The 113,903-nt window shown below is 62.9% G+C and carries 102 protein-coding genes, 2 pseudogenes and 2 riboswitches (1 of these 106 running past the window's edge); of the genes and pseudogenes, 65 read left to right on the forward strand and 39 right to left on the reverse strand.

The annotated features are described in order from the left end of the window. The first annotated feature begins 403 nt into the window (after positions 1-403). The gene (locus HNQ95_RS18280) at positions 404-1,729 is read left to right on the forward strand and encodes an APC family permease (protein ID WP_312874164.1); all 1,326 of its coding nucleotides are present in this window, start codon (positions 404-406) and stop codon (positions 1,727-1,729) included. Positions 1,730-1,747: 18 nt separating this feature from the next. Here HNQ95_RS18280 and HNQ95_RS33720 read toward each other — a convergent pair. Then, a pseudogene (locus HNQ95_RS33720) lies at positions 1,748-2,521 on the reverse strand (class II glutamine amidotransferase). Between the two features lie 3 nt (positions 2,522-2,524). Further along, a complete protein-coding gene (locus tag HNQ95_RS18295; protein ID WP_182575006.1) occupies positions 2,525-4,120 on the reverse strand; it encodes an MBL fold metallo-hydrolase in 1,596 nt (531 codons plus the stop codon). A gap of 164 nt (positions 4,121-4,284) precedes the next feature. On the opposite strand from HNQ95_RS18295, the gene HNQ95_RS18300 reads away from it, so the two are divergent. Beyond that, complete coding sequence (locus tag HNQ95_RS18300) at positions 4,285-5,787, forward strand: thymidine phosphorylase family protein (protein ID WP_182575007.1); 1,503 nt, start codon at positions 4,285-4,287, stop codon at positions 5,785-5,787. Beyond that, positions 5,787-6,680, forward strand: coding sequence for a ribose-phosphate diphosphokinase (locus HNQ95_RS18305; protein ID WP_182575008.1), 894 nt, complete (start codon positions 5,787-5,789; stop codon positions 6,678-6,680). The genes HNQ95_RS18300 and HNQ95_RS18305 overlap by 1 nt, the downstream gene beginning before the upstream one ends. 176 nt (positions 6,681-6,856) lie before the next feature. On the opposite strand, the gene HNQ95_RS18310 is transcribed toward HNQ95_RS18305, so the two are convergent. Further along, entirely contained in the window at positions 6,857-8,194 is a 1,338-nt protein-coding gene (locus HNQ95_RS18310) for an ATP-binding protein (protein WP_182575009.1), read from the reverse strand. After that, the gene (locus HNQ95_RS18315) at positions 8,191-8,850 is read right to left on the reverse strand and encodes a response regulator transcription factor (protein WP_182575010.1); all 660 of its coding nucleotides are present in this window, start codon (positions 8,848-8,850) and stop codon (positions 8,191-8,193) included. The genes HNQ95_RS18310 and HNQ95_RS18315 overlap by 4 nt, the downstream gene beginning before the upstream one ends. Before the next feature lie 141 nt (positions 8,851-8,991). On the opposite strand from HNQ95_RS18315, the gene HNQ95_RS18320 reads away from it, so the two are divergent. The 13 genes from HNQ95_RS18320 to HNQ95_RS18380 all read left to right on the forward strand — a co-directional run bounded on the left by HNQ95_RS18320 (position 8,992) and on the right by HNQ95_RS18380 (position 25,815). Next, positions 8,992-9,309, forward strand: a complete 318-nt coding sequence (locus tag HNQ95_RS18320) for a PepSY domain-containing protein (protein ID WP_182575011.1) — start codon at positions 8,992-8,994, stop codon at positions 9,307-9,309. Positions 9,310-9,475: 166 nt separating this feature from the next. After that, entirely contained in the window at positions 9,476-9,850 is a 375-nt protein-coding gene (locus tag HNQ95_RS18325; protein ID WP_182575012.1) for a hypothetical protein, read from the forward strand. A gap of 33 nt (positions 9,851-9,883) precedes the next feature. Further along, positions 9,884-10,354 (forward strand): DUF2271 domain-containing protein, encoded by a 471-nt coding sequence (locus tag HNQ95_RS18330; protein ID WP_182575013.1) that lies wholly within the window; start codon positions 9,884-9,886, stop codon positions 10,352-10,354. Between the two features lie 7 nt (positions 10,355-10,361). Further along, positions 10,362-12,566 (forward strand): PepSY domain-containing protein, encoded by a 2,205-nt coding sequence (locus HNQ95_RS18335; protein ID WP_182575014.1) that lies wholly within the window; start codon positions 10,362-10,364, stop codon positions 12,564-12,566. Continuing rightward, a complete protein-coding gene (locus tag HNQ95_RS18340; protein WP_182575015.1) occupies positions 12,547-13,500 on the forward strand; it encodes an FAD:protein FMN transferase in 954 nt (317 codons plus the stop codon). Before HNQ95_RS18335 ends, HNQ95_RS18340 begins: the two co-directional genes overlap by 20 nt. A gap of 13 nt (positions 13,501-13,513) precedes the next feature. After that, a complete protein-coding gene (locus HNQ95_RS18345; RefSeq protein WP_182575035.1) occupies positions 13,514-15,415 on the forward strand; it encodes a heavy metal translocating P-type ATPase in 1,902 nt (633 codons plus the stop codon). After that, positions 15,412-16,113, forward strand: coding sequence for a VIT1/CCC1 transporter family protein (locus HNQ95_RS18350; protein ID WP_182575016.1), 702 nt, complete (start codon positions 15,412-15,414; stop codon positions 16,111-16,113). Before HNQ95_RS18345 ends, HNQ95_RS18350 begins: the two co-directional genes overlap by 4 nt. Positions 16,114-16,311: 198 nt before the next feature. After that, complete coding sequence (locus tag HNQ95_RS18355) at positions 16,312-17,565, forward strand: MgtC/SapB family protein (protein WP_182575017.1); 1,254 nt, start codon at positions 16,312-16,314, stop codon at positions 17,563-17,565. A 546-nt stretch (positions 17,566-18,111) separates the two neighbouring features. After that, the gene (locus HNQ95_RS18360; protein ID WP_182575018.1) at positions 18,112-18,294 is read left to right on the forward strand and encodes a hypothetical protein; all 183 of its coding nucleotides are present in this window, start codon (positions 18,112-18,114) and stop codon (positions 18,292-18,294) included. 167 nt (positions 18,295-18,461) lie between these two features. Next, complete coding sequence (locus HNQ95_RS18365) at positions 18,462-19,484, forward strand: DUF3991 and toprim domain-containing protein (protein WP_312870946.1); 1,023 nt, start codon at positions 18,462-18,464, stop codon at positions 19,482-19,484. Positions 19,485-19,623: 139 nt separating this feature from the next. Further along, the gene (locus tag HNQ95_RS18370) at positions 19,624-20,226 is read left to right on the forward strand and encodes a DUF1419 domain-containing protein (protein WP_182574849.1); all 603 of its coding nucleotides are present in this window, start codon (positions 19,624-19,626) and stop codon (positions 20,224-20,226) included. Between the two features lie 11 nt (positions 20,227-20,237). After that, positions 20,238-20,636, forward strand: coding sequence for a DUF3085 domain-containing protein (locus HNQ95_RS18375; RefSeq protein ID WP_182574851.1), 399 nt, complete (start codon positions 20,238-20,240; stop codon positions 20,634-20,636). Positions 20,637-20,718: 82 nt separating this feature from the next. After that, a complete protein-coding gene (locus HNQ95_RS18380) occupies positions 20,719-25,815 on the forward strand; it encodes a helicase-like domain-containing protein (protein WP_182574853.1) in 5,097 nt (1,698 codons plus the stop codon). Positions 25,816-25,906: 91 nt separating this feature from the next. Here HNQ95_RS18380 and HNQ95_RS18385 read toward each other — a convergent pair whose 3' ends face one another. Further along, complete coding sequence (locus tag HNQ95_RS18385) at positions 25,907-26,926, reverse strand: hypothetical protein (protein WP_182574854.1); 1,020 nt, start codon at positions 26,924-26,926, stop codon at positions 25,907-25,909. A gap of 323 nt (positions 26,927-27,249) precedes the next feature. Here HNQ95_RS18385 and HNQ95_RS18390 point away from each other — a divergent pair, with 323 nt between their 5' ends. The 9 genes and pseudogenes from HNQ95_RS18390 to HNQ95_RS18430 all read left to right on the forward strand — a co-directional run bounded on the left by HNQ95_RS18390 (position 27,250) and on the right by HNQ95_RS18430 (position 35,034). Further along, complete coding sequence (locus HNQ95_RS18390) at positions 27,250-28,920, forward strand: ParB N-terminal domain-containing protein (protein WP_182574856.1); 1,671 nt, start codon at positions 27,250-27,252, stop codon at positions 28,918-28,920. Between the two features lie 89 nt (positions 28,921-29,009). After that, positions 29,010-29,480 carry a UCP036055 family protein gene (locus tag HNQ95_RS18395; RefSeq protein ID WP_182574858.1) on the forward strand — a complete coding sequence of 157 codons (471 nt, stop codon included), beginning with the start codon at positions 29,010-29,012 and terminating at the stop codon, positions 29,478-29,480. Next, positions 29,477-30,364: a DUF7007 domain-containing protein gene (locus HNQ95_RS18400; RefSeq protein ID WP_182574860.1), complete on the forward strand. Its 888-nt coding sequence runs from the start codon at positions 29,477-29,479 to the stop codon at positions 30,362-30,364. Before HNQ95_RS18395 ends, HNQ95_RS18400 begins: the two co-directional genes overlap by 4 nt. Next, positions 30,361-30,696 (forward strand): hypothetical protein, encoded by a 336-nt coding sequence (locus HNQ95_RS18405; protein ID WP_182574862.1) that lies wholly within the window; start codon positions 30,361-30,363, stop codon positions 30,694-30,696. The genes HNQ95_RS18400 and HNQ95_RS18405 overlap by 4 nt, the downstream gene beginning before the upstream one ends. Further along, the gene (locus tag HNQ95_RS18410; RefSeq protein ID WP_182574863.1) at positions 30,693-30,992 is read left to right on the forward strand and encodes a hypothetical protein; all 300 of its coding nucleotides are present in this window, start codon (positions 30,693-30,695) and stop codon (positions 30,990-30,992) included. Before HNQ95_RS18405 ends, HNQ95_RS18410 begins: the two co-directional genes overlap by 4 nt. 2 nt (positions 30,993-30,994) lie before the next feature. Beyond that, complete coding sequence (locus tag HNQ95_RS18415) at positions 30,995-31,393, forward strand: hypothetical protein (RefSeq protein ID WP_182574865.1); 399 nt, start codon at positions 30,995-30,997, stop codon at positions 31,391-31,393. A gap of 431 nt (positions 31,394-31,824) precedes the next feature. After that, complete coding sequence (locus tag HNQ95_RS18420) at positions 31,825-32,412, forward strand: hypothetical protein (protein ID WP_182574866.1); 588 nt, start codon at positions 31,825-31,827, stop codon at positions 32,410-32,412. A gap of 340 nt (positions 32,413-32,752) precedes the next feature. After that, positions 32,753-33,424: pseudogene (locus tag HNQ95_RS18425) on the forward strand (ArdC family protein); the annotation flags it as partial. 179 nt (positions 33,425-33,603) lie between these two features. Beyond that, on the forward strand, positions 33,604-35,034 hold the full coding sequence (locus HNQ95_RS18430) for an amidase (RefSeq protein WP_182574870.1): 1,431 nt from the start codon (positions 33,604-33,606) through the stop codon (positions 35,032-35,034). Positions 35,035-35,404: 370 nt separating this feature from the next. Here the strand turns inward: HNQ95_RS18430 and HNQ95_RS18435 are convergent, their stop codons facing one another. After that, positions 35,405-35,794: a MerR family transcriptional regulator gene (locus HNQ95_RS18435; protein WP_146291690.1), complete on the reverse strand. Its 390-nt coding sequence runs from the start codon at positions 35,792-35,794 to the stop codon at positions 35,405-35,407. Positions 35,795-35,862: 68 nt separating this feature from the next. On the opposite strand from HNQ95_RS18435, the gene HNQ95_RS18440 reads away from it, so the two are divergent. Then, on the forward strand, positions 35,863-36,732 hold the full coding sequence (locus HNQ95_RS18440) for a cation efflux transmembrane domain-containing protein (RefSeq protein WP_246132708.1): 870 nt from the start codon (positions 35,863-35,865) through the stop codon (positions 36,730-36,732). A 776-nt stretch (positions 36,733-37,508) separates the two neighbouring features. On the opposite strand, the gene HNQ95_RS18445 is transcribed toward HNQ95_RS18440, so the two are convergent. Beyond that, on the reverse strand, positions 37,509-38,153 hold the full coding sequence (locus HNQ95_RS18445) for an NIPSNAP family protein (protein WP_182574872.1): 645 nt from the start codon (positions 38,151-38,153) through the stop codon (positions 37,509-37,511). A 125-nt stretch (positions 38,154-38,278) separates the two neighbouring features. Between HNQ95_RS18445 and HNQ95_RS18450 the strand changes: the two genes are divergently transcribed. The 3 genes from HNQ95_RS18450 (at position 38,279) to HNQ95_RS18460 (ending at position 40,887) form a co-directional block, all read left to right on the forward strand. Continuing rightward, positions 38,279-39,423, forward strand: a protein-coding gene (locus HNQ95_RS18450) for an IS3 family transposase (RefSeq protein WP_182574873.1) whose coding sequence is annotated in 2 segments (ribosomal slippage) — positions 38,279-38,543 and positions 38,543-39,423 — 1,146 coding nt in all. Because the reading frame shifts where the segments join, the coding sequence is not laid out codon by codon here. 660 nt (positions 39,424-40,083) lie between these two features. Then, entirely contained in the window at positions 40,084-40,398 is a 315-nt protein-coding gene (locus HNQ95_RS18455; RefSeq protein ID WP_182574875.1) for a DUF736 domain-containing protein, read from the forward strand. 324 nt (positions 40,399-40,722) lie between these two features. Then, a complete protein-coding gene (locus HNQ95_RS18460) occupies positions 40,723-40,887 on the forward strand; it encodes a hypothetical protein (protein WP_182574877.1) in 165 nt (54 codons plus the stop codon). A gap of 33 nt (positions 40,888-40,920) precedes the next feature. Here HNQ95_RS18460 and HNQ95_RS18465 read toward each other — a convergent pair whose 3' ends face one another. Next, the gene (locus HNQ95_RS18465) at positions 40,921-41,199 is read right to left on the reverse strand and encodes an HU family DNA-binding protein (protein WP_182574879.1); all 279 of its coding nucleotides are present in this window, start codon (positions 41,197-41,199) and stop codon (positions 40,921-40,923) included. 139 nt (positions 41,200-41,338) lie between these two features. Beyond that, a complete protein-coding gene (locus HNQ95_RS18470) occupies positions 41,339-41,593 on the reverse strand; it encodes a WGR domain-containing protein (RefSeq protein WP_182575020.1) in 255 nt (84 codons plus the stop codon). A 524-nt stretch (positions 41,594-42,117) separates the two neighbouring features. Between HNQ95_RS18470 and HNQ95_RS18475 the strand changes: the two genes are divergently transcribed. The 3 genes from HNQ95_RS18475 (at position 42,118) to HNQ95_RS18485 (ending at position 43,756) form a co-directional block, all read left to right on the forward strand. Then, on the forward strand, positions 42,118-42,378 hold the full coding sequence (locus tag HNQ95_RS18475; protein WP_182574881.1) for a hypothetical protein: 261 nt from the start codon (positions 42,118-42,120) through the stop codon (positions 42,376-42,378). Between the two features lie 393 nt (positions 42,379-42,771). Continuing rightward, on the forward strand, positions 42,772-42,990 hold the full coding sequence (locus HNQ95_RS18480; protein ID WP_210283811.1) for a hypothetical protein: 219 nt from the start codon (positions 42,772-42,774) through the stop codon (positions 42,988-42,990). Positions 42,991-43,369: 379 nt separating this feature from the next. After that, complete coding sequence (locus HNQ95_RS18485; protein ID WP_210283812.1) at positions 43,370-43,756, forward strand: hypothetical protein; 387 nt, start codon at positions 43,370-43,372, stop codon at positions 43,754-43,756. A gap of 246 nt (positions 43,757-44,002) precedes the next feature. Here the strand turns inward: HNQ95_RS18485 and HNQ95_RS18490 are convergent, their stop codons facing one another. From HNQ95_RS18490 to traC, 4 genes are read right to left on the reverse strand one after another with little or no spacing between them, the layout of a single operon-like run. Then, on the reverse strand, positions 44,003-45,202 hold the full coding sequence (locus HNQ95_RS18490; RefSeq protein ID WP_182574882.1) for a DUF1173 domain-containing protein: 1,200 nt from the start codon (positions 45,200-45,202) through the stop codon (positions 44,003-44,005). Next, on the reverse strand, positions 45,199-47,121 hold the full coding sequence (gene traG / locus HNQ95_RS18495; protein ID WP_182574884.1) for a Ti-type conjugative transfer system protein TraG: 1,923 nt from the start codon (positions 47,119-47,121) through the stop codon (positions 45,199-45,201). The genes HNQ95_RS18490 and traG overlap by 4 nt, the downstream gene beginning before the upstream one ends. Further along, positions 47,108-47,323: a conjugal transfer protein TraD gene (gene traD / locus HNQ95_RS18500; RefSeq protein WP_182574886.1), complete on the reverse strand. Its 216-nt coding sequence runs from the start codon at positions 47,321-47,323 to the stop codon at positions 47,108-47,110. Before traD ends, traG begins: the two co-directional genes overlap by 14 nt. 4 nt (positions 47,324-47,327) lie before the next feature. Then, positions 47,328-47,615 carry a conjugal transfer protein TraC gene (traC, locus tag HNQ95_RS18505; RefSeq protein WP_182574888.1) on the reverse strand — a complete coding sequence of 96 codons (288 nt, stop codon included), beginning with the start codon at positions 47,613-47,615 and terminating at the stop codon, positions 47,328-47,330. A 251-nt stretch (positions 47,616-47,866) separates the two neighbouring features. Between traC and traA the strand changes: the two genes are divergently transcribed. The 5 genes from traA (at position 47,867) to HNQ95_RS18530 (ending at position 54,262) form a co-directional block, all read left to right on the forward strand. Continuing rightward, positions 47,867-51,169: a Ti-type conjugative transfer relaxase TraA gene (gene traA, locus HNQ95_RS18510; protein WP_182574890.1), complete on the forward strand. Its 3,303-nt coding sequence runs from the start codon at positions 47,867-47,869 to the stop codon at positions 51,167-51,169. Next, positions 51,166-51,696: a conjugative transfer signal peptidase TraF gene (traF, locus tag HNQ95_RS18515; RefSeq protein ID WP_182574892.1), complete on the forward strand. Its 531-nt coding sequence runs from the start codon at positions 51,166-51,168 to the stop codon at positions 51,694-51,696. The genes traA and traF overlap by 4 nt, the downstream gene beginning before the upstream one ends. Beyond that, positions 51,617-52,852 (forward strand): conjugal transfer protein TraB, encoded by a 1,236-nt coding sequence (locus tag HNQ95_RS18520; RefSeq protein WP_182574894.1) that lies wholly within the window; start codon positions 51,617-51,619, stop codon positions 52,850-52,852. The genes traF and HNQ95_RS18520 overlap by 80 nt, the downstream gene beginning before the upstream one ends. A 14-nt stretch (positions 52,853-52,866) precedes the next feature. Beyond that, positions 52,867-53,478, forward strand: a complete 612-nt coding sequence (locus HNQ95_RS18525) for a TraH family protein (RefSeq protein ID WP_182574896.1) — start codon at positions 52,867-52,869, stop codon at positions 53,476-53,478. Positions 53,479-53,920: 442 nt separating this feature from the next. Beyond that, a complete protein-coding gene (locus HNQ95_RS18530; RefSeq protein ID WP_182574898.1) occupies positions 53,921-54,262 on the forward strand; it encodes a transcriptional repressor TraM in 342 nt (113 codons plus the stop codon). Here the strand turns inward: HNQ95_RS18530 and HNQ95_RS18535 are convergent. Beyond that, complete coding sequence (locus HNQ95_RS18535; RefSeq protein ID WP_246340859.1) at positions 54,249-55,016, reverse strand: autoinducer binding domain-containing protein; 768 nt, start codon at positions 55,014-55,016, stop codon at positions 54,249-54,251. The genes HNQ95_RS18530 and HNQ95_RS18535 overlap by 14 nt on opposite strands. A gap of 408 nt (positions 55,017-55,424) precedes the next feature. Beyond that, positions 55,425-56,501 carry a substrate-binding domain-containing protein gene (locus HNQ95_RS18540; protein WP_182574899.1) on the reverse strand — a complete coding sequence of 359 codons (1,077 nt, stop codon included), beginning with the start codon at positions 56,499-56,501 and terminating at the stop codon, positions 55,425-55,427. 190 nt (positions 56,502-56,691) lie between these two features. Between HNQ95_RS18540 and HNQ95_RS18545 the strand changes: the two genes are divergently transcribed. Then, on the forward strand, positions 56,692-58,176 hold the full coding sequence (locus tag HNQ95_RS18545; RefSeq protein ID WP_182574901.1) for an aldehyde dehydrogenase family protein: 1,485 nt from the start codon (positions 56,692-56,694) through the stop codon (positions 58,174-58,176). Positions 58,177-58,290: 114 nt separating this feature from the next. Further along, entirely contained in the window at positions 58,291-59,256 is a 966-nt protein-coding gene (locus tag HNQ95_RS18550) for a methionyl-tRNA formyltransferase (RefSeq protein WP_182574903.1), read from the forward strand. A gap of 17 nt (positions 59,257-59,273) precedes the next feature. Here HNQ95_RS18550 and HNQ95_RS18555 read toward each other — a convergent pair whose 3' ends face one another. Next, positions 59,274-59,471: a hypothetical protein gene (locus HNQ95_RS18555; RefSeq protein ID WP_182574905.1), complete on the reverse strand. Its 198-nt coding sequence runs from the start codon at positions 59,469-59,471 to the stop codon at positions 59,274-59,276. Between the two features lie 285 nt (positions 59,472-59,756). On the opposite strand from HNQ95_RS18555, the gene HNQ95_RS18560 reads away from it, so the two are divergent. Then, on the forward strand, positions 59,757-62,510 hold the full coding sequence (locus tag HNQ95_RS18560; RefSeq protein WP_182574907.1) for a phosphoenolpyruvate carboxylase: 2,754 nt from the start codon (positions 59,757-59,759) through the stop codon (positions 62,508-62,510). Positions 62,511-62,534: 24 nt separating this feature from the next. Then, a complete protein-coding gene (gene glyA / locus HNQ95_RS18565; RefSeq protein ID WP_182575023.1) occupies positions 62,535-63,836 on the forward strand; it encodes a serine hydroxymethyltransferase in 1,302 nt (433 codons plus the stop codon). Between the two features lie 125 nt (positions 63,837-63,961). Here glyA and HNQ95_RS18570 read toward each other — a convergent pair whose 3' ends face one another. Then, a complete protein-coding gene (locus tag HNQ95_RS18570; RefSeq protein ID WP_182574909.1) occupies positions 63,962-65,641 on the reverse strand; it encodes a formate--tetrahydrofolate ligase in 1,680 nt (559 codons plus the stop codon). Between the two features lie 309 nt (positions 65,642-65,950). On the opposite strand from HNQ95_RS18570, the gene HNQ95_RS18575 reads away from it, so the two are divergent. The 8 genes from HNQ95_RS18575 to HNQ95_RS18610 all read left to right on the forward strand — a co-directional run bounded on the left by HNQ95_RS18575 (position 65,951) and on the right by HNQ95_RS18610 (position 74,392). Next, positions 65,951-66,583 (forward strand): LuxR C-terminal-related transcriptional regulator, encoded by a 633-nt coding sequence (locus HNQ95_RS18575; RefSeq protein WP_182574911.1) that lies wholly within the window; start codon positions 65,951-65,953, stop codon positions 66,581-66,583. A 126-nt stretch (positions 66,584-66,709) separates the two neighbouring features. Next, positions 66,710-67,900: an aminotransferase class V-fold PLP-dependent enzyme gene (locus HNQ95_RS18580; RefSeq protein ID WP_182574913.1), complete on the forward strand. Its 1,191-nt coding sequence runs from the start codon at positions 66,710-66,712 to the stop codon at positions 67,898-67,900. A gap of 15 nt (positions 67,901-67,915) precedes the next feature. Then, on the forward strand, positions 67,916-68,869 hold the full coding sequence (locus HNQ95_RS18585; RefSeq protein WP_182574915.1) for an HpcH/HpaI aldolase/citrate lyase family protein: 954 nt from the start codon (positions 67,916-67,918) through the stop codon (positions 68,867-68,869). Between the two features lie 9 nt (positions 68,870-68,878). Continuing rightward, entirely contained in the window at positions 68,879-70,060 is a 1,182-nt protein-coding gene (locus HNQ95_RS18590) for a malate--CoA ligase subunit beta (RefSeq protein ID WP_182574917.1), read from the forward strand. Positions 70,061-70,076: 16 nt separating this feature from the next. Then, entirely contained in the window at positions 70,077-70,976 is a 900-nt protein-coding gene (gene sucD / locus HNQ95_RS18595) for a succinate--CoA ligase subunit alpha (RefSeq protein WP_182574919.1), read from the forward strand. Beyond that, positions 70,973-71,941, forward strand: coding sequence for a 2-hydroxyacid dehydrogenase (locus tag HNQ95_RS18600; protein ID WP_182575024.1), 969 nt, complete (start codon positions 70,973-70,975; stop codon positions 71,939-71,941). The genes sucD and HNQ95_RS18600 overlap by 4 nt, the downstream gene beginning before the upstream one ends. Next, a complete protein-coding gene (locus HNQ95_RS18605) occupies positions 71,883-73,241 on the forward strand; it encodes a glycerate kinase type-2 family protein (protein ID WP_210283813.1) in 1,359 nt (452 codons plus the stop codon). Before HNQ95_RS18600 ends, HNQ95_RS18605 begins: the two co-directional genes overlap by 59 nt. After that, positions 73,238-74,392 (forward strand): HPP family protein, encoded by a 1,155-nt coding sequence (locus tag HNQ95_RS18610; protein WP_182574921.1) that lies wholly within the window; start codon positions 73,238-73,240, stop codon positions 74,390-74,392. Before HNQ95_RS18605 ends, HNQ95_RS18610 begins: the two co-directional genes overlap by 4 nt. Here the strand turns inward: HNQ95_RS18610 and tolA are convergent. The 6 genes from tolA to HNQ95_RS18640 all read right to left on the reverse strand — a co-directional run bounded on the left by tolA (position 74,382) and on the right by HNQ95_RS18640 (position 81,581). Continuing rightward, positions 74,382-76,028 (reverse strand): energy transducer TonB, encoded by a 1,647-nt coding sequence (gene tolA / locus HNQ95_RS18615; protein ID WP_182574923.1) that lies wholly within the window; start codon positions 76,026-76,028, stop codon positions 74,382-74,384. The two genes, HNQ95_RS18610 and tolA, sit on opposite strands and share 11 nt — an antisense overlap. Then, a complete protein-coding gene (locus HNQ95_RS18620; protein WP_182574925.1) occupies positions 76,025-76,807 on the reverse strand; it encodes an ABC transporter ATP-binding protein in 783 nt (260 codons plus the stop codon). Before HNQ95_RS18620 ends, tolA begins: the two co-directional genes overlap by 4 nt. Then, positions 76,807-77,793: a FecCD family ABC transporter permease gene (locus HNQ95_RS18625; RefSeq protein WP_182574928.1), complete on the reverse strand. Its 987-nt coding sequence runs from the start codon at positions 77,791-77,793 to the stop codon at positions 76,807-76,809. The genes HNQ95_RS18620 and HNQ95_RS18625 overlap by 1 nt, the downstream gene beginning before the upstream one ends. Next, positions 77,790-78,563 carry an ABC transporter substrate-binding protein gene (locus tag HNQ95_RS18630; protein WP_246340864.1) on the reverse strand — a complete coding sequence of 258 codons (774 nt, stop codon included), beginning with the start codon at positions 78,561-78,563 and terminating at the stop codon, positions 77,790-77,792. Before HNQ95_RS18630 ends, HNQ95_RS18625 begins: the two co-directional genes overlap by 4 nt. A gap of 120 nt (positions 78,564-78,683) precedes the next feature. Next, positions 78,684-80,600, reverse strand: coding sequence for a TonB-dependent receptor plug domain-containing protein (locus HNQ95_RS18635; RefSeq protein ID WP_182574932.1), 1,917 nt, complete (start codon positions 80,598-80,600; stop codon positions 78,684-78,686). 111 nt (positions 80,601-80,711) lie between these two features. Beyond that, positions 80,712-80,913: riboswitch (cobalamin riboswitch) on the reverse strand. Positions 80,914-80,966: 53 nt separating this feature from the next. Further along, entirely contained in the window at positions 80,967-81,581 is a 615-nt protein-coding gene (locus tag HNQ95_RS18640) for a TetR/AcrR family transcriptional regulator (protein ID WP_246340865.1), read from the reverse strand. Between the two features lie 132 nt (positions 81,582-81,713). Further along, positions 81,714-81,917: riboswitch (cobalamin riboswitch) on the reverse strand. A 52-nt stretch (positions 81,918-81,969) separates the two neighbouring features. On the opposite strand from HNQ95_RS18640, the gene HNQ95_RS18645 reads away from it, so the two are divergent. Then, positions 81,970-82,656: a ferric reductase-like transmembrane domain-containing protein gene (locus tag HNQ95_RS18645; protein ID WP_182574934.1), complete on the forward strand. Its 687-nt coding sequence runs from the start codon at positions 81,970-81,972 to the stop codon at positions 82,654-82,656. 102 nt (positions 82,657-82,758) lie between these two features. After that, positions 82,759-83,799 carry a threonine-phosphate decarboxylase CobD gene (cobD, locus tag HNQ95_RS18650; RefSeq protein ID WP_312870948.1) on the forward strand — a complete coding sequence of 347 codons (1,041 nt, stop codon included), beginning with the start codon at positions 82,759-82,761 and terminating at the stop codon, positions 83,797-83,799. Between the two features lie 129 nt (positions 83,800-83,928). Here the strand turns inward: cobD and HNQ95_RS18655 are convergent, their stop codons facing one another. Both HNQ95_RS18655 and HNQ95_RS18660 read right to left on the reverse strand, forming a co-directional pair. Next, positions 83,929-84,207: a hypothetical protein gene (locus tag HNQ95_RS18655; protein ID WP_182585817.1), complete on the reverse strand. Its 279-nt coding sequence runs from the start codon at positions 84,205-84,207 to the stop codon at positions 83,929-83,931. A gap of 33 nt (positions 84,208-84,240) precedes the next feature. Beyond that, positions 84,241-84,843 carry a TetR/AcrR family transcriptional regulator gene (locus HNQ95_RS18660; protein WP_312870951.1) on the reverse strand — a complete coding sequence of 201 codons (603 nt, stop codon included), beginning with the start codon at positions 84,841-84,843 and terminating at the stop codon, positions 84,241-84,243. 252 nt (positions 84,844-85,095) lie between these two features. On the opposite strand from HNQ95_RS18660, the gene HNQ95_RS18665 reads away from it, so the two are divergent. The 9 genes from HNQ95_RS18665 to HNQ95_RS18705 all read left to right on the forward strand — a co-directional run bounded on the left by HNQ95_RS18665 (position 85,096) and on the right by HNQ95_RS18705 (position 94,271). Further along, complete coding sequence (locus HNQ95_RS18665) at positions 85,096-86,004, forward strand: tetrahydromethanopterin S-methyltransferase subunit H family protein (protein WP_182574938.1); 909 nt, start codon at positions 85,096-85,098, stop codon at positions 86,002-86,004. Positions 86,005-86,048: 44 nt separating this feature from the next. Then, the gene (locus HNQ95_RS18670) at positions 86,049-87,242 is read left to right on the forward strand and encodes a uroporphyrinogen decarboxylase family protein (RefSeq protein ID WP_210283814.1); all 1,194 of its coding nucleotides are present in this window, start codon (positions 86,049-86,051) and stop codon (positions 87,240-87,242) included. 26 nt (positions 87,243-87,268) lie between these two features. After that, on the forward strand, positions 87,269-89,119 hold the full coding sequence (locus HNQ95_RS18675; protein ID WP_182574941.1) for an MtaA/CmuA family methyltransferase: 1,851 nt from the start codon (positions 87,269-87,271) through the stop codon (positions 89,117-89,119). Positions 89,120-89,303: 184 nt separating this feature from the next. After that, positions 89,304-89,504, forward strand: coding sequence for a hypothetical protein (locus HNQ95_RS18680; protein WP_182585818.1), 201 nt, complete (start codon positions 89,304-89,306; stop codon positions 89,502-89,504). 13 nt (positions 89,505-89,517) lie between these two features. Then, a complete protein-coding gene (locus HNQ95_RS18685; RefSeq protein WP_182574945.1) occupies positions 89,518-90,612 on the forward strand; it encodes a ferredoxin--NADP reductase in 1,095 nt (364 codons plus the stop codon). A gap of 2 nt (positions 90,613-90,614) precedes the next feature. Next, positions 90,615-91,808, forward strand: coding sequence for an amidohydrolase family protein (locus HNQ95_RS18690; RefSeq protein WP_182574947.1), 1,194 nt, complete (start codon positions 90,615-90,617; stop codon positions 91,806-91,808). A 24-nt stretch (positions 91,809-91,832) separates the two neighbouring features. After that, positions 91,833-92,702: a methylenetetrahydrofolate reductase gene (locus HNQ95_RS18695; RefSeq protein WP_182574949.1), complete on the forward strand. Its 870-nt coding sequence runs from the start codon at positions 91,833-91,835 to the stop codon at positions 92,700-92,702. 2 nt (positions 92,703-92,704) lie between these two features. Then, entirely contained in the window at positions 92,705-93,601 is an 897-nt protein-coding gene (locus HNQ95_RS18700) for a bifunctional 5,10-methylenetetrahydrofolate dehydrogenase/5,10-methenyltetrahydrofolate cyclohydrolase (RefSeq protein WP_182575028.1), read from the forward strand. Between the two features lie 55 nt (positions 93,602-93,656). Next, positions 93,657-94,271 carry a superoxide dismutase gene (locus HNQ95_RS18705; RefSeq protein ID WP_182574951.1) on the forward strand — a complete coding sequence of 205 codons (615 nt, stop codon included), beginning with the start codon at positions 93,657-93,659 and terminating at the stop codon, positions 94,269-94,271. Here HNQ95_RS18705 and trbI read toward each other — a convergent pair. From trbI to traI, 12 genes are all read right to left on the reverse strand, one after another. Next, a complete protein-coding gene (gene trbI / locus HNQ95_RS18710; protein ID WP_182574952.1) occupies positions 94,268-95,575 on the reverse strand; it encodes an IncP-type conjugal transfer protein TrbI in 1,308 nt (435 codons plus the stop codon). The two genes, HNQ95_RS18705 and trbI, sit on opposite strands and share 4 nt — an antisense overlap. An 11-nt stretch (positions 95,576-95,586) precedes the next feature. Further along, positions 95,587-96,036, reverse strand: coding sequence for a conjugal transfer protein TrbH (gene trbH / locus HNQ95_RS18715; protein WP_182574954.1), 450 nt, complete (start codon positions 96,034-96,036; stop codon positions 95,587-95,589). A gap of 3 nt (positions 96,037-96,039) precedes the next feature. Continuing rightward, entirely contained in the window at positions 96,040-96,780 is a 741-nt protein-coding gene (gene trbG, locus HNQ95_RS18720) for a P-type conjugative transfer protein TrbG (RefSeq protein ID WP_246340885.1), read from the reverse strand. Between the two features lie 115 nt (positions 96,781-96,895). After that, positions 96,896-97,558 (reverse strand): conjugal transfer protein TrbF, encoded by a 663-nt coding sequence (locus HNQ95_RS18725; RefSeq protein WP_182574957.1) that lies wholly within the window; start codon positions 97,556-97,558, stop codon positions 96,896-96,898. Between the two features lie 18 nt (positions 97,559-97,576). Next, positions 97,577-98,764: a P-type conjugative transfer protein TrbL gene (gene trbL, locus HNQ95_RS18730; protein ID WP_182574958.1), complete on the reverse strand. Its 1,188-nt coding sequence runs from the start codon at positions 98,762-98,764 to the stop codon at positions 97,577-97,579. Further along, the gene (trbK, locus tag HNQ95_RS18735) at positions 98,758-98,973 is read right to left on the reverse strand and encodes an entry exclusion protein TrbK (RefSeq protein WP_312870949.1); all 216 of its coding nucleotides are present in this window, start codon (positions 98,971-98,973) and stop codon (positions 98,758-98,760) included. The genes trbL and trbK overlap by 7 nt, the downstream gene beginning before the upstream one ends. Beyond that, the gene (gene trbJ / locus HNQ95_RS18740) at positions 98,970-99,746 is read right to left on the reverse strand and encodes a P-type conjugative transfer protein TrbJ (RefSeq protein ID WP_246340869.1); all 777 of its coding nucleotides are present in this window, start codon (positions 99,744-99,746) and stop codon (positions 98,970-98,972) included. The genes trbK and trbJ overlap by 4 nt, the downstream gene beginning before the upstream one ends. Continuing rightward, on the reverse strand, positions 99,736-102,192 hold the full coding sequence (locus HNQ95_RS18745; RefSeq protein WP_182574960.1) for a conjugal transfer protein TrbE: 2,457 nt from the start codon (positions 102,190-102,192) through the stop codon (positions 99,736-99,738). Before HNQ95_RS18745 ends, trbJ begins: the two co-directional genes overlap by 11 nt. A gap of 10 nt (positions 102,193-102,202) precedes the next feature. Beyond that, a complete protein-coding gene (locus HNQ95_RS18750; RefSeq protein WP_182574961.1) occupies positions 102,203-102,502 on the reverse strand; it encodes a conjugal transfer protein TrbD in 300 nt (99 codons plus the stop codon). Further along, positions 102,495-102,872: a TrbC/VirB2 family protein gene (locus tag HNQ95_RS18755; RefSeq protein ID WP_182574962.1), complete on the reverse strand. Its 378-nt coding sequence runs from the start codon at positions 102,870-102,872 to the stop codon at positions 102,495-102,497. The genes HNQ95_RS18750 and HNQ95_RS18755 overlap by 8 nt, the downstream gene beginning before the upstream one ends. Then, positions 102,862-103,848, reverse strand: a complete 987-nt coding sequence (trbB, locus tag HNQ95_RS18760) for a P-type conjugative transfer ATPase TrbB (protein ID WP_182574963.1) — start codon at positions 103,846-103,848, stop codon at positions 102,862-102,864. Before trbB ends, HNQ95_RS18755 begins: the two co-directional genes overlap by 11 nt. A gap of 14 nt (positions 103,849-103,862) precedes the next feature. Then, positions 103,863-104,483 carry an acyl-homoserine-lactone synthase gene (gene traI / locus HNQ95_RS18765; RefSeq protein ID WP_182574964.1) on the reverse strand — a complete coding sequence of 207 codons (621 nt, stop codon included), beginning with the start codon at positions 104,481-104,483 and terminating at the stop codon, positions 103,863-103,865. 385 nt (positions 104,484-104,868) lie between these two features. Here traI and repA point away from each other — a divergent pair, with 385 nt between their 5' ends. The 3 genes from repA to repC all read left to right on the forward strand — a co-directional run bounded on the left by repA (position 104,869) and on the right by repC (position 108,786). Next, positions 104,869-106,089 carry a plasmid partitioning protein RepA gene (repA, locus tag HNQ95_RS18770; RefSeq protein WP_182574965.1) on the forward strand — a complete coding sequence of 407 codons (1,221 nt, stop codon included), beginning with the start codon at positions 104,869-104,871 and terminating at the stop codon, positions 106,087-106,089. 166 nt (positions 106,090-106,255) lie between these two features. Further along, on the forward strand, positions 106,256-107,260 hold the full coding sequence (gene repB, locus HNQ95_RS18775; protein WP_182574966.1) for a plasmid partitioning protein RepB: 1,005 nt from the start codon (positions 106,256-106,258) through the stop codon (positions 107,258-107,260). 197 nt (positions 107,261-107,457) lie between these two features. Beyond that, complete coding sequence (gene repC / locus HNQ95_RS18780; RefSeq protein WP_182574967.1) at positions 107,458-108,786, forward strand: plasmid replication protein RepC; 1,329 nt, start codon at positions 107,458-107,460, stop codon at positions 108,784-108,786. 11 nt (positions 108,787-108,797) lie between these two features. Here the strand turns inward: repC and HNQ95_RS18785 are convergent, their stop codons facing one another. Beyond that, positions 108,798-109,730: a recombinase family protein gene (locus HNQ95_RS18785; protein ID WP_182574968.1), complete on the reverse strand. Its 933-nt coding sequence runs from the start codon at positions 109,728-109,730 to the stop codon at positions 108,798-108,800. A gap of 282 nt (positions 109,731-110,012) precedes the next feature. Here HNQ95_RS18785 and HNQ95_RS18790 point away from each other — a divergent pair, with 282 nt between their 5' ends. Then, entirely contained in the window at positions 110,013-111,125 is a 1,113-nt protein-coding gene (locus HNQ95_RS18790; protein WP_182574969.1) for an RHE_PE00001 family protein, read from the forward strand. A 28-nt stretch (positions 111,126-111,153) separates the two neighbouring features. Here the strand turns inward: HNQ95_RS18790 and HNQ95_RS18795 are convergent, their stop codons facing one another. Continuing rightward, a complete protein-coding gene (locus tag HNQ95_RS18795) occupies positions 111,154-113,319 on the reverse strand; it encodes a metallophosphoesterase (protein ID WP_182574970.1) in 2,166 nt (721 codons plus the stop codon). A 130-nt stretch (positions 113,320-113,449) separates the two neighbouring features. On the opposite strand from HNQ95_RS18795, the gene HNQ95_RS18800 reads away from it, so the two are divergent. Further along, positions 113,450-113,903, forward strand: partial view of a nucleoside triphosphate pyrophosphohydrolase family protein gene (locus HNQ95_RS18800; protein ID WP_182574971.1) — the 5' end (the start) only. 773 nt of this gene lie beyond the right edge of the window; 454 of the gene's 1,227 nt are visible here — the first part of the coding sequence; the start codon lies at positions 113,450-113,452; its stop codon lies beyond the right edge, outside the window.

The following is a 113,903-nucleotide window of genomic DNA, read 5'->3' on the forward strand; positions in this document are numbered from 1 at the left end:
GGGGCTTCAGCCCCGCCCTTCTCTCCGAATTCCGACATGACCGAAATGGGGTGGATTCCTGCCCGTCCGGTTCTGAGCGGTGGAGTCGGAAAAGCGGCCATTCAGGTGGCCGCCCCACTTCGACCGCAACGCGCCCCAACGCCGGTCGTCCACACCGTTCGCCTTCAAACCTAATAGCAGTCAGACTTCTTCTTGACCCGGCACGTCCAGAACGCCCTTTGGCCCTCGTCGGGAATTACAGGCTGAAAACTGAATGGGCAGTATCACTCGCCGCCGCTCGCGTCACGCGAACACAAAGCTCGGCGCGTTCGTGGTTCAGACCCAAGACTTCCGCAGTTGATACGGATAAACATAGGGTTCGCCGACGATCAGCAGACGGATTGGCTCAACAGCCAACACACAGGTGAAAACTTTGGAGCTCCCCGAGACGAAGCTGCGACGGTCGATAGGGCCGTTTCAGCTCACGCTCTACGGCCTCGGTAGCATGCTCGGCTCCGGCATCTATGGCCTGATCGGACAGGCCGCCGGGCTGGCAGGCAATACAGTCTGGCTGGCCTTCCTGGTGGCCATGGTTGCGGCGTTGCTGACGGCGCTGTCCTATGCGTCGCTTGGGTCGCGCTATCCGCGAGCGGGTGGTGCCGCCTTCGTCACCGAGCGTGCCTTCGGCATGCCGCTCCTGAGCTTCGTCGTCGGCCTCTCTGTCGTCGCCTCCGGGCTGACGTCCATCGCGACCCAATCGCAGGTCTTTGCCGTCAATCTCGCCTCGGTCACCGGAATGGCGATGCTGCCGATCTGGGCGATCGCAATCGGATTCCTGCTCGTCCTGACCGGGCTGGTGCTGCGAGGCATTCGTGAGGCGATGTGGGTGAACGTCACCTGCACGCTGATCGAGGCGGCGGGGCTTCTCTTGGTGATCGCGGTCGGCATTCCTTACTGGGGCTCGGTCGATCTGCTGGAGACCCCGGGGCTGCCCGGCAACGACGTCCTGATCGTGCTGGTCTTCCAGGGCGCGGTGCTGACCTTCTTCGCCTTTATCGGGTTCGAGGACATCCTCAACGTCGCCGAGGAATGCCGCGATCCGCAGCGCACGATTCCCGTGGCGCTGGTAAGCGCGATGGTCGTGGGCGCCTCGATCTATGTGGCTGTCGCCATCTCGGCCATCTCGGTCGTGCCGTGGCAGGAACTCGCGGAAGCTCCGGGCCCTCTGACCGAAGTCATGCGCAGGGCCGCACCCGCCATCCCGGTTGCTGTGTTCGCTGGCATCACCCTTTTCGCCGTCGCGAACACGGCGCTCGTCAATTACGTCACCAGTTCGCGCATGATCTATGGCATGGCGCGGCAGGGCCTTCTTCCCGCCGCCCTGGGCAAGGTTCAGTCCCGGACACAGACACCCTATCTGGCAACGCTCGCTCTCCTTGTGCTGCTTCTCCCCCTGGCGTTCTTCGGCAGCATCGCCCAGCTCGCGTCGGCTTCGGTGCTGATGCTGCTTGTGGTGTTCGCGATCGTCAACGGCGCGCTCGTGGTCCTACAGGGCCGGGTCAGCGAGGCGAAGGGTAAGTTCGAGGTGCCGCGTTGGGTGCCTGCGCTGGGAACGATCATCTGTCTCGTCCTGATTTCGGTCAGGCTGACCAGCAGCGACTGGCAGGCGCCCGCGCTCGCCGGAACGATGCTGGTGGGCATGCTTGCACTCTATGCCGCCCAGACAGGTCTGGCGGCGCGCCGGACATGAGTGTCCATCTTCTGCGCTTCAAGCGTAGTGACTGCCGAGAGGAAACCGGACGGCTTCTCCATCCTTCAGGGCCACGATCTCTCCCTCGCCGAGCGGCTCCCAGATGTCATCGCTCAGCGGCACGCTGGCGACGAGGGTGACGAAATGATCCTGGCCCTCGATCGATATGCCGGGTGCCATGCCGTCACGGGAATCCCGCGAGCAGTATCGGCGCAGCAATACCAGTCCTGGAGGCCCGACTTTTCGGGTGCTTCCGTTCTTGCGGCGGTCGCCTTGAGTGAAAAGGGTGTCGCCGTCCGAGTAGAGAAAGTTCGCGGGACCCATCACCCTCAGTTCCGCCGCGCACGAAGCGAGCACCGCCATGCGTAACTCCAGTGAGGGAACTTCCCCAGGCACGGTCCAGACGGAACGCATTCGATCAAGCAGGCCGCAAAAGGCCAGTTCCGCATCCGTTTCTCCGACGGGGCAAAAGGACTTCGACTGGAAATCCTAGTCGGCGAGAATCCCCTGCAGCCAGCCGTTGTGCGCGAACAGGTGGTCCGAACCCGACAGCTCCCGGATGAAGGGCTGGGTAATCCGATAGGCACCGTCGCCCATCGTCGCCTTGCGGATGTGGGAAACGACGATCCGACTGCTCAGATCGTGATCCGCGACGATCCGGACCCAGTCGCTGAGGAAGCGCCAGAACAATGCGGCAGAGGCGGCAAATTCCGCCAGGTCATCAGGGCAATCCAGGCTCCGCACTTTGTAGCTGTAGACTATGCGGCTCTCCCGATCGGTCGGCGGCTGCATCAGCTATTCGGATTTGTCTTCCAGCCCACGCCGCAAGCGCCTGATGATTGTCGAACGAGATCGTTCGTCGGCGGCGGCGTTGACCTCCTGAGTGATATCGATGAGGAGCTTGGAGAGGTCGTTGTGCCAGTCGAGTCGCGCAACTTTGTCGGGTTTAAGCCGACGAGGCTTGTTGACGTCGATCTGCTGGGCCGCCTCGGGGCCAAGCTCATAGGCATCGTCGATGAGCGGCAGGATGAGCCGGTTGTACCCCAGAGAGGATGAAAGCCGGTCGCGCAACCCATCGAGCCCGGCTTCTTCGCCGTGGGTGAGGAACATCGATCGGCGCACCGGGAAGCGCTTCTTCACCCAGGACACGAGTTCTGGCGCGTCAGCATGGCCGGAATAGAAGTCGAACTGTTCAATGCGCGCCTTGACGTCGACCTCTTCACCCTGGATGCGGACCCGCGAGGCGCCGTCGAGCAGAATGCGCCCGAGTGAGCCTTGCGCCTGAAAGCCCGCCATCATGATCGTAGCGTTGTGTCGCCAGAGGTTCGCCTTGAGATGATGGCGGATACGGCCAGCATCGCACATGCCGCTGGCAGCGATCACGATGAAGAAGCCGGAGAGCCGATTGATGGCCTTGCTTTGCTCAACGGTCTCAGTGAAGCGAATGGAGTCGGACCGCAGCGCGGCAAGCAATTCGTGTCCACCATCTATCTCGGCAGCATGACGCTCGAAGACAGCGCTGGCTCGGGTTGCCAAGGGCGAGTCGACGAAGATTGGTCCGGACGGTGTCGAGCCATCACGTGCAAGCAGGAAAAGGTCCACAAGCAGTTCCTGGGTGCGCTCCACCGCGAAGGAGGGGATGACGAGCGGACCTCTCTGCTCGGCCGCGCGCCTGACTTCCTCGCCCAACTTCGCTCGGCGGCCTTCGCGGGAAACCTCTGACCGGTCACGATCGCCATATGTGGCCTCACAGATGAGGTAGTCCACGCCGATCGGCCCATCCGGCTCGGCCTGCAGCAACTTCTGACCGGGCCCGATGTCGCCGGAGAAAAGCAACCGCAGCTGCCCTTCCTGTGTGCCGGTATCGATCTCGATCTCAACCGAGGCCGACCCGAGCAGATGTCCGGCATTCCAGTAGCGTGCGCGCATTCCGGTCGCGACAGTTGTCCATTCGCCATATTGCACCGGCCGGAATTGGCGCATGCACGCGGTAACGTCCGACATCGTATAGATCGGCGTAATCTGTGGGCGGCCCCGCTGCGCGTTGCGGCGGTTGAGGTGCTCGACTTCCATCTCCTGGATGTGCGCTGAATCCGGCAGCATGACGGAGCAAAGATCGACTGTCGGCAACGTCGCGTAGATCGGCCCCGCGAATCCGTGCTTGATCAGCTTCGGAAGGAGACCGCTGTGGTCGATGTGTGCGTGGGTGAGGAGGACGGCATCGATCGCGTCTGGTCTGAATGGAAAATCGCCGTAGTTCAGCTCCTTCTCGGATTTTGAACCCTGGAACATGCCGCAGTCGACGAGAACGCGACACTGTCCGGTTTCGATCTCGTAACACGAGCCGGTAACGCCGTGGGCGGCACCGTGAAAACGTAGAACCGGGCGCATGAACCCTTCCCAATGTCTGAAGCCGAGAGGGCCTGTCGCCATCCCTCGAAAGGCTTTCGCATGAGCCGCGTCTCGGTCAGCTCGAAGCCCACTGAACTCCATGCTAGCCTAGCACGAAAGAGTTGCCCGGCAATCACGGGCTTGGCCCAAGGGATCTGTCCGCAGTGTTGAAGCTGAAGCGCATCGGGATCGACACGCAAAACGAGAGCATCGCTTATGTCGACAGGCACTGCCAGCTGTTCAGACCCGACCAGCACCGAGCTCTGAAAAAGGTCAGCATCACCGGGGAAGGAGGACGCGAAGTTCTCGCATCGCTCGCCATTGCCGACGACGAAGGTATCGTTGCTGATGACGAACTCGGGCTCTCGGAGCAGGGTTTCTCAAGCCTCGGCCTTCCGGAAGGTTCTCCCGTCACGATCGCACCCGCAGTGCCTCCCCGCAGCCTCGAAAGCGTTCGCTCGAAGATCAGGGGCGCCACGCTTTCCTCGGACGACATCCGCAACATCGTCGTCGATATAGCCCATCACAGATACAGCGAAATGGATCTCGCAGCCTTTCTGATCGGATCGGCGAGTTTCATGACCACAGACGAGCTATTGGCACTCACAGAAGCGATGATCGCGGTCGGCAGGAAGCTGGAATGGCGTCAGCCGATGGTCGTCGACAAGCACTGCATCGGTGGGATTCCTGGCAATCGTACCTCAATGATCATCGTCCCGATCGTGTCGGCCTACGGCCTCACGATCCCCAAGACATCATCGCGGTCCATCACATCTCCGGCGGGCACAGCCGATACGATGGAGGTGCTTGCGCGCGTCAACCTGTCGGTAGATGAAATGCGCCATGTCGTGAACGAGTGTGGTGGCTGCATCGTCTGGGGTGGCAACGTGAACCTCTCGCCAGCCGATGACATCATGATCTCGGTGCAGCGCCCGCTGGGGATCGACACGCGTGAGCAGATGGTGGCTTCCATCCTGTCAAAGAAGGTGGCGGCAGGATCTACGCATCTTGTGGTGGATATTCCTGTTGGACAGTCCGCAAAGGTCCGCGGGATGGAAGATGCGGTGCGCCTGAGAAAACTGTTCGAATTTGTCGGTGACCGGCTCGGACTGCACATCGATGTCGCCGTCACTCCGGCCGCCGAACCAATCGGGCGGGGCATCGGGCCTGTGCTGGAAGCGCGTGACGTCATGGCCGTGTTGCGGTGTGAGGCGGACGCGCCTTCGGACCTTCGCGAAAAGTCCCTGCAGCTGTCCGCGCGCATCATCGAACTGGATCCGGCGTGCCGCGGCGGAACCGGTTATGCACGTGCCAGGGAATTGCTGGACTCAGGCTCCGCCTTGCGTTCGATGGAAAGAATAATGAGGTTGCAGGGCCCCCCGTCCATGACCTTCAATCTCGGCGAGCTGACCCATGAGGTGAATGCGAAAGTCAGCGGGAAGGTCCGAGACATGGATTGCTACCGATTGGCACGGATCGCCCGGTTGGCGGGCGCTCCACTCGATCGCGGCGCCGGCATCGATCTTCTTAGGAAGACAGGCGAAGTCGTAGAGGCAGGCGAAGTCGTCTATCGGATTCATGCGGCCCACGCAGGAGACCTGGCGTTGGCAACCGAAGCTGCCGAACGCAATGTCGGCTTTGCGGTGGCACCCGCCAGTTTGCCCTGATGCCCGTCTGGTCCACCGTCCACGCCTTCGGCGATCATGAAGAACCTGCGCGGCGGCTCGCGGAAGCACTCGGCTCGGATTTCAGGAGGATTGAACTGCGGCGGTTTCCGGACGGCGAAAGCCTGGTACGGATAGCGCCGGAGACGGGAGCAGCGGTCATCTATTGCAGTCTCGATCATCCGAATGATCGGCTGGTTGACCTTCTGCTCGCATCGTCCGCCTTACGGGACTCGGGCGTCCGGTCCATCGTGCTCGTAGCACCGTATCTCTGCTACATGCGCCAGGACGTGGCCTTCCAACTGGGCGAGGCAGTCAGCCAGAGGGTTGTTGCCGGACTTCTGTCAGATGCATTCGAAGGGCTGGTCACCGTCGACCCGCATCTGCATCGGACGCACGACCTGAACAGTGTCTTCAGCATACCTGTTACGCAGTTGAGCGCCGCGCTCCTTCTGGGTCGCGCGATCACCGCCAACAATGCCGGGAAGGACGCTGTCCTCGTCGGGCCTGACTGGGAATCCCGACAATGGGTCGAGACTGCCGCGAAAGCATCGGCACTTGATGTTCTCGTCGGCAGGAAGGTGCGCCGCGGCGATCGCGATGTCGCCATCGAGATTGCCGGGTTGGATCGCGTCAAGGGACGGACGGCAGTCATCGTCGATGACGTTGTATCGTCGGGGTCGACCGTCTGCGCCGCCACCCGTCATCTTCTGGATGCGGGAGCAGATCGCGTTGAACTGTTCGCAACGCACATGCTGAGCTCCGGAACAGACACTGCAGCGCTACATACTGCTGGGGTCTCCCGAATCGTCTCGACCGACAGCGTGCGCCACGCCACGAACAAGATCCACCTCGCACCCCTCCTAGCTGAGGCGCTGCGTATGGGAATCGAATGACCCATAACCCTTCGGGCTTTGCGCCATGGGCTTCGCAAGCGTCGAGCTGGAGGATGCCGCTGCTGACCCGAGTGAGACGATCTCTGGAGAGCGTGGCACGTAGATCAAGCCCAACCCGTTGCGGCCCTACCTGCAACGAAATTCGCCGCCTTGCTAAGCCTCGGACGGAACAGCGGTCAACGATGGGACCCACTCAGTTTGATACGCGCCTCAAAGCCATCGATATGGCCGGGGCGCGGTGAAGAGAGGTCGAGCCTGGTACCAATCCGCTCGGCGATTGTCGCCACTATCGATAGTCCGATCCCGCTTCCCCGGCCGATACTGCCGTTTCGCTCGAAACGCCTGGTGAGCAATTCCAGTCTTTCCGGAGATACGAGCGGCCCCCCGTTCGCGACCGAGAGTTCTCCACTCGCTGACAGCGAAACCTCGACCGCAGAATTCTTGCCGCCATGCTGAAGCGCGTTGTCGATGAGGTTGCGGCAAAGGATTCCGACCGTATCGGGGTCAATCGGCGACAGGACCGACGTGTCAGGAAGTGCCAGAACGATGCGTTCCTGCTGTCCGCTACGGTTCATGTCGTGCACGACCACGGACACCGCATCGCGCAGGTCACTGTCGGCGTCCAGCGTCAGCCGCCCACCTTCCGCCCGGGCCAGCTGCATCAGCCGTTCGGATCGCGCGGTGAGGCGCTTCAGCGCGGCCTCGATGTCGGAGGCGCGCTGCGCTGTTTGGGGTTCCGCGGTCTCCTTGCGGATGCGCTGCGCCTGGGCGATGGCTCCGGCAAGCGGGGTGCGCAGTTCGTGGGCGGTATTTGCCGCGAGGCTCCTCTCGGCGTCGAAGGCCGACCGTAGCCGTGCGAGCAAAGCATTCATGGTCTCGGCCAGTGGCGCGACTTCGCTCGGCAGGTCTTCGGCGGAGACAGCGGCGAGGTCCTTCTCGCTGCGGGTCTCCAGCTGTTCGCGAAACCTGCGCAGGGGCCGCGTGCCCTGTCGTACCGCGAGGATGATCGCGCCGAAGGCCGCTGGTATGACGAGGAGCACCGGGAGCCCCAGCACCATCTGCATCTCGCGAATGACAGAAGTTTGGTTGGACACCGGCTGCGCGACGGTGATGACGACGGTGCCCTGCAAAGCCTCTTCGCTGTAGAGGCGATGCCGCGCGGTGCGCCGGAAACCCGGACCGTCATAGGGCGGGAAGGCGGAAAGATCTGCCGCGTGGGATTGCAGCAGAACCGCGCCGCTTTCGTTCCGCACCACATAGGTGAACAGCTCCTCGTGGCTGCGGATTGCCGCCAGCCGCTGGCTGGCCGCGTCGCCGTCCTCGCGACTGACGATGTCGAGCACCGCCAGCGGCAGCAGGCGTTGCGCCGTCTCCTGAAGCGACGAATCGAAGACCTCCTCGATCTCGTGCCGAAGTAGTACAGCGGTCGCCCATGCGGCGCCGACCCATATCGCAAGCATGACGGCGCCTAGCGTCAGCAGGAGCCTTCCCTGCAAGCTGCGCGGCAGCCTCATGCCCTTGCCAGCCGATAGCCGAGGCCGCGCTCGGTCTGGATGAGATCCGGTCCAAGCTTTTTGCGCAGGCGACTCACATGAACCTCGATCGTGTTGCTCTCGATCTCGGAATCAAAATCGTAAAGCTTCTCCTCCAGCTGGGATTTCGACAGCAACTGACCGGGGCGGGTAAGGAATGCGTCCAGCAAGGCCCATTCGCGTGCCGTCAGCTGAACTGCCTTTCCTTCGCGCCGGACGCTTCGGCGGGCGATGTCGATTTCCAGCGGACCGATGCGGATGATCGGGTTGGGATTGCCGGAATACCGTCGTGCGACCGAACCGATCCGCGCGGAAAGCTCGTCCAGATCGAATGGCTTGACGAGGTAGTCGTCGGCTCCGGCCTTCAGCCCTTCGATCCGATCGGAGACTTGGTCAAGGGCCGTCAGGATGATGACCGGGGTAACGTTGCCTGCGCCGCGCAACCCCTTCAGGAAGACGATGCCACGACCGTCCGGCAGCATGAGGTCGAGAAGGACCAGATCGTGCGCCGCGCCGGCCATCGCGTCGCGAGCCGCGTCAAGGCGCGTCACCCAGTCGACCGAATGCCCGTCACCGGCGAGTTGGTCACGCACCGCCGCACCCAGCACAGAATCGTCCTCGACCAGCAGCGTACGCATCTCATGCCTTCATTCGAAATCGAACTGTATCATCATCGCTGATCCTGACGACTTGCTGAAGCAGCATGCGGCCGCGCTTCAGGAAAGCGTCAGCTTGATCTTCCAATATGAGGAAAGTCACCCCGGCTGGAGTCATGTGCCATGCGCCTCGCCCTGACAATTCTCGCGTCGCTCGTCGCCCTGCCGATTGGCAGCGCGCGGGCCGATGACGACTGCTTCATTCCGATGGCCGACTGGATGCCGCGTGAGGCGGTGGCCGCGATGGCGGCTGAGCTTGGCTGGACCGTGCGCCGGATCAAGATCGACGACGGCTGCTACGAAATCATCGGAACCGACGCCGAGGGCCGGCAGATGGAAGCGACGGTCAATCCCGCGACCCTCGAGGTGATGAAGATCGAAGCGGACGATGACGACCGTGACAACGGAGCCCACCACAAAGGGCGACGAGAAGACAGGTAGCGCGGCTTCATCAAGCCGTAACCGGATTGACCAGGCCCCGCCACCCCGGCGGGGCCTTCTGCTTTCTGGCCGCATGCTGACGGGAAGCTGAAGCAGAAAGTCCGGACGCGTCAGCGAGCGATCAGATGGAGGCTCCACAAGAGGCCAGCAGAAAAGGAGACCTGCCATGAAGAAGACCTTTGCAATCCTCGTCGCCTCGACCGCTCTGGCCATCGGCGCCGGCATTCCAGCCTGGAGCGGCATGCACCGCGCCGCGCATGCGTCGGCGAGGACCGATGATGACGGCATTCTGAAGCTCGCCAGCGATGACCGCCTTGATCGGGATCACGTAAGAAGGGCGCGCAGCGACGACGATGACCACCGCTACGGGGACGATGGCCATGACGATGACGACGACGATGACGACGATGACGACGATGACGACGATGACGACGGATACGGCCGGAGGGCATCGACCAACCCCGCGCCGGCGGGAACCGTCGCACCTCCCGCCAATGGCCTGTTCGGCAGCGACGCGGCTCCCAAGGTCAAGCTGAACTGACGGACTGATCGTGAAGCACTTCGGAGAATCATCATGAAGAAGATCCTGGCCGCACTGGTCCTGACGACCGCGCTCACGCTTCCCGGCGTGGCGCTGGCTCGTCCCGTGACCCTGACGACGACGCTGAAGAGCTACGGCGGCGACGGCGCCTACCTCGCCATCTACGTCACCGACGCCAAGGGCGCCTATGCCGGCACCTTGTGGATGGCGGGCGGCAAGGCGAAGTATTACGAGCACCTGGCCGACTGGTACCGCGCCACGGGCGGCAATGCGGCGGAAATCAACGGAATCACTGGGGCCAGCGTCGGGGCCGGGCGCACCCTGGAGATCACGCTCGACCTCGCCGACGCGTTATTCGACGCAGGCTACACGCTGCATCTCGATGCTGCCGTGGAGGACATGCGCGACAGTCCCAACGACGTCTCGGTGCCGTTGACGTCGGCGAATGCCGGGCAGGCGGTCCAAGGCCGCCGTTACGTCGCCAGCCTCGCCTACGCGATGTGAGGCTGTCATGACTCGGCTGCTCCATCGCTGGCCCGGCCTCGTCGGCCTTGCGTTGCTGGCGCTGCTTGCGCTCAGCGGCGCGGCACTCTCAATCTTCCCTGCGGCGGAGATGATTTCTTCGCCGCAGGCCGATCCGGCTGCAAGCGTCGCGGAACTCGCAACAAGGATTCAATCGGCAATTCCAGGCGTCGAGCAGATCAGGCGTTCGCCGTCTGGCCGCATCACCGCCTTCTGGTTCGACAAGGGTACCCCGGGCTCGGCGGTGATTGACCCGGAGACCGGACAAGCGGTCGGGTCGGCCGATCCGAACCAGGTCGAACGCTGGCTGACGAACCTGCACCGCTCGCTCTTCCTGGACGACACGGGACGCCTCGTTTCGGCGGCGGGCGCTGCTTCCATGCTTCTGCTGTCCGTCTCGGGAATCCTGCTGGTGGCGCGGCGCACCGGTGGCTGGCGGCGCTGGTTCTCGCCGCTGCGCGGCCCGCTTGCCGGGCGCGTCCATGTCGAACTCGCGCGTGCCGCAGTTCTGGGCCTGCTTCTTTCTTCGGCAACCGCGCTCTGGATGACAGCCTCCACCTTCAGCCTTCTTCCTGACGGGCCAGCAGCGCTGGATCAGTCCGACGCGAGCGGCAAGAAGGGCGCCGCGCTCTCCGCAATGCCGCTGCTCGCGGCTACGCCGAGCGATGACCTGCGCGAGCTCACCTTCCCGTACCCTGACGATGCAACCGACGTCTTCACCCTGAAGACCGATAGCGGAACGGGTGCCATCGACCAGGGCACCGGGCAGACGCTCGGCTGGGTCGACCTGACCGCCTGGGAGCGCGCTACGGAAACCGTCTACATGCTCCACACGGGTCGCGGCGCGTCTCTGCTTGGGCTGCTTCTGGGCGTTATGGCGCTCGCGGTGCCTGTCATGGGCATCACCGGCCTTGCCGTCTGGGCCGCCGCGCGGGGCGGCCGACCGCCGATCAAGGGCAATGCCTCGCCTTCCGGCGCGGATCTCGTTGTGCTCGTCGGCAGCGAGGGTGGCAGCACCTGGGGCTTTGCCGCGACGCTCCACGCGGCGTTGACCAAGTCCGGCAAGCGAGTTCATGTCGCGCCGATGTCCGCCTTCGCGCCCGGCAGAACCCGGGCCGCGCAAAATTACATCATGCTCGCTGCCACTTATGGGGACGGTGACGCACCGGCTTGCGCCAAGGGCTTCCTCGACCGTCTGGCCGCACTTCGGGCGGCTCCCTCGGCACCGGTCGCGGTGCTCGGCTTCGGTGACCGGAACTTCCCGCGCTTCTGCGCCTATGCCGAGGCTGTCGGTGCCGCCGCACGCGTGAAGGGATGGGAGACCATTCTGCCCTTCGACACCATCGATCGCCAGTCGCCGCAGGAGTTCGCGCGGTGGGGCCGCGCACTGGGGCAGGCTCTCGGCATCCCGCTGGAACTGGACCACCAGCCGGTCGCGCCCCGGACGACCGGATTGACGCTGGTTTCTCGCCGCGACTACGGCCAGGACGTGCAGGCGCCGACCGCGATCCTGCGCTTCGCCCTGCCGCGCCTCGGATTTCTACAACGCCTATTGGGCCGCGGCTTCGCCCGTTTCGAGGCGGGGGATCTCATCGGGATTCTCCCGCAAGGCGCCACCGTGCCGCGGTTCTATTCTCTGGCATCCGGCAGCCGCGACGGGTTCCTCGAAATCGTGGTCCGCAAACATGCCGGCGGCGTTTGCTCCAGTATGCTGACCGGGCTTCAGCCGGGCCGGTCTGTCGAAGCCTTCCTGCGGCGCAATCCGACTTTCCATCCGCCCCGCGGTCGCAAGCCGCTGATCCTGATCGGAGCCGGCACCGGGATTGGACCGCTTGCGGGCTTCGTCCGCGCCAACGATAGCTTGCGGCCCATGCATCTGTTCTTCGGGATGCGGCATCGCGACAGCGACTTCCTCTACGGGGAAGAACTGGCGCACTGGTCTTCCGAAGGTCGACTGGCGAGCCTGGCAACCGCCTGCTCGCGAGGCTCGCATCCGCGCTACATCCAGCACGTCATTGCGCGGGAAAGCGCGGCCCTTGCGGCAGCAATCGGGGCCGGAGCGCACATCATGGTCTGCGGCGGGCGCGAGATGGCTTCCGGCGTTGCAGAAACTCTTGCCGCGATCCTGGAGCCCATGGGCCTATCGCCGGCGCGGCTCAAGGCGGAGGGACGCTATGTCGAAGATGTCTACTGATCCGGTTCGTCATGCGCTGAGCGGCCCGACCATGGGAACGCGCTGGTCGGCTCTGTTCTGGGCTGAGCCCGGATTCGATGTGGCCCGGATCCGCTCCGGCTTGCAGGCTGCCGTCGATGAAGTCGATGCGCAGATGTCGATCTGGAAGACCGACAGCGCTCTCATGCTGCTGAACCGAGCCCCGATCGGCGCGGCAGTGCCGATACCCGCGATGCTCGAACAGGTCCTGCAACTCGGCGTGGCCATCGGCAAGGCATCCGGCGGTGCATTCGACATGGGCGTGGGCGACGCCGTATCTGCCTGGGGGTTCGGGCCGGGTAGCGCCTCTCAAGATTCAATCCGCGCAGCGATGTCGGCGCGCCGCGTGTCGGCAGTCGAAGCCCTCGCGTTCGGCCAGGGAACCGTGACGAAGCGTACCGCGATCATGCTCGATCTCAATGGGATCGCGAAAGGGGTCGGAGTTGATCGCCTTGCCGAATCGCTGTCGGCTTTCGGCGTCCGCGACGCTCTGGTCGGGATCGACGGCGAGATGCGTGCCATGGGCCATCGACCGGACGCGCAGCCATGGACGGTCGCCGTGGAAAAGCCCGATCCGGATCGACGTGCGCCCCATTCGGTCCTTGCTTTGACCAACTGCGCGGTGGCGACCTCTGGCGATTATCGCCACTTTGTCACCGTAGACGGACGACGGCTGTCGCATACGATCGACCCGAAGCGCGGCGCGCCGCTGCTCCAACCGCCTGCCTCGGTGACGGTTATAGCCCCATCATGCGCCGTCGCCGACGCCTGGGCGACGGCGCTGATGGTCCTCGGGCCTGCCGAAGGGAGTGCGTTGGCGCGGAAGATCGGCCTCGAAGCATTGTTCCTGCTTTGCGACGAACGCGATACGGTTCGCGCACGGGGCGTGGGCAATTCATTCGTGCATGCCGCCTAGGAGCGACTTTGGTATGGAACTTTCAGTAGGCGACAGGGTGAAGACAGCGCTTCTGGCGGTGGCGGGGGCAGGCCTTCTGGGAGGTCTCGTCCTAGCCTACGTGATGGACCGACCGGATCTTGCTGCGACTACCTGGATGATCGGAGTCATCCCCATTCTGGCTGCACTGCTGGTCGAGATCCTGCGCAGCCTTGCGCGAGGCGAAGTCGGGCTGGACATTGTCGCGGCGCTGTCGATGACGGCGGCTCTTGTGTTCGGCGAGACGCTGGCCGCCGCGGTCGTTGCCGTCATGTACTCCGGCGGCACGTTTCTCGAAAGCTTTGCCGAGGGTCGCGCGCGGCGGGAGATGCGCGATCTTCTTTCGCGCGTCCCGCGCACGGCAACACGGCACCGCGACGGCCGCCTCGAGGACGTGCCGCTCGATGAGATCGCGCCCGGAGACCGGCTCCTGATCCGGCAGGGCGACATCGTTCCCGTCGATGGCACGGTCGAGTTTCTGTCGGCGTTCCTCGACACCTCCGCGTTGACGGGCGAATCCTTGCCGATCAAGCTCACCGCTGGCGCAGAGGCGATGAGCGGCTCGACCAATGCCGGCGATGCCTTCAATCTCGTTGCCACCAGGGAGGCGCACGACAGCACCTATGCAGGCATAGTGCGCCTGGTCGAACAGGCCCAGTCATCCAAGGCTCCCATGTCTCGGCTCGCCGATCGTTGGTCGCTTGGCTTCTTGCTCGTGACCGTGGGGATCGCCTTCGCCGCGTGGTGGTTCACCAACGACCCTATCCGGGCAGTTGCGGTGCTGGTAGTCGCGACGCCATGTCCGCTGATCCTGGCGGTGCCCGTGGCGCTGGTGGCGGGCCTCTCACGCGCCGCCCACTTCGGGGTGCTCATCAAAGGCGCCGGTCCGCTTGAGGCCATGGCGCGCGCGCGCACGCTCATTCTCGACAAGACCGGCACGCTGACCGACGGCCGACCGCAGATCGTTTCGATTGACACTCATGACGGTATCGAGACGGATGAACTGCTGCGGCTTGCGGCCGCTCTCGACCAGGCAACCAAACACCCTGTAGCCCAGGCGATTGTTGCCGGAGCGCAGGAACGCGGACTGACGCTGCCCGTCCCCCAAGAGGTCAGGGAGACGCCTGGCGAAGGGCTGACCGGCATCGTCGAGGGCCGACGAGTGATCGTGGGCGGACACGGCTTCGTGGTGGGACAAGTCGATGCCGCAGCCGTCGACCATCCGGCGCTGTCGGCGGGTTCGGTGCTGGTGGCGGTCGGGATCGACGGCAAGCTCGCAGGCCACATGGTCATGGCCGATCCATTGCGCGATGGCACACATGACATGCTGTCGGGACTGCGTCGACAGGGGGTTGATCGCATTCTTCTGGCTACCGGAGATCGCCATGAGGTTGCGGAACGCGTGACCGCCGGCCTGGGGCTTGACGGCATACGCGCCGGACTTACCCCGGATCAAAAGGTTCTTCTGGTCCTCTCGGAGCGCAAGCGCGGCCCGGTGATGATGGTCGGCGACGGGGTGAATGACGCTCCCGCCCTGGCCGCAGCCGACATCGGCGTGGCCATGGGGGCGCGAGGGGCAGCCGCCTCCGCGGAAGCCGCCGATGTCGTCTTGCTGGTTGATAGAGTGGACAGGCTCGGGCCGGGCGTCGAGATCGCTCGCGGAGCCCGGCGAATCGCTCTCGAAAGCGTTGTGGCGGGCATCGGACTTTCTGTCATGGGGATGATCGCGGCCGCTTTCGGTTATCTCACGCCTGTCCAGGGGGCACTGATCCAGGAAGCCATCGACATCGCCGTTATCCTCAACGCGCTGCGTGCACTTCGAATCCAACCAGCCGAAACCGGGCCGATGCATCTGACTGACGGCGCGCTTGTAACTAGGAAAGGTATAAAGACATGAGCCGCCTTTCGCATTCGGAAGTCCACATGGTCCATCGCATCGGATGGCTGCGCGCCGCGGTGCTTGGAGCCAATGACGGTCTGGTCTCAACGTCCAGCCTCGTCGTGGGCGTGGCGGCGGCGGGGTCTGGTTCCACGGAAATCCTGATCGCGGGCTTCGCCGGTCTCGTCGCCGGGGCCATGTCCATGGCTGCGGGTGAGTACGTGTCAGTGAGTTCGCAGACCGACGCTGAGAATGCGGACCTCGCTCGCGAACGGCGGGAACTGGCGGAGACGCCGGATGCCGAACTAGAAGAGCTGACCCAGATCTATATCAAGCGCGGCCTCGATCGCGACCTCGCGGGCCAGGTTGCCGCCCAGCTTACGGCAGGTGACGCGCTGGCCGCCCATGCCCGCGACGAACTTGGCATCTCCGAGACCTTGGCCGCGCGGCCGGTCCAGGCAGCTTTGGTTTCCGCATTGACCTTCGCGGCGGGTGCCATCGTTCCTGTGCTGGTGGCAATGGCTACGCCTGCCGACCAGACCAGCATTGTCGTCGGTGCATCGACCATCGTTGCCCTGGCGATCCTTGGCGGACTGGGAGCGAACGCAGGCGGAGCCGGCATACTGCGCGGCGCGCTTCGCGTCACTTTCTGGGGCGCGCTCGCCATGGGCGTCACCGCCGCCGTCGGTGCTCTGTTCGGTGTGAGCGCGGGATGAGGTCCAAGGCCCTCCCACTTTGTCCTGCGAGGGTTCCGGGAAGTCTGCGACCTTTGCGGCGCCGTCGTTTGCCTCGCCCAGACAAGGCAATGCATTGCAACGTCTTCACGGCTCAGATTCTGAAACCGACGCCCACCGCATCCGAATTCGCTATCGTGCGAATTGGGCAACAGGCTTTGATGGGTTTCGGCTGACCCGATGGACCACACTATTGCAAGACTGGGGCTGGCTCTGGCGATTGGCCTTCTCGTGGGTCTGGAGCGCGGATGGCGTGAGCGTGACGCTGCCGACAGGAGCCGTACGGCCGGCATTCGCACCTTCGGCCTGTCGGGGCTGCTGGGCGGCATCTTTGCCGCGCTCGCAGCCGCCTTGGACTCAAGCGCCATATTGATTGCCGGTTTCTTCGGCTTCGCGGCAATCTTCGCCTGGTTCTCCTCGCACGAAGCCGAGCATGACCAGAATTTCAGCGTGACGGGTGTCGTGGCAGCATTGAGCGTGTTCGCGCTCGGCGCACTGGCGGTTGTCGGCGATCAACTCGTCGCTGCTGCAGGCGGAGCCGCGCTCGCAGCTGTCCTGGCCAGCCGGGAGATGCTTCACGGTCTGCTGCGTCGCCTGACCTGGATCGAACTGCGCTCGGCCATCGTCCTTGCAGCGATGACCGCGATCGTCCTGCCCCTCCTTCCGGACAGAACCGTCGATCCCTGGGGAGGGCTCAACCCGTTCGAGATCTGGTTCTTCACCGTCATTGTCGCGGCGATATCCTTCGGTGGCTATGTCGCGGTGCGCTTGCTGGGCGAGACGCGCGGATTGCTCGTCGGATCGATCGCCGGCGCCGTTGTTTCGTCTACCGCGGTCACCGTCGCACTGGCACGTATGGCCAGAGCGGAAGCCAACGCGACGCCGCTGGTGGGCGGGGCAGCGCTTGCGGCGCTGGTATCCGTTCTGCGGGTCTGCGCCATCGTTGCGCTGCTCGCACCTCAGGTCATCGCGTACATGATCGCGCCCGCGATCGCCGGTGGATTCGTCCTTGCCGCGGCTGGCGTCCTGCTCCTGCGTCGAAGCGGCGCGCACGATGCCGGCGACCAGCCCGGGCGCAATCCGTTCGAATTTGGAGCCCTCCTGGTCTTTGCCGCTGCGTTCGCACTTGTTTCCACTGTCAGCGCGGCACTCTCGAGCCGGTTCGGTGAGAGCGGGCTTTTGGCCACGACTGCCGTTTCAGGCGCGTTTGATGTCGACGTGGCCGTTCTCAGTTCGCTTCGGCTTGCCGACGGGGGAACCGCCATCGCGCTCGTGGGTCAAGCCGTGCTTGTCGCGCTCGCCACAAATGCCGCAGGGCGTTTGGTCCTCGCAATTCTCGCCGGTCCCCCGCGTTTCTCGCTCCCGCTCGCTGCAATCACGGGATGCGCGGTCGTGGTGGCTGTCGCTGCCTTCGTGTGGTTCCCCTTCGCTTGAGATCAGCGGTCGGCCTGCCCGGCGCGCGAGGAATTTGCCGCTGTTTCCCAAGCAGAAATAACCACACGGCGACCGCCTCCGAACGACAATGTCCTTCTTATTCTCGCTTGAACCGGACCGTTAGTAGATGACACCGTTCAGGCCGAGTTTCAGAGGGGCCCCGAATGGCGGGTTTCGGGCCGCAGGCAAGCCAAGCGGAACGACCGAAATGGGGTCGGTAGCTGCCGGATCGGTTCGTATCTGACGCTGATGTGCTGCAATCCACGGTCGTTGACCATTGGACCAGCGTGGCGGCAGGGCACCTCCAGTCGGCACAGGGTTGACCAATGATATCGACGACAGTCACCGAGTCCTGGCGCGGTCCAATCCCGCTCTCTCGTGATGGCTTTTCCTGGTGCGAGGGCGGATCTTCCACGATCAACCCGCAAGGGGTCGGCTAGCAAGCTGCCGCCGCTCGGCTTCGCCTTCGCGGTGATCGCGACCGAGGCCGGACGCTGACGGAGCCATCGAGCGGGATTGGCCCGCTCCAATGATGGAGCCCCTCAGATGCCGAACGAACTTTCCCTCGCGCAGAACCACGCATACCAGCTCGCCCACACGCTCATGGCGCCCGTCACGCTGTTCCGAACGGACGCCGGGTTCGGCATCCAGCCGAGCGCGGAGCTCGAAGACGACGAAGTCGAGACCCTCGCGGAATACAATCCCTTCGACGGAGGGCCGGCTCTTTGAGCCGGCCCTCTTCCTTCCGGCGGTGCCGCTTGCGAGCTGCGGCGGCAAGGGAAGCTACGCCGCGGCTGGCACGCAGCGGCCGGCGCGCGCTCACAATTCCCTCAGCTTGTGCCAGCCGCGCCCTTGCCCCCTTTGCTCTTCGCGGCGTCCGGAAGGGGCTCCGCGAGGTGCGGGGAAAGGAAAACAAGGAAAGGCGGACGCAAGGGCGTGCCGACAAGGATATGGAAAAGAACGATCTTGAAGAGCTGCGTGACCGCGTGCCCTGCGCCGCCGTGCTGGAGACGGCAGGGTTCGCCATCGACGTCAAGGAGAGCACGCGCAAGGCGGTCAAATACCGACGCGGCGCCGAGATCGTTATCGTCATCCATGGCGGCAAGGGATGGTTCGCTCCCTTGTCCGACGCCAAGGGCGATGTCTTCAGCCTGGTCGAGCATCTGGACCGTGCGCCCTTCACAAAAGTCGTCGAGCGCGTTGCCTCGCTCGTGGGCTTCGTCCCGACCGTGCCGACCTGGTCACGACCGGCCGACGACAGAAGGCTCGCCAGCATTCCCACACGTTGGGCGAAGCGCCGCAAGCCTTGGCCGGGGTCGATGACCTGGCTCTATCTGCACGGCGAGCGATCCCTCCCCGATGCCGTCATCCGTGCCGCGATCCGCCACGACCTTCTGCGCGAAGGTCCCCGGGGCAGCATGTGGGCGGCGCATAGTGATGGTGACGGGCGCGTCACCGGTTGGGAGGAGCGTGGTCCCGATTGGCGAGGGTTCTCGACCGGAGGCGCCAAAGTCCTCTTCCGGTTCGGCCCGATCCACGCCTTGCGCCTTTGCGTCACCGAAGCGGCCATCGACGCCATGAGCCTCGCCGTGCTGGAGCGCGGGCGGACCGACAGCCTCTATCTCAGCACAGGCGGCGGCTGGTCGCCGGCGACCGACACGGCGATCCGCGCTCTCGCGGCGCGCCATGGCGCGGGGCTGGTGGCCGCGACCGACGACAACGGCCAGGGCGACAGATATGCCGATCGCCTGGAGAGCGCCGCTGCGGAGATCGGTTGCAGCTTTGCCCGTCTTCGACCGCCGGCCGTCGATTGGAACGCCGAGCTGGAGGCATGGGCGGCAAAGCAGGGGGAGGGTGATGGAGAGGAGGAAGGAAAGAAGACCCGGCTGCCGCATGCCCGCCGGCCGCGTCAAGGGTAAAGCTTCGCCCGGCTGCGCCGGCCCTTGACCCGGCCGGACGGAGAGGCGGCCGCGGGGAGGGGTCAGAAGGGCCGAAGAGGATGGACATCCACTGTGGATGAACCGCGCTCCGGCCCGACGAGGCCAAAGGAGCCCGCCCATGACCCTCTCTCCAATCCGCAAAGTCTATCAGGGCATCGCCGACCGCAGGCAGATGTTTCGAATGTTCGATCGGCACGCACAGCGTCCGAACCGTTTCGAGGACGATGCCGCCCCGCTCTACCGGGGCGAATGTTTCGAGATCTCGCAGACCGAGCACACCTATATGTTCGATGTCCTGCCGCCGCTGTTCATGCGGGGCGAGATGTTCGCGCTGCGTGAGTTCCTCACGGGCCAGATCACCAGTGTCTTCTACGAGCTGAACATCGACGGCGACGTGCGGTATTTCCATGCCTATTGCGATCTCGCAGAGACCGGGTCGCCCGATCGCATGCGCGACGCGATCGTCGAGCGCGAGTCGCGGCCGGTCCGCGCGATGTCGCGCGAGGAGCGCATCGAGCACATCTGGTCGAGCACCAACGACGAGTATCGCGGCTATGCGGACTGGCGTTTTCCCCGCGACCTGCGGGGCAAGCGCATCGTCATCGTCTACGGACCGGCCCGAAGCCATGACTTCAAGCTGCTCGACCATCTCACGGACGACGAGATCGCGGCCAAGCTGCCGGTGCATCTGCGCTACCTCCCCGAGCGACAAGCTGCGTGACGGAGGCAACGATGTTCACGTTCCCCATCCTTGCAGTTCGCAAGGTCATCGACCGCGGCATTGCCGATGCGAACGCCAATGGAGGCTTTCGCCTTCCGCACGGCGATTTCTCGCCGGTCGAGCAAGCCCGCCCCGGTCTGTGGCTGGTCGGAGATCAGGGCGTCTACATCATGGCCAACGGCAAGCTGCCCAAGGGCGCCAAACCGTTCGTCGTCTATTCTGAGCAATGTCATCCGAGAGGCGACATCGATTGGTGGCACTACAAGCGCCGCCATTTCGGCGGCGATGACGGCGTCGAGTTCATCGCAGCCGAGCAGTTGATCCCGCTCTTCGACCGCAACCTGCGGGCAACGCATATCAACCTCCAGCTCACCGAGACCGAAATCACGTTCTCGCTGACCGCCCGCTGACCCATCCGAAAATTGTCGCCGACGCCCTGGCCGGCATGCCTTGGCCGGGCTTTCGCGCGCCATCCTCCCAGGAGACATTCCAATGTCCAACGACGATCCCTTCACCATCGACCTCTTCGGCAACACCGCGCTTTCGTCCGGCCTCGGACTCGGCGTCACCGCCTTTGCGGGCGACTTCGATCCCGATGACGATCCCGATCCCGCGACGCCCGCCCCGGCCATGCCGGTCCCGAAAGCCGCGAAGCCGTCTGCTGCTGCTCCCCGGGCGCGTGGGACGAACTTTTATCTTGACGGCGACCGCGGCCTGGCGCGCGGCTGGAAGGAGCGGGCGCGCGACAATATCGCCGCCATCCGGCTCGCTGCCGAGATCGACGCGGCCGAGCGGCCGGCCACTTTCAAGGAGCAGGAAAAGCTGATCCGCTTCACCGGCTTCGGCGCGTCCGACCTTGCCAACGCCGTTTTCCGCCGGCCCGGCGAGATCGAGTTCCGCAAGGGCTGGGACGAGATCGGCTCGGCGCTTGAGGACGCGGTCGGCGAGATCGACTACGCTTCGCTCGCGCGCTGCACGCAATACGCCCACTTCACGCCGGAATTCATCGTGCGGGCGATCTGGTCTGGCCTGCAGAGGCTTGGATGGCGCGGCGGTAGGGTGCTGGAGCCGGGAGTCGGCACCGGCTTGTTCCCGGCGCTGATGCCCGAGGCCTTGCGGGACGTCACCCATGTCACCGGCATCGAGCTCGACCCCGTCACGGCGCGTATCGCCCGGCTGCTGCAGCCGCGCGTCAGTATTCTTATGGGCGATTTCGCCCGAACCGAGCTGCCGGCCAGCTTCGATCTCGCCATCGGCAACCCGCCATTCTCCGACCGCACCGTGCGGTCGGATCGGGCATACAGGTCGCTTGGACTTCGCCTGCACGACTATTTCATCGCGCGTGCGATCGACCTGTTGAAGCCGGGCGCCTTCGCCGCTTTCGTCACCAGTTCCGGCACTTTTGACAAGTCGGATTGTGCGGCGCGCGAGCACATCGCGAAATCGGCGGATCTGATCGCCGCCATCCGTCTTCCCGAAGGCAGTTTCCGTGCCGACGCCGGCACCGATGTCGTGGTGGACATCCTATTTTTCCGCAAGCGCAAGATCGGTGAGCCGGAAGGCGACCAGTCCTGGCTCGATACAGAGGAGGTGCGGCCGGCGACCGACGACGAGGGCGTGATCCGCATCAACCGATGGTTCGCCCGGCATCCGGATTTTGTGCTCGGCACGCATGCGCTGACCTCCGGCCCCTTCGGCGAGACTTACACATGCCTTCCGCGCAAGGGCGAGGACCTGCCCGGAGCACTCGCCGCCGCCATCTCCCTGCTGCCGGAAGACCGCTATGACGGTGAGCCTACCGAGATCGATTTCGATTGGGAGGATGCTGTCGACAAGGCTCCGGTCGATCTTCCCTCCGACCGCCACGTTCGCGAAGGCAGCTTCTTCGTCGACAATTCCAGTGGCCTGATGCAGGTCATCGACGGCGAACCCGTTACCGTGAAAGTTCGGAAAGGTCGGGACGCCGACGGCATGCCTGAGAGGCATGTCCGTATCGTCCAGAAGCTGATCCCGGTGCGCGACGCCGTGCGCGAGGTGCTGAAAGCGCAGGAGCTCGACCAGCCGTGGAAGGAGCTGCAGGTCAAGCTGCGCATCGCCTGGTCGAGTTTCGTGCGCGACTTCGGCCCGATCAATCACACCACCGTCTCGATCGCCGAAGACGAGGAGACCGGCGAGGTGCGTGAAACGCACCGCCGGCCCAACCTCGCGCCGTTCCTCGACGATCCCGATTGCTGGCTCGTGGCCTCCATCGAGGACTACGATCTGGAGAACGATACGGCGAGGCCCGGGCCGATTTTCTCAGAGCGTGTGATCTCGCCGCCGGCTCCGCCGGTTATCGCGAGCGCTGCGGATGCGCTCGCCGTCGTCCTGAACGAACGCGGCCGCGTCGATCTCGACCATATCGCCGAATTGCTGCATCGCGATCCGGACGATGTCGTCGCCGAGCTCGGCAGCGCCATCTTCCGCGACCCTGTCGATGGCTCATGGCAGATGGCCGACGCCTATCTGTCCGGACATGTCCGCGACAAGCTGACGGCGGCGGAAGCGGCCGCCGCGCTTGATCCCGCCTATGAGCGCAACGTCGCGGCCCTTCAGGCCGTGCAGCCGGCCGATCTAAGGCCCTCCGACATAACCGCGCGTCTCGGCGCGCCCTGGATTCCCGCCGCCGACGTGGTGGCCTTCGTCAGGGAGACCATAGGCGCCGACATCAAGATCCACCACATGCCGGAACTGGCGTCCTGGACGGTCCGGGCCGGCCAGTTGGCCTATCTCGCGGCCGGCACGTCCGAATGGGGCACGAGGCGGCGTCATGCCGGCGAGCTGCTCACCGACGCGCTCAACAGCCGGGTGCCGCAGATCTTCGATGCGGTCGAGGAAAACGGCAAGGAGCGCCGCGTCCTCAACGTGGTCGATACCGAAGCGGCCAAGGAGAAGCTCCAGAAGATCAAGGACGCCTTCCAGCGCTGGATCTGGTCCGATCCGGACCGGACCGACCGGCTGGCGCGCGTCTACAACGACAAATTCAACAATATCGCCCCGCGAGCCTTCGACGGGTCCCACCTACGCCTTCCGGGCGCCAGCGGAGCATTCACCCTCTATCCGCACCAGAAGCGCGGCATCTGGAGGATCATCGCGGCCGGCTCGACCTATCTTGCCCACGCCGTCGGCGCCGGCAAGACGATGACCATGGCGGCCTCGATCATGGAGCAACGGCGTCTGGGACTCATCAACAAGGCGATGCTGACCGTTCCCGGTCATTGTCTCGGACAGGTCGCGCGCGAGTTCCTGGCGCTGTATCCGAATGCCCGCATCCTTGTTGCCGACGAGACCAATTTCACCAAGGAGAAGCGTGCGCGTTTCCTGTCGCGGGCCGCGACGGCGAACTGGGACGCCATCATCATCACGCATTCCGCGTTCCGGTTCATCGGCGTGCCCGCCGTCTTCGAGCAGCAGATGATCCATGACGAGCTGGAGCTCTACGAAAAGCTTCTTCTCGACGTCGAGGACGAGGATCGGGTCTTGCGCAAGCGCCTGGAGCGGTTGAAGGAAGGCCTGCAGGAGCGTCTGGAGTCGCTTGCCACGCGCAAGGACGACCTCCTGACCATCGCCGAAATCGGCGTCGACCAGATCGTCGTCGACGAGGCGCAGGAGTTTCGGAAGCTCAGCTTCGCCACCAATATGTCGACGCTGAAAGGGGTCGATCCGAATGGCTCGCAGCGCGCCTGGGATCTCTACGTGAAGTCCCGCTTCATCGAGACGAAGAATCCCGGCCGGGCGCTCATCCTCGCCTCCGGCACGCCGATCACCAACACGCTCGGCGAGATGTTCACAGTGCAGCGGCTCATGGACATTGCCGCCCTGATGGAGCGCGGCCTGCACGAGTTCGACGCCTGGGCCTCGACCTTCGGCGACACGCTCACGGAGCTGGAACTGCAGCCGTCCGGCAAATACAAGCCGGTCTCGCGCTTCGCCAGCTTCGTCAACGTGCCCGAGCTGATCGCCATGTTCCGCTCCTTCGCCGACGTGGTGATGCCGGAGGATTTGCGCCAATACGTCAAGGTGCCGGCGATCTCGACCGGCAAGCGCAAGATCGTCACCTCGAAGCCTACCCAGGACTTCAAGAACTACCAGATGCTGCTGGCGGCGCGCATCAAGGCGATCGAGGAGCGCGACCGGCCGCCGGAGCCGGGCGACGACATCCTGCTTTCCGTCATCACCGACGGTCGGCATGCAGCGATCGATCTGCGCCTGGTCGATCCCGGCAACGACAACGAGCCGGACAACAAGCTCAACAGCATGATCGCAAACGCGTACCGCATCTGGAAGGAGACGGCGGAGATCACCTATGTCCGAGCCGATGGCAAGCCCTACGAGCTTCCAGGCGCCGCGCAGATGATCTTCTCCGACCTCGGCACCATCAGCGTGGAGAAAACGCGCGGATTTTCCGCCTATCGCTGGATTCGCGACGAACTGGTCCGGCTCGGTGTGCCGGCGTCGGAAGTCGCCTTCATGCAGGACTACAAGAAGTCGGAGGCGAAACAGCGGCTGTTCGGCGACACGCGCGCCGGCAAGATCCGGTTCCTTATAGGATCGTCGGAAACCATGGGGACCGGCGTCAATGCCCAGCTTCGCCTGAAAGCCCTCCATCATCTCGACGTGCCGTGGCTGCCGTCGCAGATCGAACAGCGTGAGGGCCGCATTGCCCGCCAGGGTAACCAGCACGATGAAATCGACATCTTCGCCTATGCCACCGAGGGCTCGCTCGATGCGGCCATGTGGCAGAACAACGAGCGCAAGGCCCGCTTCATCGCCGCAGCACTCTCGGGCGACACCTCGATCCGGCGGCTCGAAGATCTCGGAGAAGGGCAGGCGAACCAGTTCGCCATGGCCAAGGCGATCGCGTCTGGCGATCAGCGCCTAATGCAGAAGGCGGGGCTCGAGACGGATATCGCCCGCCTGGAGCGCCTGCGCGCCGCGCATATCGACGACCAGCACGCCGTTCGACGGCAGCTTCGCGACGCCGAGCGCGAAATCGAGCGCTGCACCCGCCGCACCGCTGAGATCGGGAAGGACATTGAGCGGCTGGTTAAGACCGCCGGAGACGCATTCGCCATGACCGTAGCGGGCAAGGCCTGCTCCGAGCGCAAGGAGGCCGGCCGGGCGCTTATGAAGGAAATCCTGACCCTGGTGCAGCGCCAGCAGGACGGTGCGAGCGTCATTGCCTCGATCGGCGGCTTCGATCTCGAATATGCCGGCGAGCGCGCCGGCCGGGACGGATATCGATATTCCACAATGCTGCTTCGCACCGAGGCGGCCGACGAGATCGAGCTGCCGATCACGGTGACTCCTCTCGGGGCGGTTTCGCGCCTCGAGCACGCCATCGACGGATTCGAGAGCGAGCGGGAGCGCTATCGCCAGCACCTGGCCGATGCGCAGCGCCGGCTCGCGTCCTACAAGGCTCATGGCGACGGCGGCGACTTCGCCTTTGCCTGCGAGCTGGCCGAAAAGCGCCGGCAGCTTGCAGCGGTGGAGGCAGCACTGGCGAAGGACATCGACGGCATTTATGAGCCGGCAGCAATTTCCGCATGATCCGTTTGCTGGCCGGTGCGCCTCATGGCGTTCCGGCCAGTTTCATGTCGCGCTTCGAGCGCCGCGGCGCCGATCGTTGTTTCTCCAGCGACTACGCGGCGGCGAGGTCGTCGATGATCTGCTGGATCGCGTCGCGGATCTGAGCCGTGGTCTGGCTGTCATGGATTCCGGAATAGGTGCTCGAGGAACCGTTCCAGATGCTTCCCTTTGTGACGAACATGATCTGACCGTTCAGCAGCCGCAAGACTGGCCGAGCATCGTCCGGCAGCTCGCGCTCGTTGCCGCGATCGTCGAGGAAGTAACCATCGTCATAAACGGAGCGCCCAGCATACTCTCCACGACCGACTTCGACCACTTCTTCCTGACGCCGCGCGGTGCTTCTTTCACAATCTTCGCGGGTCGTTCCGGAAGGCTCGAGATCGTCCAGTTCGAGCATGAGGAAGGATTCCGCGGGATCCGATGCAATGCGCTCTAGGACGAGCCTGCGCGGTTTGACCACGACAGTCGTGCCCGAAAAAATCCCGAACTCGATGCAACCTGGTTCCCTGCCTTTCGCAACCGAAAGGAAGTCGAAGCCGCCGCTGCGCGGCAGATGCGCGTGGTTCTTGTTCGATCCCATGAATGGCTGCAGCGTGGTCACGATGTCATCGACACGCTGCCATGACAGCGTCGCGTCGCCGTTGCTGGTGATGTGGTTGACCATGGAAGTCCACTCTGCGCGCGAGCGGATATGGAAATCAGATTGAGACATTGGTGATTGCGACCTCGTGGCGGAGGCATGCGAAATCGACCGCGGCGCTGTGCGTGGCGGTGAAAGTGCATGCTTTGCGTGGATGAAATTCTGGTAGCCGGCAAGGACTGCCGCCTCATTGAGCGCAGTTGTGTGCTTGACCGACTTCTCGGACGCAATCTTCTTGGCGAGGCGCTTGATGCCTTCGATTGACGAAGGCCGGGCCGACCGAGTCGACATGTCGATTCTCCGGCTCTTGCGAAGTGTCGCCCGATCCACTCCCGAGCCCGAACCAGACATGGACGGGTGGGCGATGATGAGCAGTGCCGCTTGCAGCTTTGCGATATCGGGCGTCAGGCTCCTGCCGAGAGCCAGCCCCAAGGTGGGCGCTCAGCCTTGCTTTGGCAAGAGGGCGTGAAGAATTTCGTGCCCCGGACGAGGATCAGCAGGAAAGGGAGGAAAAAGGGGAAGCAAAGCCGCTCGCAGATCGGGCGGGCCGCCGACGCTGGCGCTCAACCGCGCCGCTCGCGATCCCGGCCCGGCGTCCTGCGCAGGGCTGTAAGCCCCGCTTGGCCGGCCGGGCAGGGATGCTCGGCCGCAGTTGCACCGGCCCGTCCGCTCCGCGGGCCGGATGGGGTCTTCGGCAAGAAGACGGAGAAGGACCGGCAAGCCGCCGCGTCCACAACCCTGAAAAGGAGCATTCCATGTATCTCATGAAGATGGATCCGCGCGCACTGGTGGAGAACCCCAACCATTCGCGCCAGACCAAGCCGTCGCCGCAGGCCGACGCTCTTCTGCTGGCGTCGATCAAGGCGATCGGCATCGTGCATCCGCCCGTCGTCACGCCGCAGGGTGATGGCGGCAACGGCTTTGTCATTGAGGCAGGCCGTCGCCGTGTCAGGCTCGCGCTCAAGGCCGGCATCGAGGAGATCGACATCCTTGTCAACGATGCCGACAACGACAACGCCGGCGCCAACGGCGCGATGCGCTCCTTCGCGGAGAACATCGTCAGGGAGCCGCTCAACCCTGTCGACCAGTGGCGGGCGATCGAGCGCCTGGTCGCTCTCGGCTGGACCGAGGACGCAATCGCCGTCGCGCTGGCGCTGACGCCGCGGCGGATCAAGCAGCTCAGGCTCTTCGCCAATGTGCTGCCGGCGATGCTCGACCAGATGGCCAAGGGCGACATGCCGAACGAGCAGCAGTTGCGCACCATCGCGTCCGCTTCGCTCGACGAGCAGAAGGAAGTCTGGAAGGCGCACAAGCCGTCCAAGGCCGATCCGAGGGTCGGCTGGTGGAACGTGGCGAACGCGCTGGCGAAGACCCGCATGTACGCCAAGGACGCCAGCTTCGACGACGAACTGGCGCGCGCCTACGGCATCGAATGGGAGGAAGACCTGTTCGGGCCGGCCGACGAGGACGGCCGCTACACCACCAATGTCGAGGCGTTCCTCGGCGCGCAGCAGGAGTGGATGGCGAACCATCTGCCGAAGCGCGGCCTCATCACGGAGGCCAACAGCTGGGGTCAGCCGGTGCTGCCGCCGAAGGCCGAGCGTGTCCACGGCAAGGCGGCGAAGAGCGACTGCGTGGCCATGTATCTCGACCGCGACGGCAAGGTCCAGAGCGTGACCTATCGCATGCCGGAGGCGAAGAAGAAGGGCAAGGACGCCGACGATATCGGTGCCGTCGCGAAGCCCCGGCCGCCGGTCACCAACAAGGGCATGGACATGATCGGCGACTTCCGCACCGATGCGCTGCGCGAGGCGCTCGACCGGGCGCCGATCGAGGACGACACGCTGATGGCGCTGCTGATCCTCGCCCTTGCAGGACAGAACGTCTCGGTCAGGACCGACGGCGGCGAGTCGCTCTATGGCAGCAGTCGGCTGGCGAGGCGCGCGGCGAGCCTGTTCAACGCCGAGGGCCAGCTCCAGTGCAGCGAGGAGACGTTGCGCGTCGCCGCACGCCTCTCGCTGATGGAGGTTCTGTCGTGCCGGCGCAACGCGTCCAACAGCGGCATCGTCGCACGCGTGGCCGGCGATGCGATCGGCGCGAACATCTTCCTGCCCAACATGGGCACCGAGGATTTCCTGTCGTGCCTGTCGCGTCAGGCGCTCGAAGCGTCCTGCACCGACACGCCGGTGCTGCCGCGTGCGCGGGTGAAGGACACGCGCGCAGCTCTTGTCGAGCACTTCAAGGAGGACCGTTTCGTTCACGCGAGCGCGCTGTTCGCGCCGGACGAAAAGGAACTCGCGAATTGGCTCGCCACCAATGCGCCCGAGCCGGACGAGGACGAGGAGTCCGCCTCCGGCGACGACCTGACCGATGCCTCGGAAGAGCCCGACGAGGGTGAGGACGAGTTCCGCGAAGCGGCCGAATAACCGCTTCCTTTTCCAACTTCGAATGACGTTCCGCCGCCGGCCCATCCGGCGGCGGTTCTGTTTTCATCGTCCACAACAGGAGGACAAGAATGTCCGCTTCATTGATCTTCGACCTGGCGCCGCTCGGCGCAATCGTAAAATACTCCGACGGAACGCCGCGCCCGCCGGAGCACCATCGCAAGAAGCTCGCGGCCTGGAAAAACCGCAACAATGGCGGCCGACTGATCGCCAAGCGGCCACGGCACGTCGCCAGCAGCACGACGATCCTGGAGTCCTTCACGCTCCATGAGGGGGATTTCGACGCAGCTGGCCTCGTCGTGCTTCGCGTCCACCGCAGCTTCTCGATCGACAGCGACCTGAAGTTCACCGTCGTCGAGCGGCCCGCCATCGGCTCGGTCGTCGTTCTCGACCGGCCCGACGGCGAGCTGGTACATCTGGCCGAAAACCATGCCGCCGCCGAGACCTGGCTGAAGAGCCACGGCTATTCGCATGCGATCCTGCAGCCGGTCACCGCGAACCAGGTGGCAGCCGATGTCGTCGAGGGGAGGGCCGCGGCATGAGCGCGCTCGCTTCCCCGATCCCCAACGATGAAGCCCCCGGTTTTCCGGGGGTTTCGTTTGGTCTCAGCGCCGACGGCATGAACGTCGCGTTGGTCGGCGACCATGCCTACGCCATGGTCCCTGCCAGCGGCGGCAAGCACTATCTCGCCAGCGGCTGGCGGATTCGACGCCCCATGCCGGAATGGACGCGCAGCGATTTCTACAGCCACCACGGTGAGCTCGCCGACGCGGCCGCGTTCCGCGCCGCCGTGCTCGAACGAGCCGAGCACGCTCGAGAGCTGCGCGCGCTCGGCCGACGCGAGGCGCATTTCCCAGCCAGCACGCCCTGGGGACCGTCCCAGGGCGCGACCTTCTATGCCGAGGACGTCGTGTTCCACAGCACGGCCGGTCATGGCGGGTTTCATCTGTCGGGCGCTCGCAACGCAAGAGTCCATCCGACGCTGCGCCTCGCCGGCGGCTGGTACGAGGAAGACGCGGCGTGGGCCTTCGTCGCGATCTCGTTCCCGCATCTCTTCACCACCTTCGAGCGGCGCTGCGCGGAGCGCACCGTCAAGGACACCTGGCCGGACGCCTGGGAGGCAATCTTCGGCACTGTGCTCCAGCCGGGCGAATCCGAGACGAAGGACCGCCGCGCCTTCGAGCGGGAACATGCGAACGACTGGATCGTCGTCTCGGCGATCACGTCCGACCGCGAGAAGGGCTTCGTGGAAGTCGTCGCTACGCCCGGCGGCAGGCGCGGAGCGGGGACCGAGGAACGCCGCTTCCTCGTCCCCTCGCAGGAGTATGAGGTCGGCCGCTTCGGCTTCGTCATCGATGTGGACCGCCATCCTGTCTATTGCGGCCCTTCGAGCTTCGTCGGCTGGCAGCGGGGGAACGCGTCATGACCCGCGCCTGCGAACGCGAGGCGCAGCTCTCCCGCATGGAGGAAGCGCGTCGGCAGATACAGCGCCAGCTCGACATGATCGAGCGCCAGATCACGCGGCGCATGACGGCGCTGATCCCGCAATTGCAGCCGCGCCGCAGGGCTTACAGGCGCGGCAAGCCGCCCGATCCGAGCGCGTTCCTCGAGCGCTACCGCTCGAACTTGGCAGCGATTAGGGCGGAGCGACAGCCCGAGATCGACGCCTTGTCACGCAAGCTCGCCCGGCAGGATCGCGCGATCGCGGCCTTCCGAGCGCGCCACCCCATGCCCGACAGCCAGGAGGCCACATCATGATCGTCTACAACGTCAAGCGCCGGTGGTTTGCCATGAAGGGCGCCGCCGAGCAGTACCGCATCCGGGAGAAGCTGCCTCCGGACGCCACGATCAAGATCGGCATCGCGGACCGCACCCAACTCGCAGCACTTCTCGACGCGCTGTGCGAGCCGCCGGCCTCCCCCGCCGAAGGCGCCACGCAGCTCGCCGCCGTGCCGGAGCGGGTCATCGACGATGCCTTTGTCGATCCCGACCTCGACATTCCAAAATTCCTTCGCGAGAGCTGGGCGCGGCTCATGGCCGGGAAAGGAGACTAGCGATGGCTGCGCCCTGGTCCTTCATCGCGTCCTATATTGGAGCCGCGCTGTGGTCTTCCTGCGACGGTGACGGCGTTCCTCTCGACCGCCGCCATGACATCAGCGATCTCGCCGCCGGGACGCGCGAGCGGATGGAAGCGGATTGCCACGCCTTCTATGACGCGAACCACCGACTTGTCCATTGCCTCGACGCGCCGCTCACAGGGGATGTCGAGGGGCCGGCCAGCGACCGCGAGGCGGCGATGGCCGGCCATGATTTCTGGCTGACGCGCTGCGGCCACGGCGCGGGCTTCTGGGATGGCGACTGGCCCGAGCCTCATGCCGGCAGGCTGGACAGCGCGGCGCGCTCCTTCGGCAATGTCGACCTCTATGTCGGCGACGACGGCCTCATCCATCTTTGAAGGCCGGCCCGACGTTCGGGCGCGCGCATCGGCGACGGCTTGAGCCGTCCCGGATAGGCGCCGCACCTCGCGGCAGCGCCGCTGCCTGTTCGTCACAGGCCGCGAGACCGGCCCGATCACGGCGGTCCTTTTCCTGCCGGCCCTTGCCGGCCCTCCCTTCGGATCAGGGTGCGCTCGTAAACCGGCGGCCGCGCGCTTCAAGGCCGCTTCGCGCCGCCTTGCGGCCGGGCCGACCGATCTCGCCAAGGCAGGCCCGCGTGCTGCGCGGGGCTGATGAGCCCCGCTGGCCCGCAAGCCGGCCTCGCTCGATCCCGTCCGCCCCGGACCCTGAAGCGCCCGTCTTTCCGCCGGTTTGGTCCGAGCACGCCCGAAGGGAGGGCCGGCAAGGGCCGGCCCGAGCCTTCGGCCGAACCGAAGGAAAGGACATCCCCATGACGAAACCCGCTCGCACCCAGCACCCGACCGCCCGCGTCGTCCCGCTGCGTAAGGGCACGACTCTCGAAATGGTCCGTCTCGCCTGCCCGGACGCCGCGCAGGCCGCACTGATCGCCGAGAGCTTCGGATCTCCGGTGGTCGACAGCGACGGCATCCGCGAGCTTCACGAACGGATGATCGTCGAGACCGCCGAAGCGCTCGGCGAAGGGCTCGGCGAGCGCGCCATGCAGATCCATCTGCAACGCATCGTCGGTGCCTATGTTGGCTCCGCCCACGGCGCGGGCCAGTTCTACAGCCGGGCCGTCACGGAAGCGCGCGACCTTACCGCCAAGGCCGCCAACGACCTGCGCGACGAGGACATCGACGGTCCGGTCGGCTTCGAGAGCGCCGCGCAGCGCAAGCGCGAGTTCGCCGCCGACATGGGCATCCAGGCCCATGCGCTGCGCATGGCTGCCGAAGGCGCCGTTGCCGCCTACGATCACGTCGTCGGCGAACGCTGGAAGCCGTTCGAGCGAGCCGTCGAGAATCCCGGCCAGACGCTCGACCGCAAGGCTGCCGAGATGCAGATGGCGGCTCTCGGTTGAGGCGCCTGTCGGGCGGGGCTTCGGCCTCGCCCCTTTCTTCGAGCCGAAGAGGCCGGTCCCATGCGGGGCCGGCCTCTTCCCGTGTTGCAGCAACTCGCCGCGCAGCTGAGGGACGGAAGGAAAGGACGAGGAGGGCTGCGCCTGCGGCCCGTCCCGGACGGCGGTCCTGCCGGGGCCGGCGGTCCGCGCAACGGCTTCGCCGTCCTCCACTTTGTTCCGGCCCTTCCCGCCCGTCGCAATGCGACGGGCCTGGTCGGGTGCGCGATCCTCCTGATTGCCCCGGCAACGGACCTCCGCGACGGGCCGCGATGGACGCGGCCCCGAAACGGAGGACATGAAAATGACGACCAGGAAATCCGGCTCGCGCGCCGACGTCTACACGCGCATCGCCGAACGCATCGTCGCCGATCTCGAAAACGGCGTCCGGCCGTGGGTCCAGCCATGGGGCGCCCGCAACGCCAACGGCCGCGTGACGCGACCCCTGCGCCACAACGGCCAGCCCTATACCGGGATCAACGTGCTGCTTCTTTGGTCCGAGGCGATGGCGCGCGACTTCGCCTCGCCGATGTGGATGACCTTCAGGCAGGCGTCCGAGCTTGATGCGCATGTCCGAAAGGGGGAGAGCGGCACGACCGTCGTGTACGCCAGCCGGTTCACAAAGACCGAGGTCGACGCGCATGGCGGCGAGGTCGAGCGGGACATCCCTTTCCTCAAGGCCTACACGGTCTTCAACTGCGACCAGATCGACGGGCTTCCTGACCAGTATTACAACCGGCCCGAGCCGGTCATCGATCCGGTCGAGCGCATCGCCGAGGCGGACCGCTTCTTCGCCAACACCGGCGCGGTGATCCGGCACGGCGGCGGTAAGGCGTTCTTCTCGCCGTCCAGCGACCATGTGCAGATGCCGCCCTTCGAGACCTTCCGCGATGCGGCGAGCTACTACGCGGTGCTCGGCCACGAATGCGTCCATTATGCCGTAAGCTGGATTATGCCGCATGGCCGAGTTCGGCGGCTGCTGCGTCTGCTGTCGGCCATGCGGCAGTTCGGCATAATCAGAGCGCTTTGAAGAAGGCGAGTATGGGGTGGGAAGCGGTCAATCCGCTTTCAAGACGGATACTTCCTAAGCGGACGCGAGAATCTGGTATTTCAGCCTGACAGGTGAATCACTCGTTTTCTGGAATCGGATCGGACATGCCTAATAAGTCGCCGTTAGAGCTTGATTTAACACAGCTATCGAAAGCGCTCATCGAGCGACAGTGGACTGCGCGCGAGGTTGCCGAGGCATCTATATCCCGTATTGAAACGCTTGACCGCGATCTACATGCCTTCTGCACTTTGGATGAGACGGCAATGGCTCAGGCTGAGGACATCGATCGCCGCCTTTCTGCCGGATTGCCCGTGGGGCCGCTGGCAGGTGTTCCCGTCGCTGTGAAGGACCTGATTTGCACCCGAGGTTTGCGCACGACGTTTGGTTCGCGTCTGTATGACGATTTTGTTCCCGATCAGGATGATATCGTGGTCGAACGCCTCAAAGCGGCGGATGCGATCATTGTCGGCAAAACGAATGCGTCCGAATTTGGCTACGGCGCTGTCGGCCACAACCACCTTTTCCCTACGACACGGAATCCATGGAACACGGCTCTGACCCCGGGTGGTTCCAGTGCCGGCTCGGCCGCTGCTATCGCCGCTCGAATGGTTCCATTGGCCCTGGGAAGTGATGGCGGCGGCTCAATAAGAATCCCCGCGTCGCTATCCGGCGTCTTCGGCATGAAGCCCTCTTGGGGGCGTGTACCTCTTTACCCAGGGTGTCGCGACGAACGCTATCCTGGCCAGTCCAGTTGGGAGTCCCTGGAGCACATCGGCCCATTGTCCCGCAACGCGGCGGATGCCGCTCTTGCCCTATCCGTTATCAGCGGCCCCACCCCTTACGATAGGCACTCGATTCCATCGGAAGCCAGCGATTGGGCTTTGGATGGCATGGAGGCGATGAAAGATGTCCGCATCGCATATACGCATGATCTGGGCTTTGCGCCCGTCGATCCGGAAGTGAGCGCGGTCTTCGAAAATGCCGTCCGGCAGTTGGAAAGGATAATCGGCACCATCGACTGCGCTTATCCGGCCGTCGGCAACACGGAAGGCCTGCTCGACACCCTCGTTGCGCTTGAGACGGATCGCGCGGGACTCAAGGCCATGGCCGCCGAGCGCGGGATCGAATTGGACGGCTGGATAGGCAGCATCCTTGAGCGCACGTGGAGCACGGACCAGTTCACTGCCGCACTTTTGGAGCGGAAGCGGGTTGTCAATATTACCGCCAAGTTCATGGCCGACTTTGATTTCCTGCTAACGCCGGCAACCGCAACGGCGGCGTTTCCTGTCGATACAGACGGCCCGGCGGAAATAGCGGGGCATGCCCTTCCTCCGTCAGCGTGGGTTCCATTCTCTGCGCTCGCAAACTTTACGGGTCAACCTGCGGCCTCAGTTCCAATCGGTTTCACAAATGACGGTCGCCCGATTGGCTTGCAGATCATGGGCCGTCACCTGGACGACAGGGGAGTTCTTTCCTTGTCTGCGATAGTCGAAAAACTCTTTCCAAATAATCGTTGGCCAGGTCCGACGCTGTGACAATGGATGTGCGGTGTCGGTTGGCATCTCATTGAAGAGAAAACAATGACAACCACCGCAGCTCGTGATTTCTGGTTTCAGGAGTGATGATCGCCGACACTAACGACCGCAATGGCGTCGTCTGCTGCCACAGGTGGGCTGGAAAGTTTATTGAATAAACTTCTCCTCCGGCCGCGCCCGCTATGACCATAACCATTTGCTGCGGGCTGGCCCTGACATTAGCCATGTATGTAACATAACAGAAAGTCGGCTTTCGATAGTTTTGATGATGTATTCACCTAACTCGCTACCTTTCCAGCGTCCTGCACATCGCCCGGAATGGGGCGGAAAGGCGACGGCCCCGCTCATGGTCATAGTGAGATTATTCAGTTCAGCTTACTGAAAGCGCCTCAATCACGCGGCACTCCGAAACGCGCCCCTGATGACATTCACCTACCATGCGGGCCAACTCGTCGCGCAAAGAGAGCAAGCGGGCGATGCGTCTTTCGACTTCCTCAAGCTGTCCCTGTGCAATGCGGCTCGCGTCCTCGCACGATGCTTCGGGTTGCTCCTGCAAAGCCAGCAACACCCGAACACTTGGCAGATCGAAACCAAGATCGCGGGCATGGCGGATAAAGCCCAGCCGCTCTGCATCGACGGTGCTGTAAGTGCGCCGTCCGTTGGATTGGCGGGCAGGCTTGGGCAAAACCCCGATGCGCTCGTAATAGCGGATTGTTTCGATGTTCACGCCTGCCTGTCGGGATAAGTCGCCAATCTGCATCTTTTCGTCTTGCTCCTGTAGTGACTACAGGTTGTAGCATAACAAGGCTAGAATTTCGAGGATCGACCATGGCCGCCGCAACCGACACAGTCCGCTATCATGTAACCGGGATGGACTGCTCGTCCTGTGCCGCCAAGATCGAGGGCGCGACCCGCAAGGTCGATGGCGTCAATGATGTGAAGGTGTCGATTGCCTCCCAGATCATGACGCTAAAAGTCGATGACCCGGCGCGGCGTCTGCCAGTGGTGGAATCCGCCATAACCGACCTTGGCTATCAACTCGACCGCCTAGGCCAACACAAGGCCGAAGGCGCGGGCGATGATGATGACGACGACCAAATTCCCGACCTGTCGCACGTCACCCCGGCGTATAAACGGGCGCTCTGGATCGTCGTCCTGCTCAATGTCGGATATGGCATTATCGAGATTGGCGGCTCAATCCTGTCAGGATCACAAGCCCTTCAAGCCGACTCCCTCGACTTTATCGGGGATGGTCTGATTTCATTTCTCGGCCTGATCGCTGTCGGATGGGGTCTTGCTGCCCGCGCTAAAGCAGCCCTGCTGCAAGGCGTGTTTCTAGCCCTGCTCGGCTTCGGCGTGATCGGCTCGACCGCCTACCGGGTGTTTGTCGAGCATGAACCGCAAACCATGCTGATGGCGGGGTTTGCTTTCGTGGCTTTCATCGTCAACGTGCTGGCTGCCGTGGTGCTGATCCCGCACCGAAAAGGAGATGCCAATATGCGGGCCGTATGGCTGTTCTCGCGCAATGACGCAATTGGCAATCTGGCCGTTGTCGCTGCTGCTGCTCTCGTTTGGTGGCTCAATAATCCATGGCCGGATTTGCTGGTTGCCTTCGCCGTGGCGGGCCTGTTCCTGCAATCGGCATGGTCGATCATTAGAGACGCACGGCAAGACCTTTCACAAGCCCGCCGCGTTTAGTCTCATAGTCGATATTACCCGTTTCCGTGGCCTGCGGCTTCTTTCCAGAGATGGCATTGGTGCGCCGAAAGACAGGGGCAAATGCCGACCAGGGCAGCATCTACGGCTTAACGGCTAAGCCATTCAAATCATTGCGCCTGGCATGGGACACAACCATTGCAGGGGGTCGGCCCCAGCATGAGTCGTGCATGTAACGTTTGAATCCCCGGTTTTTGGGCACCTTCATGACGTTCCGCCTCCGGCAAACATGTTGTTCCTCTTCTTAGGAATGGCTTATTTGGGGTGGCAAGCTGCCGACCGCTTCTGGGGCCCAAGCCGGGAAAGCGGCCGTTCAGCAGGCTACTGTACTTCGACCACAATGCGCCTCCTATCCGGCCGTTCGACTGCCGCTTGCGGCGTCCCGAAAGCCGACATTGCTCACGGCCTAGCCAAGCGCAAGCCGATTACTCCGGCGTATATGTTCGAACCCCACCCGGTCCGCCACTTTGGTAAAAATCGGGAACGCCGATTCTCGCCGACTTCCCTCCTTTGGTGGCTACCGGCTTCCTCAACAGGGTATTTTTGCTGCCCTTGATGTAGATCGCGTCGTCCGCGATCTCGACGTGTTGGTCGAAGGCGCTGACATGTTCCCGCCGATAGCCGCCCTTTCAAAGCCGGAGGCGAGTGCGAGCTTCGCTTGCCAGCTCCGGCACGGCCGCTTTGGCGTGACTCTAAATTCAAACAGCAAAGCGCCCGATGGGTTGCACCGGGCACTTCTTTCTCAAGTCACCTCGAGATTACTTGGTAGCGAGGATTTCGAAATTGTGGGCGTTTGCCACCACACCGTCGTCCCATCCACCTGAGATCAATTCTGAAGCCTTTTCATTCAGGAGTCCGGCGACTTGTCCGGCAAAGTGCGCTTCGCGGCCAGAGTTGTCGGCAAAGATGTCGAAGATGGCGAAGTTGGTCTCGTCAATCTGCAGCGCCGCCCAGAACAATGTCTTGGGTTCAGTTTCTGCGACGATGGGGCCGGCGGCGGTCAGCAAGGCTGCCAATTCGGGGCCTTTACCTGGAGCAGCTTCGAGCTTGATGTAAGTTGCGGTTGTTGCCGTGGAGAGATCAACCGGCGCCTTGACCGACAGGACATCGGAGTTGTTGATATTCGCGACAACACCGTCGTCCCATCCGCCGTCGACCAGTGCGTCGGCGTTTTGGTTCAAAGCCGCAGCAACCGCTCCTGAGAAGTGAGCGTCGCGTGCTTCTTCGTCTGCGAAGATGTCAAAGATTGCGAGCGTGTCATCGGCTTGCAGAGCAAACCAAAGGACGGTGCCCGGCTCTGTGTCCCGCACGATCGCTGCGGCACCAGCCAGAAACTCCGCGAAAGCTCCGGTCTGGCCTTCGGCGGCCGGCATGGCGATGTAGCTGGCTGTATGATTTACCATTGGGTTGTCCTGTGCAGTTGCAGAAGTTGTGATCAGCGCCAGTGCGGCGACTGTTTGAAGTGGTCTGCCCCCTGAAAAGTGGTCCTCCCTGAAGTAGGCTATTGAGCCTTAGAGAGGACGTTGGAATGCCCCAGAGAAAGCACAAGCCTGAAGAGATCGTCGCGAAGCTGCGCCAGGTCGATGTTCTGTTGTCACAAGGCCGCTCGGTCGGCGAAGCGGTCCGATCGATCGGAGTGACACAGTTCACCTATTACCGCTGGCGCAAGGAGTTTGGTGGGCTGAAGGGCGACCAGGTTAAGCGCCTTAAGGAGCTCGAGAAAGAGAATGACCGGCTGCGCAAGGCGGTGTCGGACCTGACGCTCGAGAAATTGATCCTCAAAGAGGCCGCATCGGGAAACTTCTAAGCCCCGCCCGCCGTCGTCGCTGCGTCGACCATGTCATGGTGATGTTCTCTATCTCGGAGCGCTTTGCCTGCAAAGTCCTCGGCCAGCACCGTTCGACCCAGCGAAAGAAGCCCAGAGGCCGACCGGATGAAGAGGCGTTGACCGCCGATATCATTCGGCTCGCCTCACGCTACGGTCGCTACGGCTACCGCCGGATCACAGCGATGCTGCGGTCCGAGGGCTGGACGGTGAATGCCAAACGCGTCGAACGCATCTGGCGGCGGGAGGGGCTGAAGGTTCCCCAGAAACAACCGAAGAAAGGCAGGCTCTGGCTTCGGCCCGAGTACCCAAACCATGTCTGGTCCTATGACTTCGTAGAGGGCCGGACCCACAATGGCAGGAAGTTCCGCATGCTCAACATCATCGACGAGTTCACCCGGGAGTGTCTGGCGATCCGGATCGGTCGCAAGCTCAACTCAACCGACGTCATCGACGTCCTGTCCGATCTGTTCATAATGCGGGGTGTGCCGGGCCATGTTCGTTCTGACAACGGTCCGGAGTTCATTGCCAAGGCAGTGCGCGAATGGATCGTGGCCGTCGGCGCAAAGACTGCGTTCATCGAGCCAGGAAGCCCTTGGGAGAACGGCTATTGCGAGAGCTTCAACTCGAAGCTTCGCGATGAACTCCTCAACGGCGAAATTTTCTACAGCCTCGCTGAGGCAAAGGTCATCATCGAGGCATGGAGACGCTACTACAACACCGAACGGCCGCACTCATCGCTTGGATATAAACCGCCGGCACCGGAGGCTATTATCTGGCCTGCGCCGCCGCGCGGATCAGCTCCACCATCTGCCCAAGCAATAGCCGAAAAGCCCATCATGCACTAAGACTGAAATCGGATCACCCTATGGGGTCAGGCCAGAAAACCCGCCCCGGCGGCCGGGGCGCATGGCGGGGAGGACACCTCCCGACGCGGGCGGACACGAGGCGCGGAAGCCGTCGCACGCTAAGCCAGAGCGCCGGATGATGCGGCGCGGTGCCGGAATGCGCGGCATGGGCGGAGACTGGCCTCGCCGAGGCCGGAGATCGTCCGCAGGACGGCGGCCGCGACCGTGGCGGACCGGGGATGCGGTCGGAGCAGCCGGGTACAAGCGGCGGCCGTCGGTGCCGGCCGGGCAGGACAACGAGGGATGGCGGGGACATCGCTGCGGTCCGGTGGCCGTCGGCGTGTCCTCGAACTCCACCGATGAGCAAGGAGCCAGGGTCAGGCTCCTGTCCGCGTCTGGCTGCGGGGCGCCCACGCAGGCCCCGATGAGTCCGGTGTGACCGCAGGACGACTGCGTCTCGATCGCCTTCCCGCAACGACCGGCCCCAGCTATTTTCCGCCGGCGGCTGCGCCGCCTTTGCATCGCGAAGCAAAATAGCCGTTTCCGGCCGCCCTCCACTTCGTTCCGGCCCTGCGGGTGCGGGGTCGATCGCCTCCGGTCCTTTCACCGTCATCGAGGCCGCGATGGGCGCGGCCCGAGCAAACCGGAAAGGAACCTATCATGGCTGTCATCGGCAATTTCGCGACCAACGGCAATGGCATCGTCGGCAACGTCCGCACTCTCTCCGTCGGCTTCCGTGCCCGCCTCAACCCGATCGAGCGCGTCTCGCGCGACGCCCCCGACTTCCGCATCACCGCCGGCAACGGCGTCGAGGTCGGCGCAGGCTGGAAGGCGGTCTCCAACGACGGCGAGGAATACATCTCCGTCAAGCTGGACGATCCGAGCTTCGTCGCCCCGATCACGGCGGCGCTCTGGCCGAGCGAGACGGACGGCGAATACGCCCTCATCTGGAACCGCCCGAAGCGCGAGGTCTGATCCCCGCCACGCAGGAGCCCCGCCGCAAAGCGGGGCTTCTCGCCTGCGCATGATGAAGCCGCAACCGGGCATCGAGCCCGGTTGCGGCTTGCCGGGCGCTCAACCGGAGACGTGGGGTCTGCTCAGGTCGTCCCATTGTGCCGTGCCGGTCCGAAGGCCTCAAGGACGAGCGGTCCCCCCAATTTTCAGCCGCCGCCCGAAAAGGGCGTCGTCAGAAAATCGGCTCCCCCGCTCGCCGCCTCCGGCGGTCGCTTCGCGCTCCTTGACCCCTCCGGCCCGCCGCGGCCGCCGGCGTCGTCCTTCACAAACATCAAGGAGACGACGATGTCGATCGATCAACACATTGAAGAGCTTCGGGCCGAACTGCGGAACGCCGTCTATCCCGATGAGCGGCGCTGGATCGAGGAGGAGCTGGTGATGGCGCTGGCCGAGCGTGAGGCGATCTGGGCCGAGCATGAAGGCCTCGCCAGCAGCGAGCCGCCCTTCTAGGGCGGCGTCGCGCTTCGGACGCGCTCGGCGGCCTCAGCCGTTGAGCGCGTCCTTGACGGCTTTCGCCGGCGCGAAGGTCAGCTTCTTCGACGCCGGGATCTTGATCGTTCCCCCTGTAGCCGGATTGCGGCCGTCGCGCGCCGGCGACGCCTTCACCTTGAATTTTCCGAAACCGGCGATGTTCGTCTCGGCCCCGCTCGCCGCCGCGGACGCAATCTCCTTGAAGACGGTGTCGACAATGGCCTTGGCCTGCGCCTTGGTCAGGCTCTGCGTTGCGGCGATCTTGTCGGCAATCTCGGTTGCTGTCGTCATGTCGGTGGCTCTCCTCGCTGTTGGATCAATCCCTTTCCTATGCAACGAATGCGCAGCGAGGGTAGGGGCGGCGCTCGGGCAGGGGCGCGCATCCACTGAAAAGCGCTGGTTTGCGGGCATTTCGTCGCCTCGAGCGGGATCAGCCAAGTCGGCTGTCGCGATATCCCTTGCGCCGTTTGGTGCGTTCGAGCCGGCTGGAGGCGCTGGCGGCATCGGCGTCGCGGTCGAACGTCTCCATCATCGACCGGCCGCTGGTGCCGATCCTGCCCCAGTTTCGAATAACGGAGGCGCCGCCGAACAGGGTCGGCTGGATGGCGAGCGTATAGAAGCGCCGCATGTTCCGCGACGGGTCGATGCGTCGAAGATGAACCGGGCCTGTTTCCTCGTGATCCATGGCCGGAGTCTCGCTTCCTGCGGAAGCGGCGTCCAACGACATTGCTGAATCGATCCGGCACGACCGATTCATGGCGGTGATGGATCGGCATATTCGGCAAGGGCAGGGTTGGCCTTTCTTCCTGAAGGAAGGCTTGGGCGAGGTCCCTTCGGGACACGGCTCTACTCGCGCCCTGCGGGCGCTCACCGAACCCGCTGCGCGGTTTCGGCCCATCCGGGTGACGAACCTCTCGCGGCGCACGACCGTTTGGGAAAGATCGCCGACGTCTGGACGCAGGGCCGGCTGGCCGCCGGACGCGGACCGCGCCCTGTGGGCGCGGGGCTCTTCTTCTGACGTCCGATCATACGCCAGCCCATCGCGCCTCAAGGACGAGCGGTGCCCCCAATTTTCAGCCCCGGACCTTTCCGGTCCGGGTCAGAAAACCGGCTCCCCCACTCGCCGCATCGCGGCCGCTGCCGCGGTCCTTGACCCGCTCAAGGCAACAGCGCGGACCCCTTCCGTCAAAAGACGAAAGGAGACTTCCCATGAACACCTTCAACGCAATCGATCTCATCCCCGCCATCGCCGCCATCCGCGACGATGTTCTGGTCAGCCGCGTGTGGGTCGAGTGCGGGCCGATCTCGCTGCTGGATCGGATCTTCGAGGATGTCGTCTTCGAGGGAGAGACGTGCCGGGTCGGTCTCGAATACGCCATCGTCCCGGCTGCGGAACTGGAGGGTCTCGCGGACATCCTCGACACCATCCGGCGGCAGATGGGCATCGCGTTCATCGCTGCACGCGTCTGAACTCCCAGGGAGGCAGTGGGGGCCGTCTCCCTTTCTTTTCCTGCGATCCGCGCGACGTCGGCGACATGACCTCCGGGCGGTCGACCGGCCCGATGTCTTGTGAATGCCTCACGGAATCAGCCGCTTTCGCCGACACGGGCAACGGAGCGCCCACCGCGACCTCTCTGGATTGGTATGACCGGCGGACGACTGCGTCTCGATTGCCGTCACGCAACGGCGGGATCCGGGTTTTTTCCGCCGCCTACGGCTTTGCAGCGCGAAGCAAAAAGCCCGGACCCCGCCGCCCTCCACTCCGTTCCGGCCCTTCGGGTGCGCGCTCGATCGCCGCCGGTCCTTACACCACCATCGAGGCCGCGATGGGCGCGGCCCGACCGAGCGAAAGGACATTCCGATATGGCTTTCAATCGCAATTCCATCCCCGCAGGCGCCTCCCACAAAGCACCTCGTCGCCCCGATCCGGAGGACATTGCGCTCTGGCCAGATGGCAGTTGGGCTCACCTCGGCGACGTCTGGAACGGTGAGTTCGACTGGAAATCGGACGACTACGAGGTCATCGGTCACGACGACGAAGAGCGGTTGTCGAAGACCGGAATTCTCGATCAGCTCGAATGAGCACAGACTGCCGTCACACCTCCCTGTAGCCGCGCCTGTGCTTCGTGCGCGCAAGGCGCACGAGCGCGCCGTCCGTGTCGTCCTGATGATCGAAGAGCTTCATCTTCGACGGGGGTGCAGCAACCTCTCCAACCTCCTCGTTCCGATGCGGACGCGGCCCTGGTCGGGCCGCGGGCTCTTCTCTCTCTGACCGCCCATTGTCGCACCGCCTCCCCGGCGTCAAGGACATCGCGGTCCCCCCAATTTTGCCGCCGTCCGCCGGGGCGTCCGTCGACAAAATCGGCTCCCCCGCTCGCCGCCGCTGGCGGTCGCTTCGCGATCCTGGACCCCTCGACGCGCCGGTGCGGGCTCCTTCCGTCAGAGACGAAAGGAGACCTCCATGACACACCGCAACTTCATCAGCGTCGACGGCGGCAGCGCCGAATACTGGCGGCAGCGCAAGCAGGCTTTCCGGCTCATCCGCGAGGCGGAACGGGCCGCCGAGGATCTGGCGAGGGCGCCGATCTACATCCGTGGTCGCTGGGACGACGAGTACGGTGACTACGAGCCGGTCGAGAACCTTGGTCCTCATGACGACATGGACGATGCGATCCGGGCGATCGAGGCCGACGAGACCGCCGTCGGCATCTTGGTGGCGCAGCGCCGGGCGCAGATCGGCAATCATCCCGTCACGGCGGTGATCCGCGCGCTGGCGCAGCTTGACGTCAGCGGCATCGACGAGGACGTAGAAGGCGACTACGAGCGCCTGCACGGCCCGGACTGGTAGCGGTCCGCCAGCGACAGGCGGCTTCGGCCGCCTGTCGAATCTCCTTTTGCACTGGGAGCCCTGCCGGCCGGATCGACCGGCCGGCAGGGCTGATGAAAGGGGGGCAAGCCGCCCCTCTCAGGCTCACCCCATGAGGGAAGGGCAAGCCCCTCCCTCAAACACCCTCCCATGGGGAAAGGGGACGGTTTCCCTCCTCCCTTTCCCCAAACCCCTATCCCTCTCCCGGATGCGGCCTTCGGCCGCCGCTCAAAAGGGAAGGTCCGGCATCGGTCCGTTGGCGATATCCCACACCCATGCCGACATACCGCTTTCACCGATCAGCTCTGCGAGCCGCTCGCGAAACGCGGCATCGGCGTCGGCGGGCACGAGATAGAGCGCGGTCGACCCGCCGTCCGCGCGCGCCAGCACCAGGCTCGCCATCGGCTGGGCGGCGGGAAGGTTGTAACGCAGCGACTTCACGAAGCCCGCGCCATGCTTCGTCAGCCGCTCGACCAACATCGCCTCATAGCCGGTCTCGACCGGAATCCAGTTCTCGCTGACCGTCATTAAGGCAATCGCCTCGACCGTGGCGACGCCGGCCGCGCCGATACCGAAGGTGGCGATGGCAACCAGATGCGAGTCCGCATTGGCGTCCCACAGCGCCAGCTCGTTGGCGAAGGTCTTCTTCATGCGGCGCTCGACATCCTCGGCCAGCATGAAGGGAAAGCGTGGCGCATGCTTCACCACCAGCCGCGCGCCGATATGCGACGGCGCGATCTCCTTGACCTCACCGATCAGGATGGCCAGCGATCGCCTGTTGCCGGCCGACTGGATCGCCCGGCTCAGCAGCTCGGCGCGCCTGCGCACGATCGCATCCTCGCGCTTCGCGTCGAACATCTCCGGTATATAAAGAGCATGCGCCAGCGGCCTGCCCTTCGCCGTCGAGACGGCGGCGGCGTCGAGAAGGAACTTGCGCAGCACGGCCCAGTTGCGCCGTCCCGCCATCGCCGGGCGCCAGCGATTGAAGCCAGCCCGATCCCACAGGAAATGCAGCGTCGCCTTCAGCGAAAGCCGCGCGCCGTCGGCTCTCGCTTCGCCGGCTTCGCGGCTTTCGTTCGCCGCCGGCGCGGCGCGGCCGGCAATTTTCGACAGGCTGAAGCCGAGCTTCAGCGCCGTCGTGCCGTCCTCGACATTCTCGACGATCGCTTCGCCCTCCACGGCCGCCAGTCCGGACAGGCCGGACGGCGGCTCGTAGGAGTCGCAATCGACGTCGTGGCGCAGGCCGGTTCCCGGCATCCGCTTCAGAATGTGCCGGGCCCCGAAGCGGGCGATATACATCGCCACGCCTTCGGGGCAGCACAGGCACAGCGGATGCTCGCGGCGCGCATAGGCGTCGGCGAGCAGGTTCGCCGGCGGCTCGCCGTCGACCGCGACGTTAACGCCGCCGATGCGGAGGCGGCGGGTCATGTCGGCTTCTCCCGATGGAACCTGTTCTCGCCGACACATGCTTTCATGTCGTCGCGCCGGAACCAGATCGCGCGGCCGCAACGCAGCGGCGCGTTGCCGGCCGTGAACACGATCTGTTCGTCGGCGCGCATGCGCATGATCTCGTGCGGCAGGATCAGCGGCCGCCGCGTCAATTGCTTCGAACGCGTGCGCGACGAACCCGACATCTGGCTCGACCGGCTCAGCTGGTCGACCTCCACCGTGGTGTCGCCGCAGCGTTTGGAGATGTAGTCGGCCGTATCGGGGTCATTGATCGCCGAGAAGCTGATCCACGACGCGCTCTCGAACCATTTCGACGAAGCGTCACGACCGCCATAGGCCTCGCGCATTTGGCCGAGCGACTGGAAGATCAGCGTCAGCGTGATGCCGTATTTGCGGCCGGCGTCGCGCGCGGTTTCGAGGATGCGCAGATAGCCAAGCCGCGCCACCTCATCGAGCAGAAACAGCGAGCGGCCCTGGACGTCGCCGGCGCGGTTGTAGATCGCGTTGAGGAACGATCCGATCACCACGCGCGCCAGACCCGGATGCGCCTCCAGCACCTTCAGGTCGAGGGCGATGAAGATGTCGGTATTGCCGCCCGCCAGATCGTCGGTGGAAAAGGCATTGCCGGACACCAGTGCGGCGTAATTCGGGTATGACAGCCAATGCGTCTCCTTCACCGCATTGGCATAGACGCCGGAAAAAGTCTCCGGCGTCATGTTGACGAAGACGGCGACGTTCTCCTTCACGAAGTCCGATTCCGACTGTTCGTAGATGCGCGTCAGACGCTCGCGCAGCTTCGGCTCCGGCTCGCTGAGATTGGACCGGACCTGGCGCAGCGTCTGTTCCTCTTTCTCCGTGTGGCCCGAGAGGCAGACATCGGCGATCAGCGCGGTGAGGAGCTGCATGGCCGAGGCGCGGAAGAAGTCGTCGCGGATCGATGTCTGCCGCGCATTGTCGGTCATCACCCAGGTTGCCACGGCGACGATGTCCTCTTCCTTCGTCCCCTTGAAGCGACCAATCCAGTCGAGGGCGTTGAAGCCGGTGGACGGGTCCGTCGGATCGAGGACGATCACGTTGCGGCCCGCCTTGCGGCGATGCTCGATCACCATCGGCGCGACCTCGCTGGATGGGTCGAGCACCACCAGGCCGCCGCCCCATTTGAGCGCTGTCGGGATCGTCACCGACGTGGTCTTGAAGCCGCCCGATCCGGCAAAGACGATGCCGTGCGAGGATCCGAAGCTGCCGTCGAAGCACAGGAGTGGAGATCGCCCGCCGGCGCCCCATGTGTCGCGGGCATCGGCGCGGAACGGCACCGCGGCCACGCTGTCGCGGTCGACCCGATAGCGCTCGCCGATAACGATCCCGCCCGCGTCGGGAAACATCGCTCCCGCCTCCTGCATCTTCATCCAGTCGGCATCGCCATGCACCGCGCGCCTGCCGCGCATGCGGCGCGGCGCCGGCGCGGCGAAAGCGGCGTTGCCGCGCAACCCGACACGCAGGGCGAAGATGCCTGCGAACAGCGCGGCACCTGCTCCCATCAATGTCGCGGCATCAGCAAAGGCGAATACCGAGTGATCCGGCGGCACGCGCTCGGCGAGGCCGGACAACCGCGTCATCTCGCGCCCGCCGGCGAGCAGGACCGTCGCCAAGCCGCCGGCCGCGACGCTCCAACCAGCGGCCTTGATGTTCGCCGCGCCGGCCGCGGCGAACAGGAAGATCATGCCGACCGCTCCCGCCGCCGCATAGGGCAGAGCCAGTCCGACGCGTCCCAGCGTCATCCGCGCACCGTCGCTCTGTCCGAAGCCGGCCAGCCACTGCTCGATGCCGGTCATGCCGATCGCACTAGCGATCATCAGACCGGCCGGGACCGTCGCGAGCAGGAGCCTAGTCGCGGCCATGACAGAGCGCCTCCGCTCCGAGCGCAACGAGCCTCGCCCGCTCGCTCTCATCCCGCTCGGCCCGCCGGCGCCCGTCCACCAGCAGGCCGAGCAACAGTTCATGTTGCCCGGCCTGCAACCCGGCTTTCAGGACCAGTCCGCCAAGCGCGATCTTCTCGCGCGTGTCCTTCTTCCGGGCTTCCGATGTCGCCAGCCTGCTCATGCGCTCAGCCCTCGCCAGTCTCGCCCGAAGCCGCGCCAGGCGTGACCGCCGTGGCGGCCGGTTTGCGCCCACCCCCGCCGCGCCTATCCTGCTTCCCATCGCTCCCTCCGCGAAACCGTCCCGCCAGTTCCTCGAACGCTGCGAGCAGCGCCGTCTCCTCGATCTCGATCTCGCCAAGCCCGGCCCTGAGCGCGATGCGGCCGATGCGCTCGGCCTCGCGGGTCTCGGCCTGCCGAAGCTGATCCTGTAGCCTGGCGATCTCTTCCCTGATCTTCGACGATGGTTTCTTCATTTCCGCCTGTGCCTCCGTGCTCATTTCCGTCGATTGTCTGCGAGCAGAATCCCGCGAATGGAGGCGTCCGGCGACTAATAGAAATGCTAGTCGGCGAAGCCGATCAGGTTTGAGATCATCCCGGCCGTTCCGAAGGAAGGGTTCAAGGGCGCAGTAATACGTCGCTGGCGCGACGTGCTGCTCAGTCCGGCCCGGGCAGGGCCGCTTCCGAGGAACACGATGCTCGTATTCCGTCGGGAGCCGGTCCTACCATGGCGATCACGCATTTTACGCCCCAGCTCATCGGTCGCAGCGGCGGTCGCAGCGCGTTGCTGGCGGCCGCCTACCGGCATTGCGCAAGGATGACGCATGAGAGCGAGGGCCGCACGGTCGATTTCTCCAACAAGGGTAATCTCGGCCACGAGGAGTTCCTGCTGTCTCCGGACGCACCGCAATGGGTGCGGGCGCTGATCGCCGATCGTTCCGTGGCGGGCGCTGCGGAGGCCTTCTGGAACACGGTCGAGGCCTTCGAGAAGCGCGAGGACGCGCAGTTCGCCAAGGAGTTCATCATCGCGCTGCCGGTCGAGTTGTCGAAGGAGCAGAACATCGCGCTGATGCGGCAGTTCGTGATCGAACAGGTTCTGGCGCGCGGGCAGGTCGCGGACTGGGTCTATCACGACGAACCGGGCAATCCGCATGTCCATCTGATGACGACGCTGAGGCCGCTCACCGAGAATGGCTTTGGTCCGAAGAAGGTCGCGGTGGCGGGCGAGGACGGGCAACCGCTGCGCAACAAACAGGGCAAGATCCAATACCGGCTATGGGCTGGCGAGAAGAAGGAATTCCTGCAACAGCGCAATGGCTGGCTCGATCTCCAGAACCAGCATCTGGCGCTCGCAGGATTGGAGATCCGTGTCGATGGCCGCTCCTATGCAGAGCGTGGCATCGAGCTGGAGCCGACCGCCCATATCGGCGCCGGCGCGAAGGCGATCCAGCGCAAGGCCGAGCGTGAGGGATGGTCGCCGTCGCTGGAGCGCATCGAGATCGCCGAAACGCGAAAGTCAGCGAATGCAGCGCGGATCCTCAAGCGTCCCGAGATCGTGCTCGACCTCCTGACCTCCGAAATGAGCGTCTTCGACGAACGCGACATCGCCAGGGTATTGAATCGCTACGTCGACGATGCGGCGACCTTCCAGGCGCTGATGACGCGTATCCTGCAGAGCCCGGATCTGCTGCGGCTGGAACGTCCCACGGTCGATTTCGAGACCGGCCGCAAGATCCCGTCCCGCTACACGACGCGGGAGATGATCCGGCTCGAGGCCGGGATGGCAAACCGGGCGATCTGGCTGTCGGTGAAGGCGACGCACGGCGTTCGCGAGACGGTGCTGGAAAGCGTCTTCGATCGCCATGAGCGGCTTTCCGACGAACAGCGAACCGCGATCGAACATGTCACGAAGGCCGGACGCATCACTACCGTCGTCGGTCGCGCCGGCGCCGGCAAGACCACGATGATGAAGGCCGCGCGCGAGGCATGGGAACTTGCCGGCTATCGCGTCATCGGCGGCACGCTGGCCGGCAAGGCCGCAGAAGGATTGCAGAAGGAGGCAGGCATTGAAAGCCGGACGCTCGCCTCCTGGGAACTGCGCTGGAAGGACGGACGGGATGCGCTGACCGACAAGACGGTCATGGTGATCGACGAGGCCGGCATGGTCGCCTCGAAGCAGATGGCGTATTTCGTCGAGACGGCGGTCCGGTTCAGCGCCAAGCTGGTGCTGATCGGCGATCCCGAGCAGTTGCAGCCGATCGAGGCGGGCGCGTCCTTCCGCGCCATTGTCGAGCGCATCGGCTATGCCGAACTGGAGCGCATCTATCGCCAACGCGAGGAATGGATGCGCACCGCATCGCTCGACCTCGCGCGTGGCAATGTCGCCAAGGCCATCGGCGCCTACAATGGTCATGGCAAGGTGATCGGAGAAAAGCTGAAGGCGCAGGCGATCACCAGCCTGATCGCTGCCTGGGATCTTGAATACGATCCGGCGAAGTCGACGCTGATCCTGGCGCATCTTCGCCGCGATGTCCGCGAGCTCAATCGCCTTGCCCGCGAAAAGATGGTCGAGCGTGGTGTGGTCGGAGCCGGTCACGCGTTCCGGACGGAAGACGGGATGCGCAGCTTCGATGCTGGCGACCAGATCGTGTTCCTGAAGAACGACGGCGCACTCGGCGTGAAGAACGGTATGATTGCGCGTGTCGTCGAAGCGGCCCCCGGCCGCATAGTCGCGGAGCTCGGAGAGGGCGCCGATCGACGCCATGTCGCGGTCGAGCAGCGCCACTACCGCAATATCGATCACGGCTATGCGACGACCATCCACAAATCGCAGGGCGCGACCGTCGACCGGGTCAAGGTGCTGGCTTCGCTCTCGCTGGATCGCCACCTGACCTACGTCGCGTTGACCCGCCATCGCGAGGATGTGGCGCTCTATTACGGCAAGCGCTCCTTCGCCAAGGCGGGCGGGCTTGAGCATATCCTGTCACGGAAGAGGGCCAAGGAAACCACGCTCGATTACGAGCGCGGCACGCTCTACCGGCAGGCGCTGCGCTTCGCCGAGAACCGCGGCATGCACATCGTCAAGGTCGCCCGCACGCTGGTCCGCGACCGGCTCGACTGGACGCTGCGCCAGAAGCAGCGTCTTGCCGACACGGCAAATCGGCTGCGCGCGATCGGCGCCCGGCTCGGGCTGCTCGACACCGGACAATCGCATTCACTGAAGGAGGCACGGCCCATGGTCGCCGGCATCAAAACGTTCGCCAAATCCGTTCCCGACATTGTCGAGGAGAAGCTTCATGCCGACCCCGCCGTGAAGAAGCAGTGGGAGGAGGTCTCGACGCGCTTCCGTTACGTGTTCGCCGATCCGGAGACGGCCTTCCGCGCGATGAATTTCGACGCGGTGCTGACGAACAGCGATACCGCGCGGCAGACGCTGGCGAAACTCGTCGGCGAACCCGCCTCGATCGGGCCGTTGAAGGGCGGAACCGGCATTCTTGCCGGCAAGACGCAGCGCGAGGAACGGCGCGTGGCCGAGCTGAATGTCCCGGCGCTGAAGCGCGACATCGAACGCTATCTCGATCTTCGCCAGACGGCCGGCGAGAAAATCGCGGCCGAGGAGCAGGCGGTGCGCCGGCGCGCGTCGATCGACATACCGGCGCTCTCGTCCGACGCCTATCGCGTTCTGGAGCGCGTGCGCGACGCGATCGACCGCAACGACCTGCCGGCAGCACTCGGCTACGCCGTCAGCAATCGCGAGATCAAGACCGAGATCGACGGCTTCACCAAGGCGGTGGCCGAGCGTTTTGGCCAACGAAGCTTGCTGGTGAGCGAGGCGAAAAGCCCATCCGGAAAGCTGTTCGACAAGGTGGCCGACGGCATGGCGCCGGCGGAGAAGCAGAAGCTCGCCGAAGCCTGGCCGGTGATGCGCGCCGCCCAGCAGATCGCCGCCCAGGAGCGAACGACCGAAGCGCTGAAGCAGAGCGAGAATTTGCGCCTGTCGCAACGCCAGAGCTCGTTGCTGAAGCAGTGAGACGTCGCGGCGCCATCATACTCGCCATCACCGGAGCGGCCTTCCTGTCCGCGCTGACGGCCGCCGGTTGGCTCGGCGGCTTGCGTATCAATCTGACGCCGAGCTATCCGCTCGGCCTGTGGCGCATCGAGGCGCTGCAACGACCGGTCGCCAACGGCGATCTCGTCTTCATCTGCCCGCCGATCACGCCGGCCTTCGCCGCAGCATACGCCCGCGGCTATGTCCGCCGCGGTCTTTGCCCCGACTGGTTCAGCCCACTCATAAAAACGGTAGTGGCGATGGAGGGCCAAGCGGTCGACATAGGCGAGCATGTATCGGTCGACGGGCAGCCTCTCAACCATTCCGAAATGCGTCGCGCGGACGCCGAGGGCAGGGCGCTCGACGCCTGGTCAGGTGGCGTCGTCCCGACCGGCTTCCTCTATCTGCACTCGGATTTTGTCGGCTCCTATGACTCGCGGTACTTTGGACCGATCCCGGAAAGCGGCGTGCTCGGCCTCGCCCGTCCGGTCTTCACCGTGGATCCCTGAATGGCTGCACGCAGCTGCGCTGATCGTCTTGGCGATCGTCACCGGCGTCGTCGGCTGGAGCGGGAACGTGCTTGCCCTTCCGGTCGCATTTCTGTTCCCTGCGTTATGGGCATGTTCGTCAAGGCGTCTGGTCGCGGCTGCGGTGTCGGCGGCGTATTTCCTGGCTGCCTCTCGTGGCCTGCCGCAGGGCGTCGCCAACTTCTACGCCGTCGATCCGCTCCCTGGAGTGGCGCTGTGGTTTGCCGCGTCGGCCGCGTTTGTCCTGATCCATACGGTGTTCTGGACAGGTCGACCGGGAAAGGGGAGGGCGTTGAGCTTTCTTACGGCGGCGGTGCTGATGGCTGTGCCACCTTTCGGCATCGTCGGCTGGGCGCATCCGCTCACCGCCGCGGGTGTCGTGTTTCCAGAATGGGGATGGTGGGGTCTGGCGGCGGCCTCAGCCGGCCTGCTTACCATGACGACGCGTTGGTGGCCGGTTGCGGCACTAGCCATGGCTGGCTTCTGGCTCTGGTCGGCGGCGACCTGGACGACTCTAACCCCGCCGACAGGATGGGCAGGCGTCGATCTCGAGCTGGGGCAAAGCCTCGGCCGTGACGCCACGCTGGAGCGGCAGCAGGAGTTGCTTGGAGCCGTAAAACGGAAGGCGGGCGAGGGCGCCCGCGTCGTCATTCTTCCAGAAAGCGCACTGGGCTTCTGGTCGCCGACGGTGGAACGGCTTTGGAAAAAAGAGCTGCGTGGTACACCTCTCACCGTGATGACCGGTGGGGCGATTGTCGAGCCTGACGGCTACGACAACGTCATGGTCGGGATCTCGGCCGACGCATCGGCAGTCCTCTACCGCGAACGCATGCCGGTCCCGGTCTCCATGTGGCAGCCATGGAGGCCTTGGCTCGGCGGAAGCGGCGGTGCGAGGGCGCACTTCTTTGCGAATCCGGTCACGGAGATCGACGGCGCGAGGATCGCACCGTTGATCTGCTACGAGCAGCTCATCCTTTGGCCGGTCCTGCAGTCGGCCGCCCATTCGCCGGGCGTCATCGTTGCCGTCGGCAATGGCTGGTGGACAAAGGAGACGTCGATAGTCGCCATCCAGAAAGCCAGCGCCGAGGCCTGGGCGCGGCTCTTCGGCATTCCGCTCGTCACCGCCTTCAACATCTGAGCGGGATATCTGGGATGATCGATGCAGCCCTGATCGAGACATGCGCCGACCCGGCGCTCGAGGTGACGATCGTCGAGCGCTTCATCGCCGAGGCTGGATCGCCCGATCCCCTCGCGGTCACTGTCACTTTGGGAGATCGGCTCGTTCTGCTGCCGAAACCGACAACGACGGACGAAGCAATGGCGCTCATGCGGGATCATGTCGGCAAAGCTGTGGTCCGCGTTGGCATCACCCAGTATCCCGCCGGTCTCGGTATTTCCGACATCTCCGAACTCGATGCCGATCTTGTTGACGCCTGTGCGAACATCCGCATGGGCACGGCGCTGTTCGGCAAGGTCTATCGCATCGTCACGAAATGGTATGGCAACGCGGTCGACGAAGCCTTCGATGATGCGATCCATGCGTGGAAGACTGGGTATTTCGACGGGAAAGCCGTCTTTTCCGAGCGTGATCCCGGCGATGTCGAAATTGCTGCGCCGACGGAGGATAATTCCTCGCAGGTAGGCGAGGATGACATCGCGCCCGATTCAGTCGAGCCGGTGCGAGGCCAAGCGGCGTCAGCGGATGATCCCAACCAGGCAGGAATGCGCATCGACCTGTCTGGCATCGGCGGACGTGCTCCTTGAGCCCATCGCGGCCAATGTTCTCACATCTGCAAGTCAGGCATCGTCCCGGCGCGCCGGCTCGCATTCGCCGGACATTTCGAGCGCGGTGACCGAACCCACGCCCCGCCAAATAGTCGTACCACGATCAACGTTCTGCCCCATTCAATTTTGCTCAAATTCGGCTAAAGCTTTGATCTGGCGATGGGGATCGCACCTCGTTATAGAGGTACCGGGGTAGTACGCGCTGCCCCGGGGTGTAGAAACCCCTTGTCCACCGGTTGGTGTCGGCCGTGACGGCACCAGGATCCTCTGGCCAATGGCCGGGGGCCTGTGACGTATGTCCAGGTGCCTCGGTGCTAAAGGTCACGGGACCGTGTGGACACGGTTTTCTACCCCCCGGCTTGGGGTCAAGGGATGCATGTCGGCGGGGGCGCACCGCGGACACCGTCCGGGGGAGTTTGCAATGGGTTATGTAACCGAAGCTCGGTCTGAGCCTAAACTGCTGCTGAGACCGGTTGTCGGCCTGGCCGAGGGTCTGCCGAAGAGCGATCTGGAGCACATCACAGTCGAGGTAATCAGGACGCATCGACGCCTGCGTGACGAGGCAGAGGCGCTCGAAGCTCCCTATGTCGAAAATCCGCAAGCGAATGACAGGACCGTCGGTGCAGCCCGGCTCGCCTGGGTCAGCGCAATGATGGCCTTGCACGCCCACCAGGCGCTGCTGTCGACGTTGCTCGACGTTCTCGGCTACATCCCCGACGTTCCTGCCGAGCTGCAAACCGCGAGACGCTCTAGATCAGCTTGAGTTTTGTAGCGAGAGCAGTGGCTTGTGGGAGGCTCGTCGCGTCAAGTGCCTTCTTTGCATTGTTAATATGGAAATTGACGTTTCCGTATGACATGTTCTCGATCGTCGCGATTGCCCTCATCGACTTGCCCTCGGCCGACCATTTGAGGCACAGCGCCTGCTTAGCCGTCAACTCGACCGATCGCGCAGCGGTCGGCTCAGCCTTGTTACGCTCAAAGCTGGCATGCAATAGCGCAACGGATGTGACCGCGGCGATCTGATCGATATCAGTCTTCAACGACAAAGACTGCTTGTTGGAAGCAAGGGTGAGCATGGACATATGTCCAAATGCGGTTCTAATAGGGATACTGATCCCTGATCGGATGCCAAAGTCCGCAGCTTCCGCGTAGAACGTTCTGACTGACTTAGAAGCAGCTTGTCTTGGACTGCCTGCCGCCCATGTGAAAGCCTTCATCGTCTTTCGAGCCATTTCTACCACGGGGTCCACAAGCGTGTAGTCGCGAGCGAGGTAACGTGCCTGCCAATCCGTCGGATAATTTGAAACGGCGTACGTACTAACCGGCCGCACGTTTGGAAATGCATATCCAGAAAAGCCAAGCTCAAAAGCCAGTTCGGACAGCATTCTTTTCAGCAGTGTGTCCGAGCTTCCAATAGAAGTAGCATTGATGAGGTTCTCGAACCAAACTTTCACAATCCCGATCTCCGGTTCTAAATTTTGTGGTTGCAGAGGTTCTTTCCCCAGCTTGTAGATCATCCCCGCTTCTGTGCTGATTTTGACCGTCTTTATCACTGCGTCGGCAGACGACAACCACCCCTTTGCAATCTCAGGCTGACTACAAACGCCTTGACCAATGTCAGGCGGAAATGACCGCCATGGGCAACTCTATTCCCGGTTCGAGTGCTTAGACTTCTCGCGACTTTTTCCTGTCGAACAGCTCCTTCAGGTGCGCCTCTCACCGCAATCTACGAACGATCACGCCAACTAACGAGCTGATCGTCTGGTAATTTGCCCGTGTCCGATTCAGTTGTAGATCCCATTTGCCACTAAGACCTCGAAATCGTCGGCCTCACTACAACATCCTAGCTTTCTGCACACAAGAGGCAGACGGGTCTGTCCATTTGGTGGCATGCCCTTAATTTCAAGAGTTCCGCAAGAGGGGGTCTATTCCGACCGGCGAAAAACCTCACCAATCGTTTTGACCATCCCGGCGTCTTTCACCCTATAGCCGGGGATTCGCGAGATGGCGTCGTAGAAGTCGCTGCTCCGCATGACCTCGAGTACACGTCTGACGGCATCCACCTCAAGAATGTCTTTGCGGCAGACGAAGAAGTAGTCCTCCGTCAGTACCCGTACAAAATCGAGACCGAATTGCGCGGCTGCCGCCTCCACCCCGAAGGCTACGTCAGCCATTCCTGAGGCAACGTAGGCGGCGACAGCTGCATGTGTGAATTCGGCATGCTCGTATCCGTTGATGCGGGTGCCGTCGATTTTTTGTTGAGCTAGGAGATGTTCAAACAGTTGACGTGTTCCGGAATCTGGATCCCGGTTTACGAAGCGGATGTTTCCATCAGGCAGTTGATTGATTGAAGTGATACCGTGGGGGTTGCCCTGTGCAACAATCAGGCCGACTTCCCGCGTAACGAAGCCGATCACCCGGTGGGCACTCGGCGTTAGCCATCCCTTACTGGCGGCGATGACACGCCTGCGCAATTCGCCCTGAGGCAGATGCATGCCGGCGAGGTCGCAACCATCGTGGGCCAGCGAAGCAAGCGAGCTTTGGTTGCTAACATAGCGGAAATCGACATCGATATCCGGTTCGCGGCTGAGCAGATCGCGCAGTTTGGGGACGGCGAAGCCGTGGCTCGCATGGACACGCAGCACGAGAGGTCCACGCGGGAGCATTTGATTGATCTCGGTTTCCAACTCTTGTGACAGATTTTGTAGCAATGGCCGCAGACGTGCCTCCAGGCGCTGCCCGGCCCAGACCAGCTTGTCTCCGAAAGGCGTGAGCTGGGTTCCGCTTCCCTGCTTCCGCACCACCAGCGGCATGTCGAAGAATTCCGACCATTTCTCGATCAAGTTCCAGGCGTGCCGATAGGAAACTTCCGCCCGGTCGGCAGCCGATGTCAATTTTCCAGTCGTTCTGATCTCGGCGAGGAAGTCCAGCATGATTCGCAGGGACCGGCTGTCTTCGCGCCGTTTGAATCGCCAGACCGGCTCGATCTCGACTTGGATCATGCGCCTCTCGCCTCGGAGTCGGATATGATGTGCAATTCATATATTGTGATGATTAGCATAGGGTTCGCAGTGCATATCTCGTCGCTGGCTGTTCGGCAGAAGATTTCATATTCCCAATATTTTAAGGCAAGAATAGCTTTGCTGCAATCTCTCGACCGGTAACGTTGAGTTGCGGCCGGTTTCTTGAGATATGAAATGCATTTCATATGTGAGGTTTGCCTTGCTCGACCGGATCGCCGACAACACCAACAGGCTGCTGATAGACGGGCATCGAACGGCGTCCGCGTCCGGCGGCACGTTCCAGACGCTGAACCCGGCGACCGGCGAGGTGCTGGCCACGGTGGCGGAAGCCGGCGTCGCCGACATCGACGCCGCCGTGCGGTCCTCGCGGGCCGCCTTCGAGGGCGCCTGGAGCCACATGAGGGCCTCCGAGCGCGGCGCGCTGCTCTTGAAGCTCGCCGATCTGATCCGCCGCGACGAGGACGAACTGGTCCGGCTAGAAAGCCTCGATTCCGGCAAGCCGGTTTCCGCCATTCGTCGTCAGGATCTGCCGGCCGTCCTCGACACGCTGACCTACTATGCCGGCATGGCCGACAAAATAAGCGGGCAGGTCATTCCTGCCCGGCCGGACGCACTGACTTATACCGTACGCGAGCCGCTCGGCGTGGTCGGGGCCATCATCCCATGGAACTTCCCACTGATGATCGGCATGTGGAAGATCGCGCCGGCGCTCGCCTGCGGTTGCACGGTGGTGTTGAAGCCGGCCGAGGTGACGCCGCTCACCGCGCTCAAGATCGGCGAGTTGGCGCTCGAGGCCGGCCTGCCCGCCGGGGTGCTCAACGTCGTGCCCGGCTTCGGCAAGGTTGCGGGCCAGGCACTCGTCGATCACCCCGATGTCGACAAGGTAACCTTTACCGGTTCGCCCGTGGTCGGCCGTCAGATCCTGCAGGGCGCCGCCGGCAATCTGAAACGCGTGACGCTGGAACTCGGCGGCAAGTCGGCGAATATCATCTCTTCGGATGCAGACATCGACGCGGCGGTAAAGGCGGCAGGCTCCGGCATCTTCTTCAACACGGGACAGGTCTGCTCTGCGGGCTCGCGTATCCTGGCGCATGAGAGCGTTTACGACGAAGTCGTGGAGCGACTGGCCGCGCGCGCGAAGTCGACCCGCATTGGCGACCCCCTGGACGCATCGACCGCCATGGGACCGGTCGTGTCGGAAGTGCAGATGCAGCGGGTGCTGAACTATATCGACATCGGCCGCAACGAGGGCGCATCCATAGTGACCGGCGGCGCCAGACGCGGCGATGCCGGCTATTTCGTCGAACCCACGGTCTTTGCTGGCGTGCGCCACGAGATGCGCATTTCGCAGGAGGAGATTTTCGGGCCCGTCGCGGCCGTCATCCCGTTCAAGGATGACGAGGACGCCATCCGCATAGCAAACGGCACGGTTTATAGCCTGGCAGCTGGCGTGTGGACCGGCGACATAGCCCGTGCGCACCGCTTCACCAAGAAGCTGAAGGCAGGCACGGTGTGGGTCAACACCTACGGTCCGACCGACATACGCCTGCCCTGGGGTGGGTCGCGCGATTCCGGTTTCGGCCGCGAGCATGGCGACGCCGCGATCGATAATTTCACCGAACCGAAGGCCGTCTGGATCAACACGGGCCGCTGACGCCCCGCCACTCCGGTTTTGGCCGGAGTGGCGTTTCCATCAACCGACGCCGATCCGGCCGCTGCCTTTGGCATTCGGCATGGGAAAGGCTTGTCCGAATTCAAGGAGAACAGCATGCGGATCGCGATCATCGGCCAGCAGGCCTTCGGCAAGAGCGTCCTGGAAGCCTTCCTGGCGCGTAGCGACGAAGTGGCCGGCGTGTTCTGCGCTCCGGAGAAGTCCGGCGCGCGCGCCGATCCGCTCCGGCTCGCAGCCGAGGAGCATGGGCTCAGGCTATTCCAGCTTCCAAACCTCAAGAGCCCCGCCGCGGAAGGGGCGCTACGGGCGCTGGACGTCGACCTCGCCGTCATGGCCTATGTCCTGCAGTTCGCGCCGCAGGCCTTCGTCAACATCCCGAAGCATGGCACGATCCAGTATCATCCCTCGCTGCTTCCAGCATATCGCGGGCCGAGCTCGATCAATTGGCCGATCATCAAGGGTGAGAAAGAAACCGGCATCACCATTTTCCGTCCGAACGACGGTCTCGACGAGGGGCCGGTCATCTTGCAAAAGCGTGTCGCCATCGGGCCTGACGACACGCTGGGTACCGTCTATTTCGATCGTCTGTTCCCGCTCGGCGTCGAAGCGATGCTGGAGGCGGCCGATCTGGTCGTCGCCGGACGCCACACGGAAACCGTTCAGGATGAGGACGCAGCCTCCTACGAGGGCTGGTGCCGCGATGGTGAGGCCGAGATCAACTGGCACATGCATCTCGATTTCCTGCACGACCTGATCCGCGGATGCGATCCGGCACCCGGCGCCTGGACGACGGTGCTCGGCCAGAGGGTCCGGCTCTTCGAGAGCCGCAAGCACGCCGTGCGCCGCTTCGGCGACGTAGGGGGCAAACCCGGCACGATCACCGCAATCGGCGACCAGACCATAAGCATCGCCGCGCAGGGTGGGACGGTCGAGATCGGCAAAGTCCGCACCGAGTCCGGCCAGAAGTCGTCAGCCGCCGCCTTTGCCAAATCTCATGGGCTTGCGGTTGGCGATGTTTTCGAGAGCGAGATGCGAGATGAGCTTGCAGAGGTGGTTGGCTAAATGTCCTTGGCAGAAGCTTAGTGCTGCTTGACGGCCACTAAAACGACCCCGAGCTCCTTTTCAAGCTGCTGAACCTTCTGGAGCTTCTCTTCCTCAAGGACGGGAGCTTCTACCTCAACGCCTGTTACGGCAATGACTGAAAGGCCCAGATCTTTCTCAAGGCCTTGGATCGCCCTGAGGTTTCCTTCGTCCAGATTCGAAAGAGCATACAACATCTCATCGGCCTCCTATTCGCCCTGCCAGAATCATATGGTAGCACACCAGCATCATTTGTCCCAGAAAATATAGACTGATCTGTACAAATCGCCGGCACCTGGACGAGAGCGGTCGAGCCGCTCTCTGACGCAACGGCCATGAATAATCCCGTCGCAGATGGCCAACGCCCGTCCGGGCGGGCTTCCACTACCTGATAGAGCAAAAAACCTATCCAGGCGGGCGATTGCAACGTGTCTCTATGAAACTTCAATACGGTGGGGCGAAGTTCAGCGCTGGGAGGAAGCATGCGCTCGGTTGCCGACCGGCAGATAGTTTTCGACGACAACTCTGTTGGGTCGGTGGCCGAGAACGTCGAAAGGGATCGATTGGCGCATGAAGACGTGCGCGGCCTGCTGCTCTCTTTGCTCAGTTCGGTTGCGCAGGCACGCGACCCGATTCTGCCACCAGTGCTGCAAGGATCACTTCCAATAAGCGAAATAGAAGCATCGCGGCGCATACCGGCCTTGCAGGCGATCGGCATCTGGTTTCAACTACTGGCAATTGCAGGCGAGTTGATCAGTGTGCGCACTCGCCGCGCGATCGAGCGGTCCGGCAGCTCTGATGCGGTGGTGGGCTCCTTCTCCAATGTTATAGGAGGACTTGCGCGAGCGGGCTACGGCGCGAGCGATCTGCAATCGGCGCTCGAATCCTTTCAGGTCGGCCCGACGATCACAGCGCATCCGACGGAGGCCAAGCGAGTCACGGTCCTTGAGGCTCATCGCCGTATCTACCGGAAGCTGACCGAACTCGAACAGCAGCGCTGGGCCCCCCGCGAACGGGACAGGCTCGTGGAGGACATGCGCGCGGAGATTGAATTGCTCTGGATGACGGGGGAATTGCGACTAGAACGGCCAACTGTCGAGCGCGAGGTGGCATGGGGGCTGCATTTTTTCCGCGAGGTTCTTTTCGAGGCCACGCCGCAGATCTACGACGCGCTTGAGGCAGGTCTACGCAGGCATTTCGCCGAATACGCTTTGAGACCAACCGCGTTCCTGCGCTACGCTTCCTGGATAGGCGGCGACCGGGATGGCAATCCTAATGTTAGCGCCACGGTCACCCGCTCGGCCTTCGATGCTTATCGGAACGCGGCAATTTCGTCTTATATGGAGCCGCTCCGCAGGTTGACTTCGGTTCTCAGCGTCAGCGCCAACGTGGTCAGGCCGCCACAGTCCTTCTTCGACGCACTTTCCGGCCTGATTGCAAAATCAGGCGATGGTGCGGCTATCTCCGGCCGAAACGCCGAAGAGCCGATGCGCCAATATGCGAGCGCGCTGCAGGCGCGTCTTGCCGCGACATTGGACCCCAGCGCAAATCCGGCCGAGCCCTATGTCAACGCCGAATTGTTCCGCAAGGATGTGGCGGTTCTTTTGCGAGCGCTTGAGGACCTCGAAGCCGGGGCTGCGGCGCGGCGTCTCATAAGGCCGCTTCTTCAGCGCATAGAGACTTTCGGCTTTCACGCGGCGACGCTTGACATCCGGCAGAATTCAATGGTCGTGAATCGCGTCCTCCGCGAGATTTTCGCCATTCTCGATGGCGGCGACGCGATCCAGCCTGGTGCCAAGGAATGGTCGCAGCGCCTTCGGCAAGAACTGCGGTCAGGCTCCGCACGCGATCTCAGAAGTCTCGAATTGTCGACGGAATCGCGCGAGTTGGTGGACCTACTGGACACTATTCGCGACGTCCGCAACCGCGACAGGCTCGGCGTCGGCCCGTTTATTCTGAGCATGACGCAGTCGGCTGACGACCTGCTCGCAGTGTACCTGCTGGCACGTTGGGCAAGGCTCGGCGATGGGGAAGACGGCGGCACCGTTGGCATCAAAATTGTCCCGTTGTTCGAGACGATCGCTGATCTTCAGGGAGCCTCGACGATCCTCGAAGATCTGTTCTCGGTGCCGATCGCGCGGCGGTCGATCGCTCAGTTTGGCAGCCGGCAAGAAGTCATGCTCGGCTATTCGGACTCCAATAAGGACGGCGGCTTCCTCGCTTCAAACTGGGAATTGGCGAAAGCCCAGAAGCAGATAACGAAGATCGGATCGAAGCACCGCATCCGGATTACTTTTTTTCATGGTCGCGGCGGATCGGTGAGCAGGGGCGGCGCACCTACGGGCCGCGCCATCGCCGCGCAGCCCCCCGGCACAATCGCCGGATCGATGCGCGTGACCGAGCAGGGCGAAGTCGTCTCGGCTAAGTTCGCAAACCGCGGAACGGCACTGCACAACCTCGAAATCCTGTCGGCGGCGGTTCTCGCGCACACGATGAAGTCCGACAGCGAGGGAGCCCTGAAAGACGTGCCGGAGTTCGAGGAAGCGCTGGGCGCTTTGACCGGCATGTCGCAGGCGGCATATGCCGGGCTCCTCGCCGAGCCGGGGTTCATCGACTATTTCAACCAGGCCAGTCCGGTCGAGGAACTGTCGCTTCTCAAGATCGGCTCGCGGCCAGCAAGGCGCTTTGGTGCCCGAGATATCGCGGACCTGCGCGCTATTCCATGGGTATTCGCCTGGAGCCAGAATCGCCACCTGATCACGGGCTGGTATGGCATGGGCACGGCGTTCAAGTCGTTTCTCGATGTGCGCGGCCAGGGTGGACTCGACCTTCTCAGGCAGATGTTCGAGCGGTCCCGCTTCTTCAGGCTGATCGTCGACGAGGTTGAGAAGACCCTATATCAAACGGATCTCGGCATCGGGCGCCTCTATGCCGACCTCGTAGCGGACGCTACAGCGCGCGAGACCATATTTTCGAGGATTGCGCGGGAGCGCGAACTGACTGTCGCAACTATCGAGCGGATCATCGAAACGGCAGACTTGTCGGTGCGGTTCCCCGCATTCAAACGACAGGTTGACCGCACCAGGCCTCAGATGGACGGCGTACACCGATTGCAGGTGGACTTGCTCCGCGAGGTTCGCTCCCACACCCCGGAAGTGCCCGCTCCGAAGCACTCGGTCAACGCTCTCCTTCTTTCCATCAACTGCATCTCAGCCGGCCTCGGTTGGACCGGCTAAAGCTACGGGAGCCACAATATGGAAATGCCTGCCAGGCCCGGTATAGGCACCTCACAAGCTCGCTTCTTCCACTTCGGAGCCGCGAACTCCGATCCCCAACTCGCTGCAATCATCTCAAGAGAACTCGGCCGGCAACGTGACGAAATCGAGCTGATCGCCTCCGAGAACCTCGTCTCGCGCGCCGTTCTTGAAGCACAGGGATCGGTCCTGACGAACAAGTATGCCGAAGGCTATCCAGGCCGCCGGTACTACGGCGGCTGCCAGTTCGTCGACGAAGCGGAAGACCTAGCGCGCGAGCGGGCGAGAGCACTTTTCAACTGCACGTACGTGAACGTGCAGCCGAACTCAGGGAGCCAGGCGAACCAGGCGGCGTTTATGGCTCTCATGCAGCCAGGCGATACTTTTCTCGGTCTGAATCTCGCCGCCGGCGGTCATCTTACCCACGGCGCGCCGGTGAACCAGTCCGGCAAGTGGTTCAACGTTGTCTCCTACGGCGTGCGAGCGGACGATCACCGTATAGACATGGACGAAGTCCGCGACCTCGCCCAAAAACACAGGCCCAAGATCATCCTGGCCGGTGGCTCGGCCTATCCGCGCATCATCGACTTCGCGGCCTTCCGAACAATAGCGGACGAGGTGGATGCGAAACTAATGGTCGACATGGCTCATTTCGCGGGCCTCGTGGCGGGTGGTGTGCATCCCAATCCTCTCGAACACGCCCACGTGGTAACGACCACCACGCACAAAACTCTTCGCGGTCCTCGCGGCGGGATGATTTTGTCGAAAGACGAAGATCTCGGAAAAAAGATCAACGCTTCCGTTTTTCCGGGACTTCAAGGCGGTCCGCTAATGCACGTTATCGCTGCCAAGGCGGTCGCGTTCGGCGAAGCCCTTCGTCCTGAGTTCAAGGACTACTCAAAGGCAGTAGTCGACAATGCGCGGACGCTCGCTGATGCGATACGAGAGGGCGGACTGGACATCGTTTCCGGTGGAACCGACACCCATCTGATGCTGGTTGACTTGCGCAGATGTGCTCTGACCGGCAAGGCGCTGGAGGCGGCACTAAGTCGAGCTCATCTGACCTGCAACAAGAACGGTATCCCGTTTGACCCTCAGCCCCCGAACACAACGTCCGGCATCAGGCTTGGAACTCCAGCCTGCACGACCCGCGGCTTCGGAAAGGATGAATTCCAGCTTGTTGGCGAGCTGATCCTGAAAGTGGCAAAGGGACTAGCGCGCGACGGCGACGATGGAAATGCTCCTCTCGAAGCCGAGGTGCGAGACACCGTTGCCTTCTTGACGCGTCGTTTCCCGGTCTACGAATAAACCCGGAACATTGGGAGATATACAGCCAGACTTTCCTCGGTTTGTTGGTCGATCTGTTATCGTTTGGGTTGCAGCAGTTGAAATGAATGAGGAGTGGCCCAAGAGCTTTCTCTTCGTTCGGCCTTTCAAAACAAACCTTCTATGTACCCGGCGTCGTTCAGGAAGATCTTCTCCGACGACGGCACCTTCGGCAGGCCCGGCATGGTCATGATCTCACCGCAGATAGCCACGACGAAGCCGGCGCCGGCCGACAGGCGCACCTCACGCACCGGCACGACATGCCCGGTCGGGGCGCCGCGCAGTCCCGGATCGGTCGAGAAAGAATATTGCGTCTTCGCCATGCAGACCGGCAGGTTGCCGTAGCCGGCGTCTTCCCAGGCCTTGAGCTGGTCGCGCACCGCCTTGTCGGCGATGGCCTCGGAGCCGCGATAGATGCGCTTGACGATCGTGTCGATCTTGTCGAACAGCTTCATATCGTCGGGATAGAGCGGCGAGAACTGCGAGGCGCCGCTTTCAGCGATCTGGACGACCTTGTGCGCCAGCTCCTCGATGCCCTCCGAGCCCTTGGCCCAGTGCTTGCACAGGATCGCCTCGGCGCCCTGGGCCGCCACGAAATCCTTCATCGCCTGGATCTCGGCCTCGGTGTCGGTGGTGAAGTGGTTGATGGCGACGACGGCCGGCACGCCGAACTGCTTCACATTCTCGATGTGGCGACCGAGATTGGCGCAGCCCTTCTTCACCGCCTCGACGTTCTCCTTGCCGAGGTCTTCCTTCTTGACGCCGCCGTTCATCTTCATGGCGCGAACGGTAGCGACGATGACGGCGGCCGCCGGCTTCAGGCCCGCCTTGCGGCACTTGATGTCGAAGAATTTTTCCGCGCCGAGGTCGGCGCCAAAGCCGGCCTCGGTCACCACGTAGTCGGCGAGCTTGAGCGCCGTCGTCGTAGCGACGACCGAGTTGCAGCCATGCGCGATGTTGGCGAAGGGGCCGCCATGCACGAAGGCCGGGTTGTTCTCCAGCGTCTGCACGAGGTTCGGCTGCATGGCGTCCTTGAGCAGCACCGTCATCGCGCCATCGGCCTTGATGTCGCGGGCATAGACCGGGCTCTTGTCGCGGCGATAGGCGATGATGATGTCGCCGAGCCGCTTCTCCAGGTCCTTGAGGTCGGTGGCGAGGCACAGGATCGCCATCACCTCGGAGGCGACGGTGATGTCGAAGCCGGCCTCGCGCGGGTAGCCGTTGGCGACGCCACCGAGCGAGCAGATGATCTCGCGCAGCGCGCGGTCGTTCATGTCCATGACGCGGCGCCAGGCGACGCGGCGCGTGTCGATGTTCTGCTCGTTGCCCCAGTAGATGTGGTTGTCGATCAACGCCGACAGCAGATTGTGCGCGGTGGTGATGGCGTGGAAATCGCCGGTGAAGTGGAGGTTCATATCCTCCATCGGCACGACCTGGGCATAGCCGCCGCCGGCCGCACCACCCTTGATGCCGAAGTTCGGCCCGAGCGAGGCCTCACGGATGCACACGATCGCCTTCTTGCCGATGCGGTTCAGGCCGTCGCCGAGACCGACCGTGGTCGTGGTCTTGCCTTCGCCCGCCGGCGTCGGGTTGATGGCGGTGACCAGGATCAGCTTGCCGTCCTTGCCGCCGCGCTTCTCCTTGATGAACTCGGCGGAGACTTTGGCCTTGTCGTGACCGTAGGGCAGCAGGTGCTCTGTCGGAATCCCGATCTTGGCGCCGATCTCCTGGATCTGCTTCTTGTCAGCGGCGCGCGCGATCTGGATATCGCTCTTCAATTCGGCCATCAGGCTCCCTCCCATCTTCTTTCTGATTGACGGGACACATAGCTTGATGAGACAGACCTGTCTATAAATTTCATCGGTGTATCAGCGGAAGAGGACCATCCGGTCGCGTAAGAAGGACCATGCTGCATATACGAAATGGCTGAAAAAGCCTGGAAGTGTCTCACGCTCAGAACTGAAAACGTCTGTGATACCAACCGTGCAACAAGACAAATAATAGACAGGTTAGTCTGTTTTGTGCAGAATGCCGATCATACGGTTCGCGATTGAACAAGGACCGTGGCAGGGAAACGCTCGTAGGTCAGGTGTCATATGGTGGAGGAGACCGTAGTTCGCGTCCTCATTGCCGAGCGCAATCCACTGGTCCTTTCGGCGCTTCGGGAAATGATTGAACGTGATCCACGTTTTGCCCTGGCCGAATGCGTGCAGGCCGGGTCGGCCTTGCTACAGGCTGCGTCCGAGCGGGCGGAATTCGATGTCGCAGTTGTGGGTTGGAAGCTTGCCGACATGGATGGAGCGGACGTGCTGGCCGCCATACAGGAACGGGGCCTGCCGACGAGGGTCACAATCTTCTCGAACGACCACGACATCGGCATCCTGAAGCAGGCGGTGCGCCTTGGCGCACACGGCTTCTGCTTTCAGTTTGATGATCCGGCCATCCTGTTCGACACAATTCAGGCCGTCGCGCACGGCAGAATCTGTATCCCCTACATCGACGTGACAAAAATCAACGACTCGCCCCTTTCGTGCTTGACCGTGCGCGAACGGGAACTCCTCTCCGTGTTGGCAGATGGGTGGACCAATCTTCAGATTGCCACCCGCACGGGAATTTCAGAAAACACCGTAAAGTACCATCTGAAGAACCTCTACGACAAGCTCGACGTGCGCAATCGGGCGATGGCCGTAGCCCTGTATGCGAGCGAAAAACGACGACGCACCATCTGAGTCGCTGCCCCCTCGGGTAGGCTTGCACTACCCCTCCACCATCGAGTTTCTACCCGGCAAGGTGTTGTTCCGAACGCGTGCAGAACCTCCAATCCGGATGACAAACCGAGCCGGGGAGGAACCGTCGTGGCTGGCTTCACTCATCTCTTCATTCCAGGTCCGACAAATATTCCCGAGCAAGTTCGGCAGGCGATGAATCTTCCGATGGAAGACATGCGCGCGCCCGACTTTCCGGCCTTCACCCTGCCTCTGTTCAACGACATCAAGCGGGTCTTCAAAAACGACACAGGGCGAGTTTTCATCTACCCCTCTTCCGGAACCGGTGCGTGGGAAGCGGCGATGGAGAACCTGCTGTCGCCCGGCGACCACGTCCTGATGTCCCGCTTCGGCCAGTTTTCGCACCTTTGGGTGGACATGGCAGAACGTTTCGGTCTGGTCGTCGATGTCGTCGAGTGCGAATGGGGCACAGGCGTGCCGGTCGAAATCTATGCGGAGAAGCTGCGCGCCGACCCGCAGCACCGCATCAAGGCTGTCTTCGCAACCCACAACGAGACGGCGACCGGCGTTACTTCCGACATCGCTGGCGTGCGCTCCGCGCTTGACGCGGAAAAGCATCCCGCCCTGCTGTTTGTTGACGGGGTGTCCTCGATCGGCTCGATCGACTTCCGTCAGGAGGAGTGGGGCATCGATTGCGCCGTCAGCGGTTCGCAGAAGGGCTTTATGCTGCCGGCTGGGCTCGGCTTTCTCTCGGTAAGCACCAAGGCGCTGGAGGCGTCTGGACGAGCCAAACACCACCGCTGTTTCTTCTCCTTTGAGGACATGATCAAGGCGAATGACGGCGGCTACTTCCCGTATACGCCGGCCACACAGTTGTTGCGTGGGCTGCGTGTCTCACTCGACCTGATCGCCGCGGAAGGATTGGAGAACATCTTTGCCCGCCACCACAGGATGGCGGAAGGGGTGCGCAAGGCGGTCAACGCGTGGGAGCTCAATCTGTGTGCCAAGGCGCCAAAATGGCATTCCGATACAGTGAGCGCGATAGTCGTCCCCGAGGGCATAGACAGTGCACAGATCGTACGGACTGCCTACTCCAAGTATCAGACGTCCCTCGGCGTCGGCCTGAATAAGGTCGCCGGCAAGGTGTTCCGCATCGGGCATCTTGGCTGGCTGAACGAGGTGATGATCTGCGGCGCGCTTGCGGCCGCCGAAATGGCCCTGATCGACTGCGGCGTCAGAATCAAACCGGGCTCCGGGGTCGGCGCGGCAGTAGAGCACTTCCGTCAGACCGGCGTGCTGCCCGTCGCCAAGGCCGCGTGAGAGCCGGAGGAGAACGTGAGTCACACACTTCATCACTTGCGCAGGCCGCGCCTGCAGCGCAGCGAACTCGCCGTACCGGGGTCGAACCCCGAGATGATCGAGAAGGCGGCATCAAGCGCCGCCGACTTCATTTTCCTCGACATCGAGGATGCCGTCGCCCCGCCCGACAAGGAACGGGCCCGGCAGAACATCATACGTGCCCTAAACGAAATCGACTGGCGCGCTCGCGGCAAGACCGTCTCGGTCCGTATCAACGGTCTCGACACGCACTACATGTATCGCGACGTGGTCGATGTCATGGAACAGGCGGGTGACCGCCTGGACACAATCCTCGTGCCGAAAGTCGGTGTTCCGGCCGATCTATATATGGTCGAGGCCCTGGTGGAGCAGATCGAGACTGCCAAGGGGTTCACCACGCGCGTCGGCCTGGAAGCGCTTATCGAGACCGCGCTCGGCATGGCCAACGTCGAGGCGATCGCCGCCTTTGGCGGCAGGCTGGAGGCCTTGCATTTCGGAGTGGCCGACTATGCTGCAAGTTGCAAGGCGCGCACCGTTTCGATCGGAGGGTTGAACCCGGATTATCCGGGCGATCAGTGGCATGCCGCGTTGGCGCGCATGACGGTAGCATGCCGCGCTTACGGCTTGCGTCCGATAGACGGGCCGTTCGGCGATTTCTCGGATCCCGAAGCCTACATCGCGGCCGCACGACGTGCCGCGGCGCTCGGTATCGAAGGCAAATGGGCGATCCATCCCTCCCAGATCGACCTCGCCAACGAAGTCTTCTCCCCGCAGCCGAAGGAAGTGGCGCGGGCAAGGCGCATCCTTGAGGTGCTGAAGGAGGCCGAGGAAAAGGGCCACGGAGCAGCCGCCCTGGACGGCAAGATGGTTGACGCTGCGTCCGAACGAATGGCGCGCAACGTCATCGCGATGCAGGACGCGATCGAAAAGAAAAATGCCGAAGCGGCATAGGGGGAACCGATGGATATTCACGAGTACCAGGCCAAGGAACTCCTGGCACGTCAGGGAGTTCACGTACCCCGGGGTGGCCTCGCCTACAGTCCCGAGCAGGCGGCCTATCGCGCCAACGAACTGGGCGGTTCCCGCTGGGTCGTGAAGGCGCAGATCCATTCCGGGGCCCGCGGCAAGGCCGGCGGTATCCGCGTCTGCAAGACCGATCAAGAAGTTTCCGAAGCTGCCGAAACCATGCTCGGTCGGCGGCTGGTGACCCACCAGACCGGACCGAGGGGGAAGCTCGTGTCGCGCCTCTATGTCGAGGAGGGTGTCGATATAGCCCAGGAACTCTATCTCGGATTCGTGCTCGACCGTAAGGCCGAGCGCGTGATGATCGTGGCCTCCGGATCAGGCGGCATGGAAATCGAGGAGATCGCTGAAAAGGAACCGGACTCCATCATTCGCGCGACAGTCGATCCCGGCACCGGCATGCAGCAGTTCCAGGCGCGCGAAATCGCCTTCGGGCTGGGCCTTGAAACGGCGCTTATCAGCAAGGCGACCGACACGATCATGGGCTCCTATCGAGTCTTCCGCGACTTCGACGCGTCCATGCTGGAAATCAATCCTCTGGTCGTGACGAAGGACGGCCAACTGCTCGCGCTCGACGCCAAGATGTCGTTCGATGAAAACGCGCTGTTTCGCCGGCCCGAAATCTCGGAACTGCGCGACAAGTCGCAGGAGGATCCACGCGAGACGTTCGCCAGCGATCGTGGACTTTCCTATGTGGGTCTCGACGGAAATATCGGCTGCATCATCAACGGCGCCGGACTCGCCATGGCCACAATGGACATGATCAAGATCGCCGGCGGCGAACCTGCAAATTTCCTCGATATCGGCGGTGGCGCCTCGCCGGAGCGGGTGGCGAAATCCTTTCGAGCCGTCCTCGCCGACAAGAACGTCGAGGCGATATTGGTCAACATCTTCGCCGGTATCAACCGCTGCGACTGGGTGGCGGAAGGCGTCGTCAAGGCTATTCGCGAAGTCGGCATAGAGATGCCGCTAGTCGTGCGGCTGGCTGGCACGAATGTGGAGGAAGGCAGGCGCATTCTCAGCCAATCGGGAGAGTCTGTGATCGTGGCCGACACGCTGGCCGAAGCCGCCGACAAGGCCGTTGCCGCGTGGCGTGCTGTCAAGTCCAAGGCAGCGTGAAAGGGAGGTTGGACAAATGGCAATTCTACTCAATGAGACCACGCGGGTGATCGTGCAGGGATTTACCGGCAAGATCGGCTCATTTCATGCCCAGGATATGTTGAAATACGGAACAAAGGTGGTCGGCGGAGTGACGCCGGGAAAGGGCGGACAGACCCATCTCGGTCTCCCGGTATTCAACACGGTCAAGGGTGCGGTGCGCGAAACGGGTGCCGATGCCAGCATCGTCTTCGTTCCCCCTCCTTTCGCGGCCGATTCGATCATGGAGGCGGCCGACGCGGGATTAAGGCTGTGCGTGTGCATCACGGACGGCATTCCCGCCCAAGACATGATGCGCGTGAAGCGCTACATGCGCCGCTACCGTTTTGACGACAGGATGCGGCTGGTCGGCCCCAACTGCGCCGGCATCATTTCACCGGGCAAGGCGCTTATGGGCATCATGCCGGGGTCGATTTACCTCCCAGGCAGTGTCGGCATCGTCGGGCGGTCTGGGACGCTCGGCTACGAAGCCGCTTCGCAGATGAAGGCGCTGGGAATCGGCGTATCGACCAGCGTGGGCATTGGTGGTGATCCTATCAACGGCTCTTCGTTTCGTGACGTTCTCGAATATTTCGAGGGCGATGCAGAGACCGACGCCGTGGTGATGATCGGCGAGATCGGCGGACCACAAGAGGCTGAAGCCGCCCTTTGGGCACGCGACAATATGAAGAAACCCCTCATCGCCTATATTGCGGGTCTTTCGGCGCCGAAGGGCAAACGGATGGGGCACGCCGGCGCAATCATTTCGGCCTTTGGCGAGTCGGCGCAAGAAAAAGTTGAGATCTTGAAGGAATGCGGCGTGACTATCGTGCCGACACCGGCAGCCTTCGGCCCGACCGTCGCTAGTACTCTTTCCGGCGCCAGACAAGCCGCCTGACAGCCATGCGTGTGCTCGTAACGCGCCGCTGGCCGGCTCGCGTGGAGAAGATCCTCGTCGAGCGGTTTCGCGCCCAACTGAACGTCGCCGACATCCCGCTGTCCGAGCATGAGCTGATGGACGCATTTCGGGACTTCGACGTGGTGCTGCCGACCGTCAGCGATCGGCTGCCAGCGGCGGTTTTTCCGCCGAGTCCACGGGTGCGTTTTCTCGGCAATTTCGGGGTCGGCTTCAACCATATCGACATCGATGCCGCCCGCCAAGCCGGCATTATGGTGACCAACACGCCAGGAGTGCTGACCGACTGTACGGCCGATCTTGCCATAACGCTTATGCTGATGGTCGCCCGGCGGGCCGGAGAAGGGGAACGGCAGTTGCGCGATGGCGAGTGGGCCGGATGGTGTCCCACTCACATGGTCGGACGAAAGGTATCCGGGAAGACCTTGGGCATCGTGGGGATGGGCCGCATCGGTCGCGCAACGGCACGGCGCGCCCGTTTCGGCTTCGGCATGAACATTGTCTTTTACAACCGCTCTCTCCAGCACGACGAGGAGTTGCGATCTCTTGGCGCGCTCCAGTTCGACACGATCGAGGAGGTCATGGCGCAAGCAGATTTCGTGTCTCTGCATTGTCCGGGTGGTGCAGAAAACAAGCACATCATCAATGCCGGACGCCTTGCCACGATGCGGCAGGAGGCGTTCCTGATCAATACGGCACGAGGCGACGTTGTTGACGAGGCGGCACTGATTGATGCGCTGGGGGAGCGCCGGATCGCCGGTGCCGGACTTGACGTTTTTGCGTCGGAACCGTCCGTTCCCGACAAGCTGAAGTCGATGTCGAACGTCGTGCTTCTTCCGCATCTTGGCAGCGCCACGGAAGAAACGCGCACGGCAATGGGCATGAAAGTTGTCGAGAATCTCGAAGCATTTCTGGAAGGGCGCGATCCCCCGGATCGTGTTGCCTGACATGATCCCCGGGTATGTTCCGAGTTTGATCGAACGCCTGCGCGCCCAAGCGATATCGCTGTTTCGCGAGGGCGTCAGAGCGGCGGATCCGGCGTCCGCTGTGACCGCGGCCCTGTCTACGCGGCAGAATGCAATAGAGAGGGCCCGTCGCGTCATCGTGCTTGCCTTCGGAAAGGCAGCGGTGTCGATGGCAGAGGCCGCCATACCTTTCGTTCACCGGAAGCTAGGAGCAGCGATCGCCCTCACCGCCGCGGGCAGCGTCCGGCCAGTTCCGGGCTTCGTCGTAATCGGCGGAGGACATCCTGTCCCGGACCGCGCGGCCCTTGGGACAGCCGCTGCAATCGAGCGCGCTGCAACAGCAGCTCGTGCAGGCGATCTCGTTCTCGCATTGGTGAGCGGTGGCGGCTCATCCCTCCTTTGCGCTCCGCCCCGAGGTATCGACCTGCGAGACAAAATCTCATTGAACGACGCCTTGGTGCGATCGGGAGCCAATATCGTCGAGATGAACACGGTGCGCAGCATGGTCTCGCGCCTCAAGGGCGGAGGTCTGGCCCGCCAGGCAAGGCCGGCGTCTTTGCTGGCTCTGATCCTTTCGGACGTTCCTGGCGACGATCCGGCAGTCATCGCCAGCGGACCGACGGCTCCCAGCCGTGGTTCGGGCGAGGAAGCGCTGAGCATCCTGAAAAAATACGGGCTGCTGGAGGTTGTTCCGCATTCGATCTCCAGCCATCTGCGCAACAAGTTCGAGCCCGGCCCGGACGACTGTTTCGACCATGTCGAAAACGTCGTCATCGGCAGCAATGGGCTGAGCGTGCGGGCGGCGATGCTGAAAGCGCGGCAGAGCTACGATGCGGTCCTGCTGGGTCGGGAATGGCTATGCGGCGACGTCTCTACGGCCGCGAATGAATTGCATGCCATGGCTCTGGCCGCTGCTGCCGGGAACAGGCCGGTCGCGATTGTCTGTGGCGGTGAGACAAGCGTGCGCGTCACCGGCGGAGGCACGGGCGGACGGAATCAGGAGCTTGCGCTGAGATTTGCCCTTCTGAATGAAGTCCGACCTATCCCCAGGCCTTGGGTATTTCTCAGTGGGGGCACCGACGGAAGGGACGGACCTACCGATGCCGCAGGCGGTATCGTCGATGAAGGCTCCGCATCGTGGATGCGCCAGCAAGGCTGCGATCCGTTGGCACAACTCTCCGAAAACAACTCGTTCGCGGCGCTTGCATGCTCAGGCGATCTGCTGATCACCGGGCCGACGGGAACCAACGTGGCGGACTTGCAGATCATGCTGTTGCAATGAAAGGAAAAGCCCCCACTCCGTCCCTGCTGACGTGGCTTGATCGGCTATTCGTCCCCATCCTCGCGGGCGCCACACTGCGTGAGCGACTGGTCGCAGTTCTCGGAGCGTTGCTCGGGGTCGGGGTTACCGCTCTTCTGTGCTCGGTGTTATTTGGGACGGGCTCCACTCTACCAATGATCGTTGCACCTATCGGGGCCTCGGCCGTGCTTGTCTTTGCTATCCCTACAAGTCCGCTTTCCCAACCTTGGCCGGTTATCGGTGGGAACGTGATTTCTGCGTTGGTCGGCGTCGCAGTCGCTGCGGTCGTCGGGGAACCCGTTGTCGCCTCGGCACTCGCCGTTTCCCTGGGATTGGCCGCGATGTCGTTTACGCGCTCACTGCACCCGCCCGGAGGTGCCATTGCGTTGACGGCGGTGATCGGGGGGCCGTCGATCACTGCGTTGGGGTTTGAGTTCCCGTTCATACCCGTGGCCCTCAACGCCGCAATACTTGTTGCGATGGGTATCGGCTTCCACAAATTGAGCAGGCGTCAATATCCACATTTCCCCACACCGGCGCCCACGAACACGCATCTGACCGCCGACGTGCCGTCTCAGCTACGGGTCGGCATTCAGGAAGCGGACGTAGACGCCGTGCTTTCCAGGCTGGGGGAAACCCTCGACATCGACCGTGGCGATCTCAACCGATTGCTCCGGGAGGTCTCGCTGCAGGCCTCGATCAGGTCCCATGGTCCGCTCCTTTGCTCGGACATCATGTCCAGAGATGTCGTATCGATCCACCGGAGCGCGCAAACGAACGATGCTCGCGCTCTGATGCTTCGGCACAACCTTTTAATCTTGCCGGTCGTCGACGAGGCAGGGCGATTGGCCGGGACAGTGGGATTCCGAGAAGTCGCCATGGCCGACAAATACATCGAGCGCTCGATCTCACCTGCGGCAGTCGCTTCGCCGCACGATGAGGCGCTTGGACTCCTGCCGGTTCTGACCGATGGCCAGACACATGCCGTCGTCATTGTAGATGCTGACCGCGAGATCGTGGGCTTGGTCACGCAGACCGACCTTCTTGCCGCGGTGGCGGATGCAGCAGCAGACCGTTTCCGCCGAGCACCGGGCCCAATCTTCTACGACGATGGGGTCACCTCTAGCGACTGAACTTCAGCGTTACCGAGAAACTGAAAGTCTGGCTTCCAACTCCGTCTGGGGGGACTGGATATGGCGCTGCTCGGCGCGCCACAGCCAAGGCTTCGGCGTCAAGCGTGGCATTGCCGGCAGACGAACCGAGTCTTGCTCCCTTTAGTCGTCCGGACCTATCGATCGTAATTGACAATCGCGCGTTTCCGGTGATGCCCGCTTTCTGCGCGGCCGGGGGATAGCGCTTGAAGCGCTGCACATGGGCCAGGAGCTTCTTCGCATACGAAGCTTGTTCGCTCGCAGAAGCCTTCGCAATCTGACCGACCATGCTCTTGCTCGCCCCGTTGGGCGTCTTTTTCCGTGGCCCAGCCGAGGCAGCGTCTCCAGGAGCGATGTCTGTCGCCTTGGGTCGTTCGCGTCGCGGGAGAGCGGTCGCCTTCTTTTTGGTCTTGCCATCGGTTTTGGCCGCTGCAGCCGGCACAGTCCTGTCGGTGACGGCTTCCCCCTCGCCCTTCGGTTCATCATTCATGTGGGTACGCTCCGCCAACGTTGGGATGACCTGCACGACGGAAGGCAGCGGAGAAGTGACATCGGCCGGGACAATCAGCGGAGCGGCGAGTGCCGCGCTAATCTCGGCGTCGAGCTGCGGCGGTATGAAGTCGTGTGCCGGATTGGGCCGGTCGATCGGATTGGCAGGATCGGATGCCAGCCCAGAAGTTGGCGGACTCGCCAGAGTCGCGAGCACGGATGGATCTGGCGAGGGTACTTGGGGTTCTTTCGCAGGGACCTCGACCGCTAGCGGCTGGAACGGGACGAAGACGGTGGCCGTGGCACGGTCCGTGTCATCTGATGTGGTCGTGCCAGCGTCCCCACCAGTTGCTGCGAAAGGTGCGGAGACATAACCGGCTGCGGCGCGCACGCTGGTCGTCCGAGAGGGTTCGGAATCAGCCTCCGGAACAGGCTCGGCCTCGGAGATGAGAGGAGGATCTGCCAAGCTGGAAACTGTCGGGTCAGGCAACGGAACCACCTCTTCTTCCGCTCGTGCCTCCGTCAACGGCGGTTCGTTCGTGATGTGCGAATCTTCAGCCGCCGTCTCGGATGGACTATCGAAACCAAGAGGTTCCGTTCCCGCCACTTCCTCACTCGTTTCCCTTTCCTCTGAAGGCTGATCGAGCATCTGGGCATCCGGTGCCGACGACACATTGTCGACGACCGTGTCGCCGAGATCCTCGGCCGTCGCTGTTTCCGATGACGTATCGCTTTGGGTAACTAACGGCGTCTCAGGCGCCTGAGAGGGAAATGTCGCCTGCAAACCCTGATCATCGAACACGATCTCTACGCTTATAGCGTCCTGGTCTGCATCGAGACCCTCGAACACCAGCGCATGGGCCAAGAAAAAGAGAGCGAGCAGATGGACCGCGGCGGATAGTGACAGGCCTACTACGGTCCCAAGGTCTCCGGCTTGCGGCAGGAAAGACAGGCGCTCTCCCATCGCGGGCGAAATTTCGAGACGAATGTCATTCTCGAGCGCAGCGTCTCGCTGCTCCACGAACCGTCCGTCGAGCAGCGAGACCAAGTCCAGGAAGGAGTCCGATGCTTCGGGCTCGGTCAAGATGGCAGGGAATTCCAGTTCCGCCAGATCGGTTCGCAGGTTCATGGTCCCGCATCCCGCGCAAGTCCTACCGGCGATACGATCAGGCCGCAGCTGTCGGTCTCCACCCGTGCTGCGATCCCGAAGACGCCGCCGAGAACTTCCGGAACCATGACCTCGGCGGGCGCGCCGCCGCCGACCGTGCGCCCGTCATGCAGAATTGCAAGGCGGTCACACCAACGCGCGGCAAGTGTCAGGTCGTGCAGCGAGACCAGCACGGCGCGGCCAGACGCAGCTATCTTTCGGAAGCCCGCCATCATGGCGATCTGGTGTGCAGGGTCGAGACCGGAGGCAGGTTCGTCGGCGAGGAGCACCGGCGTGTCCTGGGCAATGGCCCGAGCGGTAAGCACGCGTGCCTGCTCACCGCCAGAGAGCGCATTGGCCGGCCGATCTGCCAGGTGGACGACGTCCATTAGTTCCATCGCCTCGCGGCAGATCACGCGGTCATTCTCAATTGGCCCCACGCCCCATGTCCGCCAAGGCATGCGGCCAAGATCTACAATGTCCCTGACCTTGACCGGCCAGCCGATGACACGCTGCTGCGGCAGATAGGCGATGAGCCTTGCGCGCCTCGCGCGCGAAAGCGACTCAAGCGGCATTTCATTGACGAGGACCTGGCCGGTGGCCGCCAGGTGGCCCGACAGCGCGCGGATAAGTGTCGACTTGCCCGCGCCATTGGGACCGAGCAGGCCGACAACGGTTCCAGTTTCGACACGGATCGAGGCTCCCGTCAGAACTCTTCTGCCAGAAAGCTGGACATGAATATCGATCGCGGCGATCGACATCAAAACCCCTCCCGGCGAGAGCGGATGACAAGCCAGAGGAAGAACGGCGCACCGATCAACGCCGTCAGCACGCCCACATTGAGTTCGTTTCCGAACCAGGGCAGGCGTGCGACGATATCGGCCGCCAGCAGTAGTGCCGCGCCACCCAGGGCGCTTGGCAGCAGGAGCCGGCCCGGCATGCAGTCCGTGAGCGGCCTGATCAAGTGTGGGACCACGAGACCGACGAAGCCGATGGCGCCAGTCACCGATGTTCCCGCGCCGACGCACAAGGCCACGCCGCCAACAAGCATCAGCCGGGTCCGTGCCACGTCGATGCCGAGACTGGCCGCGCTCTCCTCGCCGAGGGAAAGCGCGTCCAGCGCGCTGCCGCAGGCAAGAATCAGCAGCGTGCCGACAGCCATCAGGGGAAGGCATACCCAGACATGCGCCATCGAGCGGTCCTTCAGCGAGCCGAGCAACCAGAAGATGATCTCGTAGCTCGCGAACGGATTTGGCGAGAGGTTGAGCGCAAGCGCGGTGAACGCGGCCGCCAGGCTGGACAGGCCTACGCCGGCCAAGATCAGCGTCAGTGTCGTGGTGTTGCCGGAAGCGATCACGAGGAGAACGACCACGGCCACAAGGGCGCCCAGAAGCGCACCTGCCGGCAGCGCGAAGACTGAAACTCCGGCCACGCCGCTGTAGAAGACCACGACTGCGCCGAGCGATGCGCTCGAAGAAACCCCGATCACGCCTGGTTCCGCGAGAGGGTTGCGCAGGAAGCCCTGCAACGCGGCGCCGGAAAGAGCCAGGCTTGCACCGACCAGCACACCGAGAATGGCTCGCGGCAGGCGGATTTCACGCATTGTGATCGCGGCGGCATCGTCCCCTTGGCCCACGAGGCCGCGGAGGCTCGTCGCGGGATCAAGTGCGGCCGATCCGACAAGCAGTGACGTTGCGAAGAGAACGACTACGATGCCGAGGAGCCCGGCCCAAAGGGTCGGCTTCATCCTTCCTTCCCTTTGTTTGGCCGAATCATGGACTGGCGCAGGCGGCGCAGCGCCCGCACGGCTTCCATCGTGAAGGGCCCCCCGCAGGACCATGATCCGGACGGAACCACGTCGCTGTCATGAATCAGACCGAGCGCCGCGATCGCGGGATGTCGGGTGATCTGATCCGCGAGCGCCGGAACGTCGCTATAGGGCCGGCTGACCAGGACAACGTCCGGCCGGTCCTTCACAAGCAATTCGAGCGGATATGGAACCATGCCCGAATAGCCTTGCTCCGCCGCGAGGTTGCGGAACCCTACGGCTTTGAGGATCGAGTCGGCGAGCGTGCCGGCGCCAAGAACAATGCCATTCTGCTCGAACACAACCACGGAAGGCCAGCGGCCGGGCGGGATCGTCTCAAACGAGGCAAGCTCCCGCTCGAATTCGACTGCTATCCTTTCAGCCCGTGTCCGCTGCCCCACAATGACACCCATGCGGCGGATATCCGCAGCGATCGTGTCCAGGGTCTGGGCGTATGCAAATTCCTCTACGCGGACTCCAAGGCGGTTGAGTACGGCAGTGGTGGTGTGCAGGGAATATGTCCCCGTGACCACGATCTCGGGCCGGGCGACGAAAACCTCCTCCGCCAAGCCCCTGTTCTTGGGATACCCGGCCGCCTTTGCGCGCAGAAACGAGAGGCCGGGATCTTCCGAAAGGTTCGAGAGCGAGACAATCTGGTCATGATCGGCGAGACCCAGAACCAGTTGGTCCGTGCAGACGTTGAGCGACATGACGCGCGGGTGAATGTCCGCGGAAGAGGCCGACACACAGTATCCGGCAAGGACATGGATGCCGCATGTCAATGCCAGGGCCGCGAAGCGAGTGAGCTGTCCTCTGCTGACCATGGGCTGTTAGAATCGGGCTTTGAACCCTCCGAAAATCGCAATGCCGGGCGTTCCGTAGCCTTTGACGACTTCATATTTCTGATTCAGGAGGTTTTCGCCGCGCAAGTAGAATTCGCTATTTTCTGTCGGCCTGTAGCTGACTTTGGCGTCGACAAGAACATAGTCGTCGAGCGCAACGTCTTGGAACGTTCCGAATGATGGGCTTATGCGGTCGGTCGTGTCCAGAACGGCGTGCACGACCCCCGTCACGGTCCACCGCTCCGCCGGTCGAATGGTCGCGAGAAACGCGATGTCGTGCTCGGGGATGCGTGGCCTGCGTGCACCGTTCGGCTCGCGCGTTTGGGTGTATGTGTAGCCCGCGCCGAGGTCCAGCCAATCAGCGGCTTGCCACGTCATGGAGAGTTCGACACCGGAGCGTTTGGTTTCACCCGGAATCTGAACGTAGCGCGAGGTTGCGAAATCGTAGTCTATCAGATCGTCCGTGTTCAGCAGGAAATAGGTGGCGTCCGCCACCAGACGCCCGTCGAGAAAGGACTGCTCGACACCGATATCGAAACTCTGGCTCTGCTCCGGCTTTAAATCGGTGTTGCCAGAGAACGAATCGTACAGTTCGAAAAGGCTCGGTGCACGATACCCCGTGCCGAATGACGAATGGATACGCGTGCCGGTATCGGCGAATAGGTAGGAACCCGTGAGCCGGTAGGTTGAATAACCGCCGAATTCGCTGTGCTCGTCGTGACGCGCGCCGGCTGTCAAAGTCAAATCTTCAAAGGGGCTTAGAATGACTTGGCCCCACATACCTCCAAGCGTGAAGTCTGCCTTGGTGTCGGTTCCGAAATTGTTGGTCGTATGCGCGCTCTGCCGTTCGTAGTCCCCGCCATATTGCAGCGTGAGCCAGTCGGTTGCTTCGTAGGAGCCCTGATAGTCCGCTTTCGTCCGCACGCCATAGAAATTGCCGTCGAATGGTCCAAACGCCGATTCGGAATTCAGATCGCGATCGATGTCGGACGCCTGGAAGGAAAAGGCATTCTTCAGACGGCCATCCAGAAGGTCGAGGTTGAATCCCGCGCGCGCCGCTCGCTGTCGGGTTGCAAAGGTATTGAACTCGTTGTCCCTTGGTGGATTGCCGGAATCGTCGTAGTCGCCCCGTGCATTTATATAGAGCGCGGAACCGAAGACCGAGAGGTATTCGTTGATCTGCTTTTCGCCTGCGAAATTGATGTTCACATCGCGAAAACCGTCCTTCTCCAAGCCAGTCGGGTTCAGGTCGACTGGAGGAAATCCGTTCACCAGCGCCGCGGAAATACCTTTTGTGCTCAGCCCGAAGATGTTGAACGCGGCCCTGCCGGTATCGTCGGCGCCGGTCAGAGAATAGCCGCCGCGCCAGGTTCCAAAGGAGCCGGCTTCACCGGATATCTCGTGGTGGACACCCGCTTCGATGCCGGCGAGAGTGGAAACGCCGATCACGCCGGCGATCGCATCGGAACCATAGAGGGTCGATTGGGACCCTTTAAGAACCTCGATTTGGCCAATCCCGCCAACTAGCAGGTTCTGATACGGAGTCTGGACCTGCGTCGAAGTCGGATCGGATATGTCGATGCCATTGAAAATGGTCTTGACGTATTTCTTGTCGGCACCTCGGACGGAGAGGCTGCTCTCCTGGCCGGTCCCGCCTGGCATGGCTACGTGCACACCGGGCACCAGAGTCAGATAGTCCGTCAGAAGCGGCTTGGATTGTTCCTCGATCTCTTCCTTTGAGACGACGTCAACCGTGGATCCAACTTTGTTTTTGTCAGTCAGAGTTCGGTTTGGCGTTACTACGATCTCACCAAGGTAGATTTCCTGCGCGACCGCCACGGAACCTGTGGCCACTACATGTGCGAAGACAGTGGTTGCAAGCAATTTTGGCTGCAGACGTCCCATTCAATCCCCCCGCGAAAGGTATGCGATCCTCTGGATGCAGCGGGATTGAAGGCCCCGCAGCGATGACATTCGCCACCGCTGTCGAGACAGCGCCGGAAGCTCCCCGCATCCGGAAAGTGACCATCCAAGGCAGGTCTCCTGGCTCGCGGGTCGTCGGCGCATCTGCCTTCCCGGAGCCGCGCTCCAGTGGCCGAATAGATGCGCCTCGCCGCTCACAGTTGCGGGGGCAGCTACGGATTGAGCCAGAGCTCTTCCGTATTCCCTTTTTCGTCCCTTCCGCCAACGGTCGGGAACCTTGGACGGCTAAACGCTAACAGCGGGATATTCACCCGTCAATAGACAGAGTGGTCTGTTTAATATCTGATCTTATCGCTCCGCAGCGCGGCTTCCCTGTCGTACCAGGCGCGGCCAGCGTTCCACGAGAATCGCGGCTGCACGCCGGGCCTCTCGCGCGGCATTGCGGTTGCCTTCGCAGGCCGAGACGATGCTGCCCTTCATGAGCATGTGCCAAGTCTGGGCAAAACTGCCGCTGTCGCTGAGCTCCGCATCGATTGCGAAGCCCCTTACGATCGCCTGAATATTCTCCAGATGCCGTGCTGCCGCACGATGGATGGGGCTGTTGAATTCGGATTCCAAGAGCACGTTGATGAACGAGCAGCCTTCGAAGTTCTTCGTGTGGAACCATTCATCGAACAGATCAAAGATCGCCAGGAGCCGATGCACGGGATCGCTGGTTCGCTGCCGGACCTCCCGCTCGAGCCAATCCCGGGTCCAAATCCTCTCCCGCTGATCGAGAAACGCCAGTGCCAGTTCCTCCTTCGAGGAAAAGTTGTTGTAAAGGCTCGCCTTTGCACACCCTGAATCAGCGACGATCGAGTCGACGCCCACCTGCGCCACACCTCGGCTCTTGAAGAGGCGATAGGCAGAGGCAAGAATCCGCTCTCGCGTTGTGTTGGGCCTGTGGCCGGTCGACCTGCTCAAAATCCGCATCCTCCGCCGTTCACTCTCCATCGAGAGCATCGGACCAGTTCTGCCGGAGGAGCGTCCAGACGATCCGCCAACGATGACATCGGCCACCGCTGCTTGAGACAGCCCCGAACGCGCCCCGCATCCGGAAGGTGACAGCTCAAGGCAGGTCTCCTGGCTCGCGGTTCAACGGCCCTGTCCGCCTTCCCGGAAGCATGCTTCCAGTGGCCTCCCGGACGAGCCTCGCCGCTCACAGTTGCGGGGGCAGCTGCGGTTTGGACTTGTCGTCCTTCCGCATTCCCTTTTCATCTTTCCGCATCGCGAAAAGAAACCTTGAGCTCGGATTTGATACCAACGGGTGTGCGGCAGGTCAATAGACAGGTCGGTATGTAGAAGTTATCCTTTGCTGCAGGAGCAGTGGGCGATCTGGAAAATCATGCCGACAGGAAAGAGGGATTCAGCAGGCTCCATTGACGCCACCGCGAACGGGCTGGTCTGGGCGATCCTCATGCTGCCGGCGCCGCTATTTGCCGTACCCCCGATACTCGGCCTGCAGCCGTGGCGCGTGGCCATGACCCCGACGGGCGTTGCATCGGTGGGCCTCCTCACGGTCGCATTGGCGATCTCGCCGCTATTGCTGCTCTTCCCACGCTCTTCCTCGCTGTTGTGGCTGGTCCGGCACCGGCGGGCTGTCGGCGTCGCCGCCTTTTCCTATGCCGCGTTGCATCTCGCCGTCTTCATTCCGGCAGTGGGACGGCTCGACTACATTCTTCTCGGCATGGCCTACCCCTCCATGTGGACCGGCTGGATATCCTTTGCGTTGCTGGCCCTTCTCGCCGCGACCTCAAACGGCCTGTCTCTCCGCCGACTGGGCGTGTGGTGGAAACAACTGCACCGGATTGCCTATGTCGCTGCGCTACTCGCGTATGGTCATTGGCTGCTTCTCACCTCCTCCACGGGGTGGGCGGCGTACTGTGGCGCGACGCTGACGGTGTTGCAGGCCCTGAGACTTCCGCAATGGTACGCCACCCGCCGAAAGCATACGGGGTCGATCGCAGAAACAACAGTCTCGGCGAGCAGGCGACTGTGACTGCTTGCCTTCCAGAGCAACCAACGTCGGACCGGCAGATCATGCTTTCAAGGGCCATTCCAACCACTCTCCCCAGGTGGAGACCGATCGCTGAAAGTGGCCGTGATCACGATCAGGGGGGTGGTCTTGCCTGGTCTCAGTATCGTTGATCACGGCGGCAACCTCAGTCGAGCGCAGCAGCGTTTTCCGTTCGCGCCGCGCCCTTGGCTCGACCTTTCAACGGGGATCAATGCCTGTCCCTATCCGGCCGCACCAGTCTCGTCGGATTCGCTGCTGCGTCTACCGGAGGAGGCCGACCTGCTGGCGCTGGCGGCATCGGCAGCGCGCGCTTACGGCGCCAAGTCGGCTTCGCAGGTGGTTTGCGCGCCCGGCACACAAATTCTGCTGCCGATAGTCGCGGGAAACGCGCCGCCCGGCCGCGCCGCGGTGCTGTCGCCAACCTATGCTGAACACTGTCGGGCTGCCGCCCTCTGCGGCCATGTGGTTACCGAGGTCACCGCCTTGGAGGATGTCGCAGGATACGATATTGTGACGGTCGTCAATCCCAACAACCCCGATGGGCGCGTTACACCGCGTGCCACCCTGCTTGAAGTCGCCCAAGCCCTGCGAAGCAGGAATGGCCTTCTTGTCGTTGACGAAGCGTTCATGGATGTCGGCCCCCAAGCGGAGCAGCTGGACGGCGATGTTGAAGGCAGCAACATCGTGGTGTTGCGTTCCTTCGGAAAGTTCTTCGGGCTTGCGGGCATCAGGTTGGGCTTCGCCGTCTGCGGCACGGCGATCGCTGCGTCCATTCGCGGCAGGCTCGGGCCGTGGGCCGTGTCGGGTCCAGCCCTTTCGATCGGCCGCGCCGCGCTCGATGACGCTGCCTGGCAAGAGCGGATGCGTGCCAATCTGAACGTCAGGGCTGCGCGGCTGGATTCGGTGCTTGCCGCATCGGGCTTTCTCGCCGCGGGCGGCACGTGTCTATACCGCTATGTTCGGCATCCTGCGGCGCGGAGGGCGGTGGAAGCACTCGGCCGGCGGGGCGTGCTTGTGCGGTCCTTCGATTTCGAGCCCGATGCGTTGCGGTTCGGCGTGCCTTCCGACGACGGCGACTTTGAGCGTCTCGCAACCGCGCTAGCTGAATGGCGTGCCGAGTCTTAAGATTTCGCGTGCAGCTCGGGTCGCCCATGCTCCTCGGACAATCCTTCGCCAACACCAGCGTGACGATCACTTTTGGATGGTACGCCACAAAACGGGAGAGATTGGCAAATGTGGCGACAGCCTCTCATTTCACGTCGGCATCGCGGTAATCGTCACCTGGCACTCATCATTGGTGTCGAGACGAGCCTGCCTGCACTGCTGCTCGGTTAGATTGATGAAGAACACAGCATATCCTTTACCCCAAGGATGTACGTTCCGACGGAACGGCCCAATGTCATTCAACAATATTTCGGCCGGGAACGACTTCGTACGGTCTCTCAAGTGTTCGGGCTGAATCACGACGTACCGAGGAAGATTGGCTTGTTTGCGGAGGATTTGGGTCCGAAAGCTAATCCGCTGGTCCGTCATCGTTCTGCTCCCGCGATGGTCCAAAGGCTCCAGTCACGGATGACGGCGTGGCCAATTGGCAAGCACCAGGCGCGCAGCTTTGATCGCATCCTCGGCTGCGTTGCGATTCCCCTCATAGGCCGCGACGATCGAGCCCTTCATCAAGATATGCCAGCTCTGCGCGAACCCGTCACTATCCTCTAGCCCCGCATCGATCGCAAAGCCGCGGAGAATAGATCGTATATTAGCGAGGTGTCGCGAGGCTGCTCGGTGGACGGGGCTGTTGAACTCCGATTCCAGAAGAACATTGATGAATGAACACCCTTCAAAGGCCTTCTTCGAGAACCATTCGCCAAAGAGTTCAAAGATTGCAAGGAGCCGCGCTTCAGGATCAGATGTGCGGCGCCGTACCTCCTCCTCGAGCCAACCGCGAGTCCAGACCAACTCACGCTCTTCCAGGAAGGCAAGCGCCAAGGCTTCCTTCGACGCGAAATTGTTATACAGGCTAGCTTTCGCGCAGCCCGAATCCGCCACGATCGTGTCCACTCCTACCTGGGCGACACCTTGTGCAGAGAAGAGCCGATATGCGGACCGCAATATGCGATCACGTGCGTCTGACGACGTCCGACGCCTCCGTCTTGCCTGGGCAACCTCCACTTGTAATTCCCTTGCTAGATTCTCTGGACTGACTAGTACGCCGATCCGCTTCAGCCTCTTCATAACAATAAGCCCTCAATCCGAATTTCTCAATGGCGCGAAACAAAACGGCCTGTGCTGGGCAAATTTTCGTTCACAACCCGGCTTGCAAAATTAGTCAGACAGGTTAGTCTAACTTAACCGCTCCGCAGATGTAACAGCGAGTGGACGGCCGGTCGTCTCGACCGGCCAGGAGGCCATGGGAGGACGCGCGTGTCGCAATTCAAGCCGCTGCAGATCGGCGACTGCACAATTGGAGGCCCGCTCGGGTCCCACACGGGGCTGCTGGTTGGCAGCATCTTCTACGACAATCACTCCATCGTGACCGACGCCTTCAGCGGATCGTTTAACGAGGAGAAGGCCGCCGGCCTCATCGATCGCGTGAATGCACTCGCCGTCCAGTACGGAGTTCAGATGGCATTTGATGTCATCGGCTCGGACCCCGATGCCTTTTCCAAGTTCATCCGGTTCACCGCCGAAAGGACCAGCCTTCCGCTGCTTTTGAACGCGACGGAGGCCGAAGTAAGGGTCGCGGGCCTCGCTACGGCGGCCGAACTTGGCGTTCTCGGCCGGTGCATCTTCGCCTCTCTCAACGAGGACACCGAAGATCAGGAGTTGGAGGCCCTGAGAAGGCATCGTCCGGCTGGCGTCATGATCCTGGCCAACGACGTCGGGGATCCAACCCCGGAAGGCTCCTGCAACATGATCGAAAAATATTTCCGTCCGATGCTGGACGATATCGGGGTCGAGACGCCCATCGTCGACTTGGGTGTCATGGACGCCCCGTCGGTTGGAATCGCGATGCGCGGGATACAGGCCGTGCGAGAACGCTTCGGCTATCCGGCGGGTTGCGCCTTCTCCAACTGCTTTCCTCAATGGACAGGTCTGTCTTCCTTGGGGCGCGAATGGGTAAACCTGTCTCTGGCGACGGCGCTCGTCTGCACGCGCATGGCCGGAGGCGACTTCCTCCACTACGGGATTATCGAGAAGTGCCGCATGGCGGCGCACGCGCTCGGCAGCGCCGAAGTATTCCTCGGATTTGCTGCGCAGGAAATCGATGGACACCCGTTGCCCGATGGGCATGCGCTCCTGAAGATGTTCAAGCTGGCCGAGGCCGCATGACGAGGGCCTGGAGCCAGAAGGCTGGTCAGATCGCGGCGCAGCGCATGGTCGTCGACATTGGCACGACTTCGCTGACGGGTGTGCGGATCGCGGCACTGGACGGCATTACTGTTCAGTCGGCCGCGCATCCGGTCTATCAGACCGCGCCCCTGTCGGCTTCCGACTGCGCGCGGCTCGGCTCCGACTTCCAGCGCGTCGGCTTTCTGTACGACACGATCGAGCCGTGCCGGGAAGAAGTGGTCGACGCTTATGGCGTCGCCTGGCTGTTCACGGATGGCTTTCCCGCACCCTTCCGCCATCCGCTTGAAAGCGCCGATTGGAAGATGATCTCTCGTTTTCCCAAGCCCAAGCTCCCTAACAGGGTTCAGTTGCCGGATCCAGGCCACCCGGACCTGCTTGTCGTCCTCGACCCCCCTTGTCCCGGGCTGCTCGACACCTGCTTTGCGCTGCGAAACGCATGGCAATTCATGGATGACCTGACTGGAAACTGGCGCATCGCATCTGCGATGCTGGACTGGGCGGCAGAAACCATTGAGCAAAGCTACCGCGCAACACTAGGAGCTCTCCCGGTCGAGCCCGACGTCATCGTCTACGGCGACGACCTCGGCTTCCAGTCGGGTATGTACCTCTCCGATCTCGACTTCCGCAACTTCCTATTCCCCCGGATGCAGACATTGTTTGCACGATTGCGGCGCATGACAGGCAGCGCGATCTGCTTTCATTCGTGCGGCGCAATCCGGTCGATCGTGGAAGACCTGGCCAATCTCGATGTCGAGATTCTCAATCTCGACTTCTATGCCAAGAACATGATCATGCCGGAGGTCCGGCGAAGCATCCCGGAAGCCGCGATACTGCACGCCCCGGTCAACCTTGCTGCGATCGGCGAAGCCGTGCGTGAAGACAATCAGGCAACGCTTGCCTTGCTGGCTTGCGAACTGGCCACGGCGATGCCTGCGATTGCCGCGCCCATAGACAACATCATCTCACCCGAGTCGCTCGAGGCAAACGTCCACGGCGCAGCTTTCGTGCGGGCGCTGAGCGCTCAAGACCTTGTCGTGCTCCGCGACCTCGGTCCGGTTCGATCCATCATCGAAAATGCAAGACGTAGCGCGCTTGTTGCCGGGTCTGCCGCGGTCACTGGTGAGGAATTTCCGATCGGCCTTCTGGAAACAGGACGGGCGGCCGGGAATGAGCCGGATGTAGTGCCGTTGGCCGTGGCCGGCGGACGGCTCAATTGAAAGCCAATCGAAAAGGAGGAGTTGAAATGGCTACCCCAGGAAAAATGACGAGCCGCGAGCGCGTTTTCGCCGCGGTGACTATGCAGGGCCTGCCCGACCAGGTTCCGGTCGTGCCGCTGCTTATGACACGCGGTATCCGTGAAGGCGGGGTCCGGGTCGATGAGGTCTTGCTTGATGGCGAAGCGCAGGCGCACGCCAAGAAGAAGTCACTCGACAAGTTCGGGGGCGACGTGATCATCGCCGGCACCGACCTTTTCACTCCGGTGGAATGCGTCGACGGCTGTGAACTCGATTATCTGCCGTACGCCCAGCCTTCCCTAGTCACCCACCCCACGCCGACTAGGGATGCCTTCTACCGCTTCAAGGAAAAGTACGAGAAGGAGGGCTTCAAGCCCTCGAAGCGAGTCCTGGCAATCCAGGAGGAAGGCCGCACCTATGTGAAGATGGGCCTCAAGGACACCCACGCGATCCCGACCCCGGTCGGAGGCCCGATCACTACGGCCCAGCTCATGACAGGCTCGTCCGAGTTCCTGACGTTGCTTTCCGAAGATCCGGAATACGCGCTGGAGGTGACCGAACTGGCTCTCGACATCGTCAAGAACGTGTGCCGTCTGATGTTCGAGTCCGGAATCGATGTCTGCAACATCCTCGATCCGTTCAATTCGTCGGATATTCTGCCGCCGGAGGTTTACCGCAAGCACGGCCTGCCGTTCCAGAAGCGGCTGTTCGACTACATCAACAACGATCTCAAGGGGATCGGCTTCACTCACACCTGCACCTTTACGCAGCCAATCTGGCGCGACATCGCCTCCAACGGTTGCTTCAACTTCAACGGCGACATGTATCCCGGCATGGACAAGGCCAAGCAGGCCATCGGCGGCCAGATCTCGCTGATGGGCACGCTCTCGCCCTACTCCACGCTGATGCATGGATCGACTGAGGCGGTGCGCAACGAGGTCAAGAAGCTGGCGGCCGAGGTCGGCTACAATGGCGGTCTCATCGTCATGCCCGGCTGCGACATCGACTGGAACATTCCGGAAGAGAACTTGCACGCCATGATCCAGCAGTGCGCCGAGATCAAGTATCCGATGGACATCGCGTCGCTAGGAGACCTCTCCAATGTCTACCTCGCCGGACATCCAAAGCATCCCGGCAAGCGTTCGTCCTCGGTGTCGGGCGACACGCAGATCGCTGAGGTCAAGACCCGCCACGAGGATCTCACCCCCCAACAGGAGGTCAATGAGAAGCTCGTCGAAGCCATCATGGAATATGACGGCGACAAGGCGATCGAATGGACGAAGAAGGGGCTCGAGCGCGGCATGACCGCTCAGGAAATCGTCTTCGACGGCCTCTCCCTCGGCATGAAGATCGTCGGCGACATGTATGAGCGCAACGAGCGCTTCGTCACCGACATGTTAAAGGCCGCCAAGACGATGGACAAGGCGATGCCGATCTTGACACCGCTGCTCGAAGCCGCAGGCGGTGGCGATGGCCCGACTGGCACGGTCGTGGTCGGGCTGGTGCGCGGCAACACCCAGGACATCGGCAAGAACCTCGTCTGCCTGATGCTGAAGGCTAACGGCTTCAAGGTCATCGATATGGGCAAGAACGTGAAGCCCGAGCAGTTCATCGAGATGGCGGAGAAGGAAAATGCCGTCGCCATCGGCATGTCGGTGATGACCAACTCGTCCTCCGTCTATGTCCAGAAGGTCAAGCAGCTGCTGGATGAACAGGGCAAGGGCAACAAGTACCTGCTGATGTTCGGGGGCGCCGCCGCGAACGTCGGTCTTGGTCGCCAGTTTGGCATCGAATACGGCATCGATGCAAACGCGGCCGTGCAGCTGGTCAGGGACCACGTCACAAAGAAAGCCGCTTGACCCGACCTCCCAAGCGACCTGCCGCCTCGCCCAAGGGCGAGGCGGCCCTTTCCGGAACAACTTCGAGGCTGAGATGCCATCTTACACGTTCAGATGCGGTGACTGCAGGGAAGATCGCCAGGTTCTGACCGACCTCGCCACGGCGGACGGATTGGAACTCGTCTGCACGTCCTGTGGGGGCTCGATGACGAGGGCGCCCGTGCTTGTGGTCAATGTGATCGGGCCGGCCACCGAGGCGCGCCGTGCCGCCAACGACGCGAAGGCCGAGGAAATCTTCAAGCCGTGCGGCCACAAGTACCAGTGCCGCTGCGGCGTGCGGCTCTCCAAACCCAATCCGTTCAAACAGGAAATCAAGAAGGCGCACGGCTTCGTCGACGAAGACTGAGCACGGAACGACCATGGCAACCTATCATCTCAAGATTGTCGGCAAACGCGATGAAGGCAACGATGCCGCCAGCCTGTGGCTCGAGGTGCCTCAGGATCTGAGAGGTGCCTTCAGCTATCGACCAGGCCAGTTCCTTACTGTCGAGCGGGACGGCGACGGCGGGCGGATCGCCAGGCAATATTCACTGAGCTCCACGCCGGAGGCACACCGCGACCTGCGCATCACCGTCAAGAAGATCGACGGCGGCGCCGTGTCCCCTTGGCTGGTTCAGGATGTCGGCGAAGGCCAGGCGCTGGAGGTGCAGCCGCCGCGCGGGCGGTTCTTCCGCGGCTTCGACGAGCCGCGGCATGTCCTCATGCTGGCCTGCGGCTCGGGAATCGCACCGATCCTGTCGATCGCACGCCATCTGCTTGCGCAGGATGCAGGTCACCGGGTGACCATCATATACGGCAATCGCACGCCGGATGCGGTCATATTAGGCGACGAAGTCGGCGCGCTGGCGGAGAGCCACCCGACAGCTTGCCATGTCGAGCAGGTGATGTCGCGAGCGGGTGAAAGTTGGCATGGTGCCCGCGGCCGCATCGACAAGACGTTCATCGAAACCCGCTGGAAGGATTGGCAAGCGGCGAGTCACGGGCTTTCGACGTCCATCTTTCTTTGTGGGCCGCAGGAGTTCATGGACGATGCCGAAAGGGCCTTCGTGGACCTCGGCCTAGCCCTGGCGGACATTCACCGGGAGAGCTTCGATCTCGTCCTGAACGATGATGACGGGGAGCCGGGCCTGACGCTCGTCGGAGTGAACGATCCCGGCGAGTCCGGCCCGTGCGAGCGGATCGTCGCGGTCGTGGGCGGGGAAGAGTACGAGACCGTGCCGGAGGAAGGGGAAAGCATTCTCGCCGCCCTTATCCGCGCCGAGGCCGACGTTCCATTCTCCTGCCAGGAAGGAACCTGCGCCTCCTGCATTTCCAAGCTTACCGAGGGCAGTGCAAGCGTTCGACCCGGTGTGCTCCAGACCCTTCGCCAGGACGATCTCGATGAGGGATTGACCCTCGCGTGCCTCTCGCGCCCGACGACGCGCAGCGTCCGCATCGACTTCGACGAGATCTGATCATGGCCGGCGATCTCATCCTGCGCGACATCCGACTGGCAACAATGGCGGGCGACCAAGGCGAGCCGCTCGGTTTCACCGATAGCGGGGTCGTGGCCATATCGGGTGGTCTCGTAACCTATGCCGGCCCTGCGGGAGGCTTCGACACCGCCACAAGCGACGGACATATCCTGTCGATGGGCGGCATGTTGGCGTTACCGGGTCTGGTCTGCTGCCACAACCCCATCATATGGGCCCCAGGCGCAGAGGCCGAGTCCGAGCAGGACGGCGCGGCATATCGATCCCTTGTGCAGGAAACCGCGAGGCTCACCGCTACCATCGGCGATGACGCGCTGCTCGACACGGCGTTTCGGCGACTGGCCGAGCTCCGGAAGACCGGCGTAACCGCATGCGAGATCAAGACCGGATTCGGCCTCGCGATCGAGGACGAGTTACGACACGCGCTGCTAGCTCGCCGGCTTCAGAAGCAAACGGACCTGCTTACGCGGGTCACCCTCTATCCCGGTCATTTCATTCCGGACGACGCCGACGCCGACGACCGTATCGAGGAGATCGTGACCCGTCTGCTCCCAAAGGTGTACGAGGCACAGGCATGCGATTGCGTCGAGGTCTTTTGCGACGACGACGGCGGCCTTGATCTCGATCGGGCAAGCACGATTCTCGAGGCCTTTTACCGCAAAAAGACACCGTCGCGCGTTTCCTGCGACCGGTTCAGCGACAGCGCTGGTGCAACACTGCCGGCGTCGTTCTACTCGCAATCGGCCGCATATCTCTGCTGCTCGGATGCGGACGGCATCGGATCGGTAGCCGCCACCGGAACCAGCACGATCCTGATCCCCGAAATCGCTAAGCGCGACCGCGACAGCGCGCGACCAGATATACAAGCGATGCGAGACGTGGGTGCTCGCCTTGCCGTTTCTACGCAAGGGGGTCCCGACGGGACCGGCATAGATCTTCTGGGCGCGGCCCGACTTGCGGTGAACTGTTTCCAGCTTACCCCGGTCGAAGCGCTCATGGGCATCACAATCCACGCAGCCAGCGCATTGGGGGTCGATCAGGTTGCCGGATCGCTGGCATGCGGCCGCCGCGGCGATCTTGCGCTCTTCGACGCGGCAACCCCGCTCGACCTTGTTCGAATTCCGGAGATGCGGCCACGCGCGGTCGTCACAGCCGGCGCGATCGAGGAACTCTCCTGAAACCTCAAGCACAAGGAAAATCGGATGTGTGAGCAGACCAATGCCCAGGCCGTGCCGGTCGAAGCGCCTCGCAGACTCCTGGATGGCGATCTCTCCATAGAGCTCTCGTCCGATCAGGTCCGGGACTTCAGTCCAAGTTCCAGCGTGCTGCCACAAGGGTCGCGCGTCTTCCTCACTCATCTGACAGGCAAACCCCTGAGCGCTCAGATCGATGCAGCCGCAAGACTGCGGGACATGGGCTACCTGCCTGTGCCGCATTTGGGAGCGAGGAACTTCAACACTGCGGACGACTATGTCCGGCACGTCGAGTCCCATTCGCGCAACGGCGTCACGACCGCACTTTTCGTAGGAGGCAATCCACTGATCTCTTCAGGCCCGCTGACGGAAGCGGCACAACTCCTCGCTCACCCTGTCCTGCGCGACAGCACCATCCGCCACGCCTTTATCGGAGGTTATCCCGAAGGCCATCCGGCGATCTCCCAACCAGCGCTTGAAGATGCACTGAGAGCCAAGATCGCGTTGTCCTCCAAGGTTGGCCTGTCGGTACAGGTGGTATCCCAATTTGCGTTCGATGGCGCCCAGATGGGCCGTTGGGCGCAGAAACTTCATTCTGACTATCCGGGGCTTCCCGTCCGAGTGGGGCTCGCCGGGGTAACGTCTTTGCCAAAGCTCATCAAATTCGCGGTGATGTGCGGTATCGGGCCGTCCCTCGCCGCACTGAAGCGAAGCGGCACCGGCCTGTTCAATGTCCTTGCCGAGAAGGATCCCGGCGATGTGATCGAGGGAATCGAAGCGACCTACCCAACTCCCGTGGCACCCCTCGATATCCATTTCTTTCCGTTCGGAGGGTGGACGAAGACGCTTGACTGGATCGCGGCGGCCCGAAGCCGATGAACATGATCGACACACGTCGCTCTGCCGCGATTATTGACGGCCGAGCAAGAGCCCGGAAGGTTTTGGAAGACGTCAAATCCCAAGCTCGCAAGTGGAAAGCCAAGTCCGGTGTCGTTCCAGGCATTGCGGTGGTGATTGTTGGTGATAATCCGGCCAGCGCGATTTATGTCGCATCGAAGGAAAAGACTGCAAAGGAATGCGGGTTCCATTCACGTATCGAGACACGTCCGGCCACCGCTTCGACGTCGGAAATACTCGACCTGCTAGGCGAGCTGAACGTAGCTCCAGATATCCATGGAATCCTCGTTCAGCTTCCCTTGCCCACGCATATCGACGCCGGGAAGGTGATCCAGGCTATATCGCCGGGGAAAGATGTTGACGGTTTTCACTTCGTCAATGTCGGTCGCCTTGCGACCGGAGCAGTCGACGGTGCGATTGTTCCCTGCACGCCGGCCGGCGCCATTCTGCTGATCGGTGACATTCTTGGACCCGACCTTTCGGGCAGAAGGGCAGTTGTTCTCGGGCGATCGAACATCGTCGGCAAGCCGATGGCCAATCTACTTCTGGCCGCGAACGCTACCGTAACAGTCGCTCATAGCCGCAGCCACGACCTTGCAGCGCTGTGCAGGGAGGCGGATATCCTGGTCGCAGCGGTTGGTCGCCCCGAATTGGTACGCGGACACTGGATAAAGCCTGGCGCTGTCGTCATCGACGTAGGCATCAATCGGGTCCAAACCGGTGAAGGGCGCCGGGCAGGCCTGGTCGGCGATGTCGCGTTTGAAGAAGCCCAAAGTGTCGCTGGTGCGATCACTCCCGTCCCCGGTGGTGTGGGACCGATGACCATCGCCATGCTTATGGCCAATACGTTGAATGCCGCAATTCGTGGAGGAATGGGCTAAGTCCGTGACATCGTGGTCAATCAGCCACCCCAGATAGCCCTCAAGGGAGGATACCATGACTGCAGTCTTCGAGTTGCCTGACCTTCCATATGAATATGGGGCTCTCGAGCCCTTCATGTCGCGCGAGACGCTCAAGCTCCACCACGGCAAGCATCATCTCGCCTATGTTGAAAACGGTCGCAAGCTGGCGGCCGAGGCGGGCATGGAGAACCTGTCGCTGAAGCAGATCGTCAAGAGATCGTTTGGCACCAACTCGAGCCTGTTTAACAACGCCGCGCAGCACTACAATCATACGCTCTTCTGGAAATGGATGAAGCGAGGTGGTGGAAACGCCAAGGTTCCCGATGTGCTGCAGAAGGCCATAGATTCTGAGCTGGGAGGCTACGAGAATTTCCGCACTGAGTTTATCGCCGCAGGCATGAGCCAGTTCGGATCAGGTTGGGCCTGGCTTGCGCTAAAGGATGGTGCGCTCACGATCATGAAAACTCCGAATGCCGAGAACCCAACTGTGCACGGCGGATTTCCGATCCTTGGCGTGGATGTATGGGAGCACTCCTACTACGTGGACTACCGGAATGCCCGCCAAAAGTATCTTGAAGCTTTTTTTGACCACCTGATAAACTGGGAGGCAGTATTGCAGCTCTACGAGAAGGCTGCTGGCAGAACCTAAGGGTTGGCAGCTGAAGGCGTCGGAAACAACATATCCTGATCGACGAGAATGTTGAACTTGTAACCCGGTCGAACGCGCAAGGTCGGTTGGACATCCAGGTTCTTGGTGATGGTGCGCTCGGTGACGCGCCCGAACGTCTCGGCGAAATTCCGCCTCGCCGCATCCGATGCGGTGTCCTGGGTCGCCAGCGTGGAGCTTTCGGGCAGTGCCATGTCGATGCCGGTGCCTATCACCGCAAGGAGCACCGCCGATCCAAACGTCCTCAGGTAGTGCCGATTGACCTTGTCGTTGAAGCCGCCATAACCCTGCGCGTCGGTGCCGGCCATGCCGCCGATCTGCAGCGTCGACCCGTTCGGAAAGATGATGTCGGTCCACACGACGAGGACCCGTGACTGCCCGAAGGACACCTTGCTGTCGTAGCGGCCAAACAGCTTAGTCCCCTGCGGGATAAGCAGATAATGACCGGTGGCGCTATCATAAACGTTCTGGCTCACCTGCGCGGTGATGCGCCCAGGCAGATCGGAGTTGATACCGGTGATCAAAGTTGCCGGGATAACCGATCCCCGCTTCAACTCGTAGCGCGACTGCTGTGGCACGACTCTGTTGGGGAGATATCCGACTTCCTTCAGATCGGCGTTGAAGAAATCCTCTTTCGTGCCTTGCGCGTTCGGATCGAGGTTCTGGCCACCAAGTCCTGCCTTCAGTGCTGCCGAATAGAGGTCGGCCGCGGAACTGCCTGATTGAGCGGTCCCGCCAATTGCTGCGGCCGGGGCCGGCTGATCACCATCTCCGGTCTTCAGTTTGTCGATGCTGACGGCGATCGGGGAATCGTAGGCGGTGTCGTTAGCCTGGAGCCGCGCCATGCGCTGGCGCTGGCGCTCGCGAAAATACTGCTCCTCCGCCTCGCGCTCGAGACGCGCCCGCCACAGCGCTTCCGGCTCGAGCTGCGGTTGCGGCGTCGGCTTGACCTCGCGGACGACGGGCTCAGGTACGAACGGGTTCTCGGTCTCGACCGCCGCCGGAGGCGTCGGCTGGAACACGGGCGCCGGGGCGGGCTCGCCGATGATCCCGTCCGGAACGCCGCGTTTCAGCTCATCGCCGAATGTCGAGGCTGGATTCCCGCCAGGACCGCCGATGTCCGGGTCACTGCGGAAATACAATCCCCGCGAGCTCAGCCCGTAGAAGATGACACCGAGGAAGAGTAGGACCAAGACGATCGCGACAATCACCGGCAAGCGGTTGATCCGGCGAATATTCGGCTGCTGGTTCGCCGGCGCACCGCCGAGCTGCAGGGACTGGACCATGCTTCCCTCCCCTATCCGCGCCGCATGACAGAGAGCGGGCTCGCGGGAGCCGCACCTGTCGCCGTCGTCGTGTATGCGCGGCCGAGATCAATGGAACTGGTCGACAGGCGTGCAAGGACCTGGCCGTCATGGCTGTCGATCACGTAAGCAAGCGCGATCAGCTTCTCACCTTTCGCGTCTTGGTCGCTGACAACCGCATAGCCCCATGTCTTGAGCGAGTCCTCGAGCGCGCCGCCGAACGGCGATCCATCGGGTTTGAGGAGGATGGTGCCGGTTCCCGGGCCGACATGCTCGGCGAGCCGGCTTACCATGTCGCCGGCAATCGCGCTGGCGGCAGGCCCGGAAATCTCGGGCGGCGCGGAACTCGCGACCAGGCCATCGGCGTTCATCGCCTGGCAGCCGGCAAGCGCCACGGCAAGGAATGCGAGACGGAGAACGCGAAGGGGCTTATTCCTCTGCATCCCCTACCCTCCACGCCTGATGGTGATCTTGTCCTGGCGCCGGCCGACGCCAGAAAGCAGAACAGCGCGGTCGACATGATAGTCGACCACCATCATGTTGCCTTTCATCCGGTAGTTGACGATGCGGTTCTCGCCGCCGGAGACGACAAACAGGACCGGCGCATCCTGGCCGGAAAGCGAGCGTGGGAACTGGATGTAGGTCTTCAGCCCGTCGCTGTAGACGCGCGTCGGCCGCCAGGGCGCGCTGCCCGACACCGAGTAGCCGAAGTTCAATTGCTCGGCCGGCACGCCAGCACCAGGGATGGTGCTCGCCTCCAGCCGCGCGTTGATGTCGGCGAACTTTGCCGAGACGTCCTCCGGATATTCGAAACCCACCCTGGCCATGTACTGGCTTTGATGCGACTTGAGCTGGATGTGATAGGTGCGCCGCGACGTGGTGACGACCATAGACGTAACCAGCCCTGGTTCGGACGGCTTGACGATCAGGTGGATCGCCTGGCCGCCGACAGCACCGGACGTGGCGGGCTCGACCTTCCAGCGCACCGTATCGCCGATCAGAACGTCACGCACGACCTCGCCCGCCTGAAGCTCGATGTCGCAGACCTGCAGCGGGGAGCAGACGACGGATGGCTGCACTTCGCCAAAAAGAAAGATCACCTTGCCGTCGGGCCCCTTGGTCACGAGCCCGCGGCTGCCACGCCATTGCCCGGAGATGCCGGTGCCCTTGGCCTCATTGGCACTCATACCCTGTGCCGATGCTTCCGGAAGGAGGAGGGGCGCGGCGGAGAGGGCGGCGGCAAGGACGAACGGCAGTGCTCGGCAGGGAAGGATTGATGATGCGATCATGGCAGGGCCACTCCTAAAGCTGCGCGGTCCAGTCGAGGTCGCGGATGTAGAGGCCGATCGGGTTGAGGCGGATGACAGCCTCGTCCTGCGGCGGGGTGAGCACGACTGTCGCGACGGCGCGGAAGCGGCGCACGCCGGTCTCCTTGCCCTTGCGATCGCGTTCGTATTCGGTCCAGTCGATCTGGTAGCTCTGGTTGGAGAGCGGGACGATGTTATTGACCTCAACCGCGACGGTTGCCCCCCTCGCCTTCTCGAACGGCGAATTTGAGCGGAACCAGCCATTGATCTTCTCTGTCGCGGGATCCGAGGTTCGCAACAGCGCATAGGTGCGATCGATGTAACCCTTCTGGACGACCGCGTCGGGCGTCACACCGCGGAAGTTCGACATGAAGTTCCCGAGCGTGGCGCGCACCACGCGCGCATCGGCATATTCGATCTGCTGCGGGAAGCCGGCGCTGACCGCCGTGCCCAGCCGATCGACCTCAACGATGTAGGGAACGAGCTTCACCTGGCTGCTTTGATAGAGAGCATAGGACGTGCTGATGACCGCCAGCAGCATTCCGGTGACGCCGACGATGCGCCATGCCGCCGCCGCCTTCACATAAGAGCCGTACCGCTCGTTCCACTCCTGCCGTGCCGCGAGATAAGGGTTCTCCGGCGCCGTAGTCTTCGCCATCTGATATGAAACTCCTGATTATTTGTCCGGAAGCGGCGGAAGGGCCTTCGGCCGGGACGATTGGCTGCGGGCGTCGTCGAGCTTCGCATTGGCGAGGCCAAGCAGCGAGTTGGCATAGGCGCCGGGTGCCGCGATCGCCTTGTCCTTCGCGGCCGAGCCGGCCGCCAAACCGGCGCTGCCGATACTCGACGCCATGCCGCGGAGCGCCGCCCCCGCTATGGAGGATCCGCTGGCCCGCGCTGTCGTGGCACTCGCCGCCCCGGTCCTTGCCGCGTTTGCCCCGAGGAAGGCGCCGCCGGCCGCGAAGGTCGCCGCCTGGCCGCCATGCCGGATCGCTTCCATGCCGCCGCTGACCGAAGCGCCCTGTACGACGCCCTGGATGATCGGCGGCACGTACATGGCGATGATGAAGACCACGACCGAGATGCCGGCGATGGCGAGCGTGGTGATGAACTGGTCCGTGGTCGCGGTTGGTGCCTCTGCCAGGCCGATAAGGACCTCGGAGCCGATCCGTGCGATCATGACCAGCGCCATCAGCTTCATGCCGACCGAGAAAGCGTAGATGAGATAGCGGACGGCAAAATCCTTCGTATAGCTTGAGCCGCCGAGGCCCAGCATGATCATGCCGGCGAGCAGGCCAACATACATTTCCACCATAACGGCGACGAAGATCGCGGCGACCAGGCTGAACGAGACGACGACAACGATCATCGCGAATACCGCAGCCATCGCCAGCGCGTTGTCCTCGAACAGGCCAAATTGTGCCTGCTCAGACATCTTGGACGCCACGCGGATGCCGGCGTTGAAGATGTCGGCCGGCGATGCCGAGCCGCCCGAGGCGCCGATCTGGAACAGGCTGTCGACGATCGCTTTGGAGACCGTCGGACCCTTGTCGAGGATGAAGGCGAACAGACCGATGAACATGATGCGCCGCACCAGCTCGGCGAACCAGCTGTCGAGTGAAGCAGCGTTGATGGCGAGCCACACGGCTGCGATGCCTATCTCGATGACAGCCAGAATCCAGAAGAGCGATCGGGCCGCATCGAGAACCGTGGTTTCCCAGCCGCGCGCCGCCGTCACCACCTGGTTCTCGAGCGTGGTGAGAACGCTGCCGTCCTGCGCCAGTGCAGGCATGCTCGCTAGCAGCACGACCGTGATCGCGATGAAGGCGCATCTGGAGGAGTGTAACGGTCGCCCAACTACCATCGCGGCTTCATCTCCTGACCGCCCCGGACGTCGCGGTCCGGATCCCCGCCCAAGAAATTTTCGGCCCGCTGACGGCGCTGCGCGTCGTCGGCAGCTGAAGACGGCTCCGTGGCGACCGGCACCGCGCCGCGCGGAAGCGCCACCCAAAGCGCGGCCGCGCTGAGCGAGGCGACGGCCACGACCAGGATGATGATCGTTGCCCGGCTCACCAGCGTGGCTCCATCGCCTGACCCCCGCGTACGCCTGGTTGCGCGGCGTTGAAGAAGCGCTCGCGACGAAGTTGCGCAAGATCCTTGTCGGCCTGGTCGGACTGGAACCAGGTCGCCATCATCGTCGTCTGCTGCGCGATCAGTCCTCGCAGCTTCTGGACCTGTCCGACCTGTTCCGCCGCGATCTGATGTCCGACCTGCAGCGCCTTCATCTGGCCATCGGCGGATTCCGACATCGAGCGCAGCGAGCTCATCGTCGCCTCTTCCGACGAGAATTGCTCCGCGGTGAGACCGGCTGCTTTCAGCGTGCCGGCGATCGTGTCGCGATTGGTCGTCGACCACTCTTCATAGCTCGACGAGAAGGTCTGGCCGTCGGCCAGCCCCGTCTTGAACTCGCCGTAGCTCTGGAACCGCTGACGCAAGACGTCATCGGCGTTCGACATCGAGAAGGCGATACCCTCTCCTTGCGCCACAAGGCTGCGCAGCCGGTTCAGATCGTCCTCGACCTGGCTCCATACGTGGAACGGGAGCTGCGCGGTGTTCTGCAGCATGTTCTCGTACATGCGGATCTGGTTCTGGATCTGCTCGGCAAGCTGCGCGATCTGCGTCATCTGGTTGTTGATCTGCTCGGTTGACTTACCAACCAGAGCCACCAGTTCGCCGTTGTTGAGCAGCTGGGTCCATTCCGTCGCCTGCCCCGTGACGCCGCCGGCCCAGGTGGGTGTGGGACCGATCAAACTGACAACGACGATCGCCGCGGTACTAACCGACATGAAGGAGCGCTTGCGCATCGCTGATACCTCTCTGCTGTAGCCAATGGAGGGGCCAGTCGCCGCCGTGCTCGGTGCGAAGTGCTGCGACCCGTTTGAGATCGTCTCGGCCGGAAGCGCCGGCGAACGCGAGCGCCACGGGCCCAAGCGCCATGTCGAACAGGCGACGGCCGATCGGCGACACGACGTAGTACTCGCGCTTGGGCAACGACGTGGCGACGATCTCGATCTGTCGCTCGTTGAAGCCGATGCGTTCGTAGAACTCCCGCGTGCCCGGTTCTCGAGCTGCGCCGTTCGGCAGACAGATCTTTGTGGGGCAGGATTCTTTCAGCACATCGATGATGCCGGAGCGCTCGGCGTCCGAGATCGACTGTGTGGCGAGCACAACCGCGCAATTGGCCTTGCGCAGCACCTTCAGCCACTCGCGGATCTTGTCGCGAAACACCGGATGCCCGAGCATCAGCCAGGCCTCGTCGAGGATGATCAGGCTGGGCGCCCCGGTCAGCCGCTTTTCGATCCGTCGGAACAGATAGGTGAGGACCGGGACGAGGCTGCGCTCGCCGAGATTCATCAGCTGTTCGATCTCGAAGGTCTGGAACAGTCCAAGCGACAATCCGTCCTGCTCGGCGTCGAGCAACTGCCCCATCGGCCCGTCGACCGTGTAGATGTGAAGCGCCTCCTTGATCTCGCGCATCTGGACGCCGGAGACAAAATCGGAGATCGAGCGACCGCGTGCTTCGGCCATCAGGGCAATCTGGCGCGATATGGCGTTGCGATGATCAGGCGTGATCGGCACGCCCTGCAGCGCAACGAGGGTCTCGATCCATTCCGAGGCCCAGGCGCGGTCTCCGTCGGTGGCAAGATCGGCCAAAGGACAGAAGGCGAGCGCCGTACCATGCGCCCCCTCCCCTTCCCCGACCTCGTAGTGGTCGCCGCCGGCGGCGAGTGTCAGCGGCAGAAGAGAACGGCCCTTGTCGAACGCAAAGATCTGCGCTCCGCCGTAGCGGCGGAACTGAGCGGCGATCAATGCGAGCAACGTCGATTTGCCTGAGCCAGTCGGACCAAAGATCAGCGTGTGGCCCACATCATCGACATGCAGGTTCAGCCGGAAGGGTGTGGAGCCGCTCGCCACCTGCATCAGCGGCGGCGCGCCGGGCGGATAGAACGGGCAAGGTGCTGTCGGCGCGCCAGACCATACCGAGTTCAACGGGATCAGGTCGGCGAGATTGCGCGTGCTGATCAGCGGCTCGCGGATGTTGGCATACCAGTTGCCGGGAAGAGAGCCAAGGAAGGCCTCCGTCGCGTTGATGGTCTCGATCCTGGCGCCGAAGCCCTCGGCCTGAACTAGCCGGCGTACAGCCTCGGCCTTCTCGCGCAGCCGCGGCTCGTCCTCGTCGAAGAGCACGACGACCGGCGTGTAGTAGCCATAGGAGACGAGCTGCGACGACGCCTGCGCGATCGCGTCCTCGGTCTCCGCCACCATCATCATCGCGTCCTGGTCGACAGAGCGGGATTGCGTCTGGAACAGCTGATCGAAGAAGGGACGCACCTTCTGCTGCCACTTCTTGCGGATGCGCTCTAGTTTTTGGCGCGCTTCCTGATCGTCGAGGAACATGAAGCGGCTCGACCACCGATAGGTGAGCGGCATCAGGTCGAGCGCGTTGAGGATCCCGGGCCAGCTCTCCGCCGGAAAGCCGTCGATCGCCACGACGGCCAGATAGCGGTTCTCGACCATCGGTGAGACGCCGTGGTGGAACTCCGCGGTTGCCAGCCAGTCGAGATAGAGCGGGATCTCGGTCAGGCGGACCGGATGGTTTTCGCCGGTGATGCAGAAGCGGATGAACTGGAAGAGCTCGTCATAGCGGGCGCTGCGGAAGCCGCCTCGCTCCTCGACTTCCTGCGTCACCATTCGACGGATGGAAAGCGTGTTGCCGAGATATTGCTCGACCTCGCGGATCGAGGTCTGAAAGCTCTCGAGCACCATGTCGGCGTATCGCGCGCCGCGGCTCTCGCTGTCCGAGTAGATATAGCGCGCAAGGCCCGAGCGGGTCTTTTCCGGTGGCCGCCAGGTGAGGATCAACGCGTGCTGGCTCTCGAAATGCCCCCTGCCCTTCTCGAAATGCGCTCGCCGCTCCTCGTCGATTGCACGGCTCACCGGATCGGCAAAGTGGCAATCCTCACGCGCTGGATAGGCCGACGTCGCGACGCGCACGGCCTCGACCTGGATCATCCAGCCGGATCCGAGCCGCGAGAGGACGGCATTGATCTGCCGCGCCACCTCGTTTCGCTCGGCATCCGTCGAGCTCTCCGAATCCGGACCGGCAAAATACCAGCCGGCCATGAGGCTGCCGTCCTTGAGCAAAATGACGCCGTTGGCGACCAGCGCTGCATAGGGTACCAGATCGGCGAACGATGGACCGGCATGCCGGAACGCGCGAAGGGCGGTCATCTCGGTATCCTCACGACCGCCGCCATGGCGTCGACGTCGGCCGGTAGTAGGGCCGATAGGTGATGTGGCGGGCGTAGATGCGGCGCATCATCGGATCGGCTTTCGCCATCATGCGCAGTGCTGCAACGACGACGACCCAGATGGCCACGCCGAACAGGGCCGCGTACCAGGTGAGCACGACGAAGATCAGGATGACGGCAGCCAGCCCCGTCAGCAGCACGAGCTCGCGGTCGGCGCCAAGCAGCAGGTTGGGACGCGACAGTGCCCGATGGATCCGCGAGCGGTCGAGGCTGGAGCCGTATTCAGCCATCGGCCAACTCCCCTGCCCTCTCCTGCGGCGCCTCGCCGGCGACCTCGCCGATCGAGGCGCCGCTCGCGCCGAACAGGCCTACGATCTGCGTCGCGCCGAGGAGGATGCCGGCGACCAGCACGACGTACATGAGCCTGCGGGCGAAATCGTTGAGCTCGCCGCCGAAGATCAGCATGCCGCCGGCGATCGCGACGGCCGCCAGCGCGATGAAGCCGGCAACCGGGCCCGTGATGGACTGCTGGACCTGTTGAAGCGGACCTTCCCAGGGCAGGCCACCGCCACCACCGGCAACCGCCGGCACTGTCACAGCCAGACAGAGGATCAGCGCCAGCATTCCGCTCGCGCTGTGGAGAGAGAGGCTACGCTGCATGGCTTTCCCCATCAAATTGGGCGTCGTCGATCTGGGCGTAGGTTTCGGTTTCGTAGCGGGAGCCGTTGAAGCTCTCGACATGAATGACGTCGCGGACACGACGGCCTCGTCCCGTGCGTTCGATCGACACGATCAGGTCGACCGCCTCGCCGATCACTTCGCGCATCGGCTGCTGGCTGACTTCGGCAGTGAGCTGCTCCAGGCGGCGGAGCGCCGACATGGCGCTGTTGGAGTGGATTGTTGTCACACCGCCGGGATGACCCGTGTTCCAGGCCTTGAGCAGCGTCAGCGCTGCGCCGTCGCGGACCTCGCCGACGATGATGCGGTCCGGACGCAGTCGCATCGTGCTCTTGAGCAGGCGTGCCATGTCGATGGTGTCGCTCGTGTGAAGCGCAACAGCGTTTTCCGCCACACAGCGGATTTCGGCGGTGTCCTCGAGGATAACGATGCGGTCTTCGGGCGCGGTCTCAACGATTTCCGAGATGACTGCGTTGGCGAGCGTGGTTTTGCCCGATCCCGTCCCGCCTGAGATCACGATGTTGAGGCGGGATTCAATCGCGTTGCGAATGACGTCGGCTTGGCGTGCGGTCATGACCTTGGAGGACACATAGTCGTCGAGGGGGATCAGCCTCGATGCACGCCGACGGATCGTGAAGGTCGGCCGAGAGACGATGGGCGGCAGCAGGCCCTCAAACCGATGCCCGCCGATCGGCAGCTCGCCGCTGATGATCGGCTGCTCGTCGTCTGCCTGGGATTGCAGCGCATGAGCGACGCTGCCAATCACGATCTCCGCCGCAGCCGCACTCATCTCGCCGACGGCCGCAATCCTGTGGCCGAGCCGTTCTATGAAGAGCCTGCCATCGGGATTGAGCATGATCTCGACCACACTCGTGTCGTCGAGCGCGACACATATCTCGTCGCCAAGCGCCTCCTGCAGCTTGCGGACAAGCCGGGGGTGCGAGCGGAGCTGGCCCATTCGCGCGTCTTCCATCAGGCGGCGACTTTGCTCTGCAGAAGCGACACATAGTTCGGCGGCCGTACCCGCTCGAGCCATTCCTGCCCAGTTGGAAGCAGACCGGCGACGGCCATCGTGTTGCCAATCGGTCGTGGGTCACCGATGCGCGTCATCGGCCAGCCGGCACGCTTCAGGATGCGCTCGAAGCGGCCATCGGTGCCGGTGACGATCTCGGTGTAACCCTGCTCCATCGACCATTCGATGATCGCGGCGAACATGGTCAGCGTGACGTCGTGCAGCGATCCCCCTGCCCTCCCCGCTTCCAGCGAGGTGTCGACGCAGAAGCGAGAACTCTCGACCATCGCAGCATGAGGGCTCAGCAAGCCGGTGCGCTCGAGGTCCGGGAACAGTACGGACATCATGGTCGGCCCCGTCGCCGGCAGCAGCCGCGCGCAGCCGACCACCTGGCGAGCTGCAGTAACCGCGAGGATGTAGGTCGGTCGGCACGAATCGAACTCGTCGACCTCTCGACCCTGCCGGACATCGACGTCCCATTCCAACCGGTCCCGGAAGATCCGCGCCCGCAGCTGGTGCATCGAGTCGATCAGGTCGGCGGCGCCTCTGTGTTCCGCCGCCGAGATGGCAATTGCCCGCATCCGTTTCGCTCCGGTTTCGTTGAGACCGGACGGCAAGAGGCCTGATTTGGGCTAGGGTCGCGACTAGTGAAACTATGAGTGATTCTGTGGCGACCGCTCCTGAGTCGGGCAAGACAGGCGATCCAAGCGGCGCTCGACAGGGAGAAGGCCAATCGCAACCCTAATAGAATTATGAGTGGGCCAGATTGAACTCCGTCCGAACGCCCGAAGCACAACGTTATGAAAATAAAGAGGAATCCGCATTCACGCTCATCAATTTAGGGACGCGTTCGTGCCGGCCGTTAAGGTTTCATTAACCATTAAGTCCTTGCACCAGCATGCTTTGTAGGTATCGTCACGGAAAAAGGGCGATTGCGCCCGAAAATCCGTGACGAGAGAAATTAACGTGAGCGTGGCTGTTCAACTTGATAGAACGGAGCTTGCCAGCGTCGATGAGACGATAGGCGCTCAAGCGGACCTGTTGAGTTCGCAGTTGCAGGCGATGAGCGAAGCGCTCTTTCCGCCCTCCTCCCAGAAGGTACTGCGTCGCTTCACATCCGGCGAGGCTGCCAAGCTGATTGGGGTGTCAGATTCGACGCTTCGCAAGATGACCCTTGCCGGCGAGGGTCCTCAGCCGCAGACCACGAGCAACGGCCGTCGCCTCTACACATTGTCCGACATCAACGCGATCCGTCGCTTTCTGGCGCAGTCGACGCGCGGTCGCGATGCCCTCGAATTTGTCCCGCACCGCCGGCCGCACGAGCATCTTCAGGTTCTGGCTGTTACGAATTTCAAAGGGGGATCGGGAAAAACGACCACCTCTGCTCACCTCGCACAGTACCTCGCACTGCAGGGGTATCGGGTGCTGGCGATCGATCTCGATCCGCAGGCGTCGCTTTCTGCCCTTCTCGGTGTGCTTCCCGAGGTCGATGTTGGGTCCAACCAAACCCTCTACGCGGCAATCCGATACGATGAAGAGAAAAGGCCGCTCGCGGACGTCATACGGTCCACCTATTTCGATGGCCTCGACCTTGTTCCCGGCAATCTCGAACTTATGGAATTTGAGCACACGACGCCGCGTGCGCTGACCGCGGGCAATTCTACTGGCGGAACTATTTTCTTCGCTCGTATCGCTGCCGCTCTGGATGAGGTCGCGGAGCGGTATGATGTCGTCGTAATCGATTGCCCTCCCCAGCTCGGCTTTCTGACGCTCAGCGGTCTCTGCGCTTCCACGAGCATGGTCGTGACCGTTCATCCTCAGATGCTCGACGTGTCGTCGATGAGCCAGTTCCTGCTCATGACGCGCGATCTCCTGGGCGTCGTCAAGGAGGCTGGGGGGGACCTCAAGTATGACTTCGTCCGGTATCTGCTGACGCGGTTCGAACCGCAGGATGCACCGCAGACCAAGGTCGCCGCTCTGCTGCGCAATCTCTTCGACGATCATGTGCTGACCAACCCCATGGTCAAGTCCGCGGCGGTTTCCGACGCCGGACTTACGAAGCAGACACTTTATGAGATCGGACGGGAGAACTTGACGCGATCGACCTATGACCGGGCGATGGAATCGCTTGACGCGGTGAACGCCGAGATCGAAAGCCTTATCCGCAAAGCGTGGGGTAGGCCATGATGATGTTTGTTCGATCTGGCCTGCTTGCGCGCTTGGGAATCGACTGTTTGTTGGGAGCTCCCAACACCGGTCTCGCAGCGCGCGGGGTAACCTCGACAACTGCCCGTGTTGGGAGCTCCCAACACCATGCTGCTTCGCCTGTTGGCCGGGCGAGTTGGAGGGCGTCATGAGCCGCAAAGACGCCATAAACAACCTCTTTCTTAAGCGTCCCGAGCCTGGCGCCTCGGCCAACCCCAAACCCACCGATCGTGTCCGGACCGGCGCAATCTCCGCGATGGGCGCGTCTCTTCAGGAGATGTCGGAGAATGCGAAGCAGGCCGCTCAGTTACAGAAGCAACTGGCCGAAGGGGACGCCATCGTTTCGCTCGATCCGGGAAAAATCGATCCGTCACGCATCGCCGACCGAATTCCGATCGACATAGACCCGGACTTCGAGCAGCTCGTTGCGAGTATCAGCGAGAATGGGCAACAGGTCCCGATTCTCGTGCGGCCTCATCCCACGTCTGCCGGGCGCTATCAGATCGCCTACGGTCGCCGCCGCTTGCGCGCCACCGAGAAGCTGGGGCTCGTCGTAAAGGCGATCGTCCGAAACCTGACGGACAACGACATGATCGTTGCGCAGGGGCGTGAGAATCTCGACCGAAAGGACCTCTCGTTCATCGAGAAGGCATTCTTCGCGCGAAACCTCGAAGACGACGGCTGCGATCGCCGAACAATCATCGCGGCGCTGGCCTCGGACAAGGCCGATATCAGCCGTTACATCGCGGTCGCGCGCCGGGTGCCGGAAGTAGTCGTTAGGAAAATTGGCCCGGCTCCGAAGTCGGGCAGGGCTCGTTGGCTAGCTCTTGCCGACAAGCTCGGGCGGCAATCGTCGATCACGGCGGCTGAGCGCCTTTTGGATGAACCAGCCTTGCGCGCCGCGGACAGCGATGCTCGCTTTGATGCGGTGCTTCGGTCGTTTGAAGAGAAGGGCAAGAGAACTCGCTCAAGCGCCGAGTCTTGGAAAATCCCAGGCGGGAAGCGCGGCGCCAGAATCGAATCCAGAGAGGGGCGCACGTCTCTTATCTTCGAGGAGAAGATCGTCCCGGACTTCGCGCAGTTTGTAGCTGCCCGACTGGATGACCTGTTCGTGGAATTCCAGGCCAACAGCGATGGAGGCGACAACCAATGAAATGATGCCGGCGAGTAACCTCGCCATCCAGAGGACGAACCCCGGCAAAAGAAAAAGGCCCCCGAAACAGGTTCCGGAAGCCCTTCTCATAGTGTGGTAGCTAGAGAATCGCATTTCCCGGAATCACCGTCAAGAGTCTTTGAACTCAGCGTCGTTTCGACGAGCGGATTTCTTTTGCCTAACAAAAGGTAAAGGGAATGCAGCCATATATTGCAACGACGCCCTTCGGGCGGCGGCCGATGACGCTTGGCCTGATTTCAAGCCAGGTGACGGCCAAGAATATCGATCAGGGGGCCAGGGCCTCCAAATGGCAGGTGTTCAGGCACATCCGGGAGGCCAAGGAGGTCCTAGGGGCGACAGATCGCGCACTCTCGATCCTTGATGCCCTACTGACGTTCCATCGCGACGAGGAGCTTACCAGCGAGGGCAATCTAATTGTCTTCCCGTCGAACGAGCAGCTTATCCGCCGCGCTAACGGCATGTCGCCGGCAACGCTGCGGCGTCATCTGGCCAATCTGGTGACCTCCGGCCTGATAATTCGCAGGGACAGCCCAAACGGTAAGCGCTTCGCCCGCAAAGGGCAGGGCGGTGCGATCGAGCAGGCCTATGGCTTCGATCTGTCGCCAATCCTGGCGCGTGCCGCGGAGTTTCGCGAGCTGGCCGAAGCCGTCGCGGCCGAGCGCAAGGCATTCCGCGTGGTCAAGGAACGCCTGACCATCTGCCGGCGCGATGTGACCAAGATGATCGATGCCGGCGTCAACCAGAGCGTGCCCGGTAACTGGCGCGGTTTTCAGCGCCGCTATGACGCGATTATCGCTCGGCTACCGCGGACGGCGCCTCGCCAGGTTATCGAGGCGCTTGCCGACGAACTGGAAGGTCTCTGGGCCGACGTGCATCAGACGTTGGAATCGTTCGTCAAATCAGAAGATTCGAACGCCAATGAGTCTCATACTGAGCGCCACATACAAAATTCAAACCCAGACTTTAATCCTATCGGTGAAACTGAATACGGCTTTAGAAATAAGAATGAAGCGAGCGGCACCGCCGAGCATACCGACAACGTACGAAGCCTGCCAAGACGGGATTTGCCCTTGGGAATGGTGCTGAGCGCTTGCCCAGACCTGTTGCCCTACGCCGACGGCGGGCAAATCCGGACCTGGCGGGATCTTGTCGCCGCCGCCGATCGAGCGCGGCCAAGCATGGGGATCAGCCCAAGCGCCTGGCAGGAGGCGGCCGAGGTTATGGGTCCGCAGCATGCGGCGATCGTGCTGGCCGCGACCCTGCAACGGGCCGAGAACATCCGCAGCCGTGGCGGCTATCTGCGTGATCTGGTGGAGCGAGCCCGCCAGCAGAAATTCTCGGTCTGGCCGATGATTACAGCGCTGCTCAACGCCAGGATGGGCGCACTGGAGAAAGCGGCTGCGTCAGGGGTCGCTGGCGGCACTCCGGGAGCGCAAGGCGCTGGCGCCAGTTCGCTGGAGATCAGCAGCGCGCTACGCGACAGCGTGAAGAAAAAGGGCTGGTGACGTTGGTTCGGCTACCCGGGGGATGCGTCTGCGATGAGCCCGGAGCGCCGAGCTCGGTCGATCAGGTTCTTGACGGATGACGGCGACCATTTAGAGCCGCCGCGGGGCGTCCGTTCATGCAAACGCTCGAGCTGCGCGGCGATCTCGCGCAGTGTCAGGTCCGGGTTCGAGGCGTGGATGCCGGCCACGAGCGTCATCAGCCGGTCTTCGGGCAAGCGAGGAGGGGACTTCTTCAGCAGCCCCGGATCGGCGAGATGCTCGGCGACTAGCCACTTCACGGCCCGGCGCAGACGCTCCGGCGTCCAGTCGAGACCACGCTGCTTCAGCACGCGGGCGATGTCGTCCCAGGTATGATCCGGCCGCATCCGGCGCACCGTCGGGAGCCATTGGTTCAGCGTCGCTTGTACGCGGACGCCGAATGCCGCCTTCTGGGCCGCGGTAACCTTGGCCAGAGCGTCCGACCGGCGCTCACGGAGTCCAGGATTGCCCGGCAGCTTGCCCTTGGACTTCGCCGCCTTGATCCCTGCCTTGGTGCGTTCGGAGATCAGCGCGCGCTCGAGCTGCGCCACGGCGCCAAGCACCTGCAGCGAGAACATGCCCTGCGGCGTCGTGGTGTCGATCGGATCCCGCAGCGATCGGAAATGCGCGCCCTTCGTCGTCAGGTCCTCCATGACCTCCAGCAGGTGGCTGACGGAGCGTGCCAGGCGATCGAGGCGTACCACAACGAGCGTATCGTCGGCGCCGATCTCCCGGAGGAGCCTCGCGAGGGCAGGGCGGGCACGGGAGGCGCCGGAGCCGTGCTCCTCGACGATCATCTCGCAGCCGGCCGCGCGCAGCTCCATTTCCTGCGCGGCCGTTGCCTGCTCGTCTGTAGAGACGCGCGCATAGCCGATTTGCCGGCCCTGTGGTCGACGGGAGACTCGAATTTGCGTTTTAGCGGCCATCCTGAGCGTCTGAGAGTGCGTTAGGGAAAAGATTTTCCAAACGCAGAGGATAAGGATAACCGATCGTTTGTAAACGTCTCTTGAGCAGCTTTTCCAGCCATAGGAACCCGGCCAAGCCAGGAAAACGGGCATTCTCGTCGATCTGAGCTTCGATCGGCGTCCCGCTGTTCAGTCCCGAAGGCCTGGCGTGTCTATATAGTACGCGCGCGGGAGAGTCCGTCGCTATGACGGAAGCGAAAGGTGTGATAGCTTCCGTTTGAGAAGCAATGCCACGCGAGAACAATGGCTTACACAATCGAAAGCCTGCCTCTAGAGACCCTGCTTCCGGCGATTGGGAGAGCGGAGGACCAGCTTGCCCGGCTGGATGAGCAGGTCCGCCGCAGTCCGGTCGGCGAGGGCTTTGTCGAGCGCGGCCACTTCTTCGACGCGGCGGCTAGCATGTGGGTGGGGGGCGAGCTTGTCCATGTCGAGGATCTCGTTCTCCACGATGGGCGCATGGACGCTCGGGCGCCAACCCATGAGTTGACGATCGCCCACCGGATCCTGCGAGCTCGGCGCCGCATCGCCGGCGCGAAGCCGGGCTGGGCTGTGAGCGAAGCCGGCATTGGCGCTCTGACGGGATACGCGGAACAGGAGCGCGAGGCCGAGGGAGGTGACGGCACGGCGTCCGTCGACGAGACGGCCGACTTCGATCTCCTGCCTGGGGACGATCCGCTTGCTCAGGAGCTCGCCAATGTGGATGCGCTCCTCGAGCAGTCGCAGCGCCTGATCGATCGAGTGTCCGACCGGAAGGGCGCGGGCCGCTCAGCCCTTGTCGTCGGCGACCTCGTCGTTCGCGACGCCGACTGGGACGAGGCGGATCGCCTCACGCAGTGGAAGCGGGTTGTAGCCGAGGTGGCGGACCTGCCTCCAACGCTTGCCGCGGCGCTGATCTGGGAAGCTTGGGAATCCCTCGAACCCATGCAGCGTCAGCACTGGCTCGGCAGCCAGTTCGTGAGCGCCTATCTTCGGGCGCGGGGCAAGGTGGCCTCGCACCTCTTCGGCTTCAATGTCGGGCTGAAGGCCGTGCCGAGGGAGCGCCGGCGATCGGCGAACCGCCTGACCCGCATTCTCGCATTGCTCGATGCGATGTCGGCGTCGGCCGAACTTGGCATGAAGGAGATCGCTCGATTGGCGCAAGCACGTGAGCTGATGACGCGGCGCCTCGCCGGCCGGCGCTCGTCGAGCAGCCTGCCGACGACGATCGAGCTCATCCTGTCGCGGCCAATCGTGTCGGCCCCGATGATCGCCAAGACCGCCAAGGTCACGCAACGCGGCGCCCTCAATCTCATCGGCGAACTCGGTGTTCGTGAGGTGACGGGAAGGGGCCGTTACCGAGCCTGGGGCGTGCTTTAGCGGCTCGCCGCGCTATGCGGCCACCCCACTAAGCCGCCGCCAAGCGCCGAGCCGTCAGTGCGCGCAGGTCCGCGATCGAAAGCAGCGTTCGCCGGGACCACGTGTCGAACGCCGCTCGATCACGGACGCCATTTTCGAAGCCTCGATTGTCCTCGGCCAGCCTTGTCAACTCGCGAACGAAATGTCCCAGTTCGGTGTCGTCATCGACATTGATCTGCATGTAGGAGGCCAAAACCTCGAGACCCTCGACGGCAACGGGCACGCCGTCGGGATTATAGTTGTTGGCGACATCTTCAAGTTCGGCGAGGCACCGCCTCCAGCCCTCGACCGCAAGTCTTTCCTTCTCGCCGCGCGGCCCTCGTTGGACGAGCGCATTCGCGAGCGCATGAAGCCGCTCCGGTGCCTGGTCGAGCCAGCGGTCCACGATGGGCATTGCGACCTGGGTCGGGCTGCGCGAATGCGTTCTGGCGTCAGCGGCGATCGTCGTGATCCGCCCAGGAGCAAAGTTGAGGTGCCGGCAGACCTCAAGCTGGAGTGACCGCAGTTCGGCGACGTTGATTGGCCACCACCGTGCAAATTCCTGCGCGCGGTAGAAAGCGATCACTTCTACCGCATGGCGTCCGTTGCTCAGACTCCGTCGCTTGAACTCGACAAGGCTGAAGGAGGCAAACTCCTCATTGCTGCCATCCGCGGTGAAATCACGAAACGGATCGACCAAAACGGCGAGGGCGCGCGTGCTCGCCTTCAGCTCGAGCAACTTCTTGATGCGATCGATCTGGTCGATCTTTCCTCCGAAGCGTCGCAAGCGGCTGCCATGAACGAAGGGCATGCGCTGTTCCAGCTTCGATCTTCCCAATTGCCACCAACCGACGAGCTCGCGCAGCCAGTCCTGCCGTGCATCTGGGTCCAAGGGCTCCGCCATCGGGTAACCGGCGGGCAGCGGCAACGAGTCGACGTCCGTCGCCGGCAAATCGAGGTGAACAATGAGGGTATTGCCTTCCGCTTCCGCGCCAGCGACCGCAACGACCCGCTCATAGACCTCGTCGATTTCGCTGCCCTGAATCGACGTCGGGCCGTTCGGGAGGCTCGGAGTCGCCCAAAGGCGCCTCGTCGTGCCCGGAGCGACGGCGGTATCCACGCCGCCCCGTTGCAGCGGGATAGGCTCAACCCGGATCGAGGGGGTATAGGGCAGCCCTTCAAACGTCAGCAGACACACGGCGTCGCTCTCGCGGCCCGCTTCGAAGGTGGCACCGGAGACGACCAACAAGCGCCGCGCACTGTCACCAGCGTGATCGTAGACATGATCAAATTGGGTGGCGTGCTCATGCTTGTGACCGTGAATGACAACGTCGAACTCGCGATCGCGCAGGAATGCCCGCACCTGCTCGAGATTGGAAATATCGGAAAATGCCTTGATCTCTTCGCGAAGGCTTGGCGCCCGCAAATGATGATGCAGCACCGCGATGCGCAGTTGGCGCCCGTGTTCCGGGCGAGGCGTCCGGTCCACCAACCGCCTCACCTGCTCCAATTGATGTTCCGAAATCCGGGCCATGTCGTACCGGGCGAGGGCGTCGAGCTGATGTCGTAGCTTGCCCTCCTTTTCCGTGTCGGACCCGGATGCGAGGTGCGGCAACTGCGCCCACACGCTCGCGAGCGGCTCCGGTAACACGGCAGCCGCGTGGCACCAATTGCTCGAGTTGATCGGAAAGATCGCCCAGTCGTTGCCGGTGCCGATAAGCGAATGCGGCGCAGTGGAGCCCGCGTCATCGACACCATCGAGCCAAGGCACGACACATCCGCGCGCGCGCCACGTCGCGCAGAAGTCCTTGTACCGCTCGGCGGTCCCAGGATCGTACGCGCGGTCGACATCGTGATTTCCAGGCGTCGCCACAATGCGCCCGGCGGTGATGCCGAGCGGTCCAAAGAAGCTGAGCAGCAGATCGAGAAGGAGCTCGTGGCCGCCCTGTCGGCCGCGGTCCTGCGCGTCCCCCGAAAAGATCACGCCGTCGAGGCTGCGCCCTTCGAGTGACAAGCGCTCGGCCAGCCGTTCGAACACTTGGCGAAGAGCGGCCTCGCGCGTCTGGGGCTGCAGGCCGGCGACGACCGTCTTGCGATCATCGCGTTCCAACGCCGTCCCTGCATAGGCGATGTGCGCATCGGTGACGTGCAGGAACGTCGCGGAAGTCGAATTCATCTAGTGCGCCCTCGCTCGCGAGTAAAACCGCTAACTCTTCTTATGTACTATCGGTCCCAGCAGAATTCGCCATGCCATGCACTTGCGTCAATGGCTTCGGTGCGGCAAGATTCGTGGGAGGGGGTATCGTATGGCGGTCGACGGTCGCGCGCTCATCCGGAGCCAGGGCTCCCTCTTCGGCGATGGCGACCGACCCATCGGCCTCGACGAATACCAGACCTTCACCACCCGAACCGATCGCAACGATAAGGCAGGCGCAGACGGCCTCGGCTTCGTGCTCCTCGGATTGTTCGGGGAAGTCGGAAGTCTCTTGAGCGCGCTCAAAAAGAAGCAGCGCGACAAGGACGCCTTCGCCGCCTATCACGACGAGGTCATCGAAGAGCTGGGCGACGCTCTGTGGTACTTTGCGAACGCCGCGCTTCGCGCTGAGTTGTCGCTGAGCCAAATTGCGCGCAGCGTCCCCGCCAAGCTCGAAGACTGGGACTACAAGGGCCGCTCTGGCGCCTCGACGTTCGAGGATCTTCAGCAGTCGGACGTGGCCTTCGGTGGGGCATTGGCCGGCGACGAGGTGGAGCATCGGTTGC

Origin of the sequence: Aminobacter ciceronei, from assembly GCF_014138625.1 — a bacterium.
GTDB lineage: Bacteria > Pseudomonadota > Alphaproteobacteria > Rhizobiales > Rhizobiaceae > Aminobacter > Aminobacter ciceronei.

What these genes read in the sequence shown, in the direction of transcription:
- HNQ95_RS18295 (WP_182575006.1), bottom strand. Translation starts at nt 4,120, where the DNA reads ATGCGCCCGGTTCTACGTTTTCACGGTGCCGCCCACGGCGTTACCGGC.
- HNQ95_RS18305 (WP_182575008.1), top strand. Translation starts at nt 5,787, where the DNA reads ATGCCCGTCTGGTCCACCGTCCACGCCTTCGGCGATCATGAAGAACCT.
- HNQ95_RS18310 (WP_182575009.1), bottom strand. Translation starts at nt 8,194, where the DNA reads ATGAGGCTGCCGCGCAGCTTGCAGGGAAGGCTCCTGCTGACGCTAGGC.
- HNQ95_RS18315 (WP_182575010.1), bottom strand. Translation starts at nt 8,850, where the DNA reads ATGCGTACGCTGCTGGTCGAGGACGATTCTGTGCTGGGTGCGGCGGTG.
- HNQ95_RS18320 (WP_182575011.1), top strand. Translation starts at nt 8,992, where the DNA reads ATGCGCCTCGCCCTGACAATTCTCGCGTCGCTCGTCGCCCTGCCGATT.
- HNQ95_RS18325 (WP_182575012.1), top strand. Translation starts at nt 9,476, where the DNA reads ATGAAGAAGACCTTTGCAATCCTCGTCGCCTCGACCGCTCTGGCCATC.
- HNQ95_RS18330 (WP_182575013.1), top strand. Translation starts at nt 9,884, where the DNA reads ATGAAGAAGATCCTGGCCGCACTGGTCCTGACGACCGCGCTCACGCTT.
- HNQ95_RS18335 (WP_182575014.1), top strand. Translation starts at nt 10,362, where the DNA reads ATGACTCGGCTGCTCCATCGCTGGCCCGGCCTCGTCGGCCTTGCGTTG.
- HNQ95_RS18340 (WP_182575015.1), top strand. Translation starts at nt 12,547, where the DNA reads ATGTCGAAGATGTCTACTGATCCGGTTCGTCATGCGCTGAGCGGCCCG.
- HNQ95_RS18345 (WP_182575035.1), top strand. Translation starts at nt 13,514, where the DNA reads ATGGAACTTTCAGTAGGCGACAGGGTGAAGACAGCGCTTCTGGCGGTG.
- HNQ95_RS18350 (WP_182575016.1), top strand. Translation starts at nt 15,412, where the DNA reads ATGAGCCGCCTTTCGCATTCGGAAGTCCACATGGTCCATCGCATCGGA.
- HNQ95_RS18355 (WP_182575017.1), top strand. Translation starts at nt 16,312, where the DNA reads ATGGACCACACTATTGCAAGACTGGGGCTGGCTCTGGCGATTGGCCTT.
- HNQ95_RS18360 (WP_182575018.1), top strand. Translation starts at nt 18,112, where the DNA reads ATGCCGAACGAACTTTCCCTCGCGCAGAACCACGCATACCAGCTCGCC.
- HNQ95_RS18370 (WP_182574849.1), top strand. Translation starts at nt 19,624, where the DNA reads ATGACCCTCTCTCCAATCCGCAAAGTCTATCAGGGCATCGCCGACCGC.
- HNQ95_RS18375 (WP_182574851.1), top strand. Translation starts at nt 20,238, where the DNA reads ATGTTCACGTTCCCCATCCTTGCAGTTCGCAAGGTCATCGACCGCGGC.
- HNQ95_RS18380 (WP_182574853.1), top strand. Translation starts at nt 20,719, where the DNA reads ATGTCCAACGACGATCCCTTCACCATCGACCTCTTCGGCAACACCGCG.
- HNQ95_RS18390 (WP_182574856.1), top strand. Translation starts at nt 27,250, where the DNA reads ATGTATCTCATGAAGATGGATCCGCGCGCACTGGTGGAGAACCCCAAC.
- HNQ95_RS18395 (WP_182574858.1), top strand. Translation starts at nt 29,010, where the DNA reads ATGTCCGCTTCATTGATCTTCGACCTGGCGCCGCTCGGCGCAATCGTA.
- HNQ95_RS18400 (WP_182574860.1), top strand. Translation starts at nt 29,477, where the DNA reads ATGAGCGCGCTCGCTTCCCCGATCCCCAACGATGAAGCCCCCGGTTTT.
- HNQ95_RS18405 (WP_182574862.1), top strand. Translation starts at nt 30,361, where the DNA reads ATGACCCGCGCCTGCGAACGCGAGGCGCAGCTCTCCCGCATGGAGGAA.
- HNQ95_RS18410 (WP_182574863.1), top strand. Translation starts at nt 30,693, where the DNA reads ATGATCGTCTACAACGTCAAGCGCCGGTGGTTTGCCATGAAGGGCGCC.
- HNQ95_RS18415 (WP_182574865.1), top strand. Translation starts at nt 30,995, where the DNA reads ATGGCTGCGCCCTGGTCCTTCATCGCGTCCTATATTGGAGCCGCGCTG.
- HNQ95_RS18420 (WP_182574866.1), top strand. Translation starts at nt 31,825, where the DNA reads ATGACGAAACCCGCTCGCACCCAGCACCCGACCGCCCGCGTCGTCCCG.
- HNQ95_RS18430 (WP_182574870.1), top strand. Translation starts at nt 33,604, where the DNA reads ATGCCTAATAAGTCGCCGTTAGAGCTTGATTTAACACAGCTATCGAAA.
- HNQ95_RS18435 (WP_146291690.1), bottom strand. Translation starts at nt 35,794, where the DNA reads ATGCAGATTGGCGACTTATCCCGACAGGCAGGCGTGAACATCGAAACA.
- HNQ95_RS18440 (WP_246132708.1), top strand. Translation starts at nt 35,863, where the DNA reads ATGGCCGCCGCAACCGACACAGTCCGCTATCATGTAACCGGGATGGAC.
- HNQ95_RS18445 (WP_182574872.1), bottom strand. Translation starts at nt 38,153, where the DNA reads ATGGTAAATCATACAGCCAGCTACATCGCCATGCCGGCCGCCGAAGGC.
- HNQ95_RS18455 (WP_182574875.1), top strand. Translation starts at nt 40,084, where the DNA reads ATGGCTGTCATCGGCAATTTCGCGACCAACGGCAATGGCATCGTCGGC.
- HNQ95_RS18460 (WP_182574877.1), top strand. Translation starts at nt 40,723, where the DNA reads ATGTCGATCGATCAACACATTGAAGAGCTTCGGGCCGAACTGCGGAAC.
- HNQ95_RS18465 (WP_182574879.1), bottom strand. Translation starts at nt 41,199, where the DNA reads ATGACGACAGCAACCGAGATTGCCGACAAGATCGCCGCAACGCAGAGC.
- HNQ95_RS18470 (WP_182575020.1), bottom strand. Translation starts at nt 41,593, where the DNA reads ATGGATCACGAGGAAACAGGCCCGGTTCATCTTCGACGCATCGACCCG.
- HNQ95_RS18475 (WP_182574881.1), top strand. Translation starts at nt 42,118, where the DNA reads ATGAACACCTTCAACGCAATCGATCTCATCCCCGCCATCGCCGCCATC.
- HNQ95_RS18480 (WP_210283811.1), top strand. Translation starts at nt 42,772, where the DNA reads ATGGCTTTCAATCGCAATTCCATCCCCGCAGGCGCCTCCCACAAAGCA.
- HNQ95_RS18485 (WP_210283812.1), top strand. Translation starts at nt 43,370, where the DNA reads ATGACACACCGCAACTTCATCAGCGTCGACGGCGGCAGCGCCGAATAC.
- HNQ95_RS18490 (WP_182574882.1), bottom strand. Translation starts at nt 45,202, where the DNA reads ATGACCCGCCGCCTCCGCATCGGCGGCGTTAACGTCGCGGTCGACGGC.
- traG (WP_182574884.1), bottom strand. Translation starts at nt 47,121, where the DNA reads ATGGCCGCGACTAGGCTCCTGCTCGCGACGGTCCCGGCCGGTCTGATG.
- traD (WP_182574886.1), bottom strand. Translation starts at nt 47,323, where the DNA reads ATGAGCAGGCTGGCGACATCGGAAGCCCGGAAGAAGGACACGCGCGAG.
- traC (WP_182574888.1), bottom strand. Translation starts at nt 47,615, where the DNA reads ATGAAGAAACCATCGTCGAAGATCAGGGAAGAGATCGCCAGGCTACAG.
- traA (WP_182574890.1), top strand. Translation starts at nt 47,867, where the DNA reads ATGGCGATCACGCATTTTACGCCCCAGCTCATCGGTCGCAGCGGCGGT.
- HNQ95_RS18520 (WP_182574894.1), top strand. Translation starts at nt 51,617, where the DNA reads ATGACTCGCGGTACTTTGGACCGATCCCGGAAAGCGGCGTGCTCGGCC.
- HNQ95_RS18525 (WP_182574896.1), top strand. Translation starts at nt 52,867, where the DNA reads ATGATCGATGCAGCCCTGATCGAGACATGCGCCGACCCGGCGCTCGAG.
- HNQ95_RS18530 (WP_182574898.1), top strand. Translation starts at nt 53,921, where the DNA reads ATGGGTTATGTAACCGAAGCTCGGTCTGAGCCTAAACTGCTGCTGAGA.
- HNQ95_RS18535 (WP_246340859.1), bottom strand. Translation starts at nt 55,016, where the DNA reads ATGATCTACAAGCTGGGGAAAGAACCTCTGCAACCACAAAATTTAGAA.
- HNQ95_RS18540 (WP_182574899.1), bottom strand. Translation starts at nt 56,501, where the DNA reads ATGATCCAAGTCGAGATCGAGCCGGTCTGGCGATTCAAACGGCGCGAA.
- HNQ95_RS18545 (WP_182574901.1), top strand. Translation starts at nt 56,692, where the DNA reads ATGAAATGCATTTCATATGTGAGGTTTGCCTTGCTCGACCGGATCGCC.
- HNQ95_RS18550 (WP_182574903.1), top strand. Translation starts at nt 58,291, where the DNA reads ATGCGGATCGCGATCATCGGCCAGCAGGCCTTCGGCAAGAGCGTCCTG.
- HNQ95_RS18555 (WP_182574905.1), bottom strand. Translation starts at nt 59,471, where the DNA reads ATGTTGTATGCTCTTTCGAATCTGGACGAAGGAAACCTCAGGGCGATC.
- HNQ95_RS18560 (WP_182574907.1), top strand. Translation starts at nt 59,757, where the DNA reads ATGCGCTCGGTTGCCGACCGGCAGATAGTTTTCGACGACAACTCTGTT.
- glyA (WP_182575023.1), top strand. Translation starts at nt 62,535, where the DNA reads ATGCCTGCCAGGCCCGGTATAGGCACCTCACAAGCTCGCTTCTTCCAC.
- HNQ95_RS18570 (WP_182574909.1), bottom strand. Translation starts at nt 65,641, where the DNA reads ATGGCCGAATTGAAGAGCGATATCCAGATCGCGCGCGCCGCTGACAAG.
- HNQ95_RS18575 (WP_182574911.1), top strand. Translation starts at nt 65,951, where the DNA reads ATGGTGGAGGAGACCGTAGTTCGCGTCCTCATTGCCGAGCGCAATCCA.
- HNQ95_RS18590 (WP_182574917.1), top strand. Translation starts at nt 68,879, where the DNA reads ATGGATATTCACGAGTACCAGGCCAAGGAACTCCTGGCACGTCAGGGA.
- sucD (WP_182574919.1), top strand. Translation starts at nt 70,077, where the DNA reads ATGGCAATTCTACTCAATGAGACCACGCGGGTGATCGTGCAGGGATTT.
- HNQ95_RS18610 (WP_182574921.1), top strand. Translation starts at nt 73,238, where the DNA reads ATGAAAGGAAAAGCCCCCACTCCGTCCCTGCTGACGTGGCTTGATCGG.
- tolA (WP_182574923.1), bottom strand. Translation starts at nt 76,028, where the DNA reads ATGAACCTGCGAACCGATCTGGCGGAACTGGAATTCCCTGCCATCTTG.
- HNQ95_RS18620 (WP_182574925.1), bottom strand. Translation starts at nt 76,807, where the DNA reads ATGTCGATCGCCGCGATCGATATTCATGTCCAGCTTTCTGGCAGAAGA.
- HNQ95_RS18625 (WP_182574928.1), bottom strand. Translation starts at nt 77,793, where the DNA reads ATGAAGCCGACCCTTTGGGCCGGGCTCCTCGGCATCGTAGTCGTTCTC.
- HNQ95_RS18630 (WP_246340864.1), bottom strand. Translation starts at nt 78,563, where the DNA reads ATGTCGCTCAACGTCTGCACGGACCAACTGGTTCTGGGTCTCGCCGAT.
- HNQ95_RS18635 (WP_182574932.1), bottom strand. Translation starts at nt 80,600, where the DNA reads ATGGGACGTCTGCAGCCAAAATTGCTTGCAACCACTGTCTTCGCACAT.
- HNQ95_RS18655 (WP_182585817.1), bottom strand. Translation starts at nt 84,207, where the DNA reads ATGACGGACCAGCGGATTAGCTTTCGGACCCAAATCCTCCGCAAACAA.
- HNQ95_RS18670 (WP_210283814.1), top strand. Translation starts at nt 86,049, where the DNA reads ATGGTCGTCGACATTGGCACGACTTCGCTGACGGGTGTGCGGATCGCG.
- HNQ95_RS18675 (WP_182574941.1), top strand. Translation starts at nt 87,269, where the DNA reads ATGGCTACCCCAGGAAAAATGACGAGCCGCGAGCGCGTTTTCGCCGCG.
- HNQ95_RS18680 (WP_182585818.1), top strand. Translation starts at nt 89,304, where the DNA reads ATGACGAGGGCGCCCGTGCTTGTGGTCAATGTGATCGGGCCGGCCACC.
- HNQ95_RS18685 (WP_182574945.1), top strand. Translation starts at nt 89,518, where the DNA reads ATGGCAACCTATCATCTCAAGATTGTCGGCAAACGCGATGAAGGCAAC.
- HNQ95_RS18690 (WP_182574947.1), top strand. Translation starts at nt 90,615, where the DNA reads ATGGCCGGCGATCTCATCCTGCGCGACATCCGACTGGCAACAATGGCG.
- HNQ95_RS18695 (WP_182574949.1), top strand. Translation starts at nt 91,833, where the DNA reads ATGTGTGAGCAGACCAATGCCCAGGCCGTGCCGGTCGAAGCGCCTCGC.
- HNQ95_RS18700 (WP_182575028.1), top strand. Translation starts at nt 92,705, where the DNA reads ATGATCGACACACGTCGCTCTGCCGCGATTATTGACGGCCGAGCAAGA.
- HNQ95_RS18705 (WP_182574951.1), top strand. Translation starts at nt 93,657, where the DNA reads ATGACTGCAGTCTTCGAGTTGCCTGACCTTCCATATGAATATGGGGCT.
- trbI (WP_182574952.1), bottom strand. Translation starts at nt 95,575, where the DNA reads ATGGTCCAGTCCCTGCAGCTCGGCGGTGCGCCGGCGAACCAGCAGCCG.
- trbH (WP_182574954.1), bottom strand. Translation starts at nt 96,036, where the DNA reads ATGCAGAGGAATAAGCCCCTTCGCGTTCTCCGTCTCGCATTCCTTGCC.
- trbG (WP_246340885.1), bottom strand. Translation starts at nt 96,780, where the DNA reads ATGAGTGCCAATGAGGCCAAGGGCACCGGCATCTCCGGGCAATGGCGT.
- HNQ95_RS18725 (WP_182574957.1), bottom strand. Translation starts at nt 97,558, where the DNA reads ATGGCGAAGACTACGGCGCCGGAGAACCCTTATCTCGCGGCACGGCAG.
- trbL (WP_182574958.1), bottom strand. Translation starts at nt 98,764, where the DNA reads ATGGTAGTTGGGCGACCGTTACACTCCTCCAGATGCGCCTTCATCGCG.
- trbJ (WP_246340869.1), bottom strand. Translation starts at nt 99,746, where the DNA reads ATGTCGGTTAGTACCGCGGCGATCGTCGTTGTCAGTTTGATCGGTCCC.
- HNQ95_RS18745 (WP_182574960.1), bottom strand. Translation starts at nt 102,192, where the DNA reads ATGACCGCCCTTCGCGCGTTCCGGCATGCCGGTCCATCGTTCGCCGAT.
- HNQ95_RS18750 (WP_182574961.1), bottom strand. Translation starts at nt 102,502, where the DNA reads ATGGCTGAATACGGCTCCAGCCTCGACCGCTCGCGGATCCATCGGGCA.
- HNQ95_RS18755 (WP_182574962.1), bottom strand. Translation starts at nt 102,872, where the DNA reads ATGCAGCGTAGCCTCTCTCTCCACAGCGCGAGCGGAATGCTGGCGCTG.
- trbB (WP_182574963.1), bottom strand. Translation starts at nt 103,848, where the DNA reads ATGGGCCAGCTCCGCTCGCACCCCCGGCTTGTCCGCAAGCTGCAGGAG.
- traI (WP_182574964.1), bottom strand. Translation starts at nt 104,483, where the DNA reads ATGCGGGCAATTGCCATCTCGGCGGCGGAACACAGAGGCGCCGCCGAC.
- repB (WP_182574966.1), top strand. Translation starts at nt 106,256, where the DNA reads ATGAGCCGCAAAGACGCCATAAACAACCTCTTTCTTAAGCGTCCCGAG.
- repC (WP_182574967.1), top strand. Translation starts at nt 107,458, where the DNA reads ATGCAGCCATATATTGCAACGACGCCCTTCGGGCGGCGGCCGATGACG.
- HNQ95_RS18785 (WP_182574968.1), bottom strand. Translation starts at nt 109,730, where the DNA reads ATGGCCGCTAAAACGCAAATTCGAGTCTCCCGTCGACCACAGGGCCGG.
- HNQ95_RS18790 (WP_182574969.1), top strand. Translation starts at nt 110,013, where the DNA reads ATGGCTTACACAATCGAAAGCCTGCCTCTAGAGACCCTGCTTCCGGCG.
- HNQ95_RS18795 (WP_182574970.1), bottom strand. Translation starts at nt 113,319, where the DNA reads ATGAATTCGACTTCCGCGACGTTCCTGCACGTCACCGATGCGCACATC.